Source organism: Rheinheimera muenzenbergensis (assembly GCF_036984005.1).
Classification (GTDB): Bacteria; Pseudomonadota; Gammaproteobacteria; order Enterobacterales; family Alteromonadaceae; genus Alishewanella; species Alishewanella muenzenbergensis.
This window is the reverse complement of sequence record NZ_JALAAR010000006.1, coordinates 115,344-230,686: the sequence shown is the minus strand read 5'-3', so window position 1 is coordinate 230,686 and position 115,343 is coordinate 115,344. Positions and strand designations below refer to the sequence as shown.

Annotated in this window: 105 protein-coding genes (2 of these 105 cut by a window edge); 53 read left to right on the top strand and 52 right to left on the bottom strand. The window is 51.5% G+C overall.

Going from position 1 to position 115,343, the window contains the following annotated elements; all coding sequences use genetic code 11:
- Positions 1-1,323, bottom strand: the 5' end (the start) of a protein-coding gene (locus tag MN202_RS09475; RefSeq protein ID WP_335735866.1) for a TonB-dependent receptor domain-containing protein. 1,719 nt of this gene lie to the left of the window's left edge; 1,323 of the gene's 3,042 nt are visible here — the first part of the coding sequence; the start codon lies at positions 1,321-1,323; the stop codon falls past the left edge of the window.
- 269 nt (positions 1,324-1,592) lie between these two features.
- On the opposite strand from MN202_RS09475, the gene MN202_RS09470 reads away from it, so the two are divergent.
- The 4 genes from MN202_RS09470 (at position 1,593) to MN202_RS09455 (ending at position 7,254) form a co-directional block, all read left to right on the top strand.
- Entirely contained in the window at positions 1,593-2,714 is a 1,122-nt protein-coding gene (locus MN202_RS09470; RefSeq protein ID WP_335735865.1) for a sensor histidine kinase, read from the top strand.
- Positions 2,686-3,444 (top strand): LytR/AlgR family response regulator transcription factor, encoded by a 759-nt coding sequence (locus MN202_RS09465; RefSeq protein ID WP_335735864.1) that lies wholly within the window; start codon positions 2,686-2,688, stop codon positions 3,442-3,444. The genes MN202_RS09470 and MN202_RS09465 overlap by 29 nt, the downstream gene beginning before the upstream one ends.
- Before the next feature lie 112 nt (positions 3,445-3,556).
- Positions 3,557-6,187: a phosphoenolpyruvate carboxylase gene (gene ppc / locus MN202_RS09460; RefSeq protein WP_335735863.1), complete on the top strand. Its 2,631-nt coding sequence runs from the start codon at positions 3,557-3,559 to the stop codon at positions 6,185-6,187.
- A gap of 179 nt (positions 6,188-6,366) precedes the next feature.
- On the top strand, positions 6,367-7,254 hold the full coding sequence (locus MN202_RS09455; protein ID WP_335735862.1) for a DMT family transporter: 888 nt from the start codon (positions 6,367-6,369) through the stop codon (positions 7,252-7,254).
- Positions 7,255-7,271: 17 nt separating this feature from the next.
- Here MN202_RS09455 and msrA read toward each other — a convergent pair whose 3' ends face one another.
- From msrA to MN202_RS09440, 3 genes are all read right to left on the bottom strand, one after another.
- Positions 7,272-8,531, bottom strand: coding sequence for a peptide-methionine (S)-S-oxide reductase MsrA (gene msrA / locus MN202_RS09450; RefSeq protein ID WP_335735861.1), 1,260 nt, complete (start codon positions 8,529-8,531; stop codon positions 7,272-7,274).
- An 89-nt stretch (positions 8,532-8,620) separates the two neighbouring features.
- A complete protein-coding gene (ltaE, locus tag MN202_RS09445; RefSeq protein WP_335735860.1) occupies positions 8,621-9,703 on the bottom strand; it encodes a low-specificity L-threonine aldolase in 1,083 nt (360 codons plus the stop codon).
- Positions 9,704-9,840: 137 nt separating this feature from the next.
- Positions 9,841-12,081 (bottom strand): TonB-dependent receptor, encoded by a 2,241-nt coding sequence (locus MN202_RS09440; RefSeq protein WP_335735859.1) that lies wholly within the window; start codon positions 12,079-12,081, stop codon positions 9,841-9,843.
- Positions 12,082-12,306: 225 nt separating this feature from the next.
- On the opposite strand from MN202_RS09440, the gene MN202_RS09435 reads away from it, so the two are divergent.
- Together MN202_RS09435 and MN202_RS09430 are read left to right on the top strand one after the other, a co-directional pair.
- Complete coding sequence (locus tag MN202_RS09435) at positions 12,307-14,370, top strand: protein-disulfide reductase DsbD family protein (protein WP_335735858.1); 2,064 nt, start codon at positions 12,307-12,309, stop codon at positions 14,368-14,370.
- 29 nt (positions 14,371-14,399) lie between these two features.
- A complete protein-coding gene (locus MN202_RS09430; protein WP_335735857.1) occupies positions 14,400-14,999 on the top strand; it encodes a redoxin domain-containing protein in 600 nt (199 codons plus the stop codon).
- A gap of 20 nt (positions 15,000-15,019) precedes the next feature.
- On the opposite strand, the gene MN202_RS09425 is transcribed toward MN202_RS09430, so the two are convergent.
- The 7 genes from MN202_RS09425 to mtnK all read right to left on the bottom strand — a co-directional run bounded on the left by MN202_RS09425 (position 15,020) and on the right by mtnK (position 23,162).
- On the bottom strand, positions 15,020-16,579 hold the full coding sequence (locus MN202_RS09425; RefSeq protein ID WP_335735856.1) for an EAL domain-containing protein: 1,560 nt from the start codon (positions 16,577-16,579) through the stop codon (positions 15,020-15,022).
- Between the two features lie 227 nt (positions 16,580-16,806).
- Positions 16,807-18,042, bottom strand: a complete 1,236-nt coding sequence (locus MN202_RS09420; protein ID WP_335735855.1) for an ABC transporter permease — start codon at positions 18,040-18,042, stop codon at positions 16,807-16,809.
- Positions 18,042-19,235, bottom strand: a complete 1,194-nt coding sequence (locus tag MN202_RS09415; RefSeq protein WP_335735854.1) for an efflux RND transporter periplasmic adaptor subunit — start codon at positions 19,233-19,235, stop codon at positions 18,042-18,044. Before MN202_RS09415 ends, MN202_RS09420 begins: the two co-directional genes overlap by 1 nt.
- Positions 19,225-20,241: an HlyD family secretion protein gene (locus MN202_RS09410; protein ID WP_335735853.1), complete on the bottom strand. Its 1,017-nt coding sequence runs from the start codon at positions 20,239-20,241 to the stop codon at positions 19,225-19,227. Before MN202_RS09410 ends, MN202_RS09415 begins: the two co-directional genes overlap by 11 nt.
- Entirely contained in the window at positions 20,238-21,182 is a 945-nt protein-coding gene (locus tag MN202_RS09405) for an HlyD family secretion protein (protein WP_335735852.1), read from the bottom strand. The genes MN202_RS09410 and MN202_RS09405 overlap by 4 nt, the downstream gene beginning before the upstream one ends.
- Complete coding sequence (locus tag MN202_RS09400; RefSeq protein WP_335735851.1) at positions 21,176-21,850, bottom strand: ABC transporter ATP-binding protein; 675 nt, start codon at positions 21,848-21,850, stop codon at positions 21,176-21,178. The genes MN202_RS09405 and MN202_RS09400 overlap by 7 nt, the downstream gene beginning before the upstream one ends.
- Before the next feature lie 103 nt (positions 21,851-21,953).
- Positions 21,954-23,162: an S-methyl-5-thioribose kinase gene (gene mtnK, locus MN202_RS09395; RefSeq protein WP_335735850.1), complete on the bottom strand. Its 1,209-nt coding sequence runs from the start codon at positions 23,160-23,162 to the stop codon at positions 21,954-21,956.
- An 87-nt stretch (positions 23,163-23,249) separates the two neighbouring features.
- On the opposite strand from mtnK, the gene mtnA reads away from it, so the two are divergent.
- The 6 genes from mtnA (at position 23,250) to MN202_RS09365 (ending at position 32,295) form a co-directional block, all read left to right on the top strand.
- The gene (gene mtnA / locus MN202_RS09390; RefSeq protein ID WP_335735849.1) at positions 23,250-24,275 is read left to right on the top strand and encodes an S-methyl-5-thioribose-1-phosphate isomerase; all 1,026 of its coding nucleotides are present in this window, start codon (positions 23,250-23,252) and stop codon (positions 24,273-24,275) included.
- Positions 24,276-24,702: 427 nt separating this feature from the next.
- A complete protein-coding gene (locus MN202_RS09385) occupies positions 24,703-25,953 on the top strand; it encodes an HlyD family secretion protein (protein ID WP_335735848.1) in 1,251 nt (416 codons plus the stop codon).
- 52 nt (positions 25,954-26,005) lie between these two features.
- Positions 26,006-26,164: a hypothetical protein gene (locus MN202_RS09380; RefSeq protein ID WP_335735847.1), complete on the top strand. Its 159-nt coding sequence runs from the start codon at positions 26,006-26,008 to the stop codon at positions 26,162-26,164.
- Positions 26,165-26,763: 599 nt separating this feature from the next.
- Positions 26,764-27,087 carry a hypothetical protein gene (locus MN202_RS09375; protein ID WP_335735846.1) on the top strand — a complete coding sequence of 108 codons (324 nt, stop codon included), beginning with the start codon at positions 26,764-26,766 and terminating at the stop codon, positions 27,085-27,087.
- Positions 27,088-27,352: 265 nt separating this feature from the next.
- The gene (locus MN202_RS09370; protein ID WP_335735845.1) at positions 27,353-29,428 is read left to right on the top strand and encodes a peptidase domain-containing ABC transporter; all 2,076 of its coding nucleotides are present in this window, start codon (positions 27,353-27,355) and stop codon (positions 29,426-29,428) included.
- A 38-nt stretch (positions 29,429-29,466) separates the two neighbouring features.
- Complete coding sequence (locus tag MN202_RS09365; RefSeq protein WP_335735844.1) at positions 29,467-32,295, top strand: M16 family metallopeptidase; 2,829 nt, start codon at positions 29,467-29,469, stop codon at positions 32,293-32,295.
- Positions 32,296-32,803: 508 nt separating this feature from the next.
- On the opposite strand, the gene MN202_RS09360 is transcribed toward MN202_RS09365, so the two are convergent.
- Positions 32,804-33,328 (bottom strand): hypothetical protein, encoded by a 525-nt coding sequence (locus MN202_RS09360; RefSeq protein ID WP_335735843.1) that lies wholly within the window; start codon positions 33,326-33,328, stop codon positions 32,804-32,806.
- Positions 33,329-33,600: 272 nt separating this feature from the next.
- On the opposite strand from MN202_RS09360, the gene MN202_RS09355 reads away from it, so the two are divergent.
- Positions 33,601-36,024: an alpha/beta hydrolase family protein gene (locus MN202_RS09355; RefSeq protein ID WP_335735842.1), complete on the top strand. Its 2,424-nt coding sequence runs from the start codon at positions 33,601-33,603 to the stop codon at positions 36,022-36,024.
- Positions 36,025-36,071: 47 nt separating this feature from the next.
- On the opposite strand, the gene MN202_RS09350 is transcribed toward MN202_RS09355, so the two are convergent.
- The 4 genes from MN202_RS09350 to MN202_RS09335 all read right to left on the bottom strand — a co-directional run bounded on the left by MN202_RS09350 (position 36,072) and on the right by MN202_RS09335 (position 39,018).
- The gene (locus MN202_RS09350) at positions 36,072-36,974 is read right to left on the bottom strand and encodes a LysR family transcriptional regulator (protein WP_335735841.1); all 903 of its coding nucleotides are present in this window, start codon (positions 36,972-36,974) and stop codon (positions 36,072-36,074) included.
- Between the two features lie 185 nt (positions 36,975-37,159).
- Positions 37,160-37,702: a 1,2-dihydroxy-3-keto-5-methylthiopentene dioxygenase gene (locus tag MN202_RS09345; protein ID WP_335735840.1), complete on the bottom strand. Its 543-nt coding sequence runs from the start codon at positions 37,700-37,702 to the stop codon at positions 37,160-37,162.
- Entirely contained in the window at positions 37,699-38,382 is a 684-nt protein-coding gene (gene mtnC, locus MN202_RS09340; RefSeq protein ID WP_335735839.1) for an acireductone synthase, read from the bottom strand. The genes MN202_RS09345 and mtnC overlap by 4 nt, the downstream gene beginning before the upstream one ends.
- 3 nt (positions 38,383-38,385) lie before the next feature.
- Positions 38,386-39,018, bottom strand: a complete 633-nt coding sequence (locus tag MN202_RS09335) for a methylthioribulose 1-phosphate dehydratase (RefSeq protein WP_335735838.1) — start codon at positions 39,016-39,018, stop codon at positions 38,386-38,388.
- 106 nt (positions 39,019-39,124) lie between these two features.
- On the opposite strand from MN202_RS09335, the gene MN202_RS09330 reads away from it, so the two are divergent.
- From MN202_RS09330 to MN202_RS09320, 3 genes are read left to right on the top strand one after another with little or no spacing between them, the layout of a single operon-like run.
- A complete protein-coding gene (locus MN202_RS09330; RefSeq protein ID WP_335735837.1) occupies positions 39,125-40,270 on the top strand; it encodes a methionine aminotransferase in 1,146 nt (381 codons plus the stop codon).
- Positions 40,258-41,034: an amidohydrolase gene (locus MN202_RS09325; protein ID WP_335735836.1), complete on the top strand. Its 777-nt coding sequence runs from the start codon at positions 40,258-40,260 to the stop codon at positions 41,032-41,034. The genes MN202_RS09330 and MN202_RS09325 overlap by 13 nt, the downstream gene beginning before the upstream one ends.
- Before the next feature lie 50 nt (positions 41,035-41,084).
- Complete coding sequence (locus MN202_RS09320; protein WP_335735835.1) at positions 41,085-42,266, top strand: MFS transporter; 1,182 nt, start codon at positions 41,085-41,087, stop codon at positions 42,264-42,266.
- On the opposite strand, the gene MN202_RS09315 is transcribed toward MN202_RS09320, so the two are convergent.
- Positions 42,263-42,766: a M48 metallopeptidase family protein gene (locus MN202_RS09315; RefSeq protein WP_335735834.1), complete on the bottom strand. Its 504-nt coding sequence runs from the start codon at positions 42,764-42,766 to the stop codon at positions 42,263-42,265. The genes MN202_RS09320 and MN202_RS09315 overlap by 4 nt on opposite strands.
- A 127-nt stretch (positions 42,767-42,893) precedes the next feature.
- Between MN202_RS09315 and MN202_RS09310 the strand changes: the two genes are divergently transcribed.
- The 3 genes from MN202_RS09310 to MN202_RS09300 all read left to right on the top strand — a co-directional run bounded on the left by MN202_RS09310 (position 42,894) and on the right by MN202_RS09300 (position 45,595).
- Positions 42,894-43,319, top strand: coding sequence for a cytidine deaminase (locus tag MN202_RS09310; protein ID WP_335735833.1), 426 nt, complete (start codon positions 42,894-42,896; stop codon positions 43,317-43,319).
- Positions 43,320-43,322: 3 nt separating this feature from the next.
- On the top strand, positions 43,323-44,633 hold the full coding sequence (gene deoA, locus MN202_RS09305) for a thymidine phosphorylase (RefSeq protein ID WP_335735832.1): 1,311 nt from the start codon (positions 43,323-43,325) through the stop codon (positions 44,631-44,633).
- A gap of 80 nt (positions 44,634-44,713) precedes the next feature.
- Positions 44,714-45,595, top strand: coding sequence for a TIGR02285 family protein (locus tag MN202_RS09300; RefSeq protein WP_335735831.1), 882 nt, complete (start codon positions 44,714-44,716; stop codon positions 45,593-45,595).
- Here the strand turns inward: MN202_RS09300 and MN202_RS09295 are convergent.
- The 3 genes from MN202_RS09295 to trxA all read right to left on the bottom strand — a co-directional run bounded on the left by MN202_RS09295 (position 45,545) and on the right by trxA (position 48,719).
- Positions 45,545-46,840 (bottom strand): NAD(P)/FAD-dependent oxidoreductase, encoded by a 1,296-nt coding sequence (locus MN202_RS09295; RefSeq protein WP_335735830.1) that lies wholly within the window; start codon positions 46,838-46,840, stop codon positions 45,545-45,547. The two genes, MN202_RS09300 and MN202_RS09295, sit on opposite strands and share 51 nt — an antisense overlap.
- Before the next feature lie 93 nt (positions 46,841-46,933).
- Positions 46,934-48,199 carry a transcription termination factor Rho gene (gene rho, locus MN202_RS09290; protein WP_335735829.1) on the bottom strand — a complete coding sequence of 422 codons (1,266 nt, stop codon included), beginning with the start codon at positions 48,197-48,199 and terminating at the stop codon, positions 46,934-46,936.
- A 193-nt stretch (positions 48,200-48,392) separates the two neighbouring features.
- On the bottom strand, positions 48,393-48,719 hold the full coding sequence (trxA, locus tag MN202_RS09285) for a thioredoxin TrxA (RefSeq protein WP_335735828.1): 327 nt from the start codon (positions 48,717-48,719) through the stop codon (positions 48,393-48,395).
- A gap of 102 nt (positions 48,720-48,821) precedes the next feature.
- Between trxA and rhlB the strand changes: the two genes are divergently transcribed.
- Both rhlB and gppA read left to right on the top strand, forming a co-directional pair.
- The gene (gene rhlB / locus MN202_RS09280; RefSeq protein ID WP_335735827.1) at positions 48,822-50,108 is read left to right on the top strand and encodes an ATP-dependent RNA helicase RhlB; all 1,287 of its coding nucleotides are present in this window, start codon (positions 48,822-48,824) and stop codon (positions 50,106-50,108) included.
- Positions 50,074-51,615, top strand: a complete 1,542-nt coding sequence (gppA, locus tag MN202_RS09275) for a guanosine-5'-triphosphate,3'-diphosphate diphosphatase (protein WP_335735877.1) — start codon at positions 50,074-50,076, stop codon at positions 51,613-51,615. The genes rhlB and gppA overlap by 35 nt, the downstream gene beginning before the upstream one ends.
- A gap of 44 nt (positions 51,616-51,659) precedes the next feature.
- Here the strand turns inward: gppA and MN202_RS09270 are convergent, their stop codons facing one another.
- From MN202_RS09270 to MN202_RS09215, 12 genes are all read right to left on the bottom strand, one after another.
- Positions 51,660-52,655, bottom strand: a complete 996-nt coding sequence (locus MN202_RS09270) for a D-cysteine desulfhydrase family protein (protein WP_335735826.1) — start codon at positions 52,653-52,655, stop codon at positions 51,660-51,662.
- An 18-nt stretch (positions 52,656-52,673) separates the two neighbouring features.
- The gene (hemB, locus tag MN202_RS09265; RefSeq protein WP_335735825.1) at positions 52,674-53,678 is read right to left on the bottom strand and encodes a porphobilinogen synthase; all 1,005 of its coding nucleotides are present in this window, start codon (positions 53,676-53,678) and stop codon (positions 52,674-52,676) included.
- Positions 53,668-54,411 carry a GGDEF domain-containing protein gene (locus MN202_RS09260; protein ID WP_335735824.1) on the bottom strand — a complete coding sequence of 248 codons (744 nt, stop codon included), beginning with the start codon at positions 54,409-54,411 and terminating at the stop codon, positions 53,668-53,670. The genes hemB and MN202_RS09260 overlap by 11 nt, the downstream gene beginning before the upstream one ends.
- A 2-nt stretch (positions 54,412-54,413) precedes the next feature.
- Positions 54,414-55,217 carry a TatD family hydrolase gene (locus MN202_RS09255; protein ID WP_335735823.1) on the bottom strand — a complete coding sequence of 268 codons (804 nt, stop codon included), beginning with the start codon at positions 55,215-55,217 and terminating at the stop codon, positions 54,414-54,416.
- Between the two features lies 1 nt (position 55,218).
- On the bottom strand, positions 55,219-55,716 hold the full coding sequence (locus tag MN202_RS09250) for a hypothetical protein (protein ID WP_335735822.1): 498 nt from the start codon (positions 55,714-55,716) through the stop codon (positions 55,219-55,221).
- A complete protein-coding gene (gene tatC, locus MN202_RS09245) occupies positions 55,713-56,468 on the bottom strand; it encodes a twin-arginine translocase subunit TatC (RefSeq protein WP_335735821.1) in 756 nt (251 codons plus the stop codon). The genes MN202_RS09250 and tatC overlap by 4 nt, the downstream gene beginning before the upstream one ends.
- On the bottom strand, positions 56,452-56,778 hold the full coding sequence (gene tatB / locus MN202_RS09240) for a Sec-independent protein translocase protein TatB (protein ID WP_335735820.1): 327 nt from the start codon (positions 56,776-56,778) through the stop codon (positions 56,452-56,454). The genes tatC and tatB overlap by 17 nt, the downstream gene beginning before the upstream one ends.
- The gene (tatA, locus tag MN202_RS09235) at positions 56,779-57,027 is read right to left on the bottom strand and encodes a Sec-independent protein translocase subunit TatA (protein WP_335735819.1); all 249 of its coding nucleotides are present in this window, start codon (positions 57,025-57,027) and stop codon (positions 56,779-56,781) included. It lies immediately after the preceding gene.
- Between the two features lie 78 nt (positions 57,028-57,105).
- Positions 57,106-58,731 (bottom strand): ubiquinone biosynthesis regulatory protein kinase UbiB, encoded by a 1,626-nt coding sequence (ubiB, locus tag MN202_RS09230; RefSeq protein ID WP_335735818.1) that lies wholly within the window; start codon positions 58,729-58,731, stop codon positions 57,106-57,108.
- Positions 58,731-59,339 (bottom strand): ubiquinone biosynthesis accessory factor UbiJ, encoded by a 609-nt coding sequence (locus tag MN202_RS09225; RefSeq protein ID WP_335735817.1) that lies wholly within the window; start codon positions 59,337-59,339, stop codon positions 58,731-58,733. The genes ubiB and MN202_RS09225 overlap by 1 nt, the downstream gene beginning before the upstream one ends.
- Positions 59,339-60,094 (bottom strand): bifunctional demethylmenaquinone methyltransferase/2-methoxy-6-polyprenyl-1,4-benzoquinol methylase UbiE, encoded by a 756-nt coding sequence (gene ubiE / locus MN202_RS09220; protein ID WP_335735816.1) that lies wholly within the window; start codon positions 60,092-60,094, stop codon positions 59,339-59,341. The genes MN202_RS09225 and ubiE overlap by 1 nt, the downstream gene beginning before the upstream one ends.
- 84 nt (positions 60,095-60,178) lie before the next feature.
- Complete coding sequence (locus MN202_RS09215) at positions 60,179-61,204, bottom strand: GGDEF domain-containing protein (RefSeq protein ID WP_335735815.1); 1,026 nt, start codon at positions 61,202-61,204, stop codon at positions 60,179-60,181.
- 287 nt (positions 61,205-61,491) lie between these two features.
- Between MN202_RS09215 and MN202_RS09210 the strand changes: the two genes are divergently transcribed.
- Entirely contained in the window at positions 61,492-63,228 is a 1,737-nt protein-coding gene (locus MN202_RS09210; protein ID WP_335735814.1) for a DUF885 domain-containing protein, read from the top strand.
- Between the two features lie 42 nt (positions 63,229-63,270).
- Positions 63,271-63,756 (top strand): hypothetical protein, encoded by a 486-nt coding sequence (locus MN202_RS09205; RefSeq protein WP_335735813.1) that lies wholly within the window; start codon positions 63,271-63,273, stop codon positions 63,754-63,756.
- 35 nt (positions 63,757-63,791) lie between these two features.
- Here MN202_RS09205 and MN202_RS09200 read toward each other — a convergent pair whose 3' ends face one another.
- The gene (locus MN202_RS09200; protein WP_335735812.1) at positions 63,792-64,022 is read right to left on the bottom strand and encodes a hypothetical protein; all 231 of its coding nucleotides are present in this window, start codon (positions 64,020-64,022) and stop codon (positions 63,792-63,794) included.
- 54 nt (positions 64,023-64,076) lie between these two features.
- Positions 64,077-64,535 carry an EVE domain-containing protein gene (locus MN202_RS09195; RefSeq protein WP_335735811.1) on the bottom strand — a complete coding sequence of 153 codons (459 nt, stop codon included), beginning with the start codon at positions 64,533-64,535 and terminating at the stop codon, positions 64,077-64,079.
- A 69-nt stretch (positions 64,536-64,604) separates the two neighbouring features.
- Between MN202_RS09195 and tesB the strand changes: the two genes are divergently transcribed.
- Entirely contained in the window at positions 64,605-65,474 is an 870-nt protein-coding gene (tesB, locus tag MN202_RS09190; protein WP_335735810.1) for an acyl-CoA thioesterase II, read from the top strand.
- On the opposite strand, the gene plsB is transcribed toward tesB, so the two are convergent.
- Positions 65,471-67,912, bottom strand: a complete 2,442-nt coding sequence (gene plsB / locus MN202_RS09185) for a glycerol-3-phosphate 1-O-acyltransferase PlsB (RefSeq protein WP_335735809.1) — start codon at positions 67,910-67,912, stop codon at positions 65,471-65,473. The genes tesB and plsB overlap by 4 nt on opposite strands.
- Before the next feature lie 137 nt (positions 67,913-68,049).
- On the opposite strand from plsB, the gene lexA reads away from it, so the two are divergent.
- The 5 genes from lexA (at position 68,050) to MN202_RS09160 (ending at position 73,167) form a co-directional block, all read left to right on the top strand.
- On the top strand, positions 68,050-68,676 hold the full coding sequence (gene lexA / locus MN202_RS09180; protein WP_335735808.1) for a transcriptional repressor LexA: 627 nt from the start codon (positions 68,050-68,052) through the stop codon (positions 68,674-68,676).
- A gap of 306 nt (positions 68,677-68,982) precedes the next feature.
- Positions 68,983-70,125, top strand: coding sequence for a cytochrome c oxidase subunit II (coxB, locus tag MN202_RS09175; RefSeq protein ID WP_335735807.1), 1,143 nt, complete (start codon positions 68,983-68,985; stop codon positions 70,123-70,125).
- Positions 70,126-70,127: 2 nt separating this feature from the next.
- Complete coding sequence (ctaD, locus tag MN202_RS09170; RefSeq protein ID WP_335735806.1) at positions 70,128-71,717, top strand: cytochrome c oxidase subunit I; 1,590 nt, start codon at positions 70,128-70,130, stop codon at positions 71,715-71,717.
- A gap of 9 nt (positions 71,718-71,726) precedes the next feature.
- Entirely contained in the window at positions 71,727-72,287 is a 561-nt protein-coding gene (locus MN202_RS09165; protein ID WP_335735805.1) for a cytochrome c oxidase assembly protein, read from the top strand.
- Between the two features lies 1 nt (position 72,288).
- Positions 72,289-73,167: a cytochrome c oxidase subunit 3 gene (locus MN202_RS09160; protein ID WP_335735804.1), complete on the top strand. Its 879-nt coding sequence runs from the start codon at positions 72,289-72,291 to the stop codon at positions 73,165-73,167.
- A gap of 3 nt (positions 73,168-73,170) precedes the next feature.
- Here the strand turns inward: MN202_RS09160 and MN202_RS09155 are convergent, their stop codons facing one another.
- Positions 73,171-73,380, bottom strand: a complete 210-nt coding sequence (locus tag MN202_RS09155; protein ID WP_335735803.1) for a DUF2909 domain-containing protein — start codon at positions 73,378-73,380, stop codon at positions 73,171-73,173.
- A gap of 26 nt (positions 73,381-73,406) precedes the next feature.
- Here MN202_RS09155 and MN202_RS09150 point away from each other — a divergent pair, with 26 nt between their 5' ends.
- From MN202_RS09150 to MN202_RS09130, 5 genes are read left to right on the top strand one after another with little or no spacing between them, the layout of a single operon-like run.
- Positions 73,407-74,138, top strand: a complete 732-nt coding sequence (locus MN202_RS09150) for an SURF1 family protein (protein WP_335735802.1) — start codon at positions 73,407-73,409, stop codon at positions 74,136-74,138.
- A complete protein-coding gene (locus MN202_RS09145; protein ID WP_335735801.1) occupies positions 74,131-74,643 on the top strand; it encodes a hypothetical protein in 513 nt (170 codons plus the stop codon). The genes MN202_RS09150 and MN202_RS09145 overlap by 8 nt, the downstream gene beginning before the upstream one ends.
- A complete protein-coding gene (locus MN202_RS09140; RefSeq protein ID WP_335735800.1) occupies positions 74,640-75,635 on the top strand; it encodes a COX15/CtaA family protein in 996 nt (331 codons plus the stop codon). The genes MN202_RS09145 and MN202_RS09140 overlap by 4 nt, the downstream gene beginning before the upstream one ends.
- The gene (gene cyoE, locus MN202_RS09135) at positions 75,632-76,543 is read left to right on the top strand and encodes a heme o synthase (RefSeq protein WP_335735799.1); all 912 of its coding nucleotides are present in this window, start codon (positions 75,632-75,634) and stop codon (positions 76,541-76,543) included. The genes MN202_RS09140 and cyoE overlap by 4 nt, the downstream gene beginning before the upstream one ends.
- Positions 76,533-77,174, top strand: a complete 642-nt coding sequence (locus tag MN202_RS09130) for an SCO family protein (RefSeq protein ID WP_335735798.1) — start codon at positions 76,533-76,535, stop codon at positions 77,172-77,174. Before cyoE ends, MN202_RS09130 begins: the two co-directional genes overlap by 11 nt.
- Here MN202_RS09130 and MN202_RS09125 read toward each other — a convergent pair.
- Both MN202_RS09125 and nfuA read right to left on the bottom strand, forming a co-directional pair.
- Positions 77,161-78,183 carry a polysaccharide deacetylase family protein gene (locus tag MN202_RS09125; RefSeq protein ID WP_335735797.1) on the bottom strand — a complete coding sequence of 341 codons (1,023 nt, stop codon included), beginning with the start codon at positions 78,181-78,183 and terminating at the stop codon, positions 77,161-77,163. The genes MN202_RS09130 and MN202_RS09125 overlap by 14 nt on opposite strands.
- Positions 78,184-78,267: 84 nt before the next feature.
- Positions 78,268-78,846 carry a Fe-S biogenesis protein NfuA gene (gene nfuA, locus MN202_RS09120; RefSeq protein ID WP_335735796.1) on the bottom strand — a complete coding sequence of 193 codons (579 nt, stop codon included), beginning with the start codon at positions 78,844-78,846 and terminating at the stop codon, positions 78,268-78,270.
- Between the two features lie 125 nt (positions 78,847-78,971).
- Here nfuA and MN202_RS09115 point away from each other — a divergent pair, with 125 nt between their 5' ends.
- Positions 78,972-81,515, top strand: coding sequence for a M14 metallopeptidase family protein (locus MN202_RS09115; RefSeq protein ID WP_335735795.1), 2,544 nt, complete (start codon positions 78,972-78,974; stop codon positions 81,513-81,515).
- Here the strand turns inward: MN202_RS09115 and MN202_RS09110 are convergent.
- On the bottom strand, positions 81,512-82,225 hold the full coding sequence (locus MN202_RS09110; protein WP_335735794.1) for a ComF family protein: 714 nt from the start codon (positions 82,223-82,225) through the stop codon (positions 81,512-81,514). The two genes, MN202_RS09115 and MN202_RS09110, sit on opposite strands and share 4 nt — an antisense overlap.
- 34 nt (positions 82,226-82,259) lie before the next feature.
- Here MN202_RS09110 and bioH point away from each other — a divergent pair, with 34 nt between their 5' ends.
- The 6 genes from bioH (at position 82,260) to MN202_RS09080 (ending at position 91,131) form a co-directional block, all read left to right on the top strand.
- Complete coding sequence (gene bioH, locus MN202_RS09105; protein WP_335735793.1) at positions 82,260-83,042, top strand: pimeloyl-ACP methyl ester esterase BioH; 783 nt, start codon at positions 82,260-82,262, stop codon at positions 83,040-83,042.
- Positions 83,043-83,129: 87 nt separating this feature from the next.
- Positions 83,130-83,486 (top strand): excinuclease ATPase subunit, encoded by a 357-nt coding sequence (locus tag MN202_RS09100; protein WP_335735792.1) that lies wholly within the window; start codon positions 83,130-83,132, stop codon positions 83,484-83,486.
- Positions 83,487-83,491: 5 nt separating this feature from the next.
- Positions 83,492-84,436, top strand: a complete 945-nt coding sequence (locus MN202_RS09095) for a putative metalloprotease CJM1_0395 family protein (protein WP_335735791.1) — start codon at positions 83,492-83,494, stop codon at positions 84,434-84,436.
- Positions 84,437-84,652: 216 nt separating this feature from the next.
- Complete coding sequence (locus MN202_RS09090; protein WP_335735790.1) at positions 84,653-85,819, top strand: metallophosphoesterase; 1,167 nt, start codon at positions 84,653-84,655, stop codon at positions 85,817-85,819.
- 264 nt (positions 85,820-86,083) lie between these two features.
- Entirely contained in the window at positions 86,084-88,852 is a 2,769-nt protein-coding gene (locus tag MN202_RS09085; RefSeq protein ID WP_335735789.1) for a TonB-dependent receptor plug domain-containing protein, read from the top strand.
- 182 nt (positions 88,853-89,034) lie between these two features.
- Positions 89,035-91,131 (top strand): winged helix-turn-helix domain-containing protein, encoded by a 2,097-nt coding sequence (locus MN202_RS09080; RefSeq protein WP_335735788.1) that lies wholly within the window; start codon positions 89,035-89,037, stop codon positions 91,129-91,131.
- Positions 91,132-91,163: 32 nt separating this feature from the next.
- Here MN202_RS09080 and MN202_RS09075 read toward each other — a convergent pair whose 3' ends face one another.
- Positions 91,164-93,470, bottom strand: a complete 2,307-nt coding sequence (locus MN202_RS09075; protein ID WP_335735787.1) for a Tex family protein — start codon at positions 93,468-93,470, stop codon at positions 91,164-91,166.
- A 144-nt stretch (positions 93,471-93,614) separates the two neighbouring features.
- The gene (locus MN202_RS09070; RefSeq protein WP_335735786.1) at positions 93,615-96,023 is read right to left on the bottom strand and encodes a TonB-dependent receptor; all 2,409 of its coding nucleotides are present in this window, start codon (positions 96,021-96,023) and stop codon (positions 93,615-93,617) included.
- A 225-nt stretch (positions 96,024-96,248) separates the two neighbouring features.
- Between MN202_RS09070 and MN202_RS09065 the strand changes: the two genes are divergently transcribed.
- Positions 96,249-97,136: a LytTR family DNA-binding domain-containing protein gene (locus MN202_RS09065; protein ID WP_335735785.1), complete on the top strand. Its 888-nt coding sequence runs from the start codon at positions 96,249-96,251 to the stop codon at positions 97,134-97,136.
- A gap of 11 nt (positions 97,137-97,147) precedes the next feature.
- Here MN202_RS09065 and greB read toward each other — a convergent pair whose 3' ends face one another.
- Positions 97,148-97,627, bottom strand: a complete 480-nt coding sequence (gene greB, locus MN202_RS09060; protein WP_335735784.1) for a transcription elongation factor GreB — start codon at positions 97,625-97,627, stop codon at positions 97,148-97,150.
- Between the two features lie 253 nt (positions 97,628-97,880).
- Between greB and MN202_RS09055 the strand changes: the two genes are divergently transcribed.
- From MN202_RS09055 to envZ, 3 genes are all read left to right on the top strand, one after another.
- Positions 97,881-98,087 (top strand): hypothetical protein, encoded by a 207-nt coding sequence (locus MN202_RS09055; RefSeq protein ID WP_335735783.1) that lies wholly within the window; start codon positions 97,881-97,883, stop codon positions 98,085-98,087.
- A gap of 106 nt (positions 98,088-98,193) precedes the next feature.
- Positions 98,194-98,919: an osmolarity response regulator transcription factor OmpR gene (gene ompR, locus MN202_RS09050; RefSeq protein ID WP_335735782.1), complete on the top strand. Its 726-nt coding sequence runs from the start codon at positions 98,194-98,196 to the stop codon at positions 98,917-98,919.
- Entirely contained in the window at positions 98,920-100,224 is a 1,305-nt protein-coding gene (gene envZ / locus MN202_RS09045; protein ID WP_335735781.1) for a two-component system sensor histidine kinase EnvZ, read from the top strand.
- Between the two features lie 68 nt (positions 100,225-100,292).
- Here envZ and MN202_RS09040 read toward each other — a convergent pair whose 3' ends face one another.
- The 8 genes from MN202_RS09040 to MN202_RS09005 form a co-directional block, all read right to left on the bottom strand.
- Positions 100,293-100,847 (bottom strand): hypothetical protein, encoded by a 555-nt coding sequence (locus MN202_RS09040; protein ID WP_335735780.1) that lies wholly within the window; start codon positions 100,845-100,847, stop codon positions 100,293-100,295.
- An 18-nt stretch (positions 100,848-100,865) separates the two neighbouring features.
- Positions 100,866-103,115, bottom strand: a complete 2,250-nt coding sequence (locus tag MN202_RS09035) for a S8 family serine peptidase (RefSeq protein ID WP_335735779.1) — start codon at positions 103,113-103,115, stop codon at positions 100,866-100,868.
- 231 nt (positions 103,116-103,346) lie between these two features.
- Positions 103,347-104,219, bottom strand: a complete 873-nt coding sequence (locus MN202_RS09030; RefSeq protein ID WP_335735778.1) for a hypothetical protein — start codon at positions 104,217-104,219, stop codon at positions 103,347-103,349.
- A gap of 3 nt (positions 104,220-104,222) precedes the next feature.
- Positions 104,223-105,083 (bottom strand): DUF6999 family protein, encoded by an 861-nt coding sequence (locus MN202_RS09025; protein WP_335735777.1) that lies wholly within the window; start codon positions 105,081-105,083, stop codon positions 104,223-104,225.
- Positions 105,073-105,759, bottom strand: coding sequence for an iron-containing redox enzyme family protein (locus tag MN202_RS09020; RefSeq protein WP_335735776.1), 687 nt, complete (start codon positions 105,757-105,759; stop codon positions 105,073-105,075). Before MN202_RS09020 ends, MN202_RS09025 begins: the two co-directional genes overlap by 11 nt.
- Positions 105,760-106,866, bottom strand: a complete 1,107-nt coding sequence (locus MN202_RS09015) for a beta-ketoacyl-ACP synthase III (RefSeq protein ID WP_335735775.1) — start codon at positions 106,864-106,866, stop codon at positions 105,760-105,762.
- A complete protein-coding gene (locus tag MN202_RS09010) occupies positions 106,863-107,435 on the bottom strand; it encodes a diguanylate cyclase (RefSeq protein ID WP_335735774.1) in 573 nt (190 codons plus the stop codon). Before MN202_RS09010 ends, MN202_RS09015 begins: the two co-directional genes overlap by 4 nt.
- 60 nt (positions 107,436-107,495) lie before the next feature.
- On the bottom strand, positions 107,496-108,812 hold the full coding sequence (locus MN202_RS09005; RefSeq protein WP_335735773.1) for an APC family permease: 1,317 nt from the start codon (positions 108,810-108,812) through the stop codon (positions 107,496-107,498).
- A gap of 156 nt (positions 108,813-108,968) precedes the next feature.
- Here MN202_RS09005 and MN202_RS09000 point away from each other — a divergent pair, with 156 nt between their 5' ends.
- The 8 genes from MN202_RS09000 to MN202_RS08965 all read left to right on the top strand — a co-directional run bounded on the left by MN202_RS09000 (position 108,969) and on the right by MN202_RS08965 (position 113,787).
- Positions 108,969-109,298: a CsbD family protein gene (locus MN202_RS09000; RefSeq protein ID WP_335735772.1), complete on the top strand. Its 330-nt coding sequence runs from the start codon at positions 108,969-108,971 to the stop codon at positions 109,296-109,298.
- Positions 109,299-109,365: 67 nt separating this feature from the next.
- Complete coding sequence (locus tag MN202_RS08995; protein ID WP_335735771.1) at positions 109,366-110,220, top strand: BON domain-containing protein; 855 nt, start codon at positions 109,366-109,368, stop codon at positions 110,218-110,220.
- Positions 110,221-110,323: 103 nt separating this feature from the next.
- Positions 110,324-111,046: a GGDEF domain-containing protein gene (locus MN202_RS08990; protein WP_335735770.1), complete on the top strand. Its 723-nt coding sequence runs from the start codon at positions 110,324-110,326 to the stop codon at positions 111,044-111,046.
- A 125-nt stretch (positions 111,047-111,171) separates the two neighbouring features.
- Positions 111,172-111,603 carry a DUF4398 domain-containing protein gene (locus MN202_RS08985; RefSeq protein ID WP_335735769.1) on the top strand — a complete coding sequence of 144 codons (432 nt, stop codon included), beginning with the start codon at positions 111,172-111,174 and terminating at the stop codon, positions 111,601-111,603.
- On the top strand, positions 111,600-112,583 hold the full coding sequence (locus tag MN202_RS08980) for an OmpA family protein (RefSeq protein WP_335735768.1): 984 nt from the start codon (positions 111,600-111,602) through the stop codon (positions 112,581-112,583). Before MN202_RS08985 ends, MN202_RS08980 begins: the two co-directional genes overlap by 4 nt.
- 110 nt (positions 112,584-112,693) lie before the next feature.
- Positions 112,694-113,044, top strand: coding sequence for a hypothetical protein (locus MN202_RS08975; protein WP_335735767.1), 351 nt, complete (start codon positions 112,694-112,696; stop codon positions 113,042-113,044).
- Positions 113,031-113,465, top strand: a complete 435-nt coding sequence (locus MN202_RS08970; RefSeq protein WP_335735766.1) for a hypothetical protein — start codon at positions 113,031-113,033, stop codon at positions 113,463-113,465. The genes MN202_RS08975 and MN202_RS08970 overlap by 14 nt, the downstream gene beginning before the upstream one ends.
- Before the next feature lies 1 nt (position 113,466).
- Complete coding sequence (locus tag MN202_RS08965) at positions 113,467-113,787, top strand: hypothetical protein (protein WP_335735765.1); 321 nt, start codon at positions 113,467-113,469, stop codon at positions 113,785-113,787.
- Here the strand turns inward: MN202_RS08965 and MN202_RS08960 are convergent.
- Together MN202_RS08960 and MN202_RS08955 are read right to left on the bottom strand one after the other, a co-directional pair.
- On the bottom strand, positions 113,756-114,526 hold the full coding sequence (locus MN202_RS08960) for a Crp/Fnr family transcriptional regulator (RefSeq protein WP_335735764.1): 771 nt from the start codon (positions 114,524-114,526) through the stop codon (positions 113,756-113,758). The genes MN202_RS08965 and MN202_RS08960 overlap by 32 nt on opposite strands.
- Positions 114,527-114,640: 114 nt before the next feature.
- A protein-coding gene (locus MN202_RS08955; RefSeq protein ID WP_418334205.1) for a Crp/Fnr family transcriptional regulator crosses the window boundary here: on the bottom strand, positions 114,641-115,343 show its 3' portion. 59 nt of this gene lie beyond the right edge of the window; the window shows 703 of its 762 coding nt (coding positions 60-762); the start codon falls outside the window, past its right edge; the stop codon is at positions 114,641-114,643.

The window sequence follows — 115,343 nt, the reverse complement described above, 5'->3', positions numbered from 1 at the left end:
CATCAGGAAGGGCTCGGTTGCGCCAGAACCCACCAGTGCGGCATTATCGCCGGTGCGTGAATTTAGCAGCGTCATCAGATCGGCCGGAATAAAGGGGTTGGTTACCGGGATAATTAACTGATTGGCAATAGTGCTGCCAGGAGAAACAAAGGCCGACGTGGCGCGGGTAGAAACCGTGCCATCCGGGCCCTGTACCTGTACTGTTGGAAACGGCGTCGGTGCCAGTGCCGTTTCTGAGTTGTAATTGGTCCAGGATGCTGTTGCAAAAACTTCTGTCTTGTCGGTGACATCAAAATTCAGCTTACTGGAGAACGTCTTACGCTCCAGAGGCAGCACCAGAATATTTACCGCATCAAAGTTGTAGCTGTACACGTCTGGAAACAGCGGCCCGTTTACCGACAAGTCGACCGGATATCGCCAGTTCTCCACATCCAGCGGGCTGTTAAAAACCCCGGCCGAAAACAGCGAGCCATCAGTATTAAAACCAATCAGACTGCCATTGGCGGGTACTGAGCCGGCGGCACTGCCATAGCTGGCAAACACGGCATCAACGGCGGCTTGCGACGGATTATTGCCAGAGCTGAAATAACGCCCCTCCGGGAAGAAACTGGTGGTTGAGGTGGCGTTGGCGGAGAAATCGCGCTGCGATTTAATCATGCCTTCACGCTTGGAGTAGTCAAAGGCGATAATGGCGTTGCCGCGGCTGTCGTCAAAATTGCCACCCACTACCGCCGAAAAGTTGTATTCTTCAGCGTCACGTTCCTGCGCGTGGTTGGAATGCGTGGCACGAAAATCCACACCTTCAAAGTTGCTTTTCAGCCGTAGGTTTACCGCGCCGGCGACTGCATCTGCACCATAGGCTGCGCCCGCACCGCCGGTGATTACTTCAATGCTGTCTATCATCGCAGCCGGTATAGTGTTTAAATCGACGGTCATTGCCGACGACGACACCATAACGCGCCGGCCATCAACCAGCACCAGGTTGCGGTTGGCACCGAGGCCGCGTAAGTCAATATTAGATTGGCCGCCATTGCCCGGATTGTTTGAGGTGGTGGTGCCAGCCGGATTTACCTGTGGCAAGGTGTTCATATAGGTATCGATGGTAATGTCAGCCCGGCTGTTAAGTTCATCCGCGTTGACCGTTAGCATCGGGCTATTGGCAACCTGATCCAGGCTTTTTATGCGCGAACCGGTTACCGCTATTTTCTCCACTGCCGCTTCAGCGGTGTTGGTGTCCTGGGCAGATATGGTGGTAACTGTAGCTAAACTACCCAGCACAAGGCCGAGTTGAACCGCCAACGCCAGTTTGGATTTGTTAAACATACTATTCTCCCTGCAGCATGGTTATTTCACTTTGTTTTTTCTGTTACTGCCTGTTTACGCTAGGCTGTTATTTGTGTTGCGCCTAGGCCCGAGCCATTGACAGGTAGTTCCGAGTGATTAACTGCGGGTGTGCGGTGACTAATGGCGGTGACGCTGGCGTTAATACTGCGTAAAGTGACCGGGTAGTTTGACCTGGTGGGTAGAGGGGATTGGCTGGCAGAGTTCAGCCTGAGGTTGTCAGCGGTGTACTGCCGGTTAAGAGGTTGCAGATGTTAATAAGAGAAGAGCGGGTTCTACCCTCATGGCGGTTGTGGCTGGCCAGTATCGGTTTCTGGTTACTTATGTGCTCGCTGTCTGCTGATCATTCCTATCGGGCAGCGGTGCGGGTGGGCCGGGATGCCCAATGGATACATGTCTGGTTAGAATATGCGCCCTGGTGGATGCCCTGGGCATTAATTACGCCCCTGTTAATTGCCGCAACGCAGCGATTACCGGTAGAAGGGCAAAAGTACTGGCTGATTTTGCTGCGCATCGTGGTGCTGATGTTTGCTACTTTGCTGTTGTACGGCGTTATGGTGTTACCCATTGTCTCTTTTCAAACGCAAGGGGTAGTCAACTGGCAAACATTGCAGGCCGGCATGGCGTCATGGTTTGGTTACAGTGCCTGGCATATGGATATTCTGGTGTTTATTTCGGTGATCAGTGCCGGCTATGCCTGGTCCTACTTTAAGCGGGTGCATTCTGAAGTAGCGCACAGCGAAGCTTTGCAGCGTCAGCTGGTGCAGCTTGAGCTGCAGTCGCTGCGATCGCAGCTTAATCCGCACTTTTTATTTAACACCTTAAATACCATTGCCGGGCTTATCCGGTTAGATAATAAAAACAGCGCCATCAAGGCCCTGACTGAACTTAGCGCCATGCTTAGAAAAGTGCTTGAAAATCAAAGCAGTCAGATGATTAGTCTGGCTGAGGAAATGGAGTTTATTCAAAGTTATCTGAACATACAGAGCATGCGCTTTGGTGACAAGTTACAGCTACAAATTGACGTTGCGCCGCAGTGTCTGGTGCAGGAAGTGCCCTTTATGCTGCTGCAGCCGTTGGTCGAAAATGCAGTTCAGCACGGCGTGCAACAGGAAACTGAGCAAAATCTGCTGCAGCTTCATATAGGTTGCGATGACGGTATGTTACAGATCCGTCTGGTAAACCGGGTAGCTGAACATGAATCGCATCATGGTTTTGGCATAGGGTTGAGTAACTGCCATGAGCGCTTAAAACGGCTTTATGCACAGAATTACAGCCTGGAACTCACCAGGCTGGAAAACGGCTACGTGGCAACCGAGCTAAAATTACCGCTGGAGGCAACTGATGAAATTGAAAGTACTGATTGCCGATGATGAGCAACTGGCGCGCCAGAGCATAGCACTGTTATTGCAACAGGAAAGCGCCATTGTACAAATTGTACAAGCCGCAGATGGCAGGCAGGCCATGGCAATGTTTGAGCAGCATAAGCCGGATTTAGTGTTTTTGGATATTCAGATGCCCGGCCTCACCGGTATCGAGTTAGCCAGCCATTTTGGCAATAAAGCGGTGGTGGTATTTGTCACGGCTTATGATCAGTTTGCCATTACCGCCTTTGAACTGGATGCGATAGATTATCTGTTAAAGCCTTTTGATGATGACAGGTTTCAGCAGTCACTACAGCGCGCCATTAACCGTATCCGCGAACATCAACTCAGCGATTTAACCCGCGTCAGCGATGTTATTCGCCAGCTGCAGCAAGACAGTGGCAGCCGCTATAAAGCCAAACTTATTATTAAAGATCCGGGCCGGATACGGTTACAGGATGTTGATCAAATTGATTTTATCCGTGGCGCCGGTAACTACGCCGAAATTCATTTGTTTGATAAAAAAGTGCTGTTACACCGTGCCACTATGTCAACGCTGGAGCAGCAGCTTGACCCTCATATTTTCACCCGTATTCACCGCTCGGTAATTATCCGCCAGGCCTGTATCAGTGAATTGCGCCTTAATGAGCGCGGTGACTACACCGTCATTCTGAAAGACGGTCAGCAATTTAGTTTATCCAGACAAAATAAGCACAAGCTGGAACAACTGCTTGCTTAGTTTGGTTATTTGGTCTTACCAATTCCGTTGCCCGTTTTGTAATCAATCATGGTTGAGTACCAGTTGATAACCAGCTAGGGTGGTAAAACACAGGGTAACCGGAGTAAGCAAGATGGACCATTATGCAGCGTTAAAAAGCAATGTCGGTTTACTGGGCACCCAATTGGGTGACACCATTCGTAACCAGTTAGGTGACGCGGTGCTGGAGCGGGTAGAGCAAATCCGTCAGCTGTCAAAAGCCGCCCGTCAGGGCGAAGAGCTGCAAGCCGACCAGTTAAAACAGGTGCTACAAAGCTTAAGCGACGACGAGCTGCTGCCGGTCGCCCGCGCCTTTGCCCAGTTTTTAAATTTAGCCAACTTAGCCGAGCAGCATCACAGCATCAGCCGCATTGGCCACGCCAGCATCGAAAAACCCGAGCCGCTGCAAGAGCTGTTTAGTTTGCTGGCTGACAAACAACTGGATACGGCTAAGGTACAGCAGGCGGTGGCTAATTTATCCATCGAGCTGGTACTAACCGCGCACCCGACCGAAGTATCACGCCGTACCCTTATTCATAAGCTCACCGAAATTGCCGGCTGTTTAACCGAGCTGGAGCAAGAGTTAACACCAGCGCAGCAACAGCGGGTAGAGCAGCGCTTAAGCGAGCTGATTGCCCAGGCCTGGCACACTAATGAAATTCGTGAACAGCGGCCGACGCCGGTCGATGAAGCCAAATCTGGTTTTGCGGTAATTGAAAGCTCGCTGTGGCAGGCAATACCGGATTTTCTGCGTGAACTGGACACCAAATTGGTCACTGCCAGCGGCAAAGGCCTGGCACTGGATGCGGCGCCGGTAAAATTCTCCTCCTGGATGGGCGGTGATCGCGACGGTAACCCCTTTGTTACGGCGAAGGTTACCCGTCAGGTGTTGTTACTCAGCCGCTGGAAAGCTGCCGATCTATTCGCCAAAGACTTAGACTTGCTCAGCAGCGAGCTCTCCATGTATCAGGCCAGCCAGGCGCTTAGCGACATTGCCGGCGGGGCCAGCGAGCCTTACCGGCTGGTACTGAACAAGTTACGCAGCGGCCTGCTGCAGACCCGCGACTGGTTAACTGAAGCGTTAAAACACGACCGCTTGCAGCGGCCACAGGATTTAATCTGGCATAACCAGCAGCTACTTGAACCACTATTGCTGTGCTATCAGTCACTGCTCGATTGCGGTATGGCGGTTATTGCCAACGGCAAGCTGCTCGACACGCTGCGCCGCGCTTACGCTTTTGGCCTGACCTTGTTAAAGCTGGATATCCGCCAGGATGCCGGCCGTCATGCTCAGGTATTTAGCGAGCTAACGCAGTATCTCGGTCTGGGTGACTACGCGGCCTGGGACGAAAGCGCGCGCCAGGCGTTTTTACTGGCCGAGCTGGCGAACCGCCGGCCGCTGTTTCCAAAAAGCTGGCAACCCGGTGCCGAGGTGCAAGAGGTATTAGATACCTGCGATATCGTCGCCCGCCATGGCAGTGAGGCACTGAGCACCTATGTCATTTCTATGGCCGGTAAACCGTCTGACGTGCTGGCGGTACAATTGCTGTTAAAAGAAGCCGGTATCAGCTTCCCGATGCCGGTAGCGCCGTTGTTTGAAACCCTGAGCGACTTGCAAAACGCACCGGATTGTATGCGCCGCTTGCTCAGTATTGATTGGTATCGCGGTTACATAAACGGCAAACAGGAAGTGATGATTGGCTACTCGGATTCCGCCAAAGATGCCGGCGTATTTGCCGCCGCCTGGGCACAGTACAGCGCCCAGGAAGCCTTAGTGGCGATATGTCAGCAGGCCAGGGTGCAATTAACATTATTTCATGGCCGTGGCGGTACTATCGGCCGTGGCGGCGGCCCGGCCCATGCTGCTATTTTATCGCAGCCACCGGGCTCGTTAGATGGTGGTTTACGGGTTACCGAGCAGGGCGAGATGATCCGCTTTAAATTTGGCTTACCAAAATTAGCCGAACGCAGTCTGGCACTGTATGCCAGTGCCGTGCTCGAAGGCATGCTATTGCCACCACCGGTACCCAAACAAAGCTGGCGCACACTGATGAGCCAGCTGGCTGCCGACTCGTGCGAGGCCTACCGTGCTGTGGTACGCCACAATAAAGACTTTGTGCCGTATTTTCGCGCCGCTACCCCAGAGCAGGAGCTGGGCCAGTTACCGCTGGGTAGCCGGCCGGCCAAACGTAACCCAACCGGCGGAGTTGAAAGCCTGCGCGCCATTCCGTGGATTTTTGCCTGGTCGCAAAACCGCTTAATGTTACCGGCCTGGCTTGGGGCTGGCTCGGCATTGGCAAAAGCGGCCGAGCAGGATAACGCACCGCTGCTGGAAGAAATGCAGCAGCAATGGCCGTTTTTTGCCACCCGCATGTCGATGCTGGAAATGGTGTTTTTAAAAGCCGACAGTGATATTGCGGCTTATTACGACAAGGTGTTGGTGCCGGATGAATTAAAGCACCTAGGCCAGCAACTGCGCGAGCAGTTAACAGCAGATCGCGACTTGCTGCTAAAGCTTATTCACAGCGATACGCTAATGGCAAAAGAAAGCTGGATCCGCGAATCGATAATGTTGCGCAATACCTATGTCGACCCGCTGCATATCCTGCAAGCTGAGTTATTACACCGGGTTAGGCATCAGCCAGAGCGGGTAAGCCCGATGATCAGCCGGGCGCTGATGGTGACTATAGCCGGTATTGCTGCCGGTATGCGAAATTCGGGTTAGGCCATCTCGTTTATTAGTAACAGAACACGCATAATAGCAGCCAGAATTTGAATCAGGGGCTGGGTTTGCTCTAAGCCGACCGTTGAATGCATGGATGCGTGAGACGAGCCTACAAGGATGTATTTACGGCGTGTCGGTGTGAGTAAACCCGGCTCCGGTAACATGCGGTCTGCGTTTCTATGCTTAGTTATGTATTGTTAGCGCTGCTATCGGCCGTGGCGATGGCCAGCAGTGGCATTATTGCCCGCTTTAGTGGCTTAGCGGCGGCCGAGCTGACGTTTTACCGTTTAGCCGTTGGCGCGCTGTGTTTGCTGCTGTTTGTTGGCTTAACCGGTCGTATCAGGCTGTTAAAAGGTAAACCCGACTGGCGGATGGCCGTAAATGGTGTGCTGCTGGCCGGCTTTATGCTGAGCTTTCTTACGGCAATTGAATATATCAGTCTGGCCAATGCCATTATGCTGGTGTATCTGGCACCGCCGCTGTCGGCCTTTTTAGCACACTGGCTGTTACAGGAAAAACTCGACCTGCCAGATTCCAGCCTGATTGTGTTGTCGTTTCTTGGCTTTGCCATGTTGCAGCAGTTTAAATTTGATCTGGTTCTTGATGCCAGTCAGTTGCCGGGCTTGTTGTATGGCTTGCTGGCGTTGTTGTGCTACAGCGGCTTTTTACTGCTAAACCGGCGCTCGCTGCCGGGGCACTCGCAATTACAGCGCACTTTTTACCAGCTGATTATTGGTGCTTGCTGTGTGCTGCCGTTTTTAACGGCAATGAAAGCGCCGTTAGCCGAAGATATTATCTGGATAGCACTGGCCGGTATTTTCCCCGGCTTTATTGCTATTTACTGTGCCATAGTGGCGTTGCAGCATTTGCCAACCCGACTTTACGCCACGCTGGCCTATTTAGAGCCGGTCACGGTAATCCTGGCCGGCTGGTGGTTGTTTGGTGAAAGCTTAAGTACGCTGCAACAAAGTGGTGTTGTGCTGATTATCTGCACCGGGCTGGCGCTAGCACTGCGGCATAAGCCGGCTAAAGCTGTGGTAGCCGTAGCCGACGCGGTACGGCTGTAACAGCACGGCAGCTATGTTTAACCGCGCGGCACAAAATCCAGCACGGTGGCATTGATGCAGTAACGTGGTTTACCGTTTGGGCCATCATTAAACACATGGCCTAAATGGATGCCCGAGACTTTGGCGCGGATTTCAGTGCGGCGCATGCCATAACGGTTGTCGGGCTTTTCTATTACCGCGCCATCAACGGGTTTGGTAAATGACAGCCAGCCGCTGCCGGAGTCAAAACGGTGACGGGTGTCAAACAATGCTACGCCGCTAAGTTTATCGACAAAAACACCATCGGGCGTGTTTTTAAAGATTTCGTATTGCTGACAAAAGCGCGCATCGGTGCCTTCATCAAAGGCGACATCAAAGGCCTCGCTGTCACCGAGTTTAAATTTACCCAGCAGCAGATAAAACTCGTTGGGGCTCAGGTAGCCCTGACGGCCAAACACTTCTTTGCCGTTTGCCAGCAAAATAATGGTCGGCGTGGCCCAGGTCGCTGAGGTGATCTTCAGCCCTTTTAACTGGCTGGCATAACGGTAATGCAGCGGAATATCTCCACGGTAATGCTTAGCCACATCGGCTTTAAATTTCTCGCAGTACGGGCAGTAGCTTTCTGAGTCTATTACCAGAATATGCTTGCCGTTAAGTAGCGCACTGTTATCTACGCTGGTGGTTTGCGCCACTGGCGTATTGGTAAAGCGCACACCGGTGCTGTGATCGGGGCAGTAACCGTTGGGATTTTTCGCGATATAGTCCTGATGGTAGCTCTCTGCCGGAAAAAACTCGCGCAGCGGCTTAATCTGGGTGGTAATGGCACCGTAACCAGCCTTGCTTAGCAGCTGTTGAAATTCAGCTTTCAGCCTGTTTGCTATTAAGGCCTGAGTGTCGCTGTTGGTTAAGATAATGCTGCGATACTGGGTGCCAATATCATTGCCCTGGCGGTTTAGCTGAGTAGGGTCGTGCATTTCAAAATAGCGCTGTAACAGAGTGTCCAGGCTGATTTGCGCCGGATTGAAGCGCACTTTAACCACTTCAGCATGGTTATTCGGGTTAAACTGATGACGTTTTTGCGTGATCACGCGGTAGCTGGGTTGTACATCATTACCGTCGGCATAACCGGATACCGCATCAATAACGCCAGGCATAGCCTCAAAGCGCTTTTCCACGCCCCAGAAACAACCTGCGCCAACCACAATACTGTCAATATGCTCGGTAGCCGGCATCTTAGCCATTGCTGTACCGGTAAACAGCATTACCAGAGTACAAAGCCGGATAAGTTTACTGAACATCTTTACCTCTGCCTGTTAATCGTTACTGCTTGTTACGTAACAGACAGGTAGAAGGGTCAATTGCTTTCAACAATACTGTTCTTTAATCTTCAGACTTGGTCGGCAAACTCCGTTACCGCTTGCAGCGTGCGTGCAATATCATCGCTGCTGATATTCAGATGGCACACCCAGCGCAAACGCTTAATATCACCTTTGGCGCTTTGATAATTGCTGCCGGTAAGCTTGATACCGCGTTCAGCCAGATAGGGCAGCAACAGTTCTGCCAGTTGCAGCTCAACATCGGTAAATAAAATATTGGTCTGCACCGGCAGCGCCGTTAGCTTGCCCCGCAGTGCCGGTAATTGCGCGGCTAAGGCGGTTAGGCCTTCTGCTAAGCGCCGGCAATTGTCGTGATCATCAGCCAGCCGGGTAATATTATGTTCCAGCGCATATAAACCCGCTGCTGCCAGCATGCCCGTTTGCCGCATACCGCCACCAAGCATTTTGCGCACCCGTTTAGCGCGGGCGATAAACGCATTTGAGCCCAGCAACAACGAGCCAACCGGGCAGCCTAAGCCTTTGGATAAACACAAGGATACCGAGTCATACCCCTGACACAACTCGCGTGCCATCTGCAGTGGGGTTAACTGATGCTGTGCTGCCAGCGCCACCGCGGCATTCATTAAGCGGGCGCCGTCGATATGGCAATTCAGGCCTGTGTCTTTTGCCAGTGCGGCGACATCGCGCATATAGCTAAGCGGCAAAACCTTACCGCCAACGCTGTTTTCAATCACGATAAGGCGGGTACGGGCAAAGTGCGGATCATCCGGTTTAATCGCCGCGGCGATATCGCTCAGCGCCAGGCTACCGTCGGCTTGCAGCTCCAATGGCTGTGGCTGAATGGAACCCAGCACCGCCATGCCGCCGCCTTCCCATTTGTAGGTGTGCCACTGCTGACCGACAATGGCCTCGTCGCCGCGCTGGCAATGGCTCATCATGGCAATCAGGTTAGTCTGGGTGCCGCTGGGGGCAAACAGCGCTGCTTCAAAGCCCAGCAGTTTGGCGGCTACGCTTTGCAATTCCAGTGTAGTGGGGTCGTCATTAAATACATCATCGCCCAAAGCGGCACTGAACATACGTTCTTTCATTGCCAGGCTGGGTTGGGTAACGGTATCGCTGCGAAAATCGGCCATAAGGTGCTCCACAATTATGCTGCAGTCAGATTAAGGCGCAGCGGTTTATTGTGCAATCAGAATGGGCTAAATAGCCGGATTTGTCGCTGCAATAAAAAAGGGCAGCTTAGGCTGCCCTCTGTTTGCGGTTTTGGCGATTAATAGAAATTAATCTTAAAGTCGACACCAAAGGTGCGCGGCTCGTTAACAAAACCGGTCAGGTTATTGAAATCGATGGCGCCTTTTAAGTTGTCTTTGTCGGTAATATTGCGGCCAAATACACCTACTTCGTAATTATTGTCGTAGTTAATGTAGGCTACGCGTAAACCGGCTTCGTAGTTGTTATTTGATTTAAACTCGGCTGATTCATACAGAAACAGATTAGTTTTACCCTGCAACTGATAGTCACCGTAGACATAAATTTCACCGCTTTCAATTGGGAAATCATAGCGGCCATTTAATGTCAGGATGGTTTCCGGCGCCTGCGGGAACGGGTTGCCGTCAATCAGCGCCAGGTTTTGTGCATTACGCGGATCCAGCACTGTACACATGCCTGAACCACAAGGTGCCACGGTCAGAGTGTCGTCTTGCAGCTCAGTATTGTTGTAGCTGAAACCACCACCCACGCTAAGATTAGGTGTGACGCGGTAATCAAAGTCGAATTCAAAACCATAACCTACACCTTTATCAGCGTTGATTAACTGGTTGCCCTGCGTCTGGCCACCAATAGCCGATAACTGAATATCGTCGATGGTGTAGTAAAACAGCGCACCGTTTAAGCGTAAGGTGTTGTTTAGCAGATCAGACTTTGCGCCGACTTCAAACGACATAATGGTTTCTGATTTGGCTACAGACGGTGGCGCTTCAAAAGCCACATCGCGGCCCTGAATAGACTGAGCGCGGAAGCCATCCGCCACGCGGGCAAACAGGCTGGTTTTATCGGTTAAACGATAGTTAGCACTGAGCTCCCAGCTGATGTTGTCGTCTGATACTTTAATCGGCTCATAGTATTGTACCTGAGCTGCGCCGATCACCAGGGCAAAACCATCAACGTTTTGCTGGCCAACCGAAAAGGTTTTGATGTCGTCGGTGTAACGGATACCACCGGTGATATCCAGCTTATCGTTTACTTTGTAAGACGTCTGGCCAAACAGCGCCCAGCTGGTATTGCCGTGGAATACTTCTGTCGCACCAAAGAAGCCATCAATACTGTTTACACCAAAGGTAGAATCGAAGTAAAAACCACCGACCTGCCAGCTTAACGCATCGTTGGTATCACTGGCCAAACGGATTTCCTGGGTATATTGCTTTAAATCTTTCAGCTGATCTTCTGTTACCGCCTGAAACGGCACAATGCCCGGGCCATCTGGTGTGCCGCCGTCGATATCACCAATACCGCCACCATCAGCACGTTCCATTGCTGAAATGCTGGTTAGTGTCATACCGTCTAACTGGAAGTCCAGTTTTAACGATGCGCCCCAGGCATCATAGCTTTGGCTGTTTGCTGTTGGGTTGTCGTAAGACACACTGTCGCGGTCATAATTGCTGTTTAGCTTGTCACTGCCGGCAGAAAGAATATTGGCTCGAAACAGCGACGAGGTACCGTCATAGTTGCGTGAGTGTACATTTAACAACGCATCGAAATCGCTGCTTTCCCACAGCAGTTGCAAACGGCCGGCACGCTCGGTGTAACCGCCCATAGCATCGTTTTCACCGGTAAAGGCATTATCTACCCAGTCACTGCGGTGCTGTGATAGTAAAGACAAACGAGCAGACACCTCGTCTGTTAAACCGCCACCGACAGCCCCTTCCAGATTTAACTGGCCCAGCGTACCGGCGGTAGTTTTTACGTATGCATCAAAATCCTGCCGCGGCTTTACACTGTCGAATTTGATAATACCGGCGGTAGTATTGCGGCCGAATAAGGTGCCTTGTGGGCCGCGGATCACCTCAACCTGCTGTACGTCAAACAGCGGGAAGCTTTTTAAAATCACGTTCTCCATCACTACCTCGTCCATAATAATGGACACCGGCTGCGAGGCGGCTAAATCAAAATCAGTATTGCCCAGACCCCGGATATAAAACCGCGGTGCTGCCCGGCCGTTCGAGGTTTCGGCATACAACCCTGGTACCTTGATTGCCAGCGCAGTAATGTCATCACCGGACGAGAAAATGGCGTCAAACTTTTCGCCAGACAGGGTAGCAATTGAAATTGGCACTTCCTGAATGCTTTGGCTGCGCTTTTGCGCCGTTACGGTAATGGTTTCCAGTTCCTGTTCTTTTGCATTCTGGCCTTTGTCACTTTCCTGCGCCATCAGCACAGGAGAAAGGCCAACAGCTGCACCGAACAGAGCAGCTTGCATAGCTGCTGATAACGCTGACGGAGTAAATAGCTTCATTAAGGTGAACCTTTTATTGATGATTTACGTTTATGTTGTGTGTGTTTAGTAACATTTATTTTGCCGGAGTGACCACAGCGGAAGTTACGTATAAACGTTGGCTAATATAGCAGTTTGTCGCACAAAATGCTTAATCTGGCGTGCTTCTGCGGTCAATTTATCAGCATACTGAACTAAATCAGTGTAGGCTCGTAACGGTAAATATCAATCATCATCGAGAGAGCTATGCGCTGGGTTTTGTTTTTGCTGCTGGGTTGCTGCAGCCTGTTTAGTGGTGTGCAAGCTGCCAGCACCGGGTGGCAAAGTGCCAAACAGCTGAAAGCTGAACTGGTAAGTGAATATCGTCAGGTTAAAGCCGGGCAAAGCCTGCGGCTGGCGCTGCATTTTGTACCCGATGAGCATTGGCATACATACTGGCAGAACCCGGGCGATTCTGGTTTGCCTACCCGCTTAAACTGGCAGTTGCCTGTGGGGGTAACTGCCGGAGCTATACAATGGCCCACGCCACAAGCGTTTGTAATTCCGCCGCTGGTCAATTATGGCTTTGCCGGTGCCACCGTGTTGCTGACAGAATTAATCCTGCCTGCGGGCTACAGTGCTGACAGTCTGCCAATACAGCTGCAGGCAGACTGGCTGGTGTGTGAAGAAGTTTGCATACCGGCCGAAGCGCAATTTAGTCTGACGTTGCCGGTTGGCAACAGTGCAATTTTAACTGATGACTATCTGGGGCTGTTTAAGCAGGCGGAGCAAAAGCTGCCGCAGCCACTTAAGGTTACCGGTAGCTTTGACACTGCCGCCGGCGCTTTTTCTGCCATGATTGACTGGCACTCTGATGCTGAAATTCGGGCTTTTTTTGTCGCAGCAACAGAGTTGGTCGATCATGCCGGTAGCCAGCAGATTAGCCAGCACGGCCAGCAGTTGCTATTGCAGCAACCGCTCAACACTTACTTTACCAGGGCACCGCAGCAGCTGCAGCTGGTGTTGGTGACTGATACTGCGGCCTATAGTGTGCAACTAAACCAGGCCGGACAAGGCACTGCGGAACTTCTGATCACCGGCAGTCAGCAAACCAGTACAGCGCTGTGGCTGGTATTGTTAATGGCAGCCAGCGGTGGCGTGCTGTTGAATTTAATGCCCTGTGTGTTTCCGGTGTTGTCATTAAAAGCGCTGAGTATTGCCGGCAACAGCGGCCAGCCCCGCGCGCAACAGCGCGACGCACTGTTTTATAGCGCCGGTGTTATCGTTAGTTTTATCGCGCTGGCCGGCTTGCTAATAGCGTTTCGCAGTGCCGGTGCTGCCGTGGGTTGGGGCTTTCAGCTGCAAAGTCCTTACCTGGTTGCGCTGTTAGTTTACCTGCTGTTTGCGCTGGGGTTGAGTTTGTCCGGCGTGCTGCAATTTGGTCTTGGCCTGATGAATGCCGGTAGCAGCCTGGCCTCTGCCAGCGGCGGTAAAGGCGCCTTTTTTACCGGGGTACTGGCTGTGGTAGTCGCCAGCCCTTGTACCGCACCCTTTATGGGCGCAGCGTTGGGCTATGCAGTAAGTCAAAGCGCGGTTGTGACGCTATTGGTGTTTGTCGCTTTAGGCCTGGGTATGGCGCTGCCGTTTTTGCTGCTGGCTTACGTGCCCGGCTTGGCCCGGTTGCTGCCTAAGCCCGGCGCCTGGATGGACAGGCTAAAACAGTGGCTGGCTTATCCGCTGTACTTAAGCGCGGTATGGCTGCTGTGGGTCTATGGCCGGCAAAGTGGAGTTGATGCCCAGGCGCTGTTATTAACTGGCGTGGTGTGTATAGCTGCTGCCTGTTGGTTATGGGGCCGTAAACAGCTGGCGCAGGCCGGTAAGTTAACGCCAGTGCTGGCGCTGTTGCTATTATTGCTGGCGTTACTGTTGCCGGCGTTGGCACCACAACAAACCAGTACCGCGGCTCAGCGGCAAAGCGACGTGCACTGGCAAAGCTGGTCGGCTGCATTGCTACAGCAGCTACGCGCAGAAGGTAAGCCGGTACTGGTGAATATGACCGCCGACTGGTGCATCACCTGCCTGGTAAATGAGCGGATAGCGCTAAATACAGACAGCAGCAAAGCAGCGCTGGCGCTTTATGATGTAACCTACTTAAAAGGCGACTGGACACTGCGTGATGCGGCTATTACCGAGTACTTGCGGCTGTATCAGCGCGATGGCGTGCCACTGTACGTATTGTACTGGCCGGGGCAGCCGCCCGAAGTACTGCCACAAATTTTAACCCCCGACACACTGGCTACCACCCTGGAGCGGCTGAGTCGGCAACCTTAAACTAACGCAATAAAACAGGAGTAATGCAGATGAAACTACGTCAACTGGTTCTGGCAGCGTCTGCTGCTGTGTTTTCGCTCGGGCTGGCCGCAGCACCACAGGTTGGTGCGCCGGCGCCTGATTTTACCGTGGTCGATTCCAAGGGTAACAGCCACAGTTTAAAAGACTTTGCCGGTAAAAATGTGGTGCTGGAGTGGACAAACCACGAGTGCCCCTTTGTGGTTAAGCACTACAGCGGCAATATGCAGGCATTGCAGGCAGAAATGAAGCTACAGGGGGCCGTCTGGCTAAGTGTTATTTCGTCAGCACCAGGCAAGCAGGGGCACGTTAGTGGTGCAAAAGCTGACGAGCTGACCGCCAGCCGCGGCGCTATGCCAACGGCAGTGGTATTTGATGAAACGGGCGTAATGGGCAAAGCCTATGACGCCAAAACCACACCGCATATGTACCTCATCGACAAAGCCGGCGTACTGCAATACATGGGCGGCATCGATAGCATACCGTCGGCGAAAGTAGATGATATCGCCAAAGCCACGCCGCATTTTGCCAACGCCGCAAGCGCGGTATTAAAGGGTAAAAAGCCCGACCCGGCAATAAGCAAACCTTATGGTTGTAGTATCAAGTACTGAGCAATACGGAATGTGATGTTCTATCCGGCTTTACGCGGTTGGCTGGCGGCAAACTGCGCCAGCCAGTCGCTGAACTCGGCTATTGGCATGGCTTTGGCAAAGTGCCAGCCCTGGCCGAGGTCGATGCCCAGGCTGCGCAGCAGCTCGGCTTGGGCGGCGTTTTCGATGCCTTCGGCGACGATATTAAACTGCAGCAGGTGGGCAATATCACGGATTTTCGGGATTAGGGTCGATTTAATACTGTCGGCCTCCATGTCCTGAATAAAGCTTTTATCTATTTTCAGGTAATCGGCATTCAGTGAACGCAGGCTGGTCAGGTTAGAGTAGCCGGTGCCAAAATCGTCAATCGATAATTGCAGCCCGGCGGCTTTAAGCTGCGCCAGGTTCAGGGTGGCGCGCTTATAGCTGAGTTCTTGCTGTTCGGTAATTTCCAACACCAGCGATACCCGGCGCTGTTGCACCTCAGGCAATTGTAATAATTCAAGGATCTGGCCGCTGGCGATATCCTGCGGGTAGACATTGAGCGACAAATGAAACGACTCTGGCAGTTCTGGCAAGGTATTGAGCTGGGACAGCGCCTGCTTAGCAATAAAGCAGGTAAAACGGCCACTTAAGCCGAGCTGGCTTAGTAAAGGGATAAATTGCAACGGACTTAAGCTACCTAGCGGGTCCTGATAGCGGGCTAACACCTCACAGCCGGTTAGCGTATTTTGCCGCAAATTAATAATCGGTTGAAAAACAACAGAAAAGTACCCTTTTTTAAGGCCATTTCGTACACGGTAACGCAAGCTGTGACGGCGCACAGCCAATTGCCGCCAGCCAAACCAGGCCAGCGCACTTAACGCTAATAAGGCGAAGCTAATAACCGCGGTATGCAACGGATAGTTTTGCCACAAATGATAAAAACTAAACTGCTGTGTCAGACAAAAGCGCGAATAGTCGCTGCATTGCTGATACACATAATAGGGCCAGCTTAAGCGGGATAATGCCGGTTGAGCAGCGGCGCTCAGATACAGGCCACTGTCACCGGCAATATTTGCCGGGCTGGCACCGGCGATGTTTACTGTTTGCCAGCGTACGTCCTGGCGAGGTGCTGCCCGCTCGATATCGCTGACAATAGCGACACTGTATTGCTTTTGCCGTACCACAGTGCCGCTAAGTTGCTGCTCGCTGTCGCCCAATGCCTGGTCCAGCCATATGCTGCTGTTTTGTAATGAATAAAAGTCGGGTTCGGCTGCTGGCAACGGGGCTTGCAATTTGCCGGCACTGGCCGAGCACAGCGCGGTGTCGTTTTGGTAATAAGTAATGTCGCGGATATAACGGGCGCTAATCAGCACCCGGCGCATGCTGGCTAAGTCGGCAGCTGTGCAGTTATGGCCAGGTTTGTGGTTAAGCAGATCCAGCGTGTTTTGCGTTTCGCGGGCAATATCGTCCACTTTGGCCAGGTACAGGTTTGCACTTTGTTGCAGGCTAAAATGCACGGCACTGCTAACGGCAAACGCCAGCAAAGCGCACAGGCTGATGGCGGTAAACAACGCCACTGCGGCAGCAAAATATCGGTGATAAACCCAGTGAGCCAAACTTACCTCTTACTTCCAGGCTGGCGACGTCAGGGTCGCAGCTTAGCGTGTTAGCGCCTTTCAGGTACAGCGCAAAATTGTAACTAGCCGTTTACTTTAATAGTGGTCTGGTTTAGCAAGCGCCAACGTCACTACTGTGAGTAATAAGCGACGACTTTGGCGCGATACTTTAATTTATTGGTTACAAAAAAGCTTATGCCAGCTTGTAGCGCTAAGTGGCGCTGGCGTTATTCACTCTGTAAGGCACTGATAGGGTCCAGCCTGGACGCTTTAATGGCCGGGTACACACCAAAAGCAATGCCAATAAGGGCGCAAATGCTAAACGATAACACAATAGCCAGCAGCGACCAGCTTACCGCCCAATCGGAGTAAAAGGCGATAAGCTCTGACAGCAGTATGCCAAATACGATACCAAGCAAACCACCCAGAATGGCAATGGCAAAACTCTCGGCAACAAACTGCAATTTAATATCGCGCTGGGTGGCACCAATTGCCCGCAGTAAACCAATCTCTTTGGTGCGCTCTAACACTGTTGCCAGCATGATATTCATAATGCCAATGCCGCCTACTAACAACGAAATGCCGGCAACACAGGACATCACAATATTGAAAATCTGCTGGGTTTGCTTTTGTTGTGCCAACAGCGCTGCGGGCACGACGATGTTGTAATCGTCGATATCGTTGTGGCGTTGTTTTAACAAAGCATCCAGTGCTTTAGCGCTTAACGCGCTGTTGGCGTTTTCTGCCAGCTGTAAGCGGAATGAAGTTAGTTCGGCGCTGAGCGGCGCCGCTTTAAACCGGCTTTGCGCAGTAAGCAGCGGCATAAACAGCTGGTTTTGTTCGCCGCCCAGTTTTATACCCTGAAACTCGTTACTGCCGGCATAGGGTTCGGCCAGTACGCCCACCACCTGCAACCAGACATGATTAACTTTAATCGCCTGGCCCAGTGCATCGCCATTGGGAAACAAGCTTTGCGCCACCCGCGCGCCTAAAATGGCCACCTGCGCTGCGTAGCGGTTTTCCCGTTCGGTAAAATTGCGCCCGGCAGCAAATTCAAGCTTGCTCAGCTGCATATAACTGGGAGAGATGCCAATAGCGCTGCCATCGCTTTTGCCCTGATGGCTGTATAGCGAATGGGTGTCAATTTTGCGTTCGGCGCTATAGGCGGTAATACTGCCAATGGTGGCGACGGCAATATCAATATCAGTTTGGTTTAAGCCCAGTGAATGTTTGCGTTGCTCCTGCAGCGTTTTTTCATCAAAACTGCGGCCTTCCACAATAAGGTTGCGCAGGCCCATCGTTTCTATGGTTTTTAGCGCTTCGCGTTCGGCACCTTCGCCAATGTTAAGCATGGCTATTACCGCGCCAACACCGAATATCATGCCAAGTAAGGTCAGGAAGGTACGCAGCTTATGCTGCGCCAGTTCTGCCAGTGTATCGTTAAGCAGGGCCGTGGCTTTCATTAAATTATTGACTCCGGTTTAATCAGCGCTATTTCGTCGCCCGCTTGCAGGCCAGCCAGTATTTGCGCATGGCTCAGGCTTTTCGTGCCAATTTGAATAACTTGCTTAATAAAGCCTGCCTGCTGGCGCTTATACACATAGAGTTGTTGCTGTTCGCTAAAGATTGCCTGCAGCGGCACCAGCAAGACATTTTCCAGCTTATTAACCACGATATTGGCCCGTACCTTATTTCCCGGCAAAAAACGCGGGTCTTGCGCGTCTGGCTCTACCCGGACTTCAATATATTTGCGTGGATCACGGCGCTCGCGCGACTGCGCCACCGGCGCGACAGCAACAATTTTGGCACTCAGGGTTTCGTCCGGCCAGGCTGTTAACGCAAAGTTGACCTGCTGGCCAGGTAACAGGCCAACGGCCTCTTGTTCTATCACGTACAATTTAAGATGTTGCAGGCTTAAATCCGGAATGCTGCCAATGCGGTGGCCGGGAAATACCATGCCGCCCACTTCCGGTTTTTCGCCGCGCCAATTGGTTTCATATAAGATTATGCCCTGGTGTGGCGACCTGACTTCGAGTTGCTCCAGGCCGGTTTCAGCTTGTTGCAGCAGGTTTTGCTGCTGGCCACGTTGCAGCTGCAGCAGCTCTAATTCGCCCTGGCTGCGCTGGCTAAAGCTTTGCTCCTGCCAGCCCAGATACGCCTGCTTATCGCTGAGGTATTCTTTATTTTGCATCGAATCGATAATTTCCAGCCGTGAGCGGATCTGCACATCATCAATAGTAAAACGATCGGCAAAAGAAAATTCGTGGCCGATTAAGCGCTGCTCCAGCCCCAGAGTCGTTTGCTCTTTTAGCTGTTCGGCTTGTTTTTGTTGTTCATCGGCCAATACCGCACCCAGGCCGGTGCTGGCTTTTACTCTGGCTTTTTGCAACTGACTGGCATCAAAGGTAACCACTATATCGCCGGCCTGGACTTCAGTGTATTCACTGGCCAGTGAGGCGATAAAGCGCGGGCCCTGTAGTGTGCCGGGCGCGCTGATGCTAACCGAGTTAACGGCAAACAATTCACCTTCGGCATTAACGCTGTGAGCCAGGGTGTCGGTTTCCAGCTGATACAAGGGCACCTGTAACGCCGGTTCACTGCAGCCTGCCAGGCACAGCGCCGTCACTAAAACAGGCAGCAGACGGTTAGTGTACATCGGCGACTCCATCGGTATGGCTCAGGTTAATTGCCAGCCGGGCTGTCATGCCGGGGCGCATTATGTCGGTATCCAGGCTGTGCAGATTGACTCTGGCATCGACTACCCGGCGTAAATTATCACGTGATTTATCCCGCACGGCATTACCCAGGCTATGTAATACGCCACTGAAGCGGCGCTCCGGGTAAGCATCCAGCGTCACTTCTACGCTAAGGCCGGCGCGCAGCTGCTGCAAATCGATTTCATCAATTTCGGCTTTTACATATAAGCTGTCTAATTGGCTGATTTCGGCGACGGGCTGGCCAAATTGTACGGTATCGCCGGTCGAGAATTTTTCGCCTTCGAAATTCTGGCTATAGACCATAACACCGGCAAACGGCGCCTTTACCTGCATACTGGCAATACCGTACTGCAGTTCTTCTACTTCTGCCTGCAGCCGGCTTACCTTGGCCAGCAGCATTTGTTCTTCCGCCAGCCGTTGTTGCTGATGGCTGGCCAGCCTGGCCTGGGCCAATTGCAGTTGATTGTCGGCAATGGTGAAATCAATTTGCGCTTTGCGTCTATCGTTATCAGATCGCGACTGGTCAACTATGGTGGCTTTGCGCTGATTTTTATCGTATTCCATTTTGCGTTCGGCCAATGCCAGTTTCAGCTCTTCAAAGCGCTGCTCGTCGCTGCGTAAACGGTTGGCCAGCTCCTGTTCGGCGCTTTGTAATTCAATGGTTTTGTTTTTCAGATCATCAACCAGACTCTGGGCATCAAAGGCCACTACCAGATCATTTTCCTTTAACAGGCTACTTTCCGGCGTGAGTTGTTTAATGTTGTATTGCCAGAGCTTTTTTACACTGGGTGGTGAGGCTTTAAACGCGGTGGCGGCCGTCAGCTCGCCGGTTGCGCGGATTTGCATAGTTGTTTGGCTGGCTACCGTTGTTTGGGCTGGTTGGCAGCCGTTTAGCAGTAACAGGCTGCTCAGGCTGACGCATAGCAAAAGTGGTTTGACGCTCATGGCTGGTTTACCTCAATCAATAATCCCATGCCCAGCATAGGGTGTTGCAGCGGCATAGTGTCGGAGGTAAATACCGCTTTGTAATACAGCGCGTTGCCCCAGCTTTGCCGTTTTTCGCCCTGGTGGGCAATGCTGCTTAGCTGTAGCGGGAAGGGTTGTTGTGGCGCCACATCAAAGCGGGCTGTCAGGCCGGTATGCAGTTGCAGCCTTGGGACATCGGTTTCGTGCACCCAGGCTTCAATATACAGGTTGTCTGTGCGGTTAAGCTCGGCGATGGTCCAACCCGGCTGGGCGGTAACGCCGGCATAAATTTTACTGCCGTACCAGGGGTGAGTGCCGTAACTGATGGTGCCATCCTGGCTGGCTGTTACGCTCATCAGGCCAAGCTGGTTTTCTGCATCCAGTAGCTCTGCCTGCGTCTGATCGATCTGTAGTTGCTGCTTAGTTAAGGCACTATTGGCACTAATACGGGTAACGGCCAGTTGTTCCGCTGCTTTATTGGCTTCGGTGCGGGCGCGCTTTAACTCCAGCTGGTACTGCTCGTAATCGTACTGGCTAAGGTTGGCCTGTGGCACAGCAGCGTCGATGCCGGCTTTTTCCAGCAGCAGTTGTTGCCGCTGCAGTTCAAACTCGGCTTCCATCACTTTTTGTTTGTGTTCACTTGTTAGCTGGTTTAAGCGTTCCTGATGGTTTAGCAGCGTGCTTTTAAGCTGTTCTATCTGGCTTTTTACGGTACCGGCGTCAAATACTGCGATCAGCTCACCCTGTTTTACCGGTTGATCTTCCGGATGTAACCACTGCACCTGTACCCGCCAGCTGTCGCTCATCGGTGATACAACGCTCTGTTTGTCGGCCGATTGCAGGGTACCGGTAAGTAGCAAAGGCATCTGTTGGTCAGTCGCCGTGCTCAGTGCCAGTATGGCGTACAGTGTGGTTAACATCTGTTGTCCTCTAAAATCTGGCCGTCACGCATCCGTATTACCCGTTTGGCATAGGCGGCAATGTCATCTTCGTGAGTTACCATCACTATGGTGTTGCCTTTACTGTGTAACTCACAGAGTAACTGCATAATTTCTTTAGATGTTTTGCTATCGAGGTTGCCGGTGGGTTCATCGGCAAAAATCACTTTCGGGCTATTAACCAAAGCGCGGGCGATGGCAACGCGCTGCCGCTGACCGCCGGACATCTCGTGCGGTTTATGCTCTTTGCGGTGGCCCAGGCCGACCAGCTCCAGCAAAGTATTGGCGCGCGCCAGAGCAGCGGCGGGTTCTGTTTCGCTATAACGCAGTGGCAGGGCAACATTTTGCGCGGCAGTTAAACGCGGTAATAAATGAAAAGACTGAAAGATAAAGCCGATGTGCTGGTTGCGTAACGCGGATAACTTAACGTCATCAAGCTGGCTAATTAATTGATTATTAAGCTGATAGCTGCCTGAGCTGGGCGTATCCAGGCAGCCGAGAATATTCATCAGTGTCGACTTGCCTGAGCCAGAGCTGCCCATAATGGCAACAAATTCATTTTCAGCAATAGTTACGCTGACATCACGTAAGGCCTGTACTGCTGTTTCGCCCTGTCCAAAGGTACGGCTCAGGCTTTCGGCAACTATCATTACAACATCCTGTTATTATTTAAGAAAACAGAATGCCACAATGTAGCGGTAACTGGAACGTAGTTTTTGCTACAGCCTAATATTGAAAATGTAACAAAGCGTTTCAGTTTTCAGCTGTGTTGTAATTTAGCAAGGTTAGCAGCTGCGCCATATTGGCCAAGCTATGGCGTTGTAATATCAGCTCGCGGCCGAGCTTAATGGCTTTGGCTTCACACTGGCCGCGCAGCATGCTGTTGCTAATGCTGTCCAGGTCGGCGACATGGGCCAGGCCGACAGTGCGGCGGATCAACTCACAGCCGGCATAACCCAGGGTGTCTGCCCACACTTGTTGCATAAAGCGCTGCTGGTACAAAGCGTTTTGCAGCGCCGGTTCTTTACATTCTTCTGCCATCAGTTGCTTAAACTGACTGGCGAACTGCTGCCATAAGGAGTCGATTTGTTGCAGTAAATAGTCCTGGTGTTGCTGGCGGCGGCTGCTATCGGCGGTTAAACCGAAGTGGCCAAGGTAATTCAGCAACAAGTTTGCCACTAAGCTGCCGACATCAAAGCCGATAGGGCCATAAAAGCCAAATTCGGCATCAATCACTTTGCAGTTTTCGTCATTAATAAAAATGCTGCCGCTGTGCACATCGCCGTGCAGCAGGGCTTGCGGTTTGGACAAAAAATCAGCTTTTAACTGCGCCACTTCGGCCTGCAGGGTTTCATCGTGCCACAGCTGCTGTGCTTCAGCGCGGATTTCGGCATGAATATTATTGCGCTCGTGATTGCAATAAGGGTCGGTAAAGAACAGATCTTCAGTAATAAGGCACAGCTCTGGGTTTAAAAACTGGCCAACCTGCTGCTTTTTACCCGGCCCGGTCAGGGCAAAATCGCTGGTGTAAAACAGGGTATTAGCCAGGTAGCTTGCCAGCTGTGTCGCCAGATGCGGAAATTGCTTAGCGGCAATCAGTTCGCCACGCAAAATGCGGTACTGCTTTAAATCTTCCATTAAAATGGCGGCCCGGGCGGCATCGTAATGCAGCACTTCTACTGTATGCTGCGGGCACAGCTTGCGGTGCGCCAACAGTACTTCGGCTTCAATGCGGGCGCGGTCTATTGTCAGCGGCCAGCTTTCGCCCACACAGCGGGCATAAGGCAGCGCCTGTTTGACAATCAGGCTGCTGCCTTTGTCGTTTTCTACCCTAAATACCAGGTTCAGGTTACCGTCACCAAATTCTTTACAACTAAGCTTACTGTGATCGCCAAACAGCTCGCTATGCTCGTCGGCAAAACGCATGGCATCGTCAGGGCTAAAGGTGCGGTAGTCTGTCATCTGGGGTCCCGTTACTTGTGTTGAACATAGCAGGGCTGCATAATCGCAAACCTGATAGACGTCTGCAACGCCAAACAGGAATAAGCTATGAAAAACTTAACTGCACTGAGCCTGAAAACCGAACAAGGCGAGCTGTATGTGCTGGACCAAACCTTGCTGCCACAGCAACAGCACTGGCTAAGCTGCCAGACGGTAGCGCAAATGGTCAGCATGATTAAAGCATTGCAGCTACGTGGTGCGCCTGCCATTGGTATCGGTGCCTGTTTGTTGCTGGCCTATCGCGCAACTAAAGGTGATAGCCGCGAGCAGTTACTGCAGGATGCCGAAGTACTGCGCGCCGCCCGGCCGACTGCCGTAAACCTGATGAATAACCTCGATACCATGATAGCGGCGCTGCAACAGACCGATTTTAATGCGGCTGCGGTGGCCTGTGCCGAGCAATTGTTTGCCGAAGATGTGGCGCTGTGTCAGCGCATGGCCGAATTTGGCGCGGCCTTAGTGCAGGACGGTGAGCAGTTGCTAACCCATTGTAATACTGGTGGTTTAGCTACCGCCGGTGTCGGCACTGCGCTGGGGGTGATTAACCTGGCGCATCAGCAGGGCAAAAACATCCGCCTTTGGGTAGATGAAACCCGGCCGCTGCTACAAGGCGGGCGCTTAACGGCCTGGGAATGTCAGCAACTGGGCATTCCGTATCAGCTTATCTGCGACAATATGGCGGCGATGTTAATGGCGCGCGGTCAGGTCGACCGTATCTTTGTCGGCTCGGATCGCATCGCCGCCAACGGCGACTTTGCCAATAAAGTCGGCACTTACTCGCTGGCGGTACTGGCGCAATATCATAAAGTGCCGTTTTATGTGGTAGCGCCGCACACTACAGTCGACTTAGCTTGCGCTGACGGCAGCGCCATCCCGATAGAGCAGCGCCACAGCGATGAAGTACGCGGTGTCAGCGGCGGCTTTGGCACTGCCATTTGGGCACCAGAGCAAGCGCCGGTATTTAACCCGGCCTTTGACGTAACCCCGGCCTCACTAGTCACCGGCTGGGTACTGGACAGCGGTGTGTACTCGCAAGCGGATATAGCCAAAGGCGCGCTGCAACAATTCGTCTAAAGTATGGCTTTACCTACAGCTGCAACACTCGCCTTGGCTCGTCACAGCAAGTACTCCGGGCGTCCAGTCCTACGCAAGCCAGCTAAAGCTGTTCAAATTCATTCCCGATGAATTTGTCGCTCACGCTGGCGCGTTCCCTCAGACACTCTGTGACGACCAATTCGAGGTTCCAGCTGCCTTCTCAGGTGATGGTCTAACCAGATGGTTAAATATTAGCCGGTTGATTTTGATAGAATGCCAATGTACCTGTTTAGACCAAATGCTAAGTTATTGAATTAATTACCCACCCAGTGCATGTTGTAAAAAGCAATACACTTATAATTAAATAGAATATAACAACTTATTGCTGTTAAGTTTCAGTTCATCTATGTTGCTCGCCGTTACAAATTTAGCCGTATTGTAAACGAATTGGTGAGTTGAGGTTTGGGTGGTTGAACAGCAGTTATTCCGCGCTAATGCGGTTAAGCAACAAAGTGCGCGTTTAGACGGTGAGGTCATTATTGCCCAGCCGTTAAGCAGCAGCCTGCTTACCATGGTATTGCTTGGCGTAGTGTTGGCTATAGCACTGTTTTTAAGTGTTACCTCCTTTAACCGCAAAGAAACGGTAAGCGGCTATTTAAAGCCGGACATCGGCCTGGCTAAGGTGGTGTCATCCCGCGCCGGTGTGCTGCAGCAGTTATATGTTGATGACGGCCAGCAGGTGCAGGCTGGCGATAAACTGGCGTTACTGGTGATCCCCGAACACCTGGCGGCAGGTAACAGCCTTACCGGCACCTTGTTTCAGGGCCTGGTGCAACAAACCGAACTGATAAACCTGCGTAAGCAACAAACACAAAGCCAGTTTGAGCAGCAAGCAGCTGAATACCATGCCCGGCTTAGCTTAAGCCAAAACTTGCTTAACGACATAAATGCCCAGCAGCACTTATTGCAACAGCGTTTGCAACTTAATCAGCAGCGCTTTGCTAATTTTAAAGGCCTAAGCCAGCAAGGCGCCATTTCAACTAACGAACTGCAGCAACAGCAAGAGCTGGTATTAAATATTCAGCAGCAGTTGGCAGAATTAAACGCCAGCGAGCAAAGCCAAAAAGCGCAAATAGCCCAGTTAGAAGGCTTGCTACAGCGCTTGCCGAGCGAACAACAGCAACAATTAGCGCTACTGGATAGCGATATTTCGCGGCTTAAGCAGCAGCAAACCGAACTGAATGCCCGTGGTGAATTACTGATTACCGCGCCGATTAGCGGTCGGGTAACCAATGTGGTGGCTGAAGTGGGCAATATGGTGCAACCCGGCTTGCAATTGTTAACCATTATGCCCGACAACGCTCAGTTGCAAGCCGTATTGCTGGTGCCAACCCGGGCCTACGGTTTTGTTAAACCGGGCCAGCACACCCGCTTACGCTTTGATGCCTTTCCGTACCAGCGCTTTGGCTTGTATGAAGGCGAAGTAATAAAAACGGCGCAGGCAATAGTACTACCCAATGAGGTAGCCATGCCTGTCGCCGTACAGGAGCCAGTATACCGGGTAGAGGTAGCACTGGCTTCACAACACATCCGCGCTTATGGCACAACAGTTCCGCTGCAATCGGGCATGTTGTTAAGCGCAGATATCGTGCTGGAACAACGCAGCCTGTTAGCCTGGTTGTTCGAGCCGGTTTTAAGCCTGAAAGGGCGGTTATAACGCTCGTACCGAGCAAACCTGTAAACTTAAAAGCGTCTCAAGGAGAGATAGTATGCAAGAGTTAACATTTGAGCAAGTTGAAGTGGTAAGCGGTGGTGAAGGTCAAAGTACAAGTGATGCAGTAAGAGAGAATGCAAAAACCGCAGGGGATACATGCGGCGCAGGGAACGTGAAATCCGTAACTAAGGATGGGTTTGTCTGTAAGGATTAATTTTTATTTAAACGAGTAGAAAAACAAGGTGATGAGGGTTTTCATCACCTTGATTATAGGAGTCAAACTATGAAGAGAGCGCTTTTGTTCTTACTTCCGTTGTCGCTTGTGGTTGGTTGTAGCACACAGCAACAGCTTACTCGAGGAAATTACTCTGAGCCTCAACCAAAAAATAACTCGGAGTTAGTAAGACACCATGCTCGATTAGCCTTGGAGCAGTGTGGGAAAGGTAATGTACGTGAAGTGACAACAACAGGATTTACGTGCCATAGCAGCAAATAATATCGGCCAGTGATGGATCTTTGTCAGATGCAAGTGTACTTGCTTTAGAAGTTAGAGTGGATGAAAGAGACGTCAAAAAACATTGGTATTTGGTTTGAGCCAGATAGAAATAACTCGTTCGGCTTTAAATTGCTAAAACCGCGCTTATGGCACAACAGTTCCGCTGCAATCGGGCATGTTGTTAAGCGCAGATATCGTGCTGGAACAACGCAGCCTGCTAGCCTGGTTGTTCGAGCCGGCTTTAAGCCTGAAAGGGCGGTTATAACGCTCGTATCGAGCAAACCTTTAAACTTAAAAGCGTCTCAAGGAGAGATAGTATGCAAGAGTTAACATTTGAGCAAGTGGAAGTAGTAAGTGGTGGCGGTATCATTGAAGATAGAAGAAGAGCTGAAGCTGATAGGGCTATAGCTGAGATGATGTGCAAAGTTGTAGATGGAGCACTTGGCGGCTTGTTAGGGAATGGAATTGGGGTGGCAGTGAAAATTTCAGGATATGGAGCTGCCGCAGGAGTTGGCGCTGGATTATCTTTCATAACTCCATGTGCTGATAATGTTTTGGCCTGTATTGATGACGCGGCAAAATGTCCTGTTGCACCTGAAGGATACATCGGCGGTCCACATCAACCAGACCCATTGCTATAAGTATTTTGTCAGAGAAGTGATCGCGGTCACTTCTCTGAGTATTTCAATATAAGGAGAAAATTTAGTGGATTACTTGTCTCGAGAGATTTGTTTTTTGTTAATAGGTGCATTTACTTTTTCTTTGGTTTTATTTTTTATCTCAAAGAGTTCAAGGAAAGGGGCGAAATCAGTAAAGTACGTGGTAGTTGCGGGTATAGCCTATTTCATTTTTTCGTTGTTAAGAAAAGCCTACAACATATAATTTTCTTCGAAATTAGAAGTACTGATGATATTCCAATCCGAAACTGCCGAATGCGGCCTGGCGTGTATGGCTATGGTAGCCAACCACTATGGCCATAAGCTGGACTTAACCTCCTTACGCAACCGTTATAGTGTCTCGCTAAAAGGCGCCAATATGCAGCAGCTTATGCTGCTGGCCAGCCAGTTAAATATGACCGCACGGGCGTTAAAGCTGGAACTTAACGAGCTAAAAAACCTGCGCACGCCTTGCATACTGCACTGGGAAATGAACCACTTTGTGGTACTGAAAAAAGTACACCGCAGCGGCATTACTATTCTTGACCCGGCCATGGGCGAGCGCCGCTTAAGCTTTGCCGAGGTAGATAAAGCCTTTACCGGTGTCGCGCTAGAACTCACCCCCGGCAGCGACTTTAAAAAAATTGATGAACGGGTTCAGCTTGGGCTAAGTGCATTTTGGTCGAATATGCGCGGCGTGGTGCCTGCCTTAGTAAAGCTGTTTGTGCTGTCGTTAATCCTGCAGGTTTTTGCCCTAGCCTCGCCTTACTACACCCAATTGGTGGTCGATGAGGTGCTGGTAAGCCAGGATAAACCGCTACTTTCTGCGCTAGCACTGGGCTTTGGCTTATTAATGCTAATTCAGGTTGTGGTTAGCGTACTGCGTAGCTGGATCTCTTTGCATCTGGGCACCATGATGAGCATGCAAATGGTCACCAACCTGTTTCGCCATTTGCTGCATTTACCACTGACGTTCTTTGAAAAACGCCATATGGGCGATATTACCTCGCGTTTTGGCTCTTTGTCGGCGGTGCAATCGCTACTAACCAACAGCCTGGTTGAAGGTATTTTAGATGGCATTATGGTGGTTATTGTATTTGCCATGATGTACCTGTACAGCCCGCAGTTAAGTTTAGTGGTGGTGTTGGTGGTAGCCTTATATGCACTGATCCGCTGGGCATTTTACTGGCCAATGCGCCAGTTAACCGAAGAGAGCATTGTTGCCGGCGCTAAAGAAGACTCGGTATTTATGGAAACCATTCGCGGCATGCAAAGCATTAAGCTGTTTGGTCAGCAAAGCCAGCGCTTAAACATTTGGCAAAACCGCCACACCGAAGCAATTAACACCGGCTACCGGCTGGCGAAGTGGGGCATTAGTGCCAGCACGGCCAACCAGTTGCTATTTGGTATTGAAGGCATAGTGATCATTTACCTGGCAGCACATGCGGTAATGGACGGTAGCATGACAGTAGGTATGTTGTTTGCGTTTATGGCCTATAAAAGCCAGTTTACCGGCCGGATGTCAGCCCTTATTGGCTTGGTGGTGAAAGTTAAAATGACCAAATTGCATTTAGACCGGCTGGCCGATATTGCCCTAACCGAAAAAGAAGATGAAGGCAGTGCCAGCGACGGCCGTGAGCTTAGCGGCCAACTCAGCTTAAGCAATATCAGTTTTCGTTATGCCAGCAATGACCCTTTACTGTTCAGCGATTTAAACCTTGAAGTAAGCGCCGGCGAAAACGTCGCCATTATTGGCCCATCCGGCACCGGTAAAACCAGCTTAATGAAAATTATGCTGGGCTTATTGCCAGCGGAAAGCGGCAAGGTAGAAGTAGACGGTGTGGATATCCGCCATTTAGGGCTGCGGCATTACCGCAGCCAGATAGCGGCCGTAATGCAGGACGACCAGCTGATGTCGGGTACATTGGCAGAGAATATCAGCTTTTTCGACAGCCAGATGGTTATGCAGCAAGTTATAGCCAGTGCACAACTAGCCGGTATTCATCAGGATATTGCGGCGATGCAGATGGGCTACAACGCCCTGGTCGGCGATATGGGCAGCTCGTTATCCGGTGGGCAAAAGCAGCGGCTGTTACTAGCGCGGGCACTGTATCGCAAGCCGAAAATTCTGTTTATGGACGAAGCCACCAGCCATTTAGATGTGCAGCTAGAGCACTATGTAAACCAGGCAATAAAGCAACTGAATATGACCCGGATTATTATTGCCCACCGGCCAGAAACCATTTTAAGCGCCAGCCGGATTATGCAGTTACAGCATGGCCAGTTGGTTGATATTACCGCTGCATATAAAGCTAAAAGTGCTTAGCAAAGTAGCATTAAATTATTACCAGGAATTTCCACACTATGTTAAGTAAGTATTTTATGCACAGGCGCTGGGTAGCCGTTTTACTTACCCCCGGTAAAACAGCGGGCGCAGCAATAGCGCTGATTTTAAGTAGCTTGCTGCTTGTCGCCTGCAGTGTGCGCACGCCGCCCGCAGTATATGAGCCTGCGCTTTATGACCCGGCAAAGGTAATACGTTTTGCCGCCACACCGCAGCGGCCGGAGATTATTATTCTGCCAGAGGCAAACAGCCAGCATAATAATAAAGCCAGGGTTAAACTGCTGATAAAGGCTGGTACCTTGCAAGAAACGGATGAGCAAATTGGTGTAGCGCATTTTGTTGAGCATATGGCGTTTCGGGGCACTGCAGCCTACCCGGAGCAGCAACTGCAAAGCCGCATGCGCGAATTGGGTATTCAGCTTGGACGGCACAGTAATGCCTATGTCACCTTTGATCACACCGCCTATTGGCTGGATTTAAATGACCTTGGCCGCGGCCAGCTCGATGCGGCGCTGGAGGTCCTGGCGCAGTGGGCCTACGACATTGAGTTTTCGCCTGCTGCACTGCAGCAAGAAATACCGGTAATTATTGAAGAGTTGCGCCGCCAGCAACTTGAGCAAGACCGGATACAGCCGCGGCTGCAAAAAACCTTATTTAGTGGTTCCAGGCATTTAAAGCGTTTACCGGTGTCGGTAGATAAAGCCAGCGTTGAAGCGACCACCGTAGCGCAATTGCAGCAGTTCTACCAGCAATGGTATCACCCGGAAAATATGGCTGTGGTGGTTAGCGGTGATGTTGACGTTGCACAAACACTGGCGCTGATAGAGCAGTACTTTGTTAAAACCAACCTGGTATCTGAGCGTTTACAGCCGCAAGTATACGATATTAACCCTGCTGCGATAGCGGAAGTGACGGCATTGACTGATGCTTACATGCCTATCTCGGCATTAAACCTGATGTGGTTTTATCCGATACCTGCCTACAGCGAGGCGTCAGAGCAGCAGGGCTTAGCCTTAGAGTTGGCACTTGGTGTGCTACGTAATCGCTTGAATAGTAAACAGCTTAGCAGTAATGGCGTAGTAGGCGGCTTTGAAATAGCACGCAACCGGGTGAGTGCCAATGTACGCACACTTACGATGACAGTGGCGCTGACAGAAGCTGATTTTGCCCTGGCTTATGCCTATTTAGAGCATGAGTTACAGCGTTTACTTGCGCTGGGGATTAGCGAACAAGAGTGGCAAACACAAGTGAGTGAATGGCAGGCAAGGCTAGAACAAGCGCAGGATAGCCCGGGTCGGCTAGCCAATGCCGCCAAGGAGTTTTGGCTGTACAAAGCGCCAATATTAAACCAGAGCAGCCATCAGCAGCGCCGGTTGGCATTGCTGCAAACACTTAGGCCGCAACTGGGCATAGCGACGTTGGCCAAAATAACGTCTGGACGCAATATTACTGTGGCGCTGTATCCACATGGTGCCGAAGCACCCACCGCAGAACAATTGGCTGAATATCGCCAGGCAGCGCAGCAACTGCCATTTGCGGCTTTGGCAGCAGACAAGCAGCCGCAGTGGCCAGTCTTGCCAGCGTCGTTAGGTATAAAGGCTGAGCATAAACGGCCCGATGGTTTTATTGAGTGGCAATTGGCGAACGGTATCACAGCATATTACCGTTACAGCGCTAGTGAGCCAGGACGTGTTTTTATTGATCTAAGTGCTAAAAATGGCACCAACCAGCTGTCTGATGAGCAGGTAGTGGCTGCGCGCCTGGCCAGTAATATTATTCGTGACGGTGGCCAGGCCGGCCTTAATAGCGTAGAGCTGAAGCAATGGCGTGACAAACTGGATATCGATCAGGGCTTTTATGTCGATTTTGCCGACCGTAGTTTTTATCTGGCGGCACCGCTTGGCAGTATTGAGCAGGGCTTAATGGATTTACATCATCGCGTGCAAGGTCATCAGCTGGACGCCGAGCTGTGGCAATTTAGCAAGGCACAAGCCTTGCAATTGTGGCAGCAGATGAAAGACCATCCGCACCTGGCCTGGTATCAAGCTCGCGATAACAGCTATTGGCAAGATGACATCCGTTACCGGCAGCTTAGCGCGGCTGAAGTAGAAGCAGCAACACTGGCACAGGCGCAGGCGTTTTATCAACAGTGGGTGCAGGGTAACCAGCAATATCAGCTGGCATTAGTTGGCGATCTTAGTGCCGAGCAAGCATTGGCCTTGGTTGATCGCTATTTTGCCAGTCTACCTATGGCCAAACCACAGGGAGAGGGGCGGTTAACGCCGCAGTCTGAGGCAGAAAAACAAATACGCCTTGCAGGCAGCGGGCAAAAGCACGCCAGTATCGAGCTGAGCTATTATCTGGACAAAGCTAAGTTGCCACAGGCCTGGCGGGATACCCCCGCAACTTTGTTGACGCAGTGGTTGAATGAGCACTTGTTTGATCAAATCCGCACTAATAGCGGTCTGGCATATAGCATCAAGGCTGAAATTAGCGGCAGCAGGCCGGTAAATGCCTTGTTTAGTCTGGATATTAGTTTGCAGACAGATCCAAATAATGTCGATGCGGCCATTAATGCAGTAAAAAGTGCACTAGCTAAGGCTGCGCAGCAAGCGCCAATGGTGCAACAAGTTAATGTTTGGCAGCAGAGCCTGGCCGATGAAAGAATGCAAGACAGGCAAAAGCCGCGCTGGTTATTGAACCGCATCGGCTACAGTTTGATTGAAAACCAGACGCCCTGGCAGAGTATAGCGCCGCTGGGTGAGCCGGCAGCGCCAGACAGCTTAGCGCAGTTACTCAGGCAGATTACTGAGCAAGGCCATATAGTTGAATTAGTCTGGCTGCCTTAATTCCGATGACTTTTGCTCAGCAAATCAGATTATTGATAGCGCTAATAACTGCCGAAGCGATATGGCAGTTGTTTTTTCAATTATGAGTGCTTAATAGGAGTGCTATGGCTACATTTGCCTGGTTTAGTCTTTTAATTGTGCTTAACGTAGCTTTGACATGGATGTGCAAGCGGTTATTTGGTCTTAAATTATTAGAAGCGTGGCCACGTTATGAAAATGAAGTAAAGAATACGCTCGCGTCCTTCGCGCCGGCCCTGTTGGGCTCGGCTGCTTGTCTGATAACCTATTTTATTTATTTAGCTTTATCTGAGGCTAAATAAAAAAACAGCGTTATTCGGGGGAATAACGCTGCATACACACACGGGGAGGTGTTAAGTTAAGCTTGGCAGTTAACAGGCGCTTACTCTGTTAGCTGCTGACAGTGCAGGCGCTTACTCTGCACTGTGTTCTGCTGACAGCAGCAGAATTGGGTTGCCAGTGTTCACTGGCAGATATTACTCAGCAGATGTTACTCTGCTGAGACCATGGCAACGTCAAGGCCGTTGCTGGCTTTGTTCAGTGCAACTTCTAACCGCTGCAGGTTGTGCAGGCTAACGTCGCTGCGGCTTAATTCGGCTGCGCGTTTAAAGTCAGCCAAAGCTGCCAGGTTGTTGTTTTGTAACAACTGCAGCACGCCGCGGTTGGTCAGGGCGTAAGCACGCATTTCGCGCTTTTCGCCACTGCTGACATGGTGAAACTGCTGCGCTGCTGTTACCGCATTATCACAGGCTGTTGCTGCTTGCTGCAGCTGGCCGCTTTTAGTAAAGCCAACGCACAGGCTCATCTGGCGTGAGAAGTTATCTACTTCAACACTGCTGTTTAAGGTTTCGCTGATACCCTGGTCAAACTGGCCGGCCTGTAAGGCTGCCGCACCTGGTGTATCTTCAATTAATACCATTTTATAGCCGTTGGTACTGGCCGAGGCGAGAAATGAACCTGAGGCCATCAGCATCAACGCTAAAGTACTGCCTAATTTTAATGATCTCGCTTTCATAATGTGTCGCTCCAATTTTCCGGTTAAGGCAAACGCGCTAGTGTTTGCAGGAGTAATTCTGAGCAAAAGCACTAAAACTGACAAACGATAAAAAAACACCTGATAAGTGAGAAAAATTCACTCGTCGGGGCCAGAGTGGTTAGCGCTGCAATATTATTCAGCGGATAGAACGACTTGTAAGCGTGGTTTTTCGTGTAATGGTCGTACTGACAGGTTACAACCGCTGCCAGGTTGTGCTAAAAACAGGGGTTGTTTAACAAGGAATTAAACTGATGAAAAAACTTGTCATATTGGTGTTGCTGGGCTTTGCGCTGTGCCAGGCCGGCGATGTGCAGAGTACCGCCGTTGATATCAGCTATCAGCAACCAGCGCAGGAAATTGTCGATATCGTAGATGCCGCACCGACTCCCGGGGCCAGCTTAAGCCCGGATGGCAAGACGATGTTAAGTCTGGCTTATCCGGCGTTGCCGCCTCTGGCCGACTTAGCCGAGCCAGAATACCGTCTGGCCGGTGTGCGCTTTAACCCGGCTAACAGCAGCCCGGCGTTACCGCGTTATATCTCTGATTTAACCCTGATCCAGCTGGCAACAGCGCAGGCACAGCCAATCAGCGGTTTACCCAAGACATTAAAAGCCGTTAACCTAACCTGGTCGCCGGATAGCCGCTACCTGGCGTTTATCCAGCTGGATGAGCAGCAGGCCAGTTTATGGCGCATTGATATTGCTAAGGCAAAAGCCAGCCGCTGGTCAAACGTTAAGCTAAATGCAATCTGGGGCGCCGCCTTACAATGGAGTGCCGATAGTAAAAGTGTGTACGCACTTACTGTACCGGCAAAACGTGGCGCTGAACCTGTAGCTGCCAAAGTGCCAACCGGGCCGGTAGTAACCGAGGCGCGCGGCCGTACTGCACCGGCCCGTACATATCAGGACTTGTTAAAAAACAAAGATGACGAAGCCCTGTTTAGTTATTACTTTACCAGCCAGCTGGTGCAAATTAATTTAAAAGGCAAAACCAGTTTAATTGGTAAGCCGCAGTTGCTGCGCGGCGTTGAGCTGTCGCCGGATAACCGGCTGTTGCTGGTTGACCGCATCGAGCCGCCATTTTCTTACGCCGTACCGGTGTCACGCTTTGCCTACAGCACCGAGGTGTGGGACAACAAAGGCACATTGCAATATCAGGTAGCGCAGCAACCGGTAGCCGATAACCTGCCAGTCGCCTTTGACGCTGTACCAACCGGCCGGCGCAGTATTAGCTGGCGGCCAGATGTGCCGGCAACCCTGTACTGGGCTGAAGCCGCCGATGGTGGCGATCCGGCACAACAGACTGATGTACGTGACAGCTTGTACCAACTGGCTGCGCCTTTTAACGCTGCACCGGAAAAACTGCTCGACTTTAACTTTCGATTCTCGCGTTTGCTGGCCGCTGCCGACGGTACTTTGCTGGTATGGGAGCGCTGGTGGCAGGACAGGGTAGAGAAAGTCTGGCATTTAGCACCTGCTACGCAAGCACGGCTGCTGTGGCAGCGCTCGTCGGAAGATCGCTACAATGACCCCGGCTCGCCGCTGACCACTATGGCAAAAAATGGCCAGCGTCTGTTGCGGTTAGAGCAGGGCAGCATTTACCTTACCGCCGTTGGCGCGTCAAAAGAGGGCAACCGGCCTTTTATCGATAAAATGAACTTAGCCAGCGGCGAAGCCCAGCGTTTATGGCGCTCGGAAGCACCGTTCTATGAATACGCCTACACCTTGCTGCCGGATGGCCAGTTGCTTACCCAGCGTGAAGCGGCCGACACGCCGCCAGACTTCTACCTGCGTAACCTGCAAAGCGGCAAGTTAACCGCTTTAACACAGACAGCACACCCGTTACCGCAAACTAAAGGTATCAGCCGCGAGCTGATTACCTATCAGCGTGCTGACGGTGTGCCGATGTCGGCTACGCTGTTGCTGCCTGCCGGTTATCAAGCTGAACGCGATGGCCCGCTGCCTACGATGATTTGGGCTTATCCACGTGAATTCAGAAGTGCCGCAGCGGCCGGCCAGGTGAGTGATTCTCCCTACCGCTTTAATTTTATCCGTTACTGGACGCCGCAGTTTTTGGCGACCCAGGGCTATGCGGTGCTGGACAACGCTACTATGCCCATAGTCGGTGAGGGTGACAATGAGCCGAATGACAGCTTTATCCAGCAGTTGGTCATGAACGCCGAAGCCGCAATTGCTGCCGGTGTGACGCGCGGCGTGACCGATGCCAACCGGGTGGCGGTAGGCGGCCATTCTTACGGTGCTTTCATGACGGCCAACCTGCTGGCACATACCAAGTTATTTAAAGCCGGTATTGCCAGAAGCGGCGCTTACAACCGCAGCTTAACGCCGTTTGGTTTTCAGCGTGAGCAGCGCACCTTGTGGGATGACACAGCCCTGTATACCCGGATGTCGCCGTTTTTCCATGCCGATAAAATTACCACGCCGCTGTTGTTAATTCATGGTACGGATGACAATAACGCCGGTACCTTTCCGCTGCAAAGTGAGCGTTTGTATCAGGCGGTGAAAGGTTTGGGTGGTACTACCCGGCTGGTAATGCTGCCGCTGGAGTCGCATGGCTACCGTGCGCGCGAGTCGGTACTGCATATGCTGTGGGAGACGGTGAGCTGGCTGGACGAGTTTGTTAAGCACGCAGAAGCCAGCCCGGCTGCAAACTAGCGTTAAAACGGCACCCGGCTGACTGACCCAAGCCGGCCGGGTGTTGCTCAGGACAGTTGTTCTGCTGTGTTCAGATGAAAGCTTTGCAGTACCCAGTCTATTAGCAGTTGTATTTCATGCCGGTTTGGATCGTCATCGTGCCGCACCAGGTAATAACGGTCCCGGCTGAGTAACTCCTGTTCAAACAAACGTTGCAGGCTGCCGTTGCTAAACCAGCCGGCACTGATCGGCAGCGGTATTAACGCCACACCTAACCCTTGCTGGGCTGCGCGCGCTACGCTAAACATGCTGTCGAGCTGGATAATCTGTTTGGGGGCGAAATCATGATAGCCGACGTGCTCGGCCCATTGATGCCAGGCGTGCGGCCTGGCCTGGTGCAGGATCAGCGGCACTTTTTCCAGAATACGGTAGCCCTTGCTGTGCCATTTTTGGTATTGCTGGGTATTACAGGCCGGTACATAGCTGATAGGAAACAGATCATATACCTGCTTTTGCTCTGGCCTTTTACCGGACAACACTATCGACAAGTCAGTATATTTGGGGCTGTCACGGCGCGATTTTACCGTTTCCAGCGTCAGGTTAATGTTAGGGTATTGCTCAGACCAGCCAATCAGCCGCGGTACAAACAGCTCGCTGGCAAAGAATTCTGGCATTGAAATACTGACTGCCAGCATGCGCTCGGTCTGGCTGAAATCTGCAATAGTGGCTGCCAGTTGTTCCATCAACGGCGCTATGGCCTGATAAAAGCGCTTACCGGCTTCAGTTAACACCACGGCCCGGGTTTTACGTTCAAACAGGGCTAAATTAAGGTTTTCTTCCAGTTGCTTGATCTGGTGGCTAACCGCCGACGGCGTTAAATACAGCTGTCTTGCGGTTTCTTTAAAACTTAAACACTCAGCGGCGACACAAAAACAACGCAAGCCGCGCATTGGTGTATGTAGTGGTAACATAGTTAATCAGCTCTGGTGCTAAACGCATGCTGTCTTAGTATGACAGCAGAATATGACAAGGATAAGCAATTGCAGTACCAGCGCAAGCGCTGCTACTAATTTATTGATAATTATTTACTTTAAGCTGCAGCCGGCCGCTGTTAGCGGCTAAGGCTGCACGCTAATGGTGCAACCTGGCGGTTAAATCAGGGCAAAAGCGGAAAACGCCCGGCGATATCGCTGCCGGTAAAGTTTGCCACCCAGCCTTGTGGGTTATTAAATAAGCGTATAGCGGTAAACTCCGGCTCGCGGCCCATATCAAACCAGTGTGTGGTGCCGGCCGGTACGCTGATTAAATCATTTTGCTGACACAGCACCTGATACACCTTGCCGTTAATATGCAGGCAAAATAAGCCCTGGCCACGGACAAAAAACCGTACTTCATCTTCGCTGTGGGTGTGCTCGGCCAGAAATTTCTGCCGCAGTGCTGCTTTATCCGGGTGATGGCTGCTTAATGAAATTACGTCCACGGTAACATAGCCGCCTTCAGCTTGCAGCTTGGCGATGTCAGCGGCATAGGCGGCTTGTATTTGTTCGGCGCTACTATCGGCATTAATGGTTGCGCTTGCCTGCCATTGCTCAAAGCGTACACCGGCATTATTCAGCTGGCGCTGAATTTCGCTGCTGTCACTGGTGTGTAGCAGCGGCTGCGCCGGGTTATCACTGACAAATACCGTTAGCTGGCTCATACAGTTTGCTCCATGACTTGCGTAAAGTTGTGTGCAATGGCGTGCTTACCTGCCGCCTGGCCGTCGCGGATCAGTTGCATAGTGGCAATGCCCAGTTGCGTAGCGGCATCCAGTTCAGCCACCACATCTGATAAAAACAGCACCTGTTTTGGTGGCAGCTGTAACTGCTGCAAAATAGCAGCATAAGAGGACAGATCGCGCTTGGCGCCAATGCGGGTATCAAAGTAACCGCTAAACAGCGGTGTCATATCGCCAAAGTCACTGTATTGAAACAGCAACTGCTGTGCCTGCACAGAGCCGGAACTATAAACATACAGCTTAACGCCCAGCTGCTGCCAGCGGCTAAGTGCGGCATGCACGTCGGCATAGACATGGCCTTTAAAAGCGCCACTCTGATAGCCGTGCTGCCACACCATACCCTGCAGGGCTTTTAGCGGCGTAATTTTCTGATCTGTCGCTATCCACTGCAGCAACTGAGCGCTGATGGCTGCAATACTGGCGTCGGCTTGTTGCATCAGGTTGCGACAAGCATTCAGCTGCTCAGCCACTGCGGGGCTATCCGCATTAGCCTGAATAAAGGCAGGTAACTGAGCTGCAGCGTAAGGAAACAATATCTCTGTGACAAAGCTGATACGGCTGGTAGTGCCTTCGATGTCGGTGATAATGGCAGAGTACTTCACGGTTTACCTTGTTAGTTTTAACCTTTCAAGCTCGCAGTTTATAAGAAACTCCCAGCCTTCTAAATGCCTTTTTGCTTCATCCAGGCTACGGCCCCACACGTAAAGGCCATGGCCGCGTACCAGTAAGCCCCAATTTAGCGGCTGCTGTTGCCAGCGCTGTGCTACCTGACCGGCTAATACGGGTATATCCTGCGTATTGTCAAACAACGCCAGTGGGCAGGGGGTGTCGTGGCTGCTATTGCCACTAATGGCTTTTTGCATCTCATAGCCATGAAATAAATAACGTTGTTCGCTAACCAGCCGCGAGAAGACCGTTGCCTGTACTGAATGGGTATGCAGTACGGCTTTGATGGCCGGGTCCAGCTGATACAGCTGCGCATGTAGCGCGGTTTCCGCTGATGGCTTGCCGGGGCAGCTTAAGCTGCCGTCTTGCCAGCTTACCGGCAGTAAATCTTGCGGGCTCAGCTCGCCTTTGTCTTTACCGGAGGCGGTTACCAGCGCGCTGTGCTCGCCGTTGCGGATAGAAAAATTGCCGCCGGTGGCCGGTACCCAATGCCGGTTGGCGATCCAGCGCCCCAGCGCACACAAGGCGATGGCATTTGGATTAAGCTGATGCAGCTGGGCAGTATTATTCATAATGATGTAAACCTGGTTGCTATACGTTTGAACGTTTAGATGTCTATACATAAAACGGGCTAAATGATAGCATTCAAGCCGGTTTTAGCAACTTTTTCTTGCCGTTATGACATTCAAAAGCAAACTGCCGCAGCTTGGTACTACTATCTTCAGCCAGATGTCGCAACTGGCAACAGAACAGCAAGCGATTAATTTATCTCAGGGTTTTCCTGATTTTGCTGCCAATGCGCAGCTGGTTGCTGCGCTGGCAGATTACAGTGCCCAGGGCCTGAATCAGTATGCGCCTATGCCAGGTATTGCGCCGCTACGTGAGCAAATTGCTGCGCTGATCCAGCGCTGTTATGGCCGCAGTGTTTGCCCACAGCAGGAGGTTACGGTAACCAGCGGTGCTACAGAGGCGTTGCTGGTGGCAATTAGCGCGCTGGTGTCGGTGGGGGATGAGGTGATTATTTTTGATCCCGCCTACGACAGCTATGCCCCGGCCATAGCGTTAAATGGCGGCACAGCTGTGCATATAGCGCTACATGCGCCTGACTACCGGGTAAACTGGCAGCAGGTTGCTGCGGCCATTACGCCGCGCACTAAATTGATAATAGTGAACAGCCCACATAACCCGACCGGTATGGTGTTTAGCCAGGCCGACTGGTTAGCGCTGCAGCAGCTGGTGCTGCAACATAATTTGTACTGTATCAGTGACGAAGTGTACGAGCATATGGTGTTCGACGATGCGCCTAAGCTAAGCGCCAATAACTTTACGGCTTTGGCGCAGCGCAGCTTTATCGTGTCGTCTTTTGGTAAAACCTTTCACGTTACCGGTTGGAAGTTGGGTTACTGTGTAGCGCCGGCAGAGCTTAGCAGTGAGTTTCGCAAAATCCACCAGTACGTTACTTTTTCCAGCTTTACCCCAGCGCAGTATGCTATTGCCGATATGCTGGCTAAGCAGAGCGCTCAGGTACAGGGCCTGGCCGATTTTTATCAGCAAAAACGCGATAGCTTCGCCGCACTGCTGGCCAGTAGCCGCTTTAGGCTGTTGCACTGTCAGGGTACTTATTTTCAACTGGTCGATTACAGTGCGATTAGCGCTTTGGATGACGTCGCCTTTTGCCGCTGGCTGACCATTGAACACAAAGTGGCGGCGATACCGCTGTCGGTGTTTTACCAGACACCACCGCACAGCCGTATTATCCGCTTTTGTTTTGCTAAGCAACACAGTACCTTGCAAGCGGCTGCGGAGGCGTTATGTCAGCTGTAAAGCCGCTTAAGGTAGCCTTGCTGCAAACCGAACTGGTATGGCAGGACGCGCCGGCTAATCGTAATCAGCTGGCGGTGCAGCTGCAGCAGGTTAAGGCCGATTTAATTGTACTGCCGGAAATGTTTAGCAGCGGTTTTTCAATGCAAAGTGGCGCAATAGCGGAGCCGCAAGGTGAGACGCTGGCATGGTTAAAGCAGCAGGCAACACTGTGTGGCGCAGCCTTGTGTGGCTCGGTGGCTACCCGTATCGACAGCGGCTGTGTTAACCGCTGTTATTTTGTTACGCCTGATGGCAGTGTCAGTTATTACGACAAAAAGCATTTGTTCCGCATGGCCGGGGAGCATCAGGCCTATCAGGCCGGGGTTGAGCGGGTAGTGGTGGCTTATCGTGACTGGCGTATTTTGCTGCAGGTATGCTACGACCTGCGTTTTCCGGTATTTAGCCGCAACCGTAATGACTATGATATTGCGCTCTATGTTGCTAACTGGCCGGCGGCCCGCCGTCATGCCTGGAGCACGTTATTGCAGGCGCGGGCGATAGAAAACCAGGCCTTTGTGCTGGGCTGCAACCGGGTTGGCCGTGACGGTAACGGTGTGGATTACAGCGGTGACAGTATGGTTGTCGATTATACTGGTCAGGCTGTCGCAGAATTGGCACCAAAGCAAGCCGCTGTGCTGTGCGCTACGTTAGACTATGCGCAGCTGGCGCAGTACCGGCAAAACTTTCCGGCTTATCTGGATGCCGATCGGTTTCAGCTGGACTAATCTTTTCTCAGCCCCAGATGGTTAGCCTAGCGGTATAACAAGGAGCGGCTATGTCGCGCTTACAGCCGACCGCGGTGATTTTCAGCGGTTTTTTCTTACTCGGTAACCTGATAATTCTCTGGGGCATGTTATTGCCGGATATGGCGAAAAGCCTGCAGATGGCACCGACTATCAGTGGTGTCTTTTTCAGCCTGATGTCTGCCGGCACTATTGTCGGTGCCATTATCGGTGGTAAATATGTGCAGAAGTTTCATTTTTTGCGCTTATTCGCACTGTTGGCGATCAGTGAAACCCTGCTACTGCTGTTGTTGTCGCTGGTGCATAGCTGGCAATTGCTGCTGCCGTTGATATTGTTGGTTGGCCTGACCTACTCAATCATGTTTACCATCGGCCATACCCTGATAGCGCGGCTGTATGTCACTAAACGCGCTGCCATGATGGGCTTAATGGATTTTATGTTTAGCCTGGGTACCTTAACCGCGCCATTATGGGTGGTGATGCTGTACTGGTGGCTGGATGACTGGCGCTGGCCGGTGCGGATCATCGCCTTTTGCTTATTGTTGGTGGGGCTGTACAGCTGGTATGTCGCGCAACAGCGGCCGGTACTTACGCCCGGGCGCAGCACTGGCAGCCAAAGTTTGTCTTATGTCGCGGTGCTGCGCCAACCGCTGTTTTTTATCATGTTGCTGGTGATGATAGGTTATGGTGCGGCGGAGTGGGGCCAGGGTAACTGGTTTGTCAGTTACGCCGTAGATGGCCTGGGCTACCCGGCGGAATCGGCCCGTTTGTTGCTGGCCTGGTTTACCGGCGGCATGGTGGTAAGCCGGTTGGGCTTTGCGCTTTTGCTGCGCTGGCTGCAACCGGGGCAGTTAATGCTGCTGCTGGCCGGCTGTGCATTGTCTGGCGCTGTGCTGCTGATTACAACCCAGGCGTATCTGCCGGTGGTGCTGGGCAATCTGGCGCTGGGCCTGGGTATTGGTGGTTTATTTCCGCTGATGTTATCAACGGCTATGGACCTGGATGCCGACAATGGCCCGCTGCTGTCGGGGCTGGCCAGTATCGGCACGTCAATAGGGTTTCAGTTTGCCGGCCTGGCCACCGGGATCTGGGCGCAGCACGCTGGCATAGCGCAGGCCTTTATGTTGGTGCCCCTGGCGTGCTGTTGGTTGCTGGCAATGCTGTGGCTGTTTAGCCGCATGCTACAGCGGCGCAAACGGCATAACGCCGGCTAGTCAGCAGCAGTGGCGTGGTCGCGGCATAATAACCAAAGCCGGGTGTCCAGCTCCAGTTGGTGATAAGCAGGTTCCATATGCTGGCACAGTTGGTAAAACGCTTTGTTGTGCTCTTTCTGTTTAAAATGCGCCAGTTCATGCACCACTATCATGCGTAAAAATTCGGCCGGTGCCTGTTTAAACAGCGCCGCTACACTGATGCTGTTATGCGCTTTCAGCTTAGCGCCCTGTACCCGGGAGGCGAAGGTATGCATGCCCAGTGCCTGTTTAATGATATTTAACTTACTGTCGTAGCGCACCTGGCTGAGTGGCGGACTATTGCCCATGTGGTTGTTTTTCAGTTCATTGACGTACTGATACAGCGCTTTGTCACTTTGGATCTGATGCGGCTGCGGGTATTTGCTATCCAGATACTGCGTTAGCTTACCGCTGCTGAGTAATTCGCTTGCCTGTTGCTGGATTGATTGTGGATAGCCGGCCAGATAATTAATAGGGTGCAAAATGTTATTCCACTTGAATGTACAGGCCATTATAAGCCGGATTAACGCCGGCGTCAGCCGCGACAGGCTTGACCTTGTGCGATTTCGCAGTAACACTGTATGCCCATTACTAACATGAGTTTAACCAGTGAGCGAAATTAACTGGGCTGGCCTGCAACAGGCAGCACAACAAGCCGCCGCGCAGGCTTATGCGCCGTACAGCAAGTTTCCGGTAGGTGTGGCCGTGCTGGCCGAAAGTGGTAAAATTTACAGCGGTTGCAATGTTGAAAACGCCTCTTACGGCGGTACCGTTTGTGCTGAACGTAATGCTATCGCTGCCGCTGTAGTGGCCGGTGAGCGTAAGTTCAGGGCGCTGCTGGTATATACACCGCAGCAGCTGCTAACACCGCCATGCGGCATTTGCCGTCAGGTCATCGCCGAGTTTTTTACCCCGGATGCGCCGGTAGCAAGCTGCAATCATTTACAGCAGCAACAACAGTGGACGCTGGGCGAGTTATTGCCAGCCGCTTTTACCCCTACCTATTTAGCCAACAGCACTAAAGTTGGAGCTTAACTGATGATCCCGCAGGAAATTATTAAAACCAAACGTAACGGCGCTACGTTAAGCCAGGCCGAAATTCAGCAGTTTGTCCGTGGTTTAACCGACGATAGCTTTAGTGAAGGCCAGGTCGCCGCGCTGGCAATGGCGATTTATTTAAACGGCATGAGTGTCGATGAAATTGTCGCCTTAACGCTGGCCATGCGCGACAGCGGCACAGTACTGAACTGGCAGGGTAAACTGAATGGCCCGGTGGTAGATAAACACAGCACCGGCGGCGTTGGTGATAAAGTGACCCTGATGCTGGCCCCTATGGTAGCCGCCTGTGGTGCCTTTATGCCCAGTATTGCCGGCCGTGGTTTAGGCCATACCGGCGGCACAGTCGACAAACTCGAAACCATTCCGGGTTATAGCTGTACACAAAGCCTGGAGAAAATTCAGCAGTTATTACCTCAGTTGGGGTGCGTTATTGTCGGCCAGAGTAGCCAGCTGGCACCGGCTGACCGGCGGTTGTATGCAATACGTGATGTTACCGCTACGGTAGAATCTATACCGCTTATCACCGCATCAATATTGTCGAAAAAGTTGTCGGAAGGTTTAGATGCGTTGGTAATGGACGTGAAAATTGGTAACGGTGCCATTATGCGTACTGTGGCTGATGCTTCGGCATTGGCCAATAGCATCGTCAATGTTGCCAATGGCGCTGGCGTGAATACCCGGGCCCTGCTTACCGATATGAACCAGATTTTAGGTAACACAGCCGGTAATGCGCTTGAAGTAATGGAAACACTGGATTATTTAACCGGTAAATACCGTGAGCCGCGTTTGCATCAGGTTACGCTGGAGCTGGGCGCCAATATGTTGATGCTTGGCGGTCTGCATAAAGACAAAGCCAGTGCAGTAGCGGCGCTGGAGCATAGTTTAAGCTCGGGCAAGGCGGCTGAGATTTTTGCCAAAATGGTATCGGCATTGGGTGGCCCGGCCGATTTGATAGAAAAACCGCAGCAGTATTTGGCCAGTGCGCCGTCGGTGCAGGACATTGTGGCGCCACACAGTGGTTATCTACAGTACCAGGATACGGTTGGTCTGGGCATGGCGGTAGTGCGCTTAGGCGGTGGTCGCTCTCATCCCAGCCAGCAAATTGACCCGGCGGTAGGGTTTAGCCATATATTGCCGGCCGGTAGCAAGGTACAAGCTGGCGATGTGATTGCTAAGGTGCATGCTGCCAGCAACGAAGCCGCCCGGATAGCCGCGGAAGAATATCTGGCGGCGTTACGACTGGATGACGCCACCGAAGCTTATCCGCTGGTGCACCATACTATTGGCTGAACGAGCCGCTGAAGTAAAGGCTGATTGAGTTGTGCCCCGTTATTGGCTAAAGTTAAGCTAATCAATTTCGGGGCTCAGTCATGTTATTCCGCTGTGTTTTATTTCTACTCATGAGCTCGGCGTCAGCCACGCCACAACTTACCTGGCTGCAAACCGACTGGCCGCCGCATCAGATTGTCAGTGGCCCGTTTCAGGGCCAGGGTACCTTCGATTTACTGCAACAACAGTTAACGGCTGCTATGCCGCAATTTCAGCACCGGAACAAGCTGGTTAATCTGGCACGGTTGGAGCAGGCATTTATGCAGCAAGAGCCGGCACTTTGTTCGCTGGGAACCTTGTATTCAGAGCAGCGCGCACAAAGCCGGTTGTTTTCTTTACCTATGGCGATAGGCCCGGCATTGGCCGTGGGCTATCTGGCCGGTAAGCTGAATACACACCCGGCGATGCAGGCAAACGGCGTGGACATGCAAAAGTTGGCGCTGGATCAAAAACTGAGAGGGGCTTATCAACCGAACCGGCTGTACCCCGACAGTGTTAAGACGCTGTTCGGCCACCCGCAGACAAATCTGACGAGCCATACCTTTACCAGCGAAGTGAATGCCACCGCCTTACTGGCAGGTAACAGAGTGGACTATGTGGTGGAATATCCGGAGCGGATGCAGTATTACAATCAATTGTTGTCTCAGGCCGCAACACTGGAGCACAGAGCCATTATCGGCGCTAACACGGCCAGTGTGTCTTATATAAGTTGCAGTAAGGACGAAACAGGCCAGGCGGCAATAAGCGCTTTAAATCAATTATTGCCGCTAATGTGGCAGCAAGCGGAGTATCAGCAAGCGATGCAACGCTGGCTCGATGACAGTGCCCGGCAACGGCTGAGCACTGAGTTGGCGCTTGTACAACAACAAGTGTTAATGCAACTTAAGCCGCGGCCGCACGATACGATTGATGCGGGCTACTAAACTGATTACCAGCATTTTTAGCCAGCCATGCAGCGCGACCTGATGCATACGGTACAATGAAATATAAGCCAGGCGGGCAATACGACCTTCTATCATCATGGCGCCGCCGATTAAATTACCCATTAAACTGCCAACTGTGCCAAAACGGCTGAGTGAGATTAACGAGCCGTGATCTTTATAATGAAAATCGCGCTGCGCTTCACCTGCCAGTGCCGCCAAAATATTAGTAGCAACCAGGCTGGCCATTTGATGGGCTGACTGCGCCCGTGGCGGCACCCATTTGTTATCTGCCAGCGGGTAACCGGCGCAATCGCCAATGGCATAGATACGGCTATCCAGAGTGGTTTGCAGCTTACTGTTAACCAACAATTGATTGATGCGGTTGTTTTCCAGCCCATCCAGCTTATGCAGAAAATCCGCTGCTTTAATGCCGGCTGCCCACACCCTAAGTTCGGCATCCAGGGACTCGTCGCCCAATTGCAGGCCCTGGCTATCCGCAGCGGTAACTTTAGTGTTGGTTCGCACCTTAACACCGAGTTTTTGCAGTTCTTTTAAGGCCGCAGTGGCAATACGTTCCGGCAGCACCGGCAAAATACGCGGGCCGGCTTCAATCAGGCTGATATTTAATCGCTGCTGGCGCAAGTCGGCAAAACCATACAAATTTAGTTCGGCTGCAGCATGGTACAACTCGGCAGCCAGCTCGACCCCGGTTGCACCGGCACCAACTATGGCAATATTCAGTTTGTCTTTTGGGTGGCCGGGTGAATTAAGCTTTAAATAGGCATCCAGCAAATGGCGATGAAAACGCTGTGCCTGCGCCGGGCTATCTAAAAAGATGCAATGCTCGGCTACGCCAGGGGTATTGAAATGGTTAGAAACACTGCCGATGGCCAGCACCAGGTAGTCGTAAGGTATTTCACGTGCTGCCAGTACTTCTTCGCCATCTTCGGCATAAACCGGTGCCAGAATAACTTTTTGTTGCTGCCGGTTCAGGCCGCTAAAGCTACCCAGCTGAAAATCAAAACCGTGTCCGGCTGCGTGGGCACGATAACTGAGTTGATCAATTTCAATGTCGAGAGTGCCGGTCGCTACTTCATGTAGCAGGGGTTTCCAGATGTGGGTGTGGTTGCGGTCTACCAGAGTGATATGTGCTTTATTTTTGCGGCCAAGCTTATTGCCTAAACGGGTGGCCAGCTCCAGGCCCCCGGCGCCGCCGCCGATCACCACTATGCGTGGGCGTGTCATATGCTACTTCCTTCTGTAAATAAAAAAGCAGTGCTGCGTCTTGCCGGCAAATAACAGGCAAGAAAAAACCGGCGCGGAGGCCGGTTTGTTCAGTTAACTTTTTTGCCGTTTCATGGCATCAAAGAACTCGTCGTTGGTTTTGGTCATCAACAGACGGTCTATCAGGAACTCCATACACTCGGTCTCGTCCATCGGGTTGAGAATTTTTCGCAGGATCCACATTTTTTGCAGTTCTTCCGGCGATGCCAGCAGCTCTTCACGGCGGGTGCCGGAGCGGTTAAAGTCGATAGCAGGGAATACACGGCGCTCTGCAATTTTGCGCGACAGGTGTAATTCCATATTACCTGTACCTTTAAACTCTTCGTAAATGACTTCGTCCATCTTCGAGCCGGTATCTACCAGCGCGGTGGCGATAATGGTTAAGCTACCGCCTTCTTCAACGTTACGGGCGGCACCAAAGAAACGCTTAGGTTTGTGCAGCGCATTAGCGTCGACACCACCGGTTAATACCTTGCCGGAACTTGGAATGACGGTGTTATAAGCACGGGCTAAACGGGTAATAGAATCCAGCAGGATAATGACGTCTTTTTTGTGCTCAACCAGGCGTTTGGCTTTCTCAATCACCATTTCTGCAACCTGCACATGGCGGCTGGCGGGTTCGTCAAAGGTTGAAGCGATTACTTCGCCTTTTACCAGGCGCTGCATTTCGGTAACTTCTTCCGGCCGCTCGTCAATCAGCAACACCATCAACACGCAATCCGGGTGGTTGGCGGCGATAGATTGGGCAATATTTTGCAGCAAAATGGTTTTACCGGCTTTAGGTGGTGCCACGATTAAACCGCGCTGCCCCTTACCGATAGGCGAGGCTAAGTCCAGCACCCGGGCGGTAATATCTTCGCGGCTGCCGTTACCACGTTCCATTCGCATACGCGAGTTGGCGTGCAGCGGTGTTAAGTTTTCAAACAGGATCTTGTTGCGTGCCTGCTCTGGCCGGCCAAAGTTTACTTCGTTAACTTTTAACAGGGCAAAGTAGCGCTCGCCTTCTTTGGGCGGGCGAATTAAACCAGAGATGCTGTCACCAGTGCGCAGGTTAAAGCGGCGGATTTGGCTGGGTGACACATAGATATCGTCCGGGCCGGCTAAGTACGAGCTGTCACCGGAGCGCAGAAAACCAAAACCGTCCTGCAGGATTTCCAGTACGCCATCGCCGAATATTTCTTCGCCGTTTTTGGCATGTGATTTTAAGATGGCGAAAATAATGTCCTGTTTGCGCAGGCGGGCCATATTTTCCAGGCCCATAGACTCAGCCAATTCAACCAGCTCGCTAATCGGCTTCAGTTTCAGTTCTGTTAAATGCATATTGATGGGTTTCTTGTTGAAATAAAAACAGGGTAATGCTTATCGGTTCGATAAAATAAGGTTTGGAAGTGGTTTTTCGACAGACAAGCGTGGTTTAGAACGTTTTATTGGCTACACAATAGCAGCTGACTATTGGTGCGTCCAGCATTGAAACAGAAAAAGGCGTATAAAAATACGCCTTTTTTCAGTTTACTCAGATGTTGCCATCCAGAAACTCTTTTAACTGGGTTTTTGACAGGGCGCCAACTTTAGTTGCTGCCACCTGGCCATTCTTGAATAACAGCAGGGTAGGGATACCACGAATACCAAATTTTGGTGGCGTATTCGGGTTGTGGTCAATATTCACTTTAGCAACGGCTACTTTGCCGGCATACTCTTTTGCCACGTCATCCAGTATAGGGGCGATCATTTTACAAGGACCACACCACTCTGCCCAGAAATCCACTAAAACCGGTGTCTCGGCTTTTAGTACGTCGGCTTCAAAACTATCATCTGAAACCTGTAAAATATGTTCGCTCATTTATGTCTCCGCTAGTGCTATGCAGCCTGGCTGCAAAAAAGTGTTATCAATTTAAACGTGGCTGTTCCTTATTGCAAGCGTAACGGTTATGCTTAGCGCCGTATGAATAAAACACACTTAACTGCACATAAATTTGCCGATTTTGCATTGGCACCACAGGTTCTTGACGCGTTAAACGCGCAAGGTTTCGGCTATTGTACGCCCATTCAGGCCCAATGTTTACCGCTGGCGTTAGCCGGTAAAGATATTGCTGGCCAGGCTCAGACGGGTACAGGTAAAACGTTAGCGTTTTTAACCGCCACCTTTCACCACTTGTTAACCCACGAAGCCAAAGGCTCGGGTCAGCCGCGGGCCATTATTATGGCACCTACGCGGGAGCTGGCCGTACAGATCCACCAGGACGCTAAACTGCTGGCAGAAAAAGCCGGATTGCGCCTTGGCCTGATCTATGGGGGCGAAGGGTACGATACTCAACGTCAATTATTAGAAAATGGTGTCGATATTCTTATTGGCACAACCGGCCGCTTAATCGATTATTTAAAGCAAGGCCTGTACGACCTGTCGCAAATTCAGGTGGTGGTGCTGGATGAAGCCGATCGGATGTTCGATCTAGGCTTTATTAAAGACATCCGCTTTATGTTTAACCGCATGCCGCCTGCCACTGAACGCCTTAGCCTGCTGTTCTCTGCCACGTTATCCTACAAGGTACAGGAACTGGCTTTTGAGAAAATGAACCAGCCGGTGCATATCCATGTGGCGCCGGATGAAATGACCGGTAGTCGTATCAGTGAAGAACTGTTCTATCCATCTGACGAGCATAAAATGCCGCTGCTATTAACGCTGATGGAAGAAGAATGGCCGGATAAAGCCATAGTCTTTGCAAACACCAAACATTGGTGTGAAGAAGTGCATGCCTGGCTGGAAGCTGATGGCCATCGTGTCGGTTTACTTACCGGCGATGTGATCCAGAAAAAACGCCTGCGTATTCTGGAAGACTTTACCAGCGGTAAACTGGACATTCTGGTGGCTACCGACGTTGCTGCCCGTGGTTTACACATTCCTAAGGTAAGCCATGTGTTTAACTATGACTTACCAGACGATTGCGAAGACTATGTGCACCGTATTGGCCGTACCGGCCGCGCCGGTGAAAGCGGCAAAGCCATCAGTTTTGCCTGCGAGCGCTATGCACTTAACCTTACCGCGATTGAAGATTATATCCGTCATCCGGTGCCAGTAAGTCAGTATGACGCCGCTGCCCTGCTGGATGACATTAAAACGCCCAAACCGCGGGTACGCCGTCGTGCCGGCCAGGCCAGAACCGGTAGCCGCTCAGGCCCGGGTGGACGCAGCAGTAATGGCGCAAGAGCCCCTCGCAACCGTCCTCGTTAATCCGGCCTTAACCGCCGACCAATCACCGCATCAGGATATCTATGCGGTGATTGATCTTGGCTCCAACAGTTTTCATATGCTGATGGTGAAAGTGGTTGGCGGTTCGGTACAGGTTATCGGCCGGGTAAAACGTAAAGTACGCTTAGCCGCCGGTTTAAATGACAACCTGGTGTTAAACCGCAAAGCGATGAAGCGTGGTTGGGAATGTTTAGCCCTGTTTGCCGAGCGGTTGCAGGATATACCACCGCAAAATATCCGTATTGTCGGCACCGCTACCCTGCGCTTGGCGAAAAACGTCAAAACCTTCCTGAAAGAAGCCGAAGCCATCTTAGGCCAGCAAGTTACTGTCATTAGCGGCGAAGATGAAGCCCGTATTATTTATCTTGGCGTAGCGCATACCTCAAACAGCGATACTAACCGGTTGGTGATCGACATTGGTGGTGCCAGCACCGAAGTGGTTATTGGTGCCGGCTTTAATCCGATACTGTTATCCAGCCTGAATATGGGCTGCGTTACCTATCTGGAACGGTATTTTTCTGATAATGAGTTAAGCGAAGACAATTTTAACCGGGCCATAGATGCTGCGAGCCAGCAAGTAACGACGATTGCGGCGCAGTATCAACAAACCGGCTGGCAATTGGCCGTAGGCGCGTCCGGTACTGTGCAGGCGATGCAGGAAATATTAGTGGCGCAGGGTAAAGATGAAGTGATAACCCTGAGCCGGCTGGAAGATATTATGCAGCAAGCTTTGGCTTGTGGCCGGATGGAGCAGTTAAATATCACTGGTCTGGCGCAAGAGCGCAAACAGGTATTCCCGTCCGGACTGGCCATTTTAATTGCACTGTTTCGTAGCCTCAACATTAGCGGCATGACGTTATCCGGTGGCGCGCTGCGTGAAGGCGTGCTGTACAGCATGCTACCACAGCTGCAGCATACCGATGTGCGTAACCGCACGGTTAAAAGCTTGATGGTGCGCTATTTTATTGATCAGCGCCATGCCGAGCGGGTTGCCGAGATGGCCACAGAGCTGGCTAACCAGCTGCAAAGCCGCTGGGATCTGAATAAGTTTGAAGGCCACAGCATGTTGTACTGTGGCGCACTGCTGCATGAACTGGGTTTATTAATCGAATACAAAAACCACCATCATCATGGTGCCTATATTATTAATCATTCCGATTTGCCCGGTTTTACCCGCGCCCAGCAGCAATTGGTGATGGCATTAGTGCATAACCATCGTGCCGATATCAGCCGGGAGATTATTGCCCGCCAAACTATGACGTCAGTACTGCTTACCGTACGTTTAACCCGTATTTTGCGCTTAGCTGTAATTTTATCGATGCGCCGCCGCCATGAAGTACTGCCGCAGGTTAACATCAGTTGTAAAGGTGAAGCGCTGACGATACAGATGCCTGCCGGTTGGCTGGAACAACATCCGTTAATGCGTGCCGAGCTGGAGCAGGAGCAGCAATATCAGCAGCTGGCTGGCTGGGAGCTTAGTTTTAAATAACAAGGCCGCTAAAAGCGGCCTGCGTTTTTAATCATTAGGGCCGGTTAGTTTAATACCGAAAGATAAGCCGGCAATGCCTGGCTGCCGCCGGTATGAATAAACAGCTGTCGGCTATGTTTGGCAATAATGCCGCGCTGGCTCAGGTCAATTAATCCGGCCATTGCCTTGCCGGTATACACCGGATCCAGTAACAGGCCTTCCGTTCGTGCGGCGCTACGCAAAGCCTGTATTGTTGCATCTGTTGTCACACCATAAGCACTACCGTAGTAATCGCCGTTTGCCTGCACTCTGCCATTAGCAAGAGCCGGGTCCAGCTGCAGAAAGCCTAACAGTTGCTGCAACAGGTTACTAACCAGCATGATCTGAGCGTCGGCTGGCCGGCTTACGGTAATACCCAGCACCGGAATATCAGCACCGGCCAGAATTAAACCGGCCAGCAAACCGGCCTGAGTGCCGGCACTGCCGGTAGCCACCACGATTTGATCAGGTTTTTCGCCTTGCTGCTTTAATTGCGTCAGTAGCTCCAGCGCGCAGCGCACATAACCCAGGCTGCCAATCACACTGGAACCACCTATCGGGATCAGATAGGGCTTTTTACCCTGTTGTCGCAACTGTTGCAGCAAAGTGTCGGCGTATTGCTGGCAGTCTTGCGCCAGGCTCAGCCGGTGAATGTTGGCGCCGAGCAATTGATTCAGCAGCATATTGCCGTTGTGCTGGTAATCGGCAGCTGGCGTACCGGCTACGTCCTGTAATATCAGTTCGCAGCCAAAACCAAATTGAGCGGCGGCAGCCGCGGTTTGCCGGGCGTGGTTAGATTGCACGCCACCAATGGTAACCAGGGTGTCAGCACCCTGACGCTGTGCATCTGCCAGTAAGTATTCCAGCTTCCGGGTTTTATTGCCACCGCCGGCCAGACCAGTGCAGTCGTCGCGTTTTAGCAGCAAATTGATACCCAGTAGTGCCGATAAACGTGGTGCTGACTGCAGCGGTGTGGGCTGATGACTGATAATTTGTCTGGGGATCTGCTCGAATCCGCTCATCACCGCCTCCGCCTGTAATTACTGCTGTTGCAACCAGATAGCTACTTTTTTAGCAAAGTAAGTCAAAATGCCATCAGCACCGGCGCGTTTAAACGCCAGTAATGACTCCATAATTACCGGCTGCTCGGCCAGCCAGCCGTTTTGAATGGCCGCCATATGCATGGCGTATTCACCACTGACCTGATAAGCAAAAGTCGGCACACCGAATTCATCTTTTACCCGTCTGACGATATCTAAATAGGGCATGCCGGGCTTAACCATCACCATATCAGCGCCTTCTTCCAGATCCTGCGCCACTTCGTGAAGTGCTTCATTGCTGTTGGCCGGGTCCATCTGGTAGGTTTTTTTATTGCCGCCTTTTAAATTACCGGCCGAACCGACCGCATCACGAAAAGGCCCGTAATAGCTGGAGGCGTATTTTGCTGAATACGCCATAATGCGGGTGTTGACGAAACCGGCGTCTTCCAGCGCTTCGCGGATGGCACCGATGCGGCCATCCATCATATCTGACGGCGCAACCACATCAGCGCCGGCCTCGGCATGCGACAAGGCTTGTTTAATCAGTGCGGCAGTGGTGATGTCATTTTGCACATAGCCATTGGCATCAATAATGCCGTCCTGACCGTGGGTGGTAAATGGGTCCAGTGCTACGTCCGTTATAATGCCCAGCTCAGGTACCTGCTGTTTCAGCAACCTTACTGCACGCTGCGCTAAGGCCTCGGGATTCCAGGCTTCTTCGGCCTGCAGTGATTTTTTATCGGCGGACGTCACCGGAAACAGCGCAATGGCCGGAATGCCCAGTTTAGCCAGTTCTTTGGCTTCGGTTAGCAGTAAGTCCAGGCTCAGGCGCTCAATGCCCGGCATAGAGGCAATAGCTTCACGCTTATTGTCGCCTTCGATAATAAACATCGGATAAATTAAATCGTTTACCGTTAACTGATGCTCAGCCATCAGACGGCGGCTGAAATCATGTTCACGCATCCGCCGCAGCCGGGCAGCAGGAAAAAAACGGTTAGTGTTCATGTAATACTCCTGTTGCGGCGTCAGCAGAGACGGAAATAACAGACGGATAACTTTGGATCTGGTTGCGGCCCAGGTGCTTAGCCCGGTACAAGGCCTCGTCAGCGAAACGGATATATTCGTCATTATCGCTGTCTGCCTCAGGGATGCTGGCGTAACAGCCGGCACTGAGGGTTAATTGGTATGGCTGTCCGTTCAGAGTCAGCTCACAGTTTTGCAGCGCCAGGCGGATTTGCTCTGCCAGCTGTTCGGCGCCTTGCAGATCGGTCGTTGGCAGTATAAGGGCAAATTCTTCGCCACCATAACGGCATACCTTATCTGCAGGGCGTTTGAGTTGCTGTTGGATAATGTCGGCGACGGCTTTAATTGCCTGATCACCGGCCAGATGGCCAAGGCTGTCGTTAATGCGCTTAAAGTGATCTATGTCCAGCAATACCAAGGCTAATGGCCGTTGCTCGCGCCGGCTACGCTTAATTTCGGCGCGCATTTGCTGGTCAAAACTGGCGCGGTTAAACACACCGGACAAGCTGTCGGTGCGGCTTTGTTTTTCCAGTAAGCGATTTTTTTCTGCCAGCTCATCCAGCGTAATTTGCAGTTCAAAACTGTGGCTGCGCAGTTGGTTTTCCAGTTCGGCCGCTTCACGGCGGGCATGGCTTAACAGCTTGTAAGCAATAAAACCACTGATGCCGCTACCGGCAAGCGCACCGATCAGTAAGTAAGGTAACATCTCCACCATGCTCACTCCTGCATGCCCGGGCTGTCAGTATAGCCAAATAAGGTTGTGCTGTTACGCCAGCACGCGCTGGCCAGCTCTGATATCGAACAGCCTCTTAGCTCAGCAACCTTAGCGGCGATGGCAGGCAGCAATGCCGGTTCGTTGCGCCGGCTTTGTGGTTTGGGGCTGATATTACGTGGTAGCAGATAGGGCGCGTCGGTTTCTAATAGCAGTCTGTCTGACGGAATGTACGCAATAGCCTGTTGCAGTGCCTGGCCGCGGCGTTCGTCACATACCCAGCCGGTAATGCCAATATAAAGACCAAGATCCAGATAGGCTTGCAGTTGGGCCCTGTCGCCGGTAAAACAATGCGCTATACCCTGGCTGATTTGCTGTTCTTTCAGCATGGCCAGCTGGGTATCAAAAGCATCCCGCTCATGCAAATACACCGGTTTCTGCCACTGTTTCGCCAGTTGCAGCTGTTCGGCAAACACTTGTTGCTGTATAGGCCGCGGTGAAAAATCGCGATTGAAATCGAGGCCGCATTCGCCCACTGCGGCAACTTCAGGCATGGCCAGCAACACGTTGAGCTGGGTTACCCAATCGCTGGCAGTAGCAGCAGCCTGATGTGGATGCACGCCAGCGGTGGTTTTGTAGTGTGGGTTTGGCTGGCACAGTGTCAGGTTGCGCTGGCTTTCAGTTATGTCAGAGCCAATAAGCAGTAACCGATTGACACCAGCCTGGCTGGCAGACAACAACACTTCAGCGCGATCGCTGTCGAACTGGGCACTGAATAAATTAACGCCGGCATCGCACCAAAAATTCATATTATTTTACGCGTTTCACCCGGACAGTACGGCTGCTTTTGTCGTTACCAAGTAAAAAGGAGTCAAAAGCTGCGCGGCGAATAAAATGCGTTTCACCCTCGGCTATTTTGTAGTAATCGTTACCCACTTGCTGCCAGATTTGGCCATTGGCAAATTCAACCGTCAATTCTTTATGCGGATTGTAGCGCAATGATTTCACCACAACCTGCAGTTGCTCGTCATTCGCGTCGTTTAGCTGATGATGTTCGATACCAAATTGCTCGGCTGCCGGGCTGCTATTGACAGCTTGTTGTGCAGCCTGGCTTTGCGGCGCTGTTGCTTGAGCTGCGGTGGGTTTGGTAATGGTTTTGCCATCAGCAATAGCATCGTAGCAGGTTAACCGGCGCAAGGCGTTTTGTTCTGCCCGGCACAGTTCTAATGCTTGCTCCAGCGGTATCGCCGCAGCAGCCACCTTAAAGCAGCAACTTAATGCAGCGATAATAACGATAAGTTTAGTCATAACTGTTGTTCCTGATCTTCTTGTTGTTCTGGTTTGGGCTGATAAAACCGGCTTAACGCCAGGCCAAGTTCAAATAACAGCCACATGGGTACAGCCAATAAGGTTTGTGATAATACATCTGGCGGGGTCAGCAGCATACCTAAAATAAAAGCACCAACCACTATGTAGGGACGTTTTTCAGCCAGTGCCGCGCGGCTGGTGACGCCAGTCCATACCATCAGCAGGATAGCCACCGGTATTTCGAAGGATAAACCAAATGCAAAAAACAGCTTTAGCACGAAATCGAGATAATTACTGATATCCGTTGCTACGGTGACGCCTTCAGGCGCTACGCTGGTAAAAAAGCTAAAGATTATCGGAAACACAATAAAGTAAGCGAAAGCGATACCACTGTAAAACAATAAGGTGCTGCTAACCACCAGCGGTGCCATCAGACGTTTTTCCCGCCGGTATAGTGCAGGGGCAATAAACTGCCACACTTGCAGCAGTATATAGGGCACAGCCAGACAAATTGCGACAATAAAGGTCAGTTTAAAAGGGGCAAAAAATGGTGCCGCGACATCGGTGGCAATCATGCTGCTGTTTTCCGGCAGCACAGCCATTAGTGGTTTGGCCAACTGATGGTAAATGTCCTGCGCGAAGGAGGCTAATGCAGCAAATACCAGGATCACTGCGATGACGCAGCGTAGCAGCCGGTTGCGCAACTCTATTAAATGCCCCAGCAGGCTATTGGGGTTAGCGTTCGGGCTCATGTTTGTTATCTTTACTGCCGGTTACAGGGGTTAGCGGAGTGTTTACATCGGCAGCGGCCTGCTTTAACTCCGCTATGGCGGCTTTTTCTTGCTCAGTCAGGTTGAGTAAGTTTTTTGCTTCCGCGTCTTTGAGCTTTTGGTGCAGCTCATGGGAGCGCAATTCGTCATTCAGTTCGGCCTGCATTTGCTGGCCAAACTGCTTAATACCGCGCACAGTTTTGTGCACTGAACGAATGGCACCAGGCAGCCGTTCCGGGCCAAGCACCAGCAAGGCTACTACGCCTATGACTACCAGTTCCCAGAAGCCCATTTACACTTTGTCTTTTGGTGCAGTTTCTGTGGCTGAGGTTTTTACGCTATCTGCTTTGGCTTTGTCAGACAGTTGTACTGTGCTGCTTTCTTCAGCCTCTGGTTCTGCTTCATCTTTTACCGAATTGCGAAAACCCTTAATTGCAGAGCCTAAATCTGAACCTATACCACGCAGTTTTTTAGTACCAAAAAGTAATACGATAATGGCCAGTACGATAAGTAATTGCCAGATACTGATATTGCCGAACATGTTAGATCCTCTTGGACGATTAAGTTAACCAGCTGTCAGAACCATTGTATGGCGTTAGTATGACAACGTTGTGATCGCCTAATTTAACGCTTTGATCGCAAAGCCGATACTGCCAGCGAATAACAGTACAGCCAGTGCCATGCTACCCTGAAAAAACACTATACTAGCACTAATCAGGCTGGCTGCAGCAAAGGTTGCGCTAACTATTTGTACTCTGGCACGGGCTTGCTGTTGTTGCAGCTGTGTCAGCAGTTGCAATAGTTGTCGTTGTTGTTTCGGCCCCTGCTCCAGGTACTGGTGCAACAAATTTGGCATTTGCGGCAGCTTTTCCGCCCAGAATGGCAGATTATCTTTAATCTGCCGCCAGACCGCCGGCAAACCGACTTGTTGTTTGACCCAGTTTTCTAAAAAGGGTTTAGCGGTCTTCCATAAATCCAGCTGCGGATAAAGCTGGCGGCCCAGACCTTCAATATACAACAGGGTTTTTTGTAGCAATACCAATTGCGGTTGAACCTGCATTTCAAAGCGACGTGCGGTGTTAAACAAGTTTAACAGGACATGGCCAAAGGAAATTTCGGCCAGCGGCTTCTGAAATATCGGTTCACACACCGTGCGGATGGCGCTTTCAAACTCTTCTACTTTGGTATGCGCCGGTACCCAGCCAGAATCTACGTGCAACTGGGCCACTTTTTTATAATCACGGTTAAAAAAGGCGACAAAATTTTCCGCCAGATAACGTTTGTCTTCGGCGTTTAACGTGCCGACGATACCGCAGTCTATGCCAATATATTTTGGATTAGCCGGTGTGTCGCGCGAGACAAAAATATTACCCGGGTGCATGTCAGCATGAAAGAAACTGTCGCGAAATACCTGAGTAAAAAATACCTCCACGCCACGTTTGGCCAGCAGCTCCATATCTGTACCCTGCGCATGCAGTGCTGCGATATCTGATACCGGTATGCCGTAGATGCGCTCCATTACCATAACATTGGCACGGCTGTAATCGCTGTAAACAAACGGAATATACAGTGAGTCAGAGCCGTCAAAGTTTCGCCGCAGCTGAATCGCATTGGCGGCCTCGCGCTGCAGATCCAGTTCGTCCAGAATGGTTTTACGATATTCCTGCACGACTTCGCGCGGTCTTAACCGCTTGCCGTCAGGCAAAAAGCGCGCGGCGGCATCTGCCAGGGTGTCCATCAGCGCCAGATCGGCCAGAATTTGCTGGCGAATATCCGGCCGGATCACTTTAATGACCACATCAGCCACGTTATCGTCAGTCATGCGCAGCCGGGCGCTGTGTACCTGAGCAATAGAAGCCGACGCCAGTGGCACAGTATCAAAGCTGTCAAACAACTGCGTTATGCTATCCAGCTCTAATGCCTGCTCGATCAGTTGCTGCGCCAGCACACCATCGAATGGTGGGACTTTATCTTGCAGCTTCGCCAGTTCGTCGGCCAGTTGCGGTGGAAATAAATCTCGCCGGGTAGACAGCATTTGGCCAAACTTTATCCATACCGGGCCCAGACTTTGTAATGCCAGCCGTAAACGAACGCCAACCGGCTGATCCGGATGGCGGTTACGTAACCAGAACAGGCAGCGTCGTGCCAGCCGGGCATACCAGGGTTGCCATTGTTGCGGAATAAGCTCATCCAGCCCGAACTGCAGCAGGGTTTTTTGGATCTGATAAAAACGACTGATACGCACTAGCTCTCCTGTACCCTGGCGATGTGTAGTTGTAGCTGTTCTACCCGGGCGGCTAACCGGCTAACCGCATCACTGAACTGGGCCATTTCGATCGCTGTCGGCGTCAGCAGCAATTCATCCTGCGCCAGCGCCGTGCCGCTTTGTTCCAGCGCACTAAGACGGCTACTGATATAACTTTGCAGCTGCGTCAGGGTTAGGGCAATTTTATGCGCCATGGCATCACCGACGTAGCCAGACAGGCTTTGCTGCCAGTCAGGGCTCAGTTTTTGAAAAAAGTGGCTATATTGCTGTGCTACCTGTATGTCGCCGTCAATTTGCAGCACATCGGCTTTAATCAGTCGGGTTAACTGGCTGGGATCACGTAACAAGCGCAGGCTGGCCAAATCAGTTGCAATCCGGCAATCTACGGCATCTTCATGCTGGTTAAATAAAATAGAATCCTGGCAGGCAGTTAACACTATGGTGGCCGGCCATTCTTTTAACCGGAATGCCAGTTGGCGGCCTTGTAACCGGGTTAAACTGGCTGCTGCTGCCGGGTCCATCGCGATCAGTCTGCTGCTGACTTTTTCTGCCAGGGCACAAAATAATTGCGGCAGCAGGGGCAGCATCAGAACTTGTATCCACGGTGTAAAGCAACGATGCCGCCAGTCAGATTATGGTAGCTAACTTCAGCAAAACCGGCGCTTTCCATCATGGCTTTTAACGTGTCCTGATCAGGATGCATGCGGATAGATTCGGCCAGGTATTGATAACTTTCTTTATCATTGGCCACCAGCTGGCCCATCGCCGGTAACAGTTTAAACGAATATAAGTCGTATACTTTACTCAGCCATTGCTGCTCTGGTTTGGAAAACTCCAGCACCAGTAAGCGGCCGCCCGGCTTTAATACACGAAAAATCGAGCGCAGTGCAGCATCTTTATCGGTAACGTTACGTAAACCAAAGCCAATACTGACAATATCAAAACTGGCATCGGCAAACGGCAGGGCTTCAGCATTGGCCTGCACATAGTCAATGTTATTGACCAGGCCCAGATCTCGTAATTTATCGCGGCCGACGCTTAGCATCGAGGCGTTAATATCAGCCAGTACTACCTTGCCTGTCGGGCCAACCCGTTTGGAAAATAAAGCGGTAATATCGCCGGTGCCACCGGCTAAATCCAATACCTGCTGGCCGGGACGCACACCGCTGCAGTCAATAGTGAAGCGTTTCCATAGCCGGTGAATGCCTAGTGACATCAGGTCGTTCATCAGATCATATTTGGCGGCAACCGAATGAAACACATTGGCTACCATAGACACTTTGTCGTCAGCGGCCACGGTTTTAAAGCCGAAGTGAGTGGTATTGCTGTTATGGTCGTTCATACTGCTGGCCTGTTGGCGGATTAATGCGGCTAGTGTAAAAGATTACGCTGTGTCCGCCAACTTATCTCGTTGCTTTTATGCCGGTTAAGCCGACAGCATAATTTCGCTGGCGACCTGATTGCGACCGCGTTGTTTCGCCAGTTGTAATACCTGAGCGGTACGGCCAAGAAACTGATACCAGTTTTCACGGTGCTGAAACAGGGAGACACCCAGTGAAATAGTAATTTTGGGCAGGGTAGTTTTATTGCGCGAAGACACAAAACGCAGTTTTTCCACACCGCGGCGCACCTGTTCGGCAATTTCGCTGGCGCTGCGCAGGTCGACATCGGGTAACAATATTAAAAATTCTTCGCCGCCGCTGCGTACCGGCAAGCCACTGCTTTGCACATAGCTGCTGATTTTACGGGCGACTTTTGTCAGGATGACATCTCCAATGGTCGCGCCATATTGCTGGTTAAAGCGGCTAAAATGATCCAGATTAATGGCAATGGCGGCTACGCGACGGCTGGGTTGCTCGCTAAACCACAGGTCGATTTGGTTTTGCATGGCAAATCTGTTGTATAGCCCGGTCAGCGGATCCAGCAGACGCTGCTGTTTGACCTGCTCAAGCTCCTGACGCAATTGATGGCTTTGCTGATGGGCCAGCAATAGTTGTTGTTTCAGTTGCTGCTGGCTGAGACGAAAATCTGTTGTTTGTTGATGCAACTGTTGTAACAACGGCACAGGTTGTTGCTTATCTGAGAATTGCTGCAGCTGATAAATGCCAACATCGAGCTGTTGTATATATTCGTCTACCTGCTCGGCGGCAACGTCGCTGTAGGCTGCCATCCTGCTGACCATGCTGGAGGCATCATTTAGCAATTGCTCTTGTTGTTTATTGGCCGGTGCTAAAAAACGGCTGTATAAATCTGCCATCACAAAATCGTCAAGCAGAGCTCTGGCAGCAAGTTTTTGTTCAATAACGTGGCATAACTCGGCGTTGTAGCCGCTGATATAGTCATAGCAAACGGCGTAGTTTACCGGATGAGCAGCCAAGCCGACGTGTTGTAAAAACGCCTTTACCTGGGCAGCTTTTTCACTTGCCTGTTGTAGTGAATCCTGGTACTTCATAAGGTCACATCTTACTCCGCTTACTGCCTTGCTATGGTATCGCAGCCTGAAGTTAACCCGCATAATACGCAAGCCATAGTACGCGAATATTTGCAGCTGGCAACAGCTGTTTTTCCCCGAAAGAACAGGCCGTTGAAAAATTCGGCATTTTGCTGTGCTATTTGTAACAGTGTTGTCAGACCGGCGGTTAAATTAAGTTTAACCGCAGCAGTTATGGGTTAAGTACGCTGTATTCTGTTGTTAAAGCCGTTACAATCGTGCTGGTGTAAACTGTGGGAATAAAAAAAATGAAACTGACCACTGGCTGTAAAGTATCTCTGGTATTGCTGACGATATTATTAACCGGTTGTGCGCAAACAACACAGCGTGCCGATCAGAATTTCAACGAGCTGGCAAGCCAGCTCTGGCGGGCCGAACAACAACTGACAGAGGCACCTGTAGCAGGCTTACTGGATATGTCACCGCAGGCGTTGCAGCAGCGGCAGCAACAACGCTTAAGTTGGCAAGCGCGGTTACAGCAGGTGTCTGTCGCCGGCTTGTCTGAACAAAATCAGATAAACCACGCCATTCTGAGTTACCGTCTGGCCAATGAGATTGATGAGTATAATTTTAATGCCCATCTGATGCCGCTGACCTCAGAAGCCGGTTTTCATACCAGCCTGGGTTTTTTACCGCAATACAGCCGTTTTACCAGTCTGGACGATTACAATAACTACCTTGGCAAGCTGGCCGCTATTCCGCGTTATATGCAGCAGCAAATCGACTGGATGACTCAAGGTCTCGCCATCGGCATGACGCAGCCTAAAGCTGTACTGAAAGGCTATGAGCAAAGTATCCTGTCTTATGTTGTTACAGCCCCGGCCGACAGCGTGTTTTACCGGCCCTTTAAGCAGCAGCCGGCCTTTATCGCTGATGCCGACTGGCAACTACTGGTCACACAGGCCCAGCAGCAAATCATGCAGGCCGTCAATCCGGCGTATCAGGCGTACTATCAGTTTTTTGTTGACAAGTATTTGCCCGGTGCCCGTGACAGCATTGCGGCCAGCGCCTTACCAAAGGGTGCAGCCTATTATCAGAACCGGTTACAGCATTACACCACCTTGCAACTGACACCACAGCAAGTGCATCAAATTGGGCTTGATGAGGTGAAACGTATCCGTGCAGAAATGCAGGCGGTGATTGATGGCCTGGGCTTTGACGGTAGCTTTGCCGACTTCGTACAGTTTTTACGAACCGATGCCCGCTTTTATGCGAAAACACCGGATGAACTGATGCGATATGCCGCTTATTTATCAAAAAAAGCGGATGCAGAATTGCCCAAGCTGTTTAAAACCTTACCGCGCACACCCTATGGTGTCGTGCCGGTACCGGCTGAAATTGCACCGAAATATACCACCGGCCGTTACTCCGGACCGTCGCGTAACGACCAGGCCGGCTTTTACTGGGTAAATACCTACCGGCTGGACCGGCGGCCATTGTATGAGATGGAAGCCTTAACATTGCACGAAGCGGTACCCGGCCATCATTTGCAGATTGCTCTGGCGCGCGAACAAGCCGAGCTACCGGATTATCGCCGCAGCTTTTATACATCGGCCTTTGGTGAAGGTTGGGGCCTGTACGCAGAGTATCTGGGGCTGGAAATGGGCTTTTATCAGGACCCTTATAACAACTTTGGCCGCTTAACCTATGAAATGTGGCGCGCTGCCAGATTAGTCGTGGACACCGGTATGCACAGCATGGGCTGGAGCCGGCAGCAGGCGATAGATTTTCTGGCGGCTAATACTGCCCTGTCGATGCATAATGTCACCACCGAAATCGACCGTTATATCAGTTGGCCCGGTCAGGCCTTGTCATACAAGCTGGGCGAAATTACCATTAAGCGTCTGCGGCAGGAAACAGAGCATGCGCTGGGCGAGCGTTTTAACGTGCGCGAGTTTCATGATGTTGTGCTGAACAATGGCAGTGTGCCGCTGGCTGTGCTGGAGCAGCAGATAAGTAACTATATAAAACAACAACAGCAATAATTGAAGATGTTGTCGGTATTACACAGTTAGCAGGAAATTAGCATGGTGTGGGCAGTTTTAATCGGCGTTTTGGTTGTTGTGCTGCTGTATATATTGTGGCAAATGGATTTGCTGGACAAAGCTAACAAGCGCTTAAAGCAGCAAATGGCTGCCCGCGAACAAGAGTTGTTGAAGCTGCAGCAAGCGGCATATCAGCTGGCTGAACAACAAAAAAACGTTTTACTACAGCAGTTGCAACAGGTGCCAGCTGCTACGGTGCTAAGCCCGGTAGAACTAAAAATGTGTCAGTTGCTGGTACAGACGTTACCTCTGCTGGTAAAAGAATGTTGTAGCAAAGCTATAACGCCGCAGCAGGTAATGAAAAGCCAAACGCAACGTTTACCCGACGGAGCACACCTGGCGTTGATGATGAAGCGCCACAACAGATTAACCACGCTGTGGCAAAACAACACCATGATGTCGCATTTGCAGTTGTGTACCGTGGCTGTGGCGCTGGCACAAGAGGAAACTCAGGCTAAGGCGGGGTAGGCCCCGCCATTACCTGCTTGCCGTGTAGTGGTGGATCAGTGTCTTAACATCACTTCTGGCTCGGTATTTATTTGTCCGTCCATATCAATAGCTGCCAGTTTAGCGCCGGCAGATAATACGGCCATACTGCCGTTAGTTTGGTGGCGTACAAACAGTAAGTCGTAACCAAAACGTTGTAACTCAGCGACAGAGAATTTCTGTGCCAGATTTAGATCGTCCCAGAAAAAATGTATATCCTTATCCATCTGGCGCCTTTCATCGTTCATAACAGGCTCCAACCATCAGGGATAACAGGTTTCAGGTGCAATCGGCTTTGCGGCTTAACTTAGCTGCAATATCGTTTGCCACTGCTCGGGTGTAACTGGCATAACAGACAGCCTGCTGCCCCTTTGAACCAAAGGCAGCTCATTGAGCTTAGCTGAGCTTTTAAGTTTGTCCAGCGTCACTATAGCGGGCAATTTTTCAACAAATACCAAATCTACAGCCACCCAACGTGGAAGCTGTTTGCTGGATTTTTCGTCAAAATAAGCACTTGCAGCATCAAACTGGCTGGGGTCGGCATAAGCTTCGCGCACAATGCGGGCTATGCCAGCTACTCCGATCAGTTTGCAGCTGGAATGATAAATAAACACCAAATCATCCTGTCGTACCTGATCACGCAACATATTACGTGCCTGATAGTTGCGTACGCCTTCCCAGACAACAGCGGTGTCGGGAGCGTTAGCAAAGTCATCTATACTGCACTCGCTGGGTTCTGTTTTAAATAACCAATACGCCATCTTTGCTGATCTCCGTGCTTTGCGGCAGAATAGCACGAGATATTCCGCAGATGTAACAGGAGAGTTGCGATGAGTCAGGTACTGAAGAATTTGCTGGGCTTGCTTAAACTGGAAACCATAGAGCAGGGCTTGTACCGCGGACCAAGCCAGGATTTGGGCTTTAAAGCGGTGTTTGGTGGCCAGGTAATGGGGCAGGCGCTGTCGGCCGCCAAGGAAACCATTGCTGAAGATCGCAAGGTGCATTCGTTCCACTCCTATTTTTTGCGCCCGGGGGACGCCGCTAAGCCTATTGTGTATGAAGTGGAAAATATCCGTGACGGTAAAAGCTTTAGTACCCGGCGGGTAAGCGCTATTCAATATGGTAAGCCAATCTTTTACATGACCGCCTCGTTTCAGGTTGAAGAAAGCGGTTTTGAACATCAGGACCTGATGCCGCAGGTGCCAGGGCCAGAGCAACTGGTGTCTGATTTAGAATTTTATCAGCAACATGCCGAACTGATCCCGGAGAGCTTGCGCAGTAAGTTTATCTGCGAAAAGCCAATAGAAATGCGGCCGGTAGATTTTCAGAATCCATTTAAGCCGCAGGTGAGCGCAGCTAAGCGTTATGTCTGGTTTAAAGCTAATGGCGCTATGCCGGATGATTTACGGGTGCATAAATATTTGCTGGCTTATGCGTCAGATTTTAACTTCCTGCCTACCGCCTTGCAGCCACATGGTAAGTCTTTTATGGCGCCCAATATGCAGGTGGCCACTATAGATCACGCCATGTGGTTTCATCAGGATTTCCGCTTTGACGATTGGTTGCTCTACGCAGTAGACAGCCCCAGCGCCTCAGGCGGCAGGGGGCTGGTGCGCGGTCAGTTTTATAACCGCGCTGGCAAGCTGGTGGCGTCGACCATTCAGGAAGGTGTGATCCGCGCTTACCCTACCAGCCGCTAAGGCGTGCTGGTAGGTAAAATGCTCTGAATACTCTGCAGCACCTCGTTACGTAACAGCAGACTGACGGTGTCGTTTAGCTGTTGCAAAGACGCTGTGCTGCTGACACGGCTATGCTGATCAGTCTGGCTGTAGCCGCAGTCTTTCAGGGCATTTAGTAAGGTGGCAAATAGCTGTTTGTCATAGTACTCAGGTGCATTAATGCCATGCAGTTGCAACAGCCGCTGTGCCAGCTGATGACTGTGTTTTTCCAGCTCAGCCCGGCTTTGCGGCCCCTGACTCTCCATCAGCTGCAGTACCATGGCATAACGCTGCAAGGTATGCTCGGCGTTATGCGCCAGCAGGCTTAACATAAAATACCCCTGGCTGTGCTGAGCCGGTGCACGGTATTTATCACCCTGTTGTTCGGCCAGGCCGCTGTCCAGCAGCTGTTGCACTACGGCAGCGCAATATTGCTCAACGTCTGGCAAATGTAAAAACAGCTCTTGCTGTAACAACGGATATAACTGACGCACTATGTGCTGCAATTCGCCGGCGCTGACATCACGCTGGTGCAAAATAGCGCTGGCAATAATAGCCGGCAGCATAAACAGGTGCAGCACATTATTGCGGTAATAGCTGAGCAAAATAGCGTTATCATCGCTAAGTTGAATTAGTTGACCAAAGCTATCGTTATGTTGGCTAACCTTTTGTAATTTCAAAGCATGATCAATAAGTTGCTCGGCGTTTTCTGCCGGTAGGGTGATCTGGTCAGTATAGGGTACTGCCCGTTGTAGCTGCAGGTAGAAGCTAATTTGCTGTGCCAGCTCGGCCCGGGTTAACACATGCTTGTCAGTCGCCAACAGGCATAGCGCAATAAGGTTGATACTGTTTAGCGCTGCGGCCTGGTTAATGCGCTGCATCATCTGCTGGGCCAGATCGGCCACCACTGGGTTTAGCCACTGTGGTTTTTGCACTTCCAGTGTGTCTATATCCTGTTTCCAGTCCGGTACCTGCTGGTTCAGATAGCTGTTCAGGGTTAACGGCTGGCCAAAATTAACATAACCATAGCCATAATCGCGCAGATTGCGGATGGCTTTTAATACGCCCCAAACCGATTCCTTTTGTTTACCGGAGCCTTTTAACTCACGCAGGTAAGTGCTCACTTCCATTACGTGTTCATAGCCTAAGTAAACCGGCACCAGCGTTACCGGCCGTTCTATACCACGCAACATGGATTGCAGAGTCATCGCCAGCATACCGGTTTTCGGTTGCAGTAAACGGCCAGTGCGGCTGCGGCCACCTTCCGAGTAGTATTTTATCGAATAACCCTTAGCAAATAGCTGGCACAGGTATTCGCGAAACACTGCCGAATACAGCTTGTTGCCGCTAAAGCTACGGCGGATAAAAAAGGCGCCGCCACGGCGGAATATCGGCCCGGCCGGCCAGAAATTAAGATTAATACCGGCTGCAATATGCGGTGGCACCAGGCCTTGCTGATAAATAACATAGCTCAGCAACAAATAATCCATATGGCTGCGATGGCAAGGCACATAGACGATTTCATGCCCTTTTTGCGCCAGATCGCGCAGCATGTCGGCATTGTTTACATTGATACCGGTGTAAAGCTTATGCCAGAGCCAGCGCAGCACGCGATCGCCAACCCTTAAGGTAGAAGCCCGGTAGTCGGCGGCAATTTCCAGTAGCAACTTACGCGCTTCGGCCCGTGCTGCACTGGTACTGATTTTTTTGCTGCGCGCTTCATCATCAATGGCTTTTTTCAGTGCCGGTGCCGCTAACAGAGCATTGAATAGCTGGGCGCGGTTAACCAGTTTCGGCCCGGTGGCCGCCAGGCGTTGCCGGTAAAAATGAAAGCGGGACATACGCAGCAGCTTATGTGCGGTATCCTGATCGGCACCGAACTGTGCCGCCATTTGTTGTAAGGAAACCGCCTTACTAAAACGCACCAGCGTGTGGCGCCCGGAAATTAATACGATCAGTAACTTTGCCAGCCAGTTTGGTGCATGGGCTTCGCCCAGCAGCCATTTAATGCTGTTTTCTTTGCCCGGCGCCCGGCCCCACAGCAGCGCAACCGGTACCAGCTGGGCATTCAGTGTCGGGTCGCTCAAATGTGCATGTAACAGCGCTTGCCCTTGTTCCAGAGCCAGGGTTTTACCGCGTTTAAACAATAGAGTATGCGGCTTTTCCAGAAACAAAGTGCGTGGGTGCGTGCTGCCATTTAACGTGACGCTGTCGGCGGGATCGGGCAGATGTAGGGCTGCACATATACGTCGTATCGCCGTCAGATCAGCGGCCGATTCGGTTGTGCAGATATAAAACAGTGGCCTGGATTGATCCAGTGCCAATTCGGCTATCGGCTGCTCAGGAACGACTTTGTACTTCAGCAGCGGCCACATTGGCCATTTTAACAGGGCTGCAAACAATTTTACCGACCGGAACATCGTTGTCCTTCCAAGATTCAAAGTTGCTAAGCATAACATGAGGCGCGGGTGTGGAAAAATGTTCGCCACGACAGAAACTTGCAATTATAGTTCACCTGTATATACTCACAGTATTCACTGTACAGGTAAACAGCACTATGAGACCTTTAACGCCACGGCAGGCCGAGATTCTGCAATTAATTAAAGACTACCAGCAAGATACCGGTATGCCGCCAACCCGGGCAGAAATTGCCCAGCAGCTTGGCTTTAAATCGGCTAATGCTGCAGAAGAGCATTTAAAAGCCCTGGCAAAAAAAGGGGTTATTGAAATGATGCCGGGTACGTCACGTGGTATCCGCCTGATGGACAATGCCCAAAATGATAGCGAAGAAGAGGCCGGTTTGCCGTTAATTGGCAAGGTTGCCGCGGGCCAGCCAATATTGGCAGCAGAGCACGTACAGGACCACTATAAAGTAGACGCTAACCTGTTTAAACCGCATGCCGATTTTTTGCTGCGGGTTCAGGGCATGAGTATGCAGGATATTGGCATACTGGACGGCGATTTGCTGGCAGTGCATAAAACCAGCCAGGCCCAGCCCGGGCAGGTAGTAGTAGCACGGGTAGATGACGATGTTACTGTTAAGCGCTTCCAGCGCGATGGTAATACCGTGCTGCTGCAAAGCGAAAATAAAGATTTTAATGTGATTAAAGTTGACTTGCGCGCCCAGCATTTTGCGATTGAAGGCTTGGCTGTAGGCGTGATTCGCAACGGAAGCTGGTTATAATTTGTACTAAGCTCAATAAGTTAATTGTTAAAAAGCGCTGGTATGACCACTGAGGTTTGCCGGCGCTTTTGCTATTTAGGGGTTTACACTGAGCCGGATTTGGATAATTCTTAGGCTGAAACTGATTAAATAATAACAACAGAGTCAGTTCTGGCTTCAGCGCTAGCCTCGAAGCCAACACTTACAATAACAATAATAAACTGATGAAACTTCAGACATAGGTTCGGTGTGGGTGAGTAAGAACCGTGTAGTACTGTGCGCTTAGTTTCTGCAGTTTGCTTTGCAAAATGACAGAGGAGAAGTCCAGTGACGAAAACGCGTTGTCTTCGTTGGTCGCTGCCAACCCTGCTTTTAGCTGCAACAGCTAATGCAACGGATATGCCCCTGAATATGACTCAGGGCGTAACGGAAATCAGTCAGCAGGTTTACCAGCTGCATATGACGATTTTCTGGATCTGTTGTGTAATTGGTGCAGTGGTGTTTGGGATCATGTTTTGGTCCATAGTTCGACACCGGAAAGCGCGCGGAGTGCAGCCAGCCCAATTTCATGAAAGTACCAGGGTAGAAATACTCTGGACCGCAATACCGGTAGTAATACTGATTATTATGGCCATTCCGGCCACCAAAACCCTGATTGCTATGGAAGATACGACAGAGGCTGATGTCACTGTGCTGGTTACCGGCTCACAGTGGAAATGGCATTACAAATATCTTAATCAGGACGTTGAGTTTTACTCGTTACTGGCAACGCAAAAAGAGCAAATAAACAACAAGTTTACCAAAGGCGAAAACTACCTGCTGGAAGTTGACCGGCCTTTGGTGATCCCGACCGGCAAAAAAGTGCGCTTTCTGATGACATCCGATGACGTTATCCACTCCTGGTGGGTACCGGCCTTTGCGGTGAAAAAAGACGCTAACCCCGGTTTTATCAATGAATCCTGGACCAAAGTAGATCAGCCCGGTGTTTACCGTGGCCAGTGCGCTGAGCTGTGCGGTAAGGACCATGCTTTTATGCCGATAGTTGTGGTAGCTAAAACCCCGGCAGAATATGACGCCTGGCTTAACGCTGAGCAACAACGTATAGCCAAAGCGAAAGCCGAAGAGCAGGAACTGCTGGCGATGAACATGAGCATGGATGAGCTAATGGCGGTGGGTGAGCGCACTTACATCGCCCATTGCGCGGCCTGCCATCAGCCCAATGGTGAAGGTCTGGCGGGCATTTTCCCGGCGTTAAAAGGCAGTGCCCTGGCACTACATGATAAAGCTGGCCATATCGACGTCGTGCTAAACGGCAAAGCCGGAACAGCCATGCAGGCCTATGGCAAACAGCTGAGTTTAAAAGAGCTGGCGGCGGTAATTACTTACGAGCGCAACGCCTGGGGTAACAATACCGGAGAACTGGTGCAGGCCGCAGATGTGCATGCAGCAGCGCAAGGTAAAGGGGAATAAGGATGAGTGCAGTAGTTAACGATCATGAACATGATCACGAGCATCATGACCATAAGCCCAGCGGTATAAAGCGCTGGCTGTACACCACCAACCATAAAGACATCGGTACTATGTATCTGGTGTTTGCGCTGGTAATGTTTTTTATCGGCGGCGCAATGGCCATGGTGATCCGGGCAGAATTGTTTCAGCCTGGTATGCAATTTGTTGAACCCAACTTCTTCAACCAGATGACCACAGTGCATGGTCTGATCATGGTATTTGGTGCGGTTATGCCGGCCTTTACCGGTTTAGCCAACTGGATGATCCCGATGATGATTGGCGCGCCGGATATGGCATTGCCACGAATGAACAACTGGAGCTTCTGGATCCTGCCATTCGCGTTTTTAATCCTGCTGATGTCGCTGTTTATGCCTGGCGGTGGCCCCAGCTTTGGTTGGACATTTTATGCGCCACTATCAACAACATACAGTGGCGACAGCACTGCTTTGTTTGTGTTTTCTGTGCACATTATGGGTATATCGTCGATAATGGGCGCGATTAACGTCATCGTGACCATTTTCAACCTGCGTGCACCAGGCATGACCTGGATGAAAATGCCGTTGTTCGTCTGGACCTGGTTAATTACAGCGTTTTTGCTAATTATGGTGATGCCGGTGTTGGCAGGTGTCGTTACCATGGTATTGACCGACAAGTACTTTGGTACCAGCTTTTTTGATGCTGCCGGTGGCGGCGACCCGGTGCTGTTTCAGCATATTTTCTGGTTTTTTGGTCACCCTGAAGTGTACATCATGATACTGCCAGCGTTTGGCATAGTGTCGGCGATAGTGCCAACCTTTGCCCGTAAACCGTTATTTGGCTATGCCTCTATGGTATATGCCACGTCCAGTATCGCGCTGCTGTCATTTTTGGTGTGGGCGCACCACATGTTTACTACTGGTATGCCGGTGGCCGGGGCCTTGTTCTTTATGTACTGCACCATGCTTATAGCCGTGCCAACCGGGGTAAAAGTGTTTAACTGGGTAGCGACGATGTGGCGCGGTGCTATGACCTTTGAAGTGCCAATGATGTTTGCGCTGGCGTTTATCGTGCTATTTACCATCGGCGGTTTCTCCGGGCTTATGCTGGCTATTACGCCGGCAGACTTCCAGTATCACGATACCTACTTCGTGGTGGCGCATTTCCACTATGTGCTGGTAACCGGTGCAGTGTTCTCCATTATTGCCGCAGTATATTACTGGCTGCCAAAATGGACCGGCCATATGTACGATGAAACGCTCGGCCAGTGGCATTTCTGGTGTTCGCTGATTTCGGTTAACTTGTTGTTCTTCCCGATGCACTTTGTCGGGCTGGCGGGTATGCCACGCCGGATCCCGGATTACGCGCTGCAATTTGCCGACTTTAATGCCTTTATCAGCATTGGTGGCTTTTTATTCGGCGCCTCGCAACTTATATTCGTCTGGGTACTGGTGAAATGTGCCCGTGGCGGCGAGAAGGCGACAGCGCAGGTGTGGGAAGGTGCAGAAGGCCTGGAGTGGCAAGTCGCTTCACCGGCGCCTTACCATACTTTTGACACACCGCCGGTGATTAAGTAGGAGCACGTTATGGCACTGAAGCATAAGCCACTAACTTTTAAACTGGCCGTTACTGCTCTGGCTATGTTTGGCTTTGGTTTTGCTTTGGTGCCGCTGTATGACGTGTTTTGTGATCTGACCGGATTAAACGGTAAAACCGCGGCTACCGCAGCCACGGCCGAGGCGGCACAAATTGATCTTAGCCGTCAGGTGGTGATTGAATTTATCGCCCGGCCGAACAAGCAAATGCCCTGGCTGTTTAAACCGGAAGTGACCCGCATGACAGTGCACCCGGGTGAAATTCATATTATGAATTACCTGGCAGAAAACCCGACCAGCCGCATGATTATAGGTCAGGCTGTGCCGTCGGTATCACCCGGTCAGGCCGCATTATACTTTCACAAAATAGAGTGTTTTTGCTTTACCCAGCAGCAGTTGGCGGGCGGTAAAAACATGCTGATGCCGTTACAGTTTTATGTGGATCCGGCACTGCCGAGCCAGTTTAGTACCATCACGCTGTCGTACACCTTATATGACGTAACCAGCGCTTGGACCGGCGACAGTGCAGAGCCATCCCAACTTGGGGAATAACATGAATAAAACCTATGAAAAATACTATGTTCCCGCCCAGAGCCCATGGCCGATAGTCGGTGCCGTGGCGCTGTTTCTAATTGCTTTTGGTGCAGGCACTTTTGTTAATGAAGTAACCAAGCAACAACCGGGTTTCGGTGGCTATATGCTGGCGGCCGGCTTTGTGGTGTTGATCGTGATGTTGTTTGGCTGGTTTAAAAATGTCATAGATGAATCGATGAGTGGTTTGTACAGCGCGCAAATGGATCGCTCGTTCCGACAGGGTATGAGCTGGTTTATCCTGTCTGAAGTGATGTTTTTTATGGCGTTCTTCGGTGCCTTGTTCTACGGTCGGGTAATAGCGCTGGATTGGCTCAGCGGTGGCAGTAACAACGCCATGACGTTTGAAATACTCTGGCCAAGCTTTGAAGCCATGTGGCCCTTGTTAAAAACACCGGGTGGTATTGAGACTCAGGCCATGCCAGCCACCGGTTTGCCGCTGATCAACACGGCTATACTGGTCATCTCGTCTATTACGCTGCACTTTGCCCACACCGGGCTGGAACAACAAAAACGCGGCCAGTTAAAACTGATGTTACTGATCACCTTGCTGTTGGGTGCTACGTTCCTGAGTTTACAGGTGTATGAGTATATTCACGCATACCGTGATCTGGGTTTAACGCTGGCGTCGGGTTTTTATGGCAATACCTTTTTCCTGCTAACCGGCTTTCACGGCATGCACGTAACACTGGGAGCGATAATTTTGCTGTTTGTGTTTCTCCGCGTGTTAAAAGGCCACTTTACGCCGGAAAAACACTTCGCGTTTCAGGCTGCAGCCTGGTACTGGCACTTTGTTGATGTAGTCTGGCTGTGTCTGTATGTGTTTGTCTATGTCATCTAATAGTTAGTAAGGTCTGGGGTTCGGTTCAATGAGCCCCAGTGCCTGAGCGATAAAGATCAACACTAATACCAGGGCGGAAAACAACACTCGCCGGCCAAGATAGCGCGACATTTTTACACCAGGCTGCGGTTGCCTGACCATCACCAGCCCGGCACGGAACAAATTAAAAATAATAAAAAGTAGTAGTGCGATGACAATAAGTTTAAGCAACATCTGCAACAGGCTCCGGAGTTTGATTGATGCGCATTAAGCTGGCACAGCAGGTTTTTGCGCTGAATAAACTGTGGCTACTGCTAACTTTGACTGCTTTTGCCATATTAATCAACTTGTCCTGGTGGCAGCTAAACCGCGCTGACGCCAAGAGCGCACAATTAGCCCGGCTTGCACAATTGCAGCAGGCAGGTGCCCTGCAACCCGCGCAACTGGCATTACTCGCGGCGACCGATATTGATGCCGCGCCGCTACAAGGTCAGGCGTACTGGTTGGCACCTTACATCTGGCTGTTGGATAACCAGATTGTGCAGGGGCAGGTAGGCTATGACGTTATAGTTCCGGTGCAGGCGGACGGTTTAACCCAGCCGTTGCTGGTTAACTTAGGTTGGCTGGCGGCACCACAGCGGCGTGACAGCTTGCCTGAGGTAAGGATACCTGCGCAGTTTGCCTTGGATGGTTTGTTACGCACTAAAGTTGATGGTTTACTGCTACTGGGGCAAAACGCGGAAGACAGCGGGCAGTGGCCGATGCGCATTCAGCAAGTGAACTATGCCCAACTATCTGAGCAAAGCGCGCTGTCATTGTTTCCGGCGCTGTTATATCAACATAGCGGCACTGACTTCAGGCCACATTATCAGCCGGTAGTGTTATCGCCGGAAAAACATCGCGGTTATGCACTACAGTGGTTTTTACTTGGTATTGCTGTACTGGGTGTTGCACTGGCAGCCAGTCATCAGGGAAAAGCAAAATATGAATAAGAAGAAATTTCTGTGGTTATTTGTGCTGTGCTGCGCGCTACCTTTACTGGCAGCCAAGCTGGTGTTGGAATTTGGCTGGTTTAACCGGGGGGTATCAAGCCAGGGCGAGTGGCAAAAAACCGAGCTGTTTCTGCTCGAAGCGACGGCGGAAAAAGCGCATTGGCGTATTGGCGTGATGCCGGCGGCGGAGTGCAGCAAGTTGTGTCTCGGAGCCTTGCATACTGTGCAGCAGCTCTATGTCGGCCTGGGCCGTAAGCAAACACAGGTGCAACCGGTGTTTATCAGCAGCGGCGCGATGGCCAGTGGCTTTTCATCTTTTATGCAGCTGCCGGCATTACATGAAGTACCGGCAGACTTACACGATAAGATATTACTGATCGATCAGCAGGGGCTGGTGTTACTCAGCTATCCGATGCCGGCCGCTGAGGCTGATATGGCTACCACAGCCAAAGCCATCCGTCAGGATTTACTAAAATTACTTAACTACGACCGGACCAGCGTATGAAAACACAACAGTGGCTGGCGACTATCGCTATTTTCCTTACTATGGGTGTGATCTTACTCGGTGCTTACACCCGGTTGACTGATGCCGGTTTAGGCTGTCCGGACTGGCCTGGCTGCTACGGCTTTTTTAAGGTGCCACAGCAAGAGCATCATGTTGCGGCAGCACTGCAAGCCTTTCCCGAGCGGCCGCTGGAGCCACACAAAGCCTGGAACGAGATGATCCACCGCTACTTTGCCGGCAGTCTGGGCTTGCTAATTGCAGCGATGTTTTTCATTGCCTTGTTTCGCCGCCATAACAGCAAGATACTGCCATCTGTGTTGCTGGCACTGGTGGTATTTCAGGCCGCGTTAGGCATGTGGACAGTCACGCTGAATTTGCTGCCATTAGTGGTCATGGGGCATTTACTCGGTGGCTTTAGCTTACTGAGTTTACTGGCAGTTTATTGGTTGCGCTTACATCCGCAGCATCGGGTAGCGCAGCCCCAGCCGCTATCGTTAAAGCCGCTGGCACTGTTGGCAATAGCGGTATTAGTGGTGCAAATAGCGCTGGGAGGCTGGACCGCCGCCAACTATGCCGCGCTGGCTTGTATTGAATTGCCGGTATGTGAAGCGGGTTGGCTGGCACGGCTGAATATCAGTGAAGCCTTTGATTTGCACTTGGGCCATGCTGACTATGAATATGGTGTGATGTCTGCCGAAGCGCGGCAAACCGTACATGTGTTCCATCGTCTGGGCGCAGCGCTGACCTTGGTAGTGTTGGCGCTGTTTTTGTGGCAGTTATGGCGCAAAGCGACCGACAGCCGGTTACGCAAGCTGGCGGTTGCAGCGGCCACGCTGTTACTGACGCAATTTACCTTAGGGGTGTTAAATGTCGCCCTGCACTTACCGCTGGCCAATGCGGTAGCGCATAACTTTGTTGCTGCCAACTTGCTGATGTTATTGGTTATTATCTATATGCAGCTGCGCAGTGGCCGTAGCAGGGAGGCCGTATGAGTACAGTGACTAAAGCCAAAGCTATGTCTGCCAGCGGCCGTGATTATCTGGAGCTGACCAAGCCTAAAGTCGTGGCATTGTTGGTGCTAACGGCCTGGGTTGGCATGATGCTGGCGCAACCGGGTTTACCGGATTTGCTGAAGTTATTTGCCGCGACTGCCGGTATTGGCTTGTTATCGGCAGCCGCGGCGGCGGTTAATCATGTGGTCGATCAGCGGATAGATGCACAAATGGCGCGCACCTATAGCCGGCCGGTGGCAAAAGGGCGTATCAGCCCATTGCAGGCTGCCAGCTTTGCCGTGGCACTGGCGGTTACCGGCTTTGTGATTCTTTATGCGCTGGTCAATGCCTTAACGGCCTGGCTGACGCTGGCCAGTTTGTTTGGATATGCAGTGGTATACACCATGTTTTTAAAGCGTGCCACACCACAAAATATTGTCATCGGTGGCCTGGCTGGCGCTATGCCACCTTTATTAGGTTGGACCGCCATGACGGGCGATATCCATGGCCACGCGCTGTTGTTAGTGATGATTATTTTTACCTGGACGCCACCGCATTTCTGGGCGTTGGCAATACACCGCCGCGATGACTACGCCAAAGTCAATATGCCAATGCTGCCGGTAACGCATGGTATTGAATTTACCAAAAGCGTCATTTGCCTGTACACCGTAATACTGTTTCTGGTGTGCCTGATGCCATATCTGGTCGGCATGACCGGTGCTATTTATCTGCTGGGCAGTGCCGTACTTAACTTACGCTTTATGCAATATGCCTGGAAACTCAAGCTGCAAAGCGATAACAGCTCAGCCATGGCAACCTTTAAGTTTTCTATAGTGCATCTGATGGTATTATTTCTGCTTCTGCTGGTAGATCATTATTTTAAGGTAGCGCCAATCTATGTTTCGTAATCTGGCTTATTTGTTCTTAGTGCTGGCGGCATTGGCTGGCGGCGTGATGTTGTATCAGTGGTCGCAGCTAAGTGCTGAGCCTAAGCAGGCGCTGGTGTATCCGCAGCCCAGAGTACTAGCCGACTTTCAACTGACTGATCAGCATGGCGAAATGGTTAATCGGCAACGTTTGTATGGCCAGTGGACACTGGCCTTTGTTGGTTACACCTACTGCCCGGATATTTGCCCGTTAACGCTGGCTAAACTGGCCGGCTTGCAGCCAGAGCTGGCAACACAGCTGCCGGAACCGCTAAAAGTGTGGTTTATCTCGGTTGATCCCAAGCGCGATACAACAGAAAAGCTAAACGAGTATGTCAGTTACTTTAATCAACCAGCGGTAATAGGTATGACAGCCGGCCATGACCAGCTGTTTCCGTTTGTGCGCCAGTTAGGCTTAATGTATGCGCTTAGTGGCAGTACCGATACCGACTATCTGGTTGATCATAGTGCTTCAGTGGTGCTGATTAACCCGCAGGGCCAGCTGGTCGCCATGTTTAAGCCACCACTTGAAGTTGGAAAACTGCCGATACTTGACTCAGAGCAAATGCTGGCCGATTTCCCACTGGTACTGCGCAAACTTAAGGCTGGTTAAGCCAGGGCTGCGAATACCAGTAAAAATAGCCTTTTTTGCTTAGTGAAGGTGCGGTGCAGTTATAACGGCTGCGGCCCTTTGCTAAAGGTTTAGCGGCGCTTACCCTAAAGGTGGTGTCGTTAAGCCACTCGGGTTTAAGCACTTCAGACCCGGCAAAGCATTGCAACTGGGTGCGGCTAAAATCTGTGACCTGCAATGACAGGGTTAGCAGAGGCGGATTAACACCCTGTAATAGCGGATCCACGCCGTGATAATCGCTAATATTAAATGCCAGAGTACGCAGTTTTTGCGCCAGATCGTTTAAATCTGCATAGCGGCCGGCTGCCGGAAACCGTGGCAAGCGGGTTAGCACGCTGTTATTGCTCACCGCACCGGAGTGCTGACCAATACCAATAAAACCGAGTTCGCTAACCAGTTGTTCCAGCGCAGTACTGTATTCGCCATACGGATAGGCCAGCCATTGATGGCGTTGGCCGGTTACCTGTGCAATTTTATCTTCAGCTGCCAGTATGCTTTGCCGCATCCGCGTTAGCCATTGCTGTTCCGTTTCGTTTGCTTCTGGCGCAGCCATATGTTCGTGCCACATAGCATGGTTGGCGACCAGCACGCCATCGTCAGACATCTGTTTTATCTGCTGCCAGGTCAGTAAAGGGCCATCGCCTTTATCAATGCTGCCGGGGCTGATAAAGATGGTATAAGGATAACCAAACTGCTGCAAAATAGGGTGGGCGGTAGTGAAGTTATTTTCATAGCTGTCATCAAAGGTAATCACCACGGCATTGTCTGCCACTGCAGTCCCTTCGCGCAGTTGTTTAATTAACAAATCCAGGCCTATCACCTGAAAGTCGTTGTCTTTTAAATACTGTAAATGACCGCGCAGTTCATCGGCGGTAACGCTGGTAGACCTGGGGGTGTCGCTGGCTACATGATGATAAATCAACATCACCGCTGCCTGCGCCGGAAATAACAGGCTAAGCAGTACAGAGTAGAAAAGGATTAACGACTTCATTGATATCGGCCTGCCGGTGAATAAAAACAAGCCGTTTTATAACACAGGCAGGCAGAAAAGGCAGCTGATGTCAGCGCACAAGACTTAGTAGTACGAATGTTCGCCGCGCTGGTGCTCAGTGATATCACGCACGCCAGACAACTCACCGCTAAAGCGGTTTAGCAGTTCTTTTTCGATACCTTCTTTAAGCGTTAAATCGACCTGAGAGCAACCGTTGCAACCACCGCCAAATTGCAATACTGCGACTCCGTCGGGTGTCAGCTCCATTACACTAACCCGGCCACCATGGTTGGCCAGTTGCGGATTAATTTCGCTGTCGATAACGTACTGCACCCGCTCGATTAAAGAAGCGTCGTCATTCACCTTACGTACTTTGGCGTTCGGCGCTTTTAACGTTAGCTGTGAGCCCATCTGATCGGTGACAAAATCAATTTCTGCGTCAACTAAAAACGGCTGGCTTTCCTGATCCACTACCGCATCAAAGCCGGTGAAATTTAATTTTAAATCGGTATCTTCAACTGCATCGGGTGGGCAATAAGATACACCACACTCAGCCTGCGCTGTGCCTGGGTTGACCACAAACACCCGAATGTGGGTGCCGGTGGGTTGTTTTGCCAACAGCTTGGCAAAGTGTTGTTGTGCCTGTTCTGAAATGCTGATCATAAGAGTACCTGACTAAATCACTAGGTTAATGGCTATGATACTCTTCCCGCTGCTGCCTTGCCAGCCCTGCTTGAGTTTTGCCCCAGTTATGGCTAACGTAGCCGCAGCAAAGAGGAACGATAACAATGAAGAAATATCTTGCGCTGGTACTGCTGTTAGCCAGCTACCACCTTACTGCTGATACTAAATATGTGCCGGCAGTGGCTAATTCAACCCTGCCGACGCCACAACAGGTATTGGGTTTCAATGTTGGACAATGGCATGCCCGTCATGATCAGATCCAACGCTATTTTGAACTGCTGGCGCAACAAAGCGGCCGCGCTCAGCTTGAGGTCATCGGCTACAGCCATGAGCAACGGCCATTGCTGCAGTTGGTGATTTCGTCCGAGCAGAACTTACAGAGACTGGAGCAAATACGCCAGCAACACCTGGCTGCAGCCCGGCAGGGCAAAGAGCGGGCTGCCGATGCGCCGGTAATAATCTGGTTGGGTTATAGCGTACATGGTAACGAACCCAGTGGCGCTAATGCAGCCCTGCTGGTTGCCCAGTATCTTGCTGCTGCCAACACAGACGAAGTACGTACCTGGCTGGATAACGCCGTTATTTTACTGCAACCGGTATTAAACCCGGACGGCCATGATCGTTTTGCGCTTTGGGCTAATATGCATAAAGGTGCGGCACCGGTAGCCGATCAGCAGCACCGGGAACACAACGAACCCTGGCCAAATGGCCGCCCCAATCATTACTGGTTTGATTTAAACCGTGATTGGTTGCTGTTACAACACCCGGAAAGCCGTGCCCGTATCGCCCAGTACCAACAATGGCTGCCGAATGTAGTTGGCGATTATCATGAGATGGGCACTAACAGCAGTTACTTTTTTCAACCGGGCATTCCCAGCCGTAATTATCCACTGACACCCAAGCGTAACTTTGAACTAACCAGCGCTATTGCACAGTTTCATGCTGTTGCGTTTGACCAACAGGGCCAGCTGTATTACACCAAAGAGAGCTTTGATGATTTTTACGTTGGTAAAGGATCGACCTATCCCGATGTGCAGGGCAGTGTCGGTATTTTGTTTGAGCAGGCCAGCAGTCGTGGTCATTTGCAAGACAGTATTAATGGCCCGCTTAGCTTTGCTGCAACAGTGCAAAATCAGCTGACGGCTTCTTTATCCACCATACGTGGAGCGGTAGCGAAGCGGACAGAATTATTAAGTTACCAGCAAGAGTTTTATCGCAGCGCCTTACAGCAGGCTAAAGCAAGCCGGGTTAAAGGCTATATGCTGACCGAGAGTGCTGATAGCAGCCGGTTAGCCGCGTTATTGGACTTATTGCAGCGTCACCATGTTGAGGTATACCAGTTAAATCGGGACTGGCAGGACGACAACAACAGTTATCCGGCGGCGAGCAGCTACTATGTGCCGCTGCAACAGCCGCAGTACCGGCTGATAAAAGCGATGTTCAGCACCGAGAAAAATTTTAATGACAACACTTTCTATGACGTGTCGGCCTGGACTTTACCCTATGCCTTTAACATTGCTTTTACGCCGTTAAACCGCGAACCGGCCGCCTCGGCACTGACGGATAGCTGGCCACAGCCGGTCAGGGCAGCGCAATTGAGTAAAGGCGCCTATGCCTACGCGTTTAACTGGCAAGATCAACAGGCGCCGCTGCTATTACAGGCGTTATTAGAAGAGAAACTGGTTGTGCGCGCTGCAATGAACGATGTTGTGGCACAGACCGCAAACGGCCAGGTTAGCCTGCAGCGTGGCGCTATGCTGATTGCTGCCGGATTGCAGACTGAAGCCGACTGGTTTAGCCGTTTACAACGTCTGCAGCAGCGCTTTAATTTGCCGGTTTTTGCCATAAACAGCGGCCTGGCGGCCAGCGGCAGTGACTTGGGCAGTCATCAGTTTGCACCGGTGCATCTGCCGCAGGTATTGTTGATAGCCGGGCCTGGTGTCAGTTCTACAGAAGCCGGCGAAGTCTGGTATAACCTGGAACGTTTAGCCGGTGTATCACCGTCAATGGCTGAGCCTGGCCGTTTGACTAAACTGGACCTGAGCCGCTACAGCCATATTATTTTGCCTGATGGTAATTACAGCAGTTGGCATGACGCAGAGACCGCCGCACTGAAAAGCTGGGCAGAGCGCGGTGGTGTATTGTGGGGACACAAGCGCGGCGCAGCCTGGCTGGCAAAAAGCGGCTTATTAAGCGCTGGCGTGTGGCAGGGTGATGAAATGACCAGCTTGATCCCGTCAGATAATCTGAGTTATGAAGATAAGGAACTGCTGGCCGGCAAGCAGCGCATCGCTGGTGCCATTTATCAGGCCGAACTGGATTTATCTCACCCGTTAACCTTTGGTCTGACACGGGACACCCTGCCGGTGTTTAAAAACAGTACCTTGTTGCTGCAACCGGCAAACCAGCCCTTTATCAATGTCGCGCTATATAGCAGAACTCCGCAGTTAGCCGGGTACACCGCAGCAGAGTATGTACCGCGCATCAGCCAGTCTGCAGTTTTGCTGGCGCACAATATCGGTAAGGGCAGAGTGATTGCCATGACGGACAATCCGGTATTCAGGGGCTACTTCTACGGATCCAGCCGCTTGCTGGTTAATGCCTTATATCTGGGGCGCAATTTTAACAGCGTGGCCGACGCCGATTAAGTTAGCGTGGTTACCGCCACTGTCCACAAACTGATGCGCCGCACGCCGTGGCGGCGCAGCAAACGGCAAATTTCATTGGCGGTAGCACCTGTGGTGACTACATCATCTACCAAGGCCAGGTGTGACGGCAGGCTGATGGTGGTATTAAGTGTAAAACTGTGGCGTAAATTGCGCTGGCGCTGCTTGCGGCTTAAGCCGACCTGTGCTGATAAATGCCGGCTTTTCTGTATCACGTGCAGCAGTGGTAGCCCTAATTGTTCTGCTGCCGCCTGAGCTAACAGCTGCGCCTGATTAAAGCCACGTTTACGTTGCCGGGCCTTGTGCATTGGCACATAGACAATGGCGTCAGGTAGGGTTTGGCCTGTCGTTGTCAGCTGAGCCAACAGCGCGGCAAATTGCAGTTGCAGCAAGTCGCCGGCGGCATCGTCGGTAAAAAATTTCCAGCGCTGTAGCCAGTGGCGATAGGGGTGTTGGTACAGGCTGACACTGAGTAACTGATCAAAGCGCGGTTTCTTCAGACCCTGCGCTACCTGTGGCAGCCAGAGTAAGTTGTAATGACACAGCGCATAAGGTAATTGCGGTAATGCCGACTGGCAATCGGTGCAAAGCTGGTGTGTCGCGCTTTGCACCGGTAAACTGCACCACAAACATGACGATGGCATTAACCAGTGCCAGCCTTGCTGCAACAGACGGATTGCGGAAAATGGCAAATTAACATCCGTATTAATTAACATTTTAATTACTATGACAGACAAAAGCGTTGCCGACAAACCCACGCTGGTGCTTTTACATGGCTGGGGTGTAAATCAGGGCGTTTGGCAAAGCATCTGCCAGAACTTGCCTGCTACAACCACAGTGCTAACCCCCGACTTGCCGGGCTTTGGTAAAGCGCTACAGTTTCCACCGGCCTATACTCTGGATGCGGTATGTCAGCAGCTGGCCGCTCAGATCCCGGATGGCAGTGCTGTGTGTGGTTGGTCGTTGGGTGGTTTAGTCGCTCTGGCGTTAGCCCGGCGTTACCCGCACAAGGTACGACAACTGGCGCTGGTGGCGGCTTCGCCCTGTTTTTTGGCTCAGGCAGACTGGCCGGGCATGGCGCCCGCTGTGATGCAGCAATTTGGCCAGGCTTTAACCGCTAACCTGCAGCAAACTATTGAGCGCTTTTTAGCCATCCAGGCCATGGGCAGTGACAGTGCCAGGGCCGATACCAAAACGTTGAAACAGGCCATTATGGCTTACCCTCAGGCCCAGCCACAGGCGGTTGCTGCGGCATTGAACCTGCTACGTGACAGCGATTTACGCGCTGAGTTTGCTGCTTTAACGATACCATTGGCCGGCATTTTTGGCCGGCTCGACTCGTTAGTGCCGGTAAAAGTAGTGGAACAGCTACAGCAATTGCAGCCACGAGGCTGTTTTACCATATTGCCACATGCCTCGCATGCGCCCTTTATTTCGCATCCGGCAGCATTTTTAGCCTGGCTGCAGCACTGGCTAAGTCCTTCTGGTAGCAGTAATAATGCTGCTTAAAAGCATTTAGCCTAAAGCAAAGCTTCACAAAACGTGGTTTTTGGTTAATAATTAGCCAATATTTGCTAAGGTTAGCGGAGTTGTATTATGAACATTCAATCTGCATCGTATTCCGGTCTGCAGGGCTTACAGCGAGCCAGCGCCGGTGTGACCGAAGCTACGCTGGATATCAACCGTCAGACGCAGGCCAGCCAGCAAGCCCGGCAGGAACAGAGCCAGCAAAATGTGGCCCAGCAGAATGCTGTGCAGCAAAATGAAACCCAACAAGCTGTCGCAGCGGCAGATAACAGTGCGCAAACCCGTACGTTGCAGGCCCCGCCGCAGCCAGAGTTGACTGATAGCCTGGTACGGCTGAACTCTGAAGAACGTAATGCGCAGGCTAATGTCAGATCTATCCAGACCGCCGATCAGGTGCTGGGCTCTGTGATTGATATTCGCGTTTAAACGCTATGCTGGTATCAAATTATCCTAATGTCAGTATTAACACTGCTAACCCGCCAACAGAGATGGCGCGGCGCGATGCGCTGCGTCGCGATTTATTTGAACCGGTAAAAGAAAGCAGTGCCAGTGGTGCAGAAAAGCCAATACTAACAGACGATAAAAGCCGTTCAGCAGCTGCTGCTAACGGTTCAGTGCAGTTATACAATGCCAATGGTAAAGAAACAGAAACGCCGCAGGCAATTGAAGGCCGTGGTGAACAGGGTTCGGATAAGCAAGACGGTGAACAGGGCCAGCGCGAACAGCAGGGCGAACCTCAGTCAAATAGGCGGCAGCAGCAGGCAGAGCAGCTGGAGCAACAGGAAATCCGTGAGCTTAGCGCCCGTGATTTGGAAGTGAAAGCCCATGAACAAGCCCATGCGGCTATAGGCGGCCGCTATGCCGGCGCGCCCAGTTACTCATATGAACGTGGGCCGGATGGTAAACAGTATGCCGTTGCCGGCGAAGTACAAATCGATATTGCGCCGGTAGCCGGCGATCCTCAGGCGACAGTGCAAAAAATGCAGCAGGTACGGGCTGCCGCTTTAGCACCAGCCGAACCGTCAGCCGCCGACCGTCGTATTGCCGGTGAAGCGCTGCAACGGCAAATGCAGGCACAGGCAGAGCTGGTACAGCAAACCTCCGGGCCAGACACAGCAAATAAAACTGCAACCCAAGCTAGCGCAGATAGTGATGCGACGGCCGACAGTAATAACAACGACGGTTTTGCCGGGCAAGTTGCACAAACTGAGATAAGCTACAGGGTGGCAGACGACACTGCCAGTACTACCCCAGTCTACCCGCAACGCGATACGCTGGCTGAAACAATGCAAATGCAGCTACGTCGCAGCGTTATTGCAGGGTTTTACCAAAAATCTACTGTGCCTCAGGTCAAACAGTACCTGCAGCAGATCTGACCTTTTAAGCCGATCACAGCAATTCCCTCCATCTATCATAACGTTTTGAATTAAAACGAATAGATTCACAATAGATACTAAAACGGCCAAAAAAAGTGTTCTAAGCTGCCGCGTCAGATTGTTCAGTCTGCCCGCTTACCTCATGCTGCAACTATCAGCAACAGGCAGCATTGTCTATTGCACACCAGAATTCTGCTTATAACACAGGAAACAGCTATGCTCCGCCAGATGCTCAGCGCTACGATGCTTTACGCTGCTTTATTTTATGCTTCATGCTCAACCGGCACCGAGTCGGAACATGCCATCACCCAGTCACAGAACCAGACGTCACAACAGATAGCCCGGCAACCTGATCTGGACGACGGGCCCTATGCGTTTTTTCATGCCGATCAGCAGCAGTTGGAAGTAAAGTGGCTGTGCCAGCAGCAACTTATTGAAAAAACGCAGTTAATAGAAGATGCAATTGCACCGGTTTGTGCCTACCCGCGCCAGATACATGTAAGGCCGCAGCAGCATTTACCTGAGCCGACATTGCGTTATAGCACCGATAAACTGGCGGTGATAAGTGATATACACGGCCAGCAACATATTATGGTTGGTCTGCTAAAAGCCAATGCGGTGGTAGACACAGCGCTGAACTGGTCTTTTGGCAACGGCCATCTGGTGGTGGTGGGCGATGTGATGGACCGTGGCGACAAAGTGACGGAAATTCTCTGGTGGTTGTATCAGTTGGAACAACAGGCTCAGGCTGCCGGTGGCAAAGTACATTTACTGCTGGGCAACCACGAAACCATGGTGTTGTACAATGACTTGCGTTACATCAACACCAAGTACCAGCAGGTGGCAACCCAACTGGGTACTGACTACAGTGGGTTGTTCAGCGAAAACTCAGTGCTGGGGCAGTGGTTGCGCAGCCGTCCGGTGTTAGCTCAGGTAAATGATATGTTGTTTGTTCATGGCGGCCTGCATCCGGATTATCTGGCGTTGGGTATGTCGGTTGCCGAAGTAAACGAACAATTCCGGCAATCACTTGGCATTGCACGCGACCAGCTTAAAGGCGTGCCGGTGCTGAATTTCCTTTATGGGTCACTCGGCCCTTTATGGTATCGCGGTTACTTTCGTCAGGAAAACGCCATTACCGAACCACTGTTGCAGCGGCTGCTAAGCACGTTAAATGTGCAACGTATTGTCGTCGGCCATACCTCCATGGATGGCGTGTACTCGCATTATGCTGGCCGGGTGATTTCTGTCGACAGCAACATTAAACAAGGCAAAAGCGGCGAAATATTGCTGTGGCAAAATGGCGAGTTGCGACGTGGCACCTTGTCCGGCCAACAGTTACCTATGCGTACCCTGGCGGAGCAAAGCAGCAAGGCCGAATAATGTTGTGACACTAGCGTGATCTTGCCACAGTATTCGTCAAGCAAGTATTAGTTAACTAATTGATTTTAAATAAATAGATATTAAATAGAGTTATAACTGGTTAAAAATGGAGCTGGCAGTCATTGCATTGACATGCAGCTCAGCGATAAACCTGCTGTCAGTAAACTGGCCGTTTGCCTTAAAGCCGGTTTAACAAGCTGATGGCAAATCAGCAAAACTGACGAACTAGCATAAATTCAGTGACAAGAACTCAGGAATAACAACATGAGCAAAAAAACAGCAGTGGCGCTGGCCATTAAAACAGCAATGCTGGCAGGGTTAGTCAGCAATGCAGCTTTCAGTGCTGCTGGTTATGCACAAGAAAGTCCTTTAGCGCAAAGTGGAGCAGAGAAAGTCGAGCGGATTGAAGTAACCGGCTCGCGCATTAAGCGCACCGATCTGGAAGGCGTGGCCCCGGTTACGGTGTTTAGCGCAGATGATATTGAACGCAGCGGCTTTACCAGTGTAGAAGAAATCCTGCAGGCCTCAGTAGCCAATGCCGGCCGCACCATTGAAGGTAATGAAAGCAGCTGGACCCAGGGTGCCAGTACCATTAACCTGCGCGGTATGGGCGCAAACCGTACCCTGGTACTGATTAATGGCAAGCGGGTGCCGCAATATCCGGCTGCAACCGGCGGTACTACTAACTTTGTTAATACGTCAACTTTCCCAACCAGTGCAGTAGAGCGGGTTGAAATTTTAACCGGCGGCGCATCGGCGATTTACGGCTCAGACGCCGTAGGTGGTGTAGTTAATATTATTCTGAAAAAGTCGTATGACGGTTCGGCGCTGGACCTACGCTTTGAAAACCCGCAGCACGGTGGTGCAGACCGGCAAAGAGCCACCCTGACCAGCGGTTTTGAAACTGCACTTGGCCAGACAGTACTGGTACTGGAATATGCCAACGATGAAATTCTGCGAGCCGGCCAGCGTGATATGACTAAAGTAGGTGGGCCGGATGGTACCGACACTTACAGTTCTACTTCGGCTTATCTGCGTGATTACGACAAAACCTTCCACAATGTCGGCGTATCCGGTTCAAGCGCCAGCTACATTATGGCCAACCAGCAGCAATGTACCGATTTGTTTGGTAAAAATGGTATCTGGAATGACGCCGAAAGCCGCTATAAATGCCGCTATGATACGGTGTCAGATGACGGTCTGCACACCGGTAAGGAAGAATTTAACCTGGTATTAAGCCAGCACGGTGACCTATCTAATGACTGGCAATACAGCCTGTTGCTGCAAACCAGCGATAAAACCACGCAGCGCGGTAACGGTCAGAAAGGTATAAGCCCTTACATTTACATGGATGCGGATAACCCTGGCAGCTACAGCTACGACGCCGCCGATTTTGCCCGCAGCAAAGAGTTTCGTCTGTACCGGCGGTTAGATGACTACGGTCAAATTCGCGATTACACCGGCAAAGAAAAGAACTTTAACGGCTCTGTTGGTGTTAGCGGCACTGTCGGTGAGTACGAACTGGAGCTGAACTGGGCCTATGGCAAAAGTTCGTTCGATCGTATTGGCCGCAATCAAATTCGGGCAGACCGCTTGCTTGACGTAGTAAGTTTTAACCCGGCAGACTCGGCTAACCCGGAAAAATGGTATCCGCTGGATAAAATGACGCCGGATCAGGTAAGTTATCTGTATGCCGAAACGCTGACTTTTGCCGATTCCGGCATGAACCAGTTTTCTGCGGTGTTAACCGGTGACATTATGGATTTGCCAGCCGGGCCATTACAGTTTGCCGCATCGGCAGAGTGGGCACGTGACTGGTATTCAGATGAGAAGGACGCCGATACAACAAATGGTAATCTGATAGGTCAGGGCGGTACTCAGGGCCGTGGCTCGCGCAAGCGTTATGCCGCAGCTGGCGAGTTGGCTATTCCGTTGTTAGAAAAGACCTCAGACTGGGGCGGGTTGGATGCCAGTGTCGCACTGCGTTACGACCACTATGACGATAAATCAAATGTCGGTGGTGCTGTGACGCCGCAAGCTGGTCTGGTGTACCGGCCAAATGACAGCTGGTTAGTGCGTGCTAATATGGGCCGTAGTTTCCGGGCGCCGGATTTGCACCGTATGTATGCTGGTGTTAGCCGTTCTTTCGGTGAAACCAGTCAGCGGGTAGACCCAAATCATCCGATTGATATAGATGACAGCTATCAGTCTATCAGTGCCGGTAATATTGACCTGACCGAGGAGAAGGGCAAGTTCTGGAACTTAGGTGTGGTAGCACAACTGAGCGACAACCTTAGCGCCAGTGTCGATTTTTGGAACATTGAATTGCGTGGTGCGGTTTATACGGAGAGCGTCAGCCGAATTCTGGATAACCCGGCGTATGACAGAACCGGCACCGCCGACAACTGCTTTGATCTGGATTCGCTGGGTTACATAATGCAACAACCTGCTGGCCAGGAATATAAAGATGTACTCTGTGTGCGTCGCGGTATTATCAACAGCTCTTATGAATCATCACGCGGTATTGATGCGCAGGTTAGCTACAACATCGACCTGGATACGCTCGGTAGTTTGAAACTGACGGCCGAAAGCTCTTACACGCTGAAAAAAGACTATCAGGCCTTTGCCGGTGGTGAGCTGATTGAAGAGACGGAAGTCGATTACCTGCCAAAATGGAAAGGTAACCTGGCAGCGCGCTGGAACTGGGGTGACTTTAGCATGAACCTGGCATGGTACTACCTGGGAACCGGTGAAGGCCGCGACACCTGGGAGCTGGTAGATGCTGATGGCGAAGACTATGAAGACAGCGTTTACAGCAAGCTGGCACCGTTTAAACGCATTAACCTCAATACCAGTTACCGCTTTAACAGCAGTAATAAACTGACGCTGGGAGTAAACAACCTGGCGGATGAAAAACCGCCGGTTTATGTACCTGGCCACCCGGAACGTAACGAGCACCCGTATTACCCAACCAGCAATGGTTATAACATACTGGGCCGCACCTTCTACGCCAGTTATGAACTGCGGTTTTAACCGTTAGCTAATGCTTTTACTCAAGCCCCGGTAACGGGGCTTTATTGTTTTTGCTGGTTTGGTCCTGCACCAAGGGCTTTGCATAAAACGCCGCTGCAGTGTTAACAATTGCCGCGGCCTTGCTGGCTATTGTGGTAATATTCTGGCGTTAGCTTTAACAGAAAAACCTGTATTGGGAAAACATGACAACGCAGCACTCTTTTTATCTGGCTGAACTGTTTGTTAATCCGGCCGAACTTAGCATTCATACGCCTGCTGGTCAGGTGGTGTCGTTGCAACAAAAGCCAATGGATGTGCTGGTGTTTCTGGCGCAGCAGTATCCGGCTCTGGTTAGCCGGCAACAGCTGATCGACAATGTCTGGGGCGGCAATGTTTATGTTGGTGAAAAAGCGCTGACCAATGCCATCTGGCAGTTGCGTAATGTATTGCAGCAACTGGCGCAGATGGATCTTATTTGTACCGTCAGAAAAAAAGGTTACCGGCTGGCTGTCGCGCCGGTACCGTCGGCACTAAGTGATGACGCTAATCCGCCTAAACACCCGCAACCTGTTAAAAGGGTTATGCCAGTTACCCGCCGGCTGCTTTATCTGTTTGCCGCCATTTTGTTACTGGCTTGTGGTGCATTGCTGTTTTATTACCCGGCTGCGGCACCTGTTGCTACTGAAGTAACAGTGCTGACCAACGGCAATGGCCGCGCCATGTTTCCGTCGTTATCGGCGGATGAACGTTATCTGGTATTTAGCTGGCGTAAATTTGAAGCCGCCAGTGATTTATACAGCCTGGACTTAACCGAACCTGATAAACCAGCACGGCAGTTAACCTTTACGCCAGATGACGAAAGCCGGCCATTATGGGCGAAAGACGGCCGCCATGTTTATTATTCCAGTAAAACAGCGGTATATGGCGAGTGCAACATTATGCAACTCGATACGGTCACACTGCACAGCCAAAAACTGGCAAACTGCAACCGCCACAGTACAGGCTATATGGATATCACACCGGATGGCCGCTATTTGGCATTCAGTGGCTCAATGAATACTGATGGCAGCAGTTTATATCAGCTGGATTTACAGAATCCGGAAGCTAAGCCGCAAGCGGTACCCTGCACGCAAAATTGCCAGTACCTGATCCGGGATCTGGCGTTTTCGCCTGACGGCCGTTACCTGGCGGTAACCCGCCGTGCGCATCGCTTGTCGGAAGATATTTATCTGCACAACCTGGCAAGTGGCGAAGAACAAAAACTCACCCAGGGTGAAGAGGATATTCTCGGCCTGAGCTGGCATCCCGACAGCCAGCGTTTATTGTTTGGCGCCTTGCAACACGGTAAACGCCAGGGCTTTGTGTTAAATGTTGTCGAGGGGACTAGCGCATCATTGCAGTTAGATAATTTTGCCTGGCCCAGCCGTGTAGCCAGCAATGGCGAAGTGTATTTTCATAATAGTAAGAGTGTGCCGCAATTGGCGTATTTGCCGCTTAATAGCGCTGTCAGTGCGGCGGTATTTCCGCTCACGGCGAATGAAGCCAGATATGAAGCGCCAAACTATAGCAAAACACGGCATGCGCTGGCTTATGTCAGTAATGAATCTGGCTACATGGAGATATGGCAGGCAGACGCCGAAATGGAAAACCGGCGCCAGCTTACTCAACTTCATGGCATGGTGAAGTACCCGCAATGGTCTAACAACGGCCGTTACATTGCCTTTGTTGGCCGTTTACCAACAGAAGAAGAAGACAAGCTAATGTTGTTGGAGGTACAGACCGGCAAGCTTACTCAGCTTAACACCGGTGTGCTTTGGCATGGCAGGCTAAGCTGGTGGTTTGATGATAGTGCGGTGATCTTTGCCTATGATGGCAACCTGTTTAGTGTCGACATTGCGACCAGTGCGGTAGAACAGCTAACACTAAAAGGCGGTGCCTGGGGGCAGATGCCAGCGGCTGAGCGTTTTTATTTCAGTAAAGGCCGCAACCGCGGTTTATGGCAATTGCTACCGGATGGCACAGAGCAGCAGCTACTGCCCGGCAGTGTGTTCAGCTCCAGAACCGCCTGGACAGTGGCAGGGCAAAGTATTTATTTTCTGCAGCAAAAGCCGGGGCAGTTACTGGTAAGCCGGTATGACACTGTCAGCGGCAAGGTCGAAGATCTGATTTTGCTGCCGCCTGATTTGCTGCATCCGCATAGCATAATGAGTTATGACGCTGAGCAGCAGCGGCTGATATTTGAACTGTCGGTGCATCCAAGCGCCGACTTGCAGCGCTTACAGCACCCGTTGTTGCAGTAAACCCCAGCGCTATACCGGTGGGGTGTTGGGCATTACTTTTTCAGTTTGGCAAAGGCTTCGGCAAAGGCATTACCCATAGCGGCATTGCTATCTGCCGGTTTGGCCGGGCGTGGCGCTGCCGCTTTGCTATGTTGCTGGCGTGGCGCGGCCTTATCCGCGGTTTTAGGCTGTGGTTGCTCGTCCATGCGCATCGTTAATGCGATACGCTTACGCTCAATGTCGACATCCAGTACTTTTACTTTCACTACATCGCCGGCTTTCACTACCTGATGCGGATCGCTGACAAACTTATCGGTTAGCGATGAAATGTGTACCAGACCATCCTGATGCACGCCAATATCGACAAAGGCACCAAAATTAGTCACATTGGTCACCACACCTTCTAATTGCATACCGGCTTTTAGATCTTTTAACGTCTCTACGCCGTCTTTAAAGCTGGCGGTTTTAAACTCCGGTCGCGGGTCGCGGCCAGGTTTATCCAGCTCCTTTAAAATATCGCTAATAGTGGGTACACCAAAGTGCTCATCGGCAAAGGCCTTAGCGTCAATGCCTTTTAAAAAGCTGCTGTTGCCGATAATTTGATCGACAGTTTTTTGATGCGAGGCAAGAATTTTTTCTACCAGCGGGTAGGCTTCCGGGTGCACACCTGATGCGTCTAACGGGTTGTTGCCATTATTAATGCGTAAAAAACCTGCCGCCTGTTCAAAGGCCTTAGGCCCTAAACGTGGTACTTTAAGCAGTTCTTTGCGCTCGTTAAAGCGGCCATGGCTGTCACGGTGAAACACAATATTTTGTGCCAGGGTTTTATTTAACCCGGCTACCCGGGCTAAAAGTGGCACTGAGGCAGTATTTAAATCTACGCCAACGGCGTTTACGCAGTCTTCTACCACGCCGTCCAGTGACTTGGTCAGCAGGCTTTGGTTAACATCGTGCTGATACTGGCCCACACCTATGGCTTTGGGCTCAATTTTTACCAGCTCGGCTAATGGGTCCTGCAGCCGGCGGCCGATAGATACGGCACCGCGCAGCGATACATCCAGATCGGGAAACTCCTGCGCCGCCAGCTCCGAGGCAGAATATACCGATGCGCCGGCTTCCGACACCATCACCTTTTGGATATTCAGACCCGTAACGGCTTTAATCACTTCGCCAGCCAGTTTGTCGGTTTCACGCGACGCCGTGCCATTACCTACAGCGATAAGCTCTACTTTATGTTGCTGACACAAGGCTGCCAGGGTGCGTACTGACTTGTCCCACATATTTTGCGGTGCATGCGGAAAAATCGTGGTTTGGCTAAGCAGCTTACCGGTTTCGTCTATAGCGGTAACTTTAACTCCGGTGCGCAGGCCCGGGTCCAGCGCCAAAGTAGTACGCATACCCGCTGGCGCCGACATCAGTAAGTCTTTTAAATTGCGGGCAAATACTTTAATGGCTTCTTCTTCCGCTTTTTCCCGCAGTTCGCCGAGTAAATCATTTTCCAGGCTCAGATGCAGTTTTACCTTCCATGTCCATTGTACGGCGGTGCGCAAAAAAGCGTCTGCCGGGCGGCCTTCGTCTTTAATATTAAAGTGGCTGGCAACCATTTGCTCGCACAGGCTGTGGGCGGTTTCTTCATTGGCATCCGGCACTAATTGCAGTTGCAAAATGCCTTCGTTGCGGCCGCGCAGCATCGCCAGCGCCCGGTGTGATGGCGTGTTTTTCCAGCTTTCGCTGTGGCCAAAGTAATCACGGAATTTAGCACCATCCTGCTCTTTACCTGCCACCACTGTGCTTTTTACCACAGCATGCTGGGCCAAATGCTGACGCAAACGGGCCAGCAGGTTGGCGTCTTCAGCAAAGCGTTCCATTAAAATATATTTGGCGCCATCTAATACCGCTTTTTCATCAGCAAAGCCGGCATCGGCATTAATGTAAGCGGTAGCTTCGGTTTGCGGATTAAGGCTTGGGTTTTGCTGCAGCGCATCGGCCAGCGGCAAAATACCCGCTTCAATAGCAATCTGGCCCTTGGTGCGGCGCTTGGCTTTGTAAGGCAGGTATAAATCTTCTAAGCGGGTTTTATTGTCAGCTGCCAGAATGTCATTTTTCAGCTCTGGCGTTAACTTACCTTGTTCGTCGATGGTTTTTAAAATCACCTGACGGCGCTCTTCCAGCTCACGCAGGTAAGTTAAGCGCTGCTCTAAATGCCTAAGCTGGGTATCGTCTAAGCCACCGGTGACTTCTTTACGATAACGGGCAATAAAAGGCACCGTAGCGCCTTCTTCCAATAAAGCGATAGTGGCTGCGACCTGTTCCGGGCGTGCCGCAATTTCTGCGGCAATTTGCTTAACAATGATAGACATAAACTAAAAATTCCTGCTGCAAAAGCCTGTTAAGGCCTACTACTCTGAAAGAAAACACAATACAGTAAGCTGATTGTCCACTTTCGGCAGCGAAAAATCCAATCCCCGGCGTTTTTAGTTGCTGTATACCGGCGGCTGCGGCTGTTACCACTCTAACCGCACACCTAAGATCGGCAGAACTTGCCCTTCTTCTATGTTGTTTTCGCCGCTGCGCGGATTAAATTCTGAGCTCAGCGGATTATCCGCGCCGTACAGGTTGATGACATCCAAAAAGACAATCACCGACAGCGGGTTGAAGGTGCGGCGGTAATCCAGCCGTACGTTGAGGCTATGGAAATTTTGGTATCGGCCGCTGTTGTTGCTGATATTTTCTTTTGCAAAACGCAGGGGGTGCCCTTCGCCCAGCACGTTGGCATAAATGACATAGCCATCAGCTGGAGTGCCGGAGGCCCATTTCCAGCGCGAAGACAGCTTCCAGCGCTCGTTTATTTCCCAGACACCGCCCAGGCTAAAACTATGTGGCCGATGAAAGTCGGCAGCGTAGTAGGGTAAGTCGGCTGCGTCCTGTACTTTGGCTTGATTGTAGGAGTAATTAGCGCTCGCCGACCAACCATGGCTAAAGCGCTTAATCAGAGCGGTGTCGACACCCCAGGAGCGGCCTGTACCGCTGTTTTCTCTGCTGCGGTTGGTGCGGTCGGCTTCGACAATCAGCTTGGTTTGATGTTGATAGTAGGGTTCAACCAATAGCTCGAGATCAGGCCTGAACAGGTAGCTAAGCCCCAGGCTGATTTGGTCGGTCAGTTCGTGTTTCAGCCGGCGATTTTCTGCTGCAGCGGCCCTGTCGTTAAAACGTGGCGCGTTGTTATAGCGTCCGGCCGTTAGCACCAGTTTGGTGTTGTCCGTTGCCCGCCTGCTGGCACTAAAGCGCGGCGACAGGATGTTTTCATCAGCCAGGCTGTCATGATCAAGCCTGATGCCGGTGCGCAGCTGCCAGTTAGCCAAGTCAAAGGTCTGGTCTGTATAAACGCTATACAAATTATTGCTGTCATGCAGGCGGTTGTTTACATCATTGGGCGTTAGCACAATAAAATGCTGATTAGCATCCGCGCGGAAATCATCGCTATCGTATTCAAATTGTTGCCAGTCTGCGGCCAGGTTAATATCGAATTTTAGCCTGGTTTGCGCAATGCGTAAGCCGGCATTGAATTCGCCAAAGCGGTTCCACTGGGTAAAGTCGGACCGCAGGCCGATTTCCTGCTCTTGCCGGGATGAGCTAATAATGTTGTCGCGCACCGGGATCTGCTGCGCTGGCGTGTCGATAGGTACCAGATCCGGGTAAGCTTCACCGCTTGACGCTGTCTGTTCAAAGTAACGGTAATATAGCCGGTGCGTCCAGCGGGCATTGCTGTCAGTGTGCGCGGTCCAGGTGGCGCCGAGCAGGTAATTTTCTGTTTCCGACTTTTCCAGTTCAATGTCGGTGTAGTTACCGGGCTCGTCTTCGTCGGACGCCAGCACATTGTCAATGTCACGCAGAAACTTCTCCGGCGCATAGATAAACAGCAGTTCCAGGTCGTTGTTTTGATCCAGCCGGCTGCTGGTTTTTACAATGATGTCGGTGTTTTTCGGCGAGCCGATGTCGTCCAGACCGATTGTCTCAAAAAAGCGGCCAAAATCCTGGGTTCGGGCAGAAAACAGCAGCGAGGTATCAGCATGGATATTACTTGGGCCATCGTAGCCTAGCTCGATGCCCGCCAGATCCAGCCGCGCTGAGTAAGACGCCGTCTGGCTATTGCCTTTGGCGACATCCAGTAACAGCAGCGAACCGGCGCGGCCACCGTACGCTGCTGACCATCCGCCGGGCTGGAAGGTTGCACCATTTATCAGGTTTGGGGCAAACACCGAATACCGCCCGCCGCCTTCAATATCCTCCAGCTCACCAAAGCTGTCGTCGAAGTGAACAATATTGGCAAACGGAAAGCCGTCTACCAGGATTAAATTATCCCGTGGGCCATTCCCCCGCACCGTATAACTGGCAAATTCGCCACTGGAAAACAAACCGGGCAGGCCGTCCAGCGCACGCAATATATCGCTGCCGCTGCCGGCGTTGCTGCGCAGGCTCTCGCGGTCAAAGTATCGGGCTCCGGCTGAGGTTAAACTGTCTAGCCGGCTTTGGTCGCCGTACACCACTAGCGTTTCGGTGTCGCTGCGTGCGGCTATCATGCTGAGGCTTAGTGAGGTGGTTTTGCCTTTGACAATCCGCACACTGGGCGCTATCACCGTTTGATACTGCGGGTGAAATACCTGAACCTGATACAAGCCGGGCGGCAATGTCATGCTATGTGCGCTGCTGTGCGGCGGCTGTGCATTTTGCGGCAGCAAGCTGTCAGCGGCAGACACGCTAAAGCTGGCCCCCGCTATCTGGCGCTGTGTTTTAGCATCGATGACGTCAATATGGATGCTGCCGCTGCTTTCGCCACTATCGGCGTAGGCGGCGGAGCTGAGTATAAGCATAAAAATAAAGCAAAAAAGCAGTGTAAAAGGGTAGTTGCGCATGGCTAAATCCTGTTGTGGCCAATCAGACTCAACCACACTACCCAGCCACTACCGGAGCAGATAGTACAAATATAGCAATGGTAAATTTACTGTATGAATGGCGGTTAAGCGGGCATTTTGCTGCCTTGACCGTTGGTGAACAAAAACGCCCGCTGCTACAAAAATCTGCACGGCAACATCAAAAACAGCTATAAACAAGCCTGGATATAGCCGGAGGAACGCAAGGTGCTAATTAATAATACGGTGTTGGGTAAGGCGCCATTTCGGGCGACGTTGGTAGTGGTCAGCCTGTTTCTGACCATACTGTTTACGTTGATGCAGCCTGCCGTGTCATACGGGTTGGCGTTTTTTCCCCGGTTGTTGTTTTGGTTGCTGCAAGTGGCAACCGGCATGCTGGGTATAGTAGTGGCCAGTTTGCTGCTGAGGCAGCTTGCCTCGCGCAATCTGCATTTGCTGCTGTTGCTGGCGATTACGGGAGTGGTGGGCGCTATGCTGGCGGCGCCGGTTTTTGTGCTAATTGATCAGTGGTTTCCGGGGCTGCAATCAACAGCCGACAGCTGGGTAGATGAATTTTCCATGCAAGGCCCCTGGCAGGCGGTAGTGGCAGAATGTCTAGAGGTGCTACCTATTTTGTTAGTGTCCTGGTATGTGGTTAATTTGCCGTTGATCCTTAACGCGACCTATATCAATTTGCCACTGCCCGATGAACCAGACAGCTCTGCTGATCAGACTCTGCGCAAACAGCGGCAGTACAAAGAGCAGTTTTTTGCCAAATTGCCGGCAATTATTGGCCACGATATCGTATCGATTTCGTCCGACTTACATTACCTGAATGTCACCACGACCTTAGGCAGCAGTCTGATTCTGGGTAGCCTGAGTCAATTTGCCGACGTTTTTGAAGACGAGGGCTTTCTGGTGCACCGTTCGCACTGGGTGCACAAAAATCATGTTGTCAGAGTGCATATAGCCGGCAATCAGGCTTTTTGCATTCTGAGCAACCATGCTCATATTCCGGTCAGCCGCAGTAAGCGCAAACTGGTTAAAGCTTATTTCGGCCAGAGCAGGCAAGCCGCTGCGGGCTCAGCTGCGCCGCACTTACGCCGGGTTGACTAATATTTACTGGCTTAGGGCTTATCGGTGTAGCTAATATGGGTTAGCCACCAGAGCTTTTGGCCGCTGGGTGTGCTTACCATTACCTCGTCGTCTACCGCCTTTTTTAACAGCGCCCGCGCCATAGGTGCGTCGATAGAAATGTAATCTTTACGGCCGTAAATCTCATCCGGGCCAACGATGCGAAACCTGAGCTGTTCGCCCTGCTCGTTTTCAATCTCAACCCAGGCACCAAAAAACACCCGGCCTTCCTGTTGTGGTGAATAATCGACAATTTTCAGTACTTCCAGGCGTTTGCGTAAAAAGCGGATGCGACGGTCAGTTTCGCGCAGTAGCTTCTTGTTGTACTGATAATCGGCGTTTTCGCTGCGATCGCCCAGGCTGGCAGCCCAGGCGACTTTGGCTGTGACATCGGGGCGCTTTTCGCGCCACAGGTAGTCAAGTTCTTGCTGCAGGGCATTAAAGCCCTCACGGGTAATTAAATCGGTGCGCATGCTGGTATAACGCTGAACTATTGGTTGGCAGGATGGTAGCAGTTTTCGGCAGGCGCGACTATTTTCCGTCATTAAATTGACGATAACAACTGCCGCAATAATGATGAAAGATAAATAAATTGTTTATATACAGAGACATAAAATTTATTTTTGTCTGGTGGGTTTATGTCATTTAGATGTCACAAAAATATGCTAGCCAGCAAAAACAGCCTTGGCTATAGTTGGTTCATTAAATGAACAGAGGTAACAGCATATGAAAACAAAATTACTCAGCTTAGTTGCAGCAGTACTGGTCGCCAGCCTGGCAGGTTGCTCGAGTGCGCCGGCAAAATATACCTATGTGGTTGACCCGGATTTAACTGAACAAGCGAATAACCTTACCCGCACCAGTGCCCATACCGGTCATGTGGTGTGGCTTAACCCACCAATGAAACGGGTAGCGGTTAACGAGCAACCTTAAGGCTGATAAAACAGCAGACAAACTTTGTAACATAAACAACCGCCAAGGTTTTTCGCCATGGCGGTTTTTTCGTTTATAGTGAAGCAAATCTCAGGGAGGCTTCATTATGGCCAGTTCAGAAACGCCAAAAATTCTTGTTGTAGACGATGATATGCGCCTGCGCGCTTTGTTGGAAAGGTACCTGGTTGAGCAGGGGTATCTGGTGCGGGCGGTGGCTAATTATGAACAAATGCAGCGCATGATGGAGCGGGAAAACTTTCATCTGGTGGTGTTAGATCTCATGCTGCCGGGTGAAGACGGTTTGTCTATTTGCCGCCGGCTACGCCAGCAGGAAAATGAAATTCCGATTATTATGCTGACGGCTAAGGGCGATGAGGTCGACCGTATTATTGGTCTGGAAATGGGCGCCGACGATTATCTGCCTAAGCCGTTTAATCCGCGTGAGTTGCTGGCGCGTATCCGGGCAGTAATGCGGCGTAAAAGTAAAGAATTACCCGGTGCGCCCAGTCAATCTGAAGCCACAGTGGAATTTGGCCCCTTCAGGTTTAATTTGGCTACCCGCGAGATGCGCAAAGGTGACGAGCTGCTGCCGCTAACAAGTGGCGAGTATGCGGTACTTAAAGTATTGGTTAGCCACCCGCGCGAGCCGTTGTCGCGCGACAAGCTGATGAACCAGGCGCGCGGCCGCGATTACTCGGCAATGGAGCGCAGCATAGATGTACAGGTATCGCGCTTGCGCCGCATGCTGGAAGATGACGCGGCCAACCCGCGTTATATTCAGACGGTGTGGGGCCTGGGGTATGTGTTTGTGCCGGATGGCAGCGTCAACTAGATGCGGCTGTTTCCGCGCAGTGCTTTTGGCCAGACGGTATTTTTGATCGGTTTATTATTACTGATTAACCAGCTGGTATCTTATTTGTCGGTGGCGTTTTATGTCATTAAACCCACCACCCAGCAAATTAACCATCTGATTGCCAAGCAAATAAAGGTAGTGTTTATTGATGTTGGCCACCAACAGTTGGTGTTGTCACGCGAGTTAACTGAACGTTTTCAACTGGCAACCGGCATAGAAGTGCACAGCGAGCAACAGGCCAGGCTGCATGGCCTGAACGAGGCTATTTACTATGCCTATTTTTCTGATCTGATGTCACGTGAACTTGGTGGTGAGGCAGAGGTGCGGGTGGCGCAGGGTGAGTCTTACGCGTTTTGGGTGCGGCCACCGCAGGCGCCACATTACTGGGTAAAAGTACCGCTTACCGGTCTGGACGAAACCGATTTTTCACCCCTGACCTTTTACCTGCTGATGATAGGTGTGTTAAGTGTCGGTGGCGGTTGGCTGTTTGCCCGCCAGCTAAACCGGCCACTTAAAAGCCTGCAGCAGGCTGCGTTAAAAGTAGGCCGGGGCGATTTTCCGCCTCCTTTACCTGAGCATAAAGGTTCAACCGAAATTATTGCTGTGACCAAGGCATTCAATTATATGGCCCGTGGTATTCAGCAGCTAGAGCAAGACCGGGCGCTGCTAATGGCCGGCGTGTCGCATGACTTACGTACGCCGTTAACCCGCATCCGGCTGGCATCGGAAATGATGAGTGAACAAGACAGCTGGATCCGCGACGGCATTATCAATGACATTGAAGATATGAACGCTATTATCGATCAGTTTATTGATTATTTGCGCCACCATAAAGAAGAGCCGGGCCAGAAAGAAAATTTGAATACGCTGGTGCAGGAGCTGGTGCAATCCGAGCATTTACAGCAACGGCAAATTCAGGTTGAGCTGGCAACGGCAATGCCCGACGTGGTGTTGCGCCGAATTGCGATGAAGCGGTTGTTAAATAATTTACTGGAAAATGCGCTGCGCTACAGCGACGGTAATATTGAGATCAGTACCGGTTTCGAGCGCAACCGCAAACGGGTATTTTTGCAAATGCGCGACCATGGCCCGGGCATTCCTGAGTATCAGATGAAAAGCATGTTTGAGCCCTTTACACAGGGAGACAGGGCGCGCGGCAGTGGCGGTTCCGGCCTGGGGCTGGCAATTATCAAGAAAATTGTTGATATGCACCACGGCGACATTACGCTGCACAATCATCCGCAAGGTGGCTTAGTGGTCACGGTGTATTTGCCGCTGCGTTAATAAAAAAGCCCCGTACTAGCGGGGCTTAGTGCTTTAAGCTTACCGGCCATTACTGGCCTGATAATGGCTTACTGGTTGCTGTATTTCTTTTCCAGAATATCTAACCGCGCAGTTTTTACCAGACCTGAGCTATGAATTTGCTGCAGCAAACCCAGCAATTCAACATCCTGCCGGGGTTGTACTATGTATACCCCGGTTGCGGCGGCTGAGCGCACAATCTTTAAATTAAACTGCTGCAGTAAGCTTTGCAGATCGGTATCTGGACTGCTTAACAGGCTGATATTGCCGGTAACTATGCCGGTTTCACCGGTTAACAGGTTGTCGACGACGGCATTACGGCGAAATTCAATAATCTGATCCACATCCGTCGCGGCTGCCCGGTTAACCAGGGTCATATTGGCTAGATCCCGTTGCGCGTTACTGCGATCGGCCAGTGCCTGCGGCACGGCAATCAGCTCGGGGTTTAGCTGGTATACGCCATATTGTGCGCTGTTTTGCTTCACGCTAATTTGCTCTGCTGCAACGGTTTCAGTTGGCCGTAACTCATGTTTTACGCTTTGTGCCTGCACACCCTGGGCCGACAGACAAAGGGCAATGGCTACTATAGATAAACGGGTCTTCATAATGTACTCCTTTGACTGTTAATGACCAAACACACGGATAGCCACGCCTTCTAACACTGACGGCTGCTGGTTATTAATATAACCTGCCGGCCAGCGCGGGCTGTCTACCGGCAGATCTGCGCCGTTGGTATCCACTAACCGGATAGTCCAGCTGCCTTTGGCGCTTTCACCGTAAAATGCATTTGACAGAAACACCGAGTTTTTCAGGATATAGCCCTGAGAGTAGCCTGCACTGAAGTCAAAAGCAGGTTCAACTATAGCTTGCTTAGACGACAGCAGTACGCTCTTGGTTCCGGCCGGTGAAGTCACTTCTATGGCTAAGTCGATACCAGCAGTAGTCTGGCTGTCCGCTTCAGCAGTCGTTAACTCCGCATTAGCGACATCAAAGGCAAACTGCACGCCTTCAACTACAACATCATCTGTCACTTCGATGGTTTGTACAGCGCCGTTGGCGTCATTGTCGGCGATAGGCAGTACCAGTGCGGCGTCACCGGCCTGAGTGCCTAACGCCACCCAGTCGGTGGTGACTTGCTCAGCCAGTGCGGCACCATAACTCTTAGCCAAGGCTACGGCAGCACCGGCATTGACGCGGCCAAAACCATACAGGTTGTTGTGCGCATAGCCGGCACTGTTTTCTACCCAACCCGGGTGCGCAATAAAGCTGCTATCACCTACTGGCAGTACTACCTGTGCATTGTCCGGATCGACTTTAGTGCTGGTTTTTACCAGAATATCTTTAATTTCGCGGTACGTCAGATTGGGGTTAGCACTGTGGATCAGGCTGACAACACCGGCGGCATTAGGCGCTGCTGACGAAGTACCATTGAAGGTGCTGGTATAATTACAGCTGGGGTTTTCCGGGTGGCCAGGGTAATTAAAGGGCGTAAAGGCAGCAGTATATTCCGGCCAGTCATCGGCTTCGACGCTTGGAAAGCTTGAGTAACCGCGTAAGCACGTCATTTGATCTGTGGTGACCATGGCTGGTGCCAGCTCGCCATATTCGCCAGCCGGCGCCGATACCAGAACGTTGGCACCTGCGGTAGAGTAGCTGGTGTGTTTGCCGTCTGAGTTAACCGCGGCAACGGACAGGTAATATGGCGTGTTTTGCGATGGCTCAAAGTTGCCATTTAAACAGGTAAGGCCCAGCGCATTGGCGCCGCCGCATACGGCACCGGCCCAGGCGATATTACCAGGGCGGCGAAAGGCATTGCCGCTGGATTTGATATTTACCGCACCCTTACCCTGACGCAGTGTTAACGCCGAATAGGCCTGTACAGCCTCGTCAAACGGGTCATACGAGATTACCGCCGGGTAGCTGATGCCGTAGCTGCGGTTAAAAACCACCAGCGGTTCTGCTTCGGTAATACCACTGCCAGGTATGCCGTGGCTCAGCGCGTTGTTTAAATCAGATTGGGCGCTCAGGTAGTTCATACCTATAAGCTTGGCATCCGGCGCTACACCGCGACCACCCAGGCCATTCCAGCCTACTGCAGCAATTAAACCGCCCACACTGGTACCGTGGTCACCGGTCAGGCTGACTGAGGTTGGATCTGTTACATTTAGCGCGCCTTCGGCCATATTTAATGAGCGGTTTGGCAGGACATTGGCTTGCAAATCTTCGTGGTTAATTTCCAGGCCTGAATCTACTACTACGGCAATGCTGCCGGCACCGGTAGCGCCTTGCTGGTAAGCGCTGACCACGTTCATATCTTCGCCGGCTACCAGAATGCCGTCATCTAACCGGCTGGCTAACCAGGCACTGATGGCTTCATCGCTCCAGCGTAGTTCTGCTTGTAAAAATGCAGCTATAGCCTCGGCGTTCATCGCATAGGCTTTTTGGCCGGTATTGCGCAGGTGCCATTGCTGATAGGCCAGTGGATCGGATACCGGAGCGGCGATATTTAACATGGCCGAAGCAGTTTGCTGGCCGTCAGATACGGTATAACGCAGGCTGGTGGCGCTATCGTTTAATGGCAGGTAACTGAAGTTAGTACCGTTTACCGTTAACAAGCCGTTAGTTAAGCTGTAGACACCCTGAGTACCTGTGACGCTAGCGCCATTTTCGCTGATTGCGCTAATGCGTAAGGTATCTTTAATATTGGCGTCACTAACGGTAAAACTACCTTGATGTGGTACCCAGCTTTTGCCAGCTGCAATGCTGACATCAAAGGCTTCCGGTGCGACGTTTTTGCTACCACCGCAAGCGGTGACAGATAAAGCTATGGCGACAGCAATGCCGCTTAATCTGTAATTATTGGCGTTCAACATGATCTTCCTGGTTTATAAAATATAGTTATGTGAGGTCGGCACATAAATTTACAGTTGTAAAAAAATGTGACGATCTGTTGAGCTTATCGCCTATAAAATGCGATATAAAGCATTTTTTTACCTTATACGCAGAGTTTTTTAGTGTTTTTGTAACTATCTAATCGCTAATTGATAGTTTTGTGTATAAAAAGTGGACAGTTCGGCCAAGTGTTGCTGCCACAACCGACGGTACTATGGCAAAGCTGATTTAATTGCTGCGGCGCTAAGCTGTGTCAGTAAGGCATCGATGATCTGGTTATCCTGCCAGTACTGGTTATGTGACAATGGGTTCCAGCTGGCGGCGAGCCAGCCGAAAAAGCCGCCGCTGGCGTTAACTTCAATATCGGTTACCAGTGCGGCGTAGCCATCTGATAATTCGGCCAGTGGCCAGCCCAGTACATCGTCTTTGTCGTAGTAGTTATGCCAGACAAAAGCATTGTTTGGTTTGTTAAACGGTATAACTTGCTCCATGGCATGGGCAGCAACAAAGATTGGAATATTGCAACCGGTAGTGATCAGACTAACCAGCCTGTCGCCACGTAAAAACGCGATATCCTCATCCGTTAACGGGGTATCGCCGCTGATGCCTGCCTGATAGCGCTTAATATCCCGCCAGATGCCGGCAGCCGGTTTAACGCCGGCTTTGGCTTGCTGTGCATCCCATAAATAGCAGGACAACACCTGACACCCCAACGAATGCGCCAATAACACCAGTTTGCCATCGGTGGCTAACTGTTGTTTGGCCAGATAGAGCGCGCGGGCAATTTTCAACTGGCTGTAATGGTACAGGCTGTGCGGCTGCTCTTTACGGTGTTCCAGTGCCGCTGCATCGGCAAAGCCAAACAACATAAAACGGCGCAGTTTGCCCCAGCGTAGCCGGGGGCCGGTAGCCTGCCACACCCGCTGTTCGTTGTATTGCAGTAAATCCTGGTAATACACAGTGCCACAATACAACTGAGTTGTATCGGCAGCCAGGCGCTGTGTTAGCTGCCGGAACAGCCTGGCGGCATAGTCGGGCTGTGTTTCGCCCATACCATGAATGGTAACCAGTGCGATGCTTTTCATTGCTCAGGCCTGTTGCTGCTTACGTTGCTGTTCCAGATAGGCATACAGCTGCTCGGTAAAAAAGCCGTGCATTAAAAAGCGCTGGCCTAAATTCCACGGTCCGACCAAATAATGCGGGTATTTGTTATAGGCCATCTCACGCAGGCTGTTATCGCCTACCAGGTCGCCAATGCGAATGGCGATGGACTGATCAAGGTTAAAGCCGTTAATGGCGTCGCGGTATTCTTCGCGGGTAAGCAACAGGCAAAATAAACACATAAACAGCGCATGGGCACTTTCAAAATCGAGCCATTGCGTGCGCTTTTCAGTAAATTCAAACTGTGCCATATCAATGCTGTGCCAATGCTGCCAGTTAAGTTCGCTTGCGGCTAACGGCTTTTGGGGATGGTGCCAGCTGCCCAGGTCGGCAAATAAACGAAACAGCTGCTGGTCATGCTCAACAAAGCTGGCGTGTTGCATGTCGGCAACACATTTAGGGTACAGCTGTACCGGAGTGAAACCGTCAGTAGGGCTGTTGGCAGCGAGAAAATTCAGCACATTAGATTCGGTAGCATAGTGGCGCAATATCAGTAAGTTGGCTTCTTTGCTGACAAAGTGTGTGCAAAACCAGCAAATCAGCTTTTGCAGGCTGCTATGCGCACTAAATTGCGGCAACGGCAGGCGCTTAAACAACCAGGTAACATGCAGCAAAATAGCAAAGATAAACTGCAGTAGCGGCCGCACACCCCAGCGCAGCGGGTTTTGTAAGTCTTTTAACCATAGATCCAGCGCTGCTTGCTCGATTGGCAGCGAGTTATCCTTAGCTATGGCGTTTAAATAAGCGCTAGGGCCCTTGCGGTTGCTGTTATGACGCTCAGTAGTCATGCTCAACCTCTTCCAGTTGCAGGCAATACAGCCTGGCGGTAACGCGGGCAGTACGTACTATGGCAGTGAGCTGCGTGTGGTTTTGGCATAAACGGTCAATCAGCTGATACAGCTTTTGCATATGGTCGTCGTCATTGGCACCGTGGTAGCGCATAAAGCGGGTATAGCTGCCATCGCCGCCACTAGCCTTGTCTATTTGTGTCGCCCAGTCATTCGCCATTTTTTGACCCAGGCCTTCAATAATCCACATGGCACCAATTAAATCGACCGGGTTAGGTTGGCTGGCGCGGTACATTAAAAAACCGTGCAGCGCTTCGGTACCAATATTGCGCGGCGCCTGTTGAATGTCGCTTAAGCTGCCGCCAGCGGCAACGTAGTCGCGCTCGAGCATTTCATAGTCGCGGTGCTCTTCACGGGCATGGCCGATAATAACTGAGCGCACATCACTGTAATCGCGCTCGAAGCTGGAGGCGCAGCGGCTGATCCAGCGCGAGCCTTCTATTACCTGCTGGCGCCAATTCAGCAGCAACTGACAATACTCGGCTTTACTAAACTGGCCACGGTCTAAGCGCTGTAATAGCGGCACCCGGCCAAGCTGGCGCTCAAATTCAAACCAGACCCGCATCAGCGCCTGTAAACATTGTTGGCCCTGTGGGCTTAATAGCTGCTCTGTCATTCAGGCCTCCACGACGGTAAGTTGCATATAAGCATTATTAAAGCGGCCGCTTTCCGGCACCATGCAGATCAGGGTGTCGCCAGTTTGATAGTGTTGTGTGCGGCGAAACTCGTCCAGCATTATAAAAATAGAGGCGCAGCCGGTATTACCGCGACTGTATAAATTGCTATACCACTTGTGTTCGGCAATGCCAACGCCGGCACGCTGCAGCATATCGAAGATTTTGCCGCGAAAATAATGCGAGGAATAATGGCACAGTACATGGTCGACCTTGTCCGGTTGCACGCGGCCCTCACTGATCAAACGCAGATAGCCATCCACCCCCAGCTTGACAATATTTTCCAGCAGACGCACGTCCTGACGGATTAACAAGGCCCCGGCAGCTTCGGCTTCAGCATAGGTCGGGTAGTCCTGCCAGCTTTTGTTGTGGTTGTTGTCTGTCGGATAACCCACGCTCATGCAAACCGGGTAGGCGTCGGCATGCGAAAAGCTGCGGATCCAGTCAATACGAAAACAGCGGCCGCGCGGTTGGGTTTCCAGCAACAGGGCACCGGCACCGTCAGATAGCATCCAGCGCAGAAACTCGGCGTTAAAATCCAGTTCTGTGCCGGCGGCTTCATAACGGCCGGCTTTAAATAAGCGCGAGGTCAGTTCGCTGGCGACCACTAAGGCATTGCTTTGCTCGCCGGCTTTTAGATTGGTAAAGGCCGCTTTTAGCGCCATCATACTGCTTGAGCAAATACCATGGCTGCTGTGCAGCTCTATGTCCGTTAAGCCTAATTCGGCCTGCAACATAGAGCCAAACCCCGGCAGTACTACATCGCCCTGGCTGGTGGCGGCACTCAGCATCTTTATCTGGCGCTTGCCGATAAAGCTGTCGGTTAAACAGTGCTCTGCTGCCCGCGCCGCCATTTCGGCGTTCGAGAACAGGGTGTTATGGCTGGCATCAATCGCATAATGCCGGGTATGAATACCGTTAGACTGTAAAATGCGCCGTTTTAAGCGGCTGGGTTTGCCATGCACTAAACCTAAAAGCGGCTCCATTTCGTCATTGCTGATAGCCGGGCCGGGTAAAAAGTGGCCGGTACTGTTGATATACACACTCATGAGTTCACCTTGCGCTGTTTTAGTGCCGCCTTTAAGCAGCGCAGGTTTTCTTCCATATAAGGCAACACGCAAACTATGGCCATAAAGCCCAGATAATACGGCAGGTACGCATCGCCGCCATGGGCATAGGGCATACGCTGCAAGTAAAACTCACCCTGCCAGTTAAACGTCAGCAGTTTCACCACCACCGGATAGTTAATCACGGCAATAAGCAGCAACATATACAACGGCAACGTTGCCAGATAATTATGTGCATGCATTTCCCATAAGCTGATATGACGCTTGGGGGCAGCGTAATGCACGTCGTAGTGGGCTACCGCTTCATGGGCCAGCCAGGCAGCGATACAGATCAGCATGATCAGTACATTGACCTTAAACAGCAGGCAAAGCAAAATCGGCACCGCCATTTGAATGCCCATTAACGAGTGAATAAGTGACTCTTTTAACCCCGAGGTTTGTTCAATGCGGGTGGCGCGGTGGCAGCACCAGTCAACAAAACCGGCAATACCCCAAAGCGGCAGAAACACATACAACATTAACTGAATAAGCAACTGACTGGTTTGCAACACCTGACTCCTGTTGGTGCGAATACTGCGCCGTACTATAACTCAAGGTTAAAATTATGTAGATTATTTTCTCGGCTTTGCTTGCCAGCGTGCCAGCAGATACAGCACCGTGCCCAGCAATATAAATAGACTGGTCGCCACTATAGCCGACCAGCTTACCTGTAACGCCAGCCAGATACAGGCGGCCAGACCCAGCAGCGGAAACAGATAACCCAGCGGCAAGACAAAGCTGTTGGCGTTGGCCAGTCTTGGCCTGAGCACCGGTACGGCAGCGCAGGTCAGGCTGTACAGTAACAAACGTGATACCACAGTTGCCGCGGCTAACCATAAAAATGAACCATATAGGGTTAATAGCAGTGCCAAAGCCCCGAAAAACACTATAGAGTTAGCCGGCGTTAAAAAGCGCGGCTGTACCCTGGCAAACCAGCGCGGCAGGCTGCCATCTTCAGCCAGGGCAAAGCTGGCGCGCGGCGTGGAGAATATTGCACCGAGCAGATTAGCGGCGACAGACGCGACCACGCCGAACATCAGCAGCAGGGCACCTGCCGGGCCAAATAAGCTGGCGGCGACGTCCAGTAACGGGCTGGCAGAGCCGCCAATAGCCGGTACTGCAGCCACACTAACCAGTTGAATACCGACATAGAGTAAGGTAACCAAGAGCAGGCCTAACAACAGCGCTCTGGGCATATCACGGGCCGGATTTTTCGCTTCGCCGGCCGGTACCACCACAGACTCAAAACCGACAAAGGCGTAAATCAGCAATAAGGTGGCGCCGCCGATATCATAAGGGCTGTCAAAGACATGCAGTGGATTAAACTGCGGCATGAGCTGGCTGCCCAGCAAGCTGGCGGCGGCTGTAACTAACAGCAGCAACACGGCAAATTTCATCACGGTAAGCAATGCCAGTGAACGCATAGCACGTACCGAACCCAGCACATTGATTAATGTCAGGCCGGCAATAATAAAAGTAAGTAGCAGCGTCCGGTTTATGCCCTCTGTTGCTGCAGGCCAGAAATAGCCAATGCTATCGACCAGCAGCACACTATTGGCGGCAAAGGACACCAGCCGCGCAATGTAATACAACCAACCGGCCTGAAAACCAATAAAAGGGCCAAAAGCCGCAGTACCATAGCGCACCGGGCCGCCACTGCCACTAAAGTAACTGGCGAGCTCGGCCATACACAACAAGATTGGCAAGATAAGCAGCGCGCAAAACAGGTAAATTAACGGGCTGTACTCGCCGGCCAATTTTGCCGCCCCGCCGGGCAAGCCAAAAATACCGGCACCAATCAGGCCATTAACGACCAATAGCCACAAACCAAATAAGCCCAAATGGCGTGGCAGGGTGCTAGCTTTGCTGCTTGATGTTGTTTCAGGCATTACCGTTATCCGTTGTCGCTAAAGCCTTACTATAAAGTGAAGCCGGAAGATATGCACCTTAAGCGCGCTGGCGCACCGACCACGGTTTTTCCCCAGGTTACAGTGTGTCACCAGCCAATGCAGTTTTGCGGCGGCGGCTTTGACAACGAGGTTTATATGAATAAGTTCAGTGAACAGAATAAAGACATGCACAGCAACAAAGCGAATAGTGGTGATATGACCGCCGAAGTGGGCACTGCGGCACCGGTAAATCAGGCGGGTGTAAAAACGGTGCAGGTTACCGCGCAGGCTGCTGCAAAAGGCAAGTGGCCGCAACAAGTTAAAGCGGCAAAAAGCCAGTGGAGTAAGCTTAGCGAAGCAGAAATATTGCAAAGTGACGGCAACCCACAACAGCTTAGTGGCCTGGTGCAAAAACGTTACGATCTTGCCCGTGACGTGGCGGATAAACAGGTTAAAACCTTTTTGGATCAATGCAAGCTGGCATAGTCAGCGTCCGGTGCCGGTGCTGCATTAAAGCACCGGTTTACCCTTTGAATAACGCAAGGATAATAGCATGAACAAATTTCACTTACAGTTGCTGGCGACAGCTGTCGCGCTGGGGCTGGGCACTACGGTCGCCATAGCGGGCGATGATAAAGCCGACAGCAAGATGGCGAACCAAAAGCAAAGCGGGGTGGTGATAAACGCACGTCAGGAAGCGCAAATCTGGACGACTTATGCGCTTAGCCCTTATCTGCGGGCCAATGATTTAAGCGTTAGCGTGCAAGCCGGCACGGCTACGCTTACCGGCAATGTGGCAGAAGATGTACATAAAGATTTGGCCGGCGCTATTGCTGAGGGAGTAAGCGGCATTAAAAATGTAAAGAACGACATTGTCGTCGATGCTGATTATACCGCAGCAGACCGTAGCAGCACCCGCGGCTTTGGTGATGTAGTAGACGACGCCACCATTACCACTGCAGTAAAATCTAAGCTGTTGTGGAGTAAGCACACTGAAGGTATGGATACCAAGGTCGTGACGCATAACGGCAAAGTTGAGCTAAGCGGCACGGTCGCAACGCAACAAGCGAAGCTGCAAGCAGAAAAGCTGGCAAAAAACACCGATGGCGTGCGCTCGGTAGATAACAAGTTGCGAATCAGTAGCAAAACTGCTGATGGCAAAAGTTATCGCAAAGACAACGACGAAGACAGCACGATGATAGCGGATAGCTGGATAACCACAAAAGTTAAATCAACCTTTATGTATTCCAGTAACGTTGCCAGCTCAGATATTTCAGTCAACACCGAAAAAGGCATAGTGACACTGGCTGGCAAGGTTGACAGCGGTGTTGAACAGGCACTGGCAATTGAATTGGCACAAAATATCCGTGGTGTTAAAAGCGTCTCGTCAAAGCAGCTGATCTTTTAAGTTGGAATTTTGTCGCGCCAATGTGCGTTAGCGCACATTGGCTGCCCAGCAGTCAGGTTAGGCTTAGATCAGCTTAACCCAGGCAAATTCGGGAGGCGTTAACATGCAACAACCGCAAGACTCTAATCCATATCAACTACGCAATACAGTATTGCAACTATACAGTGATGACCAGTGCGCTGAGTTAGTTAGAACGCGTTGTGAGGTAGTGCTGCAGCAACGTCTGTGGAGCCTGACACAACTGCAGCTTGAGCAGCGTAACAGTATATTGCTGTTAGCCTTGCTACAGGCCGGTGCATTAAATGTTGCTGTACAGGCTGAGCTGCAGCAATTGACGCTGGATAGCCAGTGCGATGTGCTGACGCAAACGCTTAACCGTAGCACCATGCAAGATCGTATCGTCCAGGCGATCAGCCGGGCAAAACGCGAGCAAAGCCATTTTGGCCTGTTGTTTATTGACCTCGACCGTTTTAAAGCAATAAATGACCAATACGGCCACGCCGCCGGTGATGCGGTGTTGCAGCAAGTCAGTTGCCGGTTAACCGCAGCGATACGTGACAGCGATGCGATAAGCCGGCACGGCGGTGACGAGTTTTTACTGCTGTTAAACAATATTAAGCACATACAGGATGCCAGCGTTTTTGCTGCTAAGCTGGTGCTATTACTGGCTCAACCCTATCAACTGGAACAGGGCACAGTATCGTTGTCTGCCAGTATAGGTATTGCCCGTTTTCCCGCCGATGCTGACAGCGTCGGGGCACTGATAAAACATGCCGATGCTGCAATGTACCGGGTTAAGCAAAGCGGCGGTGACAACGCGCTTTAATCGTAAAACGTTTTCGCCACCAGGGCGGCGCTATGCGCGCCAGCGCACCGATAAGCTGATTTTATTGCGTCACAATAGCACAGGGCGCACTGTTGCTGCCGCCATGCACTATCCAGGAGCATAAGATGAAAACAGTCAAAGGTGTCATCGCCATAACCTCCCTGCTGGTATCACGTTTGCGATTGTCAAAACGCACGGTGATACTGGCCAGCGCCACGGTGTTTATCGTTGGCTGTGCCAGCGCTGCCAAACCGCCATCAGCTGAATTACAAGCCGCCGAGTTGGCCATCAGTAATGCTGAACGAGCTCAGGTGGTCAGGTATACCAGTAGTGAGCTTAATACCGCCCGTAATGAACTCAATAACGCCAAAATAGCAGTTGTGGCAAAAAATATGCCCGACGCCAGGCGATTGGCGCTGCAGGCACAGCTGAGTGCCGAGCTGGCATTGGCCCGCGCCGAGCTGCTCAAAGCTCAGGCAGTGAATAAAGATATGCAGCAAAGCATAGATGCTTTGCAACGCGAAGCGCAGCGTAACCTGTCAGGAGTAAGACCATGAAAATGCCAATACCTTGTCGCAAAAGCCTGCTAAGTATCGGCCTGGCAGCCGCGTTGTTATCGGCCTGTGCCACAGCGCCAAAAAGCCCGGAGGGTAGCGCTAATGTGCGCCAGCAACTTACCAGGTTGCAAAATGATGGCCAACTGGCGCTACTGGCACCGCTGGCGATAAAAGATGCTGAGCAGGCAGTGATGCTGGCTGAGCAACCAGAGAAAAATACCGCTGTGTCCGCCCATCGGCTGGTACTGGCAGAGCGCAAAGTCGCGATTGCCAGCACCCAGGCACAAACCCGCTTGCTGGAGTTGCAACGTGATGGCTTAAACCAGCAGCGTGATGAGGTGCGCATAGCAGCACGTACCCGCGAGGCCAATATGGCGCGCGCCGATGCCAGTGCTGCACGTGATGATGCAGAGCAGGCGCGGAGTTTAGCCAGCCGGGCACAAGCGGATGCCAGTGGTGCCCGCAGTGATACTGAGCTGGCCAAGCGCCAGGCGTTACTGGCATCGAACCGGGAACAAATTGCCCTGTCTGACGCCCGCAGCGCCCGCCAGCAAGCTGATGCGGCAGATGCCGAAGCAAGCCGCTTGCGTGATGAGCTTACAGAGCTTAATGCCAGGCCGAGCGACCGGGGGCTGGTGGTAACGCTGGGCGATGTACTGTTTGATAGCGGCAAGGATAGTTTAAAAAGCAACAGCAGTAATCATTTGGATAAACTGGCGCTATTTTTACAAAATTACCCTGATCGCACCGCAACTATAGAGGGCCATACCGACGATGTCGGCGCTAATGCTGCCAATATGTTGTTGTCGCAGCGCCGTGCCGATACGGTAAAAGCCTTTTTGCTGGCGCAGGGGATAGCAGCTAACCGGCTACAGGCAACAGGTAAGGGTGAAGATGCCCCGCTGACGGCAAATGCCACGGCAGACGGCCGTCAGCAGAACCGGCGGGTAGAAGTGATTATTGCTAACGTGCAACCCTAGATTACTTCAACACTAAGTGTGCTGGCGCACCGATCCGCAGCGTCGTAACCGGCATACTGCGTCTAAGGCAGCGGCAAACTCGCCGCTATCGCTTTACATCAGAGGCATTTATGGAACAATCAACAGATAGTAACAACAACTTCAGCCGCAAAGTCGACTTAGCGGCCGGTACGGTACACAAAAGCATTGATCAGGCAGCCAATGCCGCATCTCCGGCAATTAAGCACATGACAGACAGTGCGCACAGCACGGTAGATAGAATGGCCAATGGCGCCAACCACGCTGCGGAAGCCATGTCGATTAAGGGCGCGCAGTTGCATCATCTGCAACAGCAACTTGCCGACAATACCCGTAGCCAGATACGCAACCATCCATTAATGTCGATTGGCATTGCTGTGGCTGGCGGGGTGCTATTTAGCTGGTGGTTAAGCCGTCGCAGTGCTGGCCATGAAGGCAACTGAGCCTGCTGAAACACCCGCTACGGCGGGTGTTTTTTCTGCTGCAGCAGCCAGCCAGGCCGAGCTGGCAAAATGGTGGCAGCAAGCCAGAGCACTGGCCTATGATCAATTGCAGTTGCTAACGCTGGAAGGCGAGCGGGTGGCCAACAGCATGGTGGCATTATTGGTGTTTGGTTTACTGGCTGGCTTACTGGCACTGACATTATGGTTTGCTGCGCTGGCACAAATTATTATGTTGGCCCAACACTACAGCCTGTCAGCGGCACAGGCGCTGGCGTTGGCCATGCTGGCGAATCTGGTTGCGTTATGGTTGGTATTACGCCGCTGCGCGCACTACAGCAGCTTGCTGCGTTTTCCGGCCACCATGCAAAGTTTGCAACCAGCTGCAGCTGAGCCAGACGCTGACAGCCAGCACAAGGTGTAATATGCAGTATAATCAACGCATTGCTCAGCTGGTAACCCAGTTACCCCTGCAGCGTCAGCAGTTAGCCGGTCAAACTACCGCACTGACACAAGCGGTGTGTCGCGGCCTTAGTTCGCCGGCGACACTGGCGGTGGCAGCCGTGGCGGGGGGTATGCTTGGTTGGCGCTGGTTCAAGCCCGCGCAGTGCCCGGAGCAAAATAATAAACAGCCTGAGCAAAGCCAGGTAGCAAGCGGTACATTATCGGCGCCGCTAATTGGCAGCCTGCTGCAGCACAGTCTGTCTAGCGCGCTTATGGCGTACCTTGCACGCAGCCTTGCCTGATTAGCTGTTCTGCGACAGAAAACTGCGGCTCTCCCAGAACGCTGCGATAATCATCTAACCCGGCCTGATAACACTCACAGGCAAGCTGCTTTAACGCATCGCGGTTTAAAATACTAATCATGCCTCTGCTGTAACTGATAAATTGCTGTTGCTGCATAATACCGGCAGCAACAGTAATACCACTGCGGCGTACACCAAGCATGTCGGCCAGAAACTGATGCGTCAGATAAAACTGGCTGCTGTGGGCGCGATCATGGCTCATTAGTAACCAGCGCGCCAGCCGCGGGCTTAATTCATGAAAGTGGGCACAGGCGGCGCTTTGCGATAACTGAGCCAGTTGCACAAACAGATATTGCTGCAGCACATGCTGTAACTGCGGGCATATCAACAAAAATTGCTGCAGATTGACAAGATCTATACGCCAGGCGGTACCCTTACCCTGAACTACCGCCTGCATCGGCGCTGTGGCCATGCCTAGCGCCAATGTTACCCCCAGCATGCCCTCGTTGCCGATGAGTCCCATCTCCAGCGGTTTGTGGCCGGCCAGTTTGGTGACTAACGAGATAAAACCACTGAGGGGGAAATACAGGTAGCGGTAACGCTGATTCGGCTCGCACAGAATGTCAGCAAACTCCAGCTGTACCACATCGCAGTACTGCAGCAGGATGTGACGATGGTTGTCGCTGAGTAACTGCAACAGATGATTGGTGATAAGGGGTACAGTTGCTGAAGCAGACATAGTACAAGTTCCCCAGCACGGGCGTTGCCATTATGGCGCAAGACAGGTGCTGAGCAGCCTTGAACTGTTAGCATAGCGGCCGCCTTGGGCGGCGTCTGTGCGCTACAACACCGATTACTTGTCCGGCAGTAAAAAAGGCAGTAACCTGTCGGTTTCTGCTTTCACCACCTCGTAGCATTCGCAGCTTAATTGTTCCAATTTAGCCCGGTTGGTTACCACGATATGGCCGCGGCTGTAATCAATCACGCCCTTTTTATGCAACCGGCCAGCTGCCTCGGTGACGCCTTCGCGGCGCACGCCGAGCATATTGGCAATCAGCTCTTGTGTCATCACCAGGTGGTTGTCTTTTAACCGATCCAGTGACAGCAGTAACCAGCGACATAATTGCTGATCAATGCTGTGATGGCGGTTACATACTGCAGTTTGTGCCATTTGCGTAATTAACGCCTGGGAGTAGCGCAACATTAAGTGCAGTAGTTCGCCATGGCGGTTAAATTCGTCTTTCAGCCGCTGGCCCAGCAGGCGATAAGCAAAACCTGCGCTTTGCACCAGAGCGCGGCTGGTGGTGCTTTCGCCGCCCATAAACAAGGCTACGCCAATTAAACCGTCAAAACCGACCACTGAAATTTCTGCCGAGGAACCGTTTTCCATCACATACAGCAAGGATACGATGCAGTCGGTAGGAAAATACACATAACGCATCACATCGCCAGATTCATACAACACCTTGCCCAGCGGCATTTCAACTAGTTCCAAATGTGGAAATAATCGCTGTTGTACATCGGTAGATAGGGTATTAAGTAAATGGTTTTGCGTG

Coding starts and splice junctions, on each gene's coding strand:
- MN202_RS09470 (WP_335735865.1), top strand. CDS start 1,593: ATGTTAATAAGAGAAGAGCGGGTTCTACCCTCATGGCGGTTGTGGCTG.
- MN202_RS09465 (WP_335735864.1), top strand. CDS start 2,686: ATGAAATTGAAAGTACTGATTGCCGATGATGAGCAACTGGCGCGCCAG.
- ppc (WP_335735863.1), top strand. CDS start 3,557: ATGGACCATTATGCAGCGTTAAAAAGCAATGTCGGTTTACTGGGCACC.
- MN202_RS09455 (WP_335735862.1), top strand. CDS start 6,367: ATGCTTAGTTATGTATTGTTAGCGCTGCTATCGGCCGTGGCGATGGCC.
- msrA (WP_335735861.1), bottom strand. CDS start 8,531: ATGTTCAGTAAACTTATCCGGCTTTGTACTCTGGTAATGCTGTTTACC.
- ltaE (WP_335735860.1), bottom strand. CDS start 9,703: ATGGCCGATTTTCGCAGCGATACCGTTACCCAACCCAGCCTGGCAATG.
- MN202_RS09440 (WP_335735859.1), bottom strand. CDS start 12,081: ATGAAGCTATTTACTCCGTCAGCGTTATCAGCAGCTATGCAAGCTGCT.
- MN202_RS09435 (WP_335735858.1), top strand. CDS start 12,307: ATGCGCTGGGTTTTGTTTTTGCTGCTGGGTTGCTGCAGCCTGTTTAGT.
- MN202_RS09430 (WP_335735857.1), top strand. CDS start 14,400: ATGAAACTACGTCAACTGGTTCTGGCAGCGTCTGCTGCTGTGTTTTCG.
- MN202_RS09420 (WP_335735855.1), bottom strand. CDS start 18,042: ATGAAAGCCACGGCCCTGCTTAACGATACACTGGCAGAACTGGCGCAG.
- MN202_RS09415 (WP_335735854.1), bottom strand. CDS start 19,235: ATGTACACTAACCGTCTGCTGCCTGTTTTAGTGACGGCGCTGTGCCTG.
- MN202_RS09410 (WP_335735853.1), bottom strand. CDS start 20,241: ATGAGCGTCAAACCACTTTTGCTATGCGTCAGCCTGAGCAGCCTGTTA.
- MN202_RS09405 (WP_335735852.1), bottom strand. CDS start 21,182: ATGTTAACCACACTGTACGCCATACTGGCACTGAGCACGGCGACTGAC.
- MN202_RS09400 (WP_335735851.1), bottom strand. CDS start 21,850: ATGATAGTTGCCGAAAGCCTGAGCCGTACCTTTGGACAGGGCGAAACA.
- mtnK (WP_335735850.1), bottom strand. CDS start 23,162: ATGACAGACTACCGCACCTTTAGCCCTGACGATGCCATGCGTTTTGCC.
- mtnA (WP_335735849.1), top strand. CDS start 23,250: ATGAAAAACTTAACTGCACTGAGCCTGAAAACCGAACAAGGCGAGCTG.
- MN202_RS09380 (WP_335735847.1), top strand. CDS start 26,006: ATGCAAGAGTTAACATTTGAGCAAGTTGAAGTGGTAAGCGGTGGTGAA.
- MN202_RS09375 (WP_335735846.1), top strand. CDS start 26,764: ATGCAAGAGTTAACATTTGAGCAAGTGGAAGTAGTAAGTGGTGGCGGT.
- MN202_RS09370 (WP_335735845.1), top strand. CDS start 27,353: ATGATATTCCAATCCGAAACTGCCGAATGCGGCCTGGCGTGTATGGCT.
- MN202_RS09365 (WP_335735844.1), top strand. CDS start 29,467: ATGTTAAGTAAGTATTTTATGCACAGGCGCTGGGTAGCCGTTTTACTT.
- MN202_RS09360 (WP_335735843.1), bottom strand. CDS start 33,328: ATGAAAGCGAGATCATTAAAATTAGGCAGTACTTTAGCGTTGATGCTG.
- MN202_RS09355 (WP_335735842.1), top strand. CDS start 33,601: ATGAAAAAACTTGTCATATTGGTGTTGCTGGGCTTTGCGCTGTGCCAG.
- MN202_RS09350 (WP_335735841.1), bottom strand. CDS start 36,974: ATGTTACCACTACATACACCAATGCGCGGCTTGCGTTGTTTTTGTGTC.
- MN202_RS09345 (WP_335735840.1), bottom strand. CDS start 37,702: ATGAGCCAGCTAACGGTATTTGTCAGTGATAACCCGGCGCAGCCGCTG.
- MN202_RS09335 (WP_335735838.1), bottom strand. CDS start 39,018: ATGAATAATACTGCCCAGCTGCATCAGCTTAATCCAAATGCCATCGCC.
- MN202_RS09330 (WP_335735837.1), top strand. CDS start 39,125: ATGACATTCAAAAGCAAACTGCCGCAGCTTGGTACTACTATCTTCAGC.
- MN202_RS09325 (WP_335735836.1), top strand. CDS start 40,258: ATGTCAGCTGTAAAGCCGCTTAAGGTAGCCTTGCTGCAAACCGAACTG.
- MN202_RS09320 (WP_335735835.1), top strand. CDS start 41,085: ATGTCGCGCTTACAGCCGACCGCGGTGATTTTCAGCGGTTTTTTCTTA.
- deoA (WP_335735832.1), top strand. CDS start 43,323: ATGATCCCGCAGGAAATTATTAAAACCAAACGTAACGGCGCTACGTTA.
- MN202_RS09300 (WP_335735831.1), top strand. CDS start 44,714: ATGTTATTCCGCTGTGTTTTATTTCTACTCATGAGCTCGGCGTCAGCC.
- MN202_RS09295 (WP_335735830.1), bottom strand. CDS start 46,840: ATGACACGCCCACGCATAGTGGTGATCGGCGGCGGCGCCGGGGGCCTG.
- rho (WP_335735829.1), bottom strand. CDS start 48,199: ATGCATTTAACAGAACTGAAACTGAAGCCGATTAGCGAGCTGGTTGAA.
- trxA (WP_335735828.1), bottom strand. CDS start 48,719: ATGAGCGAACATATTTTACAGGTTTCAGATGATAGTTTTGAAGCCGAC.
- rhlB (WP_335735827.1), top strand. CDS start 48,822: ATGAATAAAACACACTTAACTGCACATAAATTTGCCGATTTTGCATTG.
- gppA (WP_335735877.1), top strand. CDS start 50,074: ATGGCGCAAGAGCCCCTCGCAACCGTCCTCGTTAATCCGGCCTTAACC.
- MN202_RS09270 (WP_335735826.1), bottom strand. CDS start 52,655: ATGAGCGGATTCGAGCAGATCCCCAGACAAATTATCAGTCATCAGCCC.
- hemB (WP_335735825.1), bottom strand. CDS start 53,678: ATGAACACTAACCGTTTTTTTCCTGCTGCCCGGCTGCGGCGGATGCGT.
- MN202_RS09260 (WP_335735824.1), bottom strand. CDS start 54,411: ATGGTGGAGATGTTACCTTACTTACTGATCGGTGCGCTTGCCGGTAGC.
- MN202_RS09255 (WP_335735823.1), bottom strand. CDS start 55,217: ATGAATTTTTGGTGCGATGCCGGCGTTAATTTATTCAGTGCCCAGTTC.
- MN202_RS09250 (WP_335735822.1), bottom strand. CDS start 55,716: ATGACTAAACTTATCGTTATTATCGCTGCATTAAGTTGCTGCTTTAAG.
- tatC (WP_335735821.1), bottom strand. CDS start 56,468: ATGAGCCCGAACGCTAACCCCAATAGCCTGCTGGGGCATTTAATAGAG.
- tatB (WP_335735820.1), bottom strand. CDS start 56,778: ATGGGCTTCTGGGAACTGGTAGTCATAGGCGTAGTAGCCTTGCTGGTG.
- tatA (WP_335735819.1), bottom strand. CDS start 57,027: ATGTTCGGCAATATCAGTATCTGGCAATTACTTATCGTACTGGCCATT.
- MN202_RS09225 (WP_335735817.1), bottom strand. CDS start 59,339: ATGCTGCCCCTGCTGCCGCAATTATTTTGTGCCCTGGCAGAAAAAGTC.
- ubiE (WP_335735816.1), bottom strand. CDS start 60,094: ATGAACGACCATAACAGCAATACCACTCACTTCGGCTTTAAAACCGTG.
- MN202_RS09215 (WP_335735815.1), bottom strand. CDS start 61,204: ATGAAGTACCAGGATTCACTACAACAGGCAAGTGAAAAAGCTGCCCAG.
- MN202_RS09210 (WP_335735814.1), top strand. CDS start 61,492: ATGAAACTGACCACTGGCTGTAAAGTATCTCTGGTATTGCTGACGATA.
- MN202_RS09205 (WP_335735813.1), top strand. CDS start 63,271: ATGGTGTGGGCAGTTTTAATCGGCGTTTTGGTTGTTGTGCTGCTGTAT.
- MN202_RS09200 (WP_335735812.1), bottom strand. CDS start 64,022: ATGAACGATGAAAGGCGCCAGATGGATAAGGATATACATTTTTTCTGG.
- MN202_RS09195 (WP_335735811.1), bottom strand. CDS start 64,535: ATGGCGTATTGGTTATTTAAAACAGAACCCAGCGAGTGCAGTATAGAT.
- tesB (WP_335735810.1), top strand. CDS start 64,605: ATGAGTCAGGTACTGAAGAATTTGCTGGGCTTGCTTAAACTGGAAACC.
- plsB (WP_335735809.1), bottom strand. CDS start 67,912: ATGTTCCGGTCGGTAAAATTGTTTGCAGCCCTGTTAAAATGGCCAATG.
- lexA (WP_335735808.1), top strand. CDS start 68,050: ATGAGACCTTTAACGCCACGGCAGGCCGAGATTCTGCAATTAATTAAA.
- ctaD (WP_335735806.1), top strand. CDS start 70,128: ATGAGTGCAGTAGTTAACGATCATGAACATGATCACGAGCATCATGAC.
- MN202_RS09165 (WP_335735805.1), top strand. CDS start 71,727: ATGGCACTGAAGCATAAGCCACTAACTTTTAAACTGGCCGTTACTGCT.
- MN202_RS09160 (WP_335735804.1), top strand. CDS start 72,289: ATGAATAAAACCTATGAAAAATACTATGTTCCCGCCCAGAGCCCATGG.
- MN202_RS09155 (WP_335735803.1), bottom strand. CDS start 73,380: ATGTTGCTTAAACTTATTGTCATCGCACTACTACTTTTTATTATTTTT.
- MN202_RS09150 (WP_335735802.1), top strand. CDS start 73,407: ATGCGCATTAAGCTGGCACAGCAGGTTTTTGCGCTGAATAAACTGTGG.
- MN202_RS09145 (WP_335735801.1), top strand. CDS start 74,131: ATGAATAAGAAGAAATTTCTGTGGTTATTTGTGCTGTGCTGCGCGCTA.
- MN202_RS09140 (WP_335735800.1), top strand. CDS start 74,640: ATGAAAACACAACAGTGGCTGGCGACTATCGCTATTTTCCTTACTATG.
- cyoE (WP_335735799.1), top strand. CDS start 75,632: ATGAGTACAGTGACTAAAGCCAAAGCTATGTCTGCCAGCGGCCGTGAT.
- MN202_RS09130 (WP_335735798.1), top strand. CDS start 76,533: ATGTTTCGTAATCTGGCTTATTTGTTCTTAGTGCTGGCGGCATTGGCT.
- MN202_RS09125 (WP_335735797.1), bottom strand. CDS start 78,183: ATGAAGTCGTTAATCCTTTTCTACTCTGTACTGCTTAGCCTGTTATTT.
- nfuA (WP_335735796.1), bottom strand. CDS start 78,846: ATGATCAGCATTTCAGAACAGGCACAACAACACTTTGCCAAGCTGTTG.
- MN202_RS09115 (WP_335735795.1), top strand. CDS start 78,972: ATGAAGAAATATCTTGCGCTGGTACTGCTGTTAGCCAGCTACCACCTT.
- bioH (WP_335735793.1), top strand. CDS start 82,260: ATGACAGACAAAAGCGTTGCCGACAAACCCACGCTGGTGCTTTTACAT.
- MN202_RS09100 (WP_335735792.1), top strand. CDS start 83,130: ATGAACATTCAATCTGCATCGTATTCCGGTCTGCAGGGCTTACAGCGA.
- MN202_RS09095 (WP_335735791.1), top strand. CDS start 83,492: ATGCTGGTATCAAATTATCCTAATGTCAGTATTAACACTGCTAACCCG.
- MN202_RS09090 (WP_335735790.1), top strand. CDS start 84,653: ATGCTCCGCCAGATGCTCAGCGCTACGATGCTTTACGCTGCTTTATTT.
- MN202_RS09085 (WP_335735789.1), top strand. CDS start 86,084: ATGAGCAAAAAAACAGCAGTGGCGCTGGCCATTAAAACAGCAATGCTG.
- MN202_RS09080 (WP_335735788.1), top strand. CDS start 89,035: ATGACAACGCAGCACTCTTTTTATCTGGCTGAACTGTTTGTTAATCCG.
- MN202_RS09075 (WP_335735787.1), bottom strand. CDS start 93,470: ATGTCTATCATTGTTAAGCAAATTGCCGCAGAAATTGCGGCACGCCCG.
- MN202_RS09070 (WP_335735786.1), bottom strand. CDS start 96,023: ATGCGCAACTACCCTTTTACACTGCTTTTTTGCTTTATTTTTATGCTT.
- greB (WP_335735784.1), bottom strand. CDS start 97,627: ATGCGCACCGATTTAATTACCCGTGAGGGCTTTAATGCCCTGCAGCAA.
- MN202_RS09055 (WP_335735783.1), top strand. CDS start 97,881: ATGAAAACAAAATTACTCAGCTTAGTTGCAGCAGTACTGGTCGCCAGC.
- ompR (WP_335735782.1), top strand. CDS start 98,194: ATGGCCAGTTCAGAAACGCCAAAAATTCTTGTTGTAGACGATGATATG.
- envZ (WP_335735781.1), top strand. CDS start 98,920: ATGCGGCTGTTTCCGCGCAGTGCTTTTGGCCAGACGGTATTTTTGATC.
- MN202_RS09040 (WP_335735780.1), bottom strand. CDS start 100,847: ATGAAGACCCGTTTATCTATAGTAGCCATTGCCCTTTGTCTGTCGGCC.
- MN202_RS09035 (WP_335735779.1), bottom strand. CDS start 103,115: ATGTTGAACGCCAATAATTACAGATTAAGCGGCATTGCTGTCGCCATA.
- MN202_RS09030 (WP_335735778.1), bottom strand. CDS start 104,219: ATGAAAAGCATCGCACTGGTTACCATTCATGGTATGGGCGAAACACAG.
- MN202_RS09025 (WP_335735777.1), bottom strand. CDS start 105,083: ATGACTACTGAGCGTCATAACAGCAACCGCAAGGGCCCTAGCGCTTAT.
- MN202_RS09020 (WP_335735776.1), bottom strand. CDS start 105,759: ATGACAGAGCAGCTATTAAGCCCACAGGGCCAACAATGTTTACAGGCG.
- MN202_RS09015 (WP_335735775.1), bottom strand. CDS start 106,866: ATGAGTGTGTATATCAACAGTACCGGCCACTTTTTACCCGGCCCGGCT.
- MN202_RS09005 (WP_335735773.1), bottom strand. CDS start 108,812: ATGCCTGAAACAACATCAAGCAGCAAAGCTAGCACCCTGCCACGCCAT.
- MN202_RS09000 (WP_335735772.1), top strand. CDS start 108,969: ATGAATAAGTTCAGTGAACAGAATAAAGACATGCACAGCAACAAAGCG.
- MN202_RS08995 (WP_335735771.1), top strand. CDS start 109,366: ATGAACAAATTTCACTTACAGTTGCTGGCGACAGCTGTCGCGCTGGGG.
- MN202_RS08990 (WP_335735770.1), top strand. CDS start 110,324: ATGCAACAACCGCAAGACTCTAATCCATATCAACTACGCAATACAGTA.
- MN202_RS08985 (WP_335735769.1), top strand. CDS start 111,172: ATGAAAACAGTCAAAGGTGTCATCGCCATAACCTCCCTGCTGGTATCA.
- MN202_RS08980 (WP_335735768.1), top strand. CDS start 111,600: ATGAAAATGCCAATACCTTGTCGCAAAAGCCTGCTAAGTATCGGCCTG.
- MN202_RS08975 (WP_335735767.1), top strand. CDS start 112,694: ATGGAACAATCAACAGATAGTAACAACAACTTCAGCCGCAAAGTCGAC.
- MN202_RS08970 (WP_335735766.1), top strand. CDS start 113,031: ATGAAGGCAACTGAGCCTGCTGAAACACCCGCTACGGCGGGTGTTTTT.
- MN202_RS08965 (WP_335735765.1), top strand. CDS start 113,467: ATGCAGTATAATCAACGCATTGCTCAGCTGGTAACCCAGTTACCCCTG.
- MN202_RS08960 (WP_335735764.1), bottom strand. CDS start 114,526: ATGTCTGCTTCAGCAACTGTACCCCTTATCACCAATCATCTGTTGCAG.